This window comes from Lwoffella lincolnii (assembly GCF_002014765.1).
Lineage (GTDB): Bacteria > Pseudomonadota > Gammaproteobacteria > Pseudomonadales > Moraxellaceae > Psychrobacter > Psychrobacter lincolnii.
On record NZ_MUYT01000007.1, the window covers coordinates 1 to 115343 of the forward strand.

At 42.0% G+C, this 115343-nt stretch carries 97 protein-coding genes, 2 tRNA genes and 1 riboswitch (1 of these 100 running past the window's edge); of the genes, 71 read left to right on the forward strand and 28 right to left on the reverse strand.

What is annotated here, in order from left to right; translation table 11 throughout:
• Positions 1–81 precede the first annotated feature (81 nt).
• From B0682_RS05370 to B0682_RS05380, 3 genes are all read left to right on the forward strand, one after another.
• Positions 82–576: a chorismate--pyruvate lyase family protein gene (locus B0682_RS05370; RefSeq protein WP_143823297.1), complete on the forward strand. Its 495-nt coding sequence runs from the start codon at positions 82–84 to the stop codon at positions 574–576.
• 100 nt (positions 577–676) lie between these two features.
• Positions 677–1933 (forward strand): serine hydroxymethyltransferase, encoded by a 1257-nt coding sequence (glyA, locus tag B0682_RS05375; RefSeq protein ID WP_078307203.1) that lies wholly within the window; start codon positions 677–679, stop codon positions 1931–1933.
• Between the two features lie 16 nt (positions 1934–1949).
• Complete coding sequence (locus tag B0682_RS05380) at positions 1950–3842, forward strand: ABC transporter ATP-binding protein (protein WP_078307204.1); 1893 nt, start codon at positions 1950–1952, stop codon at positions 3840–3842.
• 3 nt (positions 3843–3845) lie between these two features.
• On the opposite strand, the gene B0682_RS05385 is transcribed toward B0682_RS05380, so the two are convergent.
• On the reverse strand, positions 3846–4604 hold the full coding sequence (locus B0682_RS05385; protein WP_078307547.1) for an endonuclease/exonuclease/phosphatase family protein: 759 nt from the start codon (positions 4602–4604) through the stop codon (positions 3846–3848).
• Between the two features lie 324 nt (positions 4605–4928).
• Here B0682_RS05385 and B0682_RS05390 point away from each other — a divergent pair, with 324 nt between their 5' ends.
• The 3 genes from B0682_RS05390 to B0682_RS05405 all read left to right on the forward strand — a co-directional run bounded on the left by B0682_RS05390 (position 4929) and on the right by B0682_RS05405 (position 12483).
• Positions 4929–6440 carry a surface lipoprotein assembly modifier gene (locus B0682_RS05390; RefSeq protein ID WP_078307207.1) on the forward strand — a complete coding sequence of 504 codons (1512 nt, stop codon included), beginning with the start codon at positions 4929–4931 and terminating at the stop codon, positions 6438–6440.
• Between the two features lie 275 nt (positions 6441–6715).
• A complete protein-coding gene (locus B0682_RS05395; protein ID WP_078307209.1) occupies positions 6716–8842 on the forward strand; it encodes a transferrin-binding protein-like solute binding protein in 2127 nt (708 codons plus the stop codon).
• A 428-nt stretch (positions 8843–9270) separates the two neighbouring features.
• On the forward strand, positions 9271–12483 hold the full coding sequence (locus tag B0682_RS05405) for a lactoferrin/transferrin family TonB-dependent receptor (protein WP_078307214.1): 3213 nt from the start codon (positions 9271–9273) through the stop codon (positions 12481–12483).
• A 177-nt stretch (positions 12484–12660) separates the two neighbouring features.
• Here the strand turns inward: B0682_RS05405 and B0682_RS05410 are convergent, their stop codons facing one another.
• Positions 12661–12978, reverse strand: a complete 318-nt coding sequence (locus B0682_RS05410; RefSeq protein WP_078307215.1) for a PepSY domain-containing protein — start codon at positions 12976–12978, stop codon at positions 12661–12663.
• A 381-nt stretch (positions 12979–13359) separates the two neighbouring features.
• On the opposite strand from B0682_RS05410, the gene ribBA reads away from it, so the two are divergent.
• Positions 13360–14484 carry a bifunctional 3,4-dihydroxy-2-butanone-4-phosphate synthase/GTP cyclohydrolase II gene (gene ribBA / locus B0682_RS05415; RefSeq protein WP_078307217.1) on the forward strand — a complete coding sequence of 375 codons (1125 nt, stop codon included), beginning with the start codon at positions 13360–13362 and terminating at the stop codon, positions 14482–14484.
• A 149-nt stretch (positions 14485–14633) separates the two neighbouring features.
• On the opposite strand, the gene thiC is transcribed toward ribBA, so the two are convergent.
• Together thiC and B0682_RS09510 are read right to left on the reverse strand one after the other, a co-directional pair.
• Entirely contained in the window at positions 14634–16622 is a 1989-nt protein-coding gene (thiC, locus tag B0682_RS05420; protein ID WP_078307220.1) for a phosphomethylpyrimidine synthase ThiC, read from the reverse strand.
• 20 nt (positions 16623–16642) lie between these two features.
• On the reverse strand, positions 16643–16798 hold the full coding sequence (locus B0682_RS09510; RefSeq protein WP_158077872.1) for a hypothetical protein: 156 nt from the start codon (positions 16796–16798) through the stop codon (positions 16643–16645).
• Positions 16787–16911, reverse strand: a riboswitch (TPP riboswitch). Its footprint overlaps the gene before it by 12 nt.
• A 167-nt stretch (positions 16912–17078) precedes the next feature.
• On the opposite strand from B0682_RS09510, the gene pstS reads away from it, so the two are divergent.
• The 5 genes from pstS (at position 17079) to phoU (ending at position 22254) form a co-directional block, all read left to right on the forward strand.
• Positions 17079–18236 carry a phosphate ABC transporter substrate-binding protein PstS gene (pstS, locus tag B0682_RS05425; RefSeq protein WP_078307222.1) on the forward strand — a complete coding sequence of 386 codons (1158 nt, stop codon included), beginning with the start codon at positions 17079–17081 and terminating at the stop codon, positions 18234–18236.
• 137 nt (positions 18237–18373) lie between these two features.
• Positions 18374–19327, forward strand: coding sequence for a phosphate ABC transporter permease subunit PstC (pstC, locus tag B0682_RS05430; RefSeq protein ID WP_078307223.1), 954 nt, complete (start codon positions 18374–18376; stop codon positions 19325–19327).
• Positions 19328–19495: 168 nt separating this feature from the next.
• Entirely contained in the window at positions 19496–20383 is an 888-nt protein-coding gene (gene pstA / locus B0682_RS05435) for a phosphate ABC transporter permease PstA (protein ID WP_078307224.1), read from the forward strand.
• A gap of 57 nt (positions 20384–20440) precedes the next feature.
• A complete protein-coding gene (pstB, locus tag B0682_RS05440; protein WP_411350853.1) occupies positions 20441–21346 on the forward strand; it encodes a phosphate ABC transporter ATP-binding protein PstB in 906 nt (301 codons plus the stop codon).
• A 197-nt stretch (positions 21347–21543) separates the two neighbouring features.
• Entirely contained in the window at positions 21544–22254 is a 711-nt protein-coding gene (gene phoU / locus B0682_RS05445) for a phosphate signaling complex protein PhoU (RefSeq protein WP_078307225.1), read from the forward strand.
• 138 nt (positions 22255–22392) lie between these two features.
• On the opposite strand, the gene B0682_RS05450 is transcribed toward phoU, so the two are convergent.
• The 5 genes from B0682_RS05450 to B0682_RS05470 form a co-directional block, all read right to left on the reverse strand.
• Positions 22393–22686 carry an oxidative damage protection protein gene (locus tag B0682_RS05450; RefSeq protein ID WP_078307226.1) on the reverse strand — a complete coding sequence of 98 codons (294 nt, stop codon included), beginning with the start codon at positions 22684–22686 and terminating at the stop codon, positions 22393–22395.
• 76 nt (positions 22687–22762) lie between these two features.
• Positions 22763–23407, reverse strand: coding sequence for a macro domain-containing protein (locus B0682_RS05455; RefSeq protein ID WP_078307227.1), 645 nt, complete (start codon positions 23405–23407; stop codon positions 22763–22765).
• An 8-nt stretch (positions 23408–23415) separates the two neighbouring features.
• A complete protein-coding gene (locus B0682_RS05460; RefSeq protein WP_078307228.1) occupies positions 23416–24807 on the reverse strand; it encodes a coiled-coil domain-containing protein in 1392 nt (463 codons plus the stop codon).
• A gap of 157 nt (positions 24808–24964) precedes the next feature.
• Entirely contained in the window at positions 24965–25261 is a 297-nt protein-coding gene (locus B0682_RS05465; RefSeq protein ID WP_078307230.1) for a YheV family putative metal-binding protein, read from the reverse strand.
• Between the two features lie 119 nt (positions 25262–25380).
• Entirely contained in the window at positions 25381–27684 is a 2304-nt protein-coding gene (locus tag B0682_RS05470; protein WP_078307232.1) for a M3 family metallopeptidase, read from the reverse strand.
• Between the two features lie 333 nt (positions 27685–28017).
• On the opposite strand from B0682_RS05470, the gene B0682_RS05475 reads away from it, so the two are divergent.
• Positions 28018–29127 carry an AOC03_06830 family ribosome hibernation factor gene (locus tag B0682_RS05475; RefSeq protein ID WP_078307234.1) on the forward strand — a complete coding sequence of 370 codons (1110 nt, stop codon included), beginning with the start codon at positions 28018–28020 and terminating at the stop codon, positions 29125–29127.
• A gap of 132 nt (positions 29128–29259) precedes the next feature.
• Here B0682_RS05475 and B0682_RS05480 read toward each other — a convergent pair whose 3' ends face one another.
• Complete coding sequence (locus B0682_RS05480; RefSeq protein ID WP_078307236.1) at positions 29260–30552, reverse strand: replication-associated recombination protein A; 1293 nt, start codon at positions 30550–30552, stop codon at positions 29260–29262.
• Positions 30553–30797: 245 nt separating this feature from the next.
• On the opposite strand from B0682_RS05480, the gene B0682_RS05485 reads away from it, so the two are divergent.
• Positions 30798–31256, forward strand: coding sequence for a type IV secretion protein Rhs (locus B0682_RS05485; protein ID WP_078307551.1), 459 nt, complete (start codon positions 30798–30800; stop codon positions 31254–31256).
• Positions 31257–31258: 2 nt separating this feature from the next.
• On the opposite strand, the gene gltA is transcribed toward B0682_RS05485, so the two are convergent.
• Positions 31259–32548, reverse strand: a complete 1290-nt coding sequence (gltA, locus tag B0682_RS05490; protein WP_078307238.1) for a citrate synthase — start codon at positions 32546–32548, stop codon at positions 31259–31261.
• 837 nt (positions 32549–33385) lie between these two features.
• On the opposite strand from gltA, the gene sdhC reads away from it, so the two are divergent.
• The 27 genes from sdhC (at position 33386) to B0682_RS05635 (ending at position 67203) form a co-directional block, all read left to right on the forward strand.
• Positions 33386–33775 carry a succinate dehydrogenase, cytochrome b556 subunit gene (sdhC, locus tag B0682_RS05500; RefSeq protein ID WP_205760111.1) on the forward strand — a complete coding sequence of 130 codons (390 nt, stop codon included), beginning with the start codon at positions 33386–33388 and terminating at the stop codon, positions 33773–33775.
• Positions 33775–34152 (forward strand): succinate dehydrogenase, hydrophobic membrane anchor protein, encoded by a 378-nt coding sequence (gene sdhD / locus B0682_RS05505; protein ID WP_078307244.1) that lies wholly within the window; start codon positions 33775–33777, stop codon positions 34150–34152. The genes sdhC and sdhD overlap by 1 nt, the downstream gene beginning before the upstream one ends.
• 192 nt (positions 34153–34344) lie before the next feature.
• A complete protein-coding gene (sdhA, locus tag B0682_RS05515) occupies positions 34345–36195 on the forward strand; it encodes a succinate dehydrogenase flavoprotein subunit (RefSeq protein ID WP_078307248.1) in 1851 nt (616 codons plus the stop codon).
• A gap of 316 nt (positions 36196–36511) precedes the next feature.
• Complete coding sequence (locus tag B0682_RS05520; RefSeq protein WP_078307553.1) at positions 36512–37222, forward strand: succinate dehydrogenase iron-sulfur subunit; 711 nt, start codon at positions 36512–36514, stop codon at positions 37220–37222.
• Positions 37223–37359: 137 nt separating this feature from the next.
• Positions 37360–40218, forward strand: a complete 2859-nt coding sequence (locus tag B0682_RS05525; RefSeq protein WP_078307250.1) for a 2-oxoglutarate dehydrogenase E1 component — start codon at positions 37360–37362, stop codon at positions 40216–40218.
• A 172-nt stretch (positions 40219–40390) separates the two neighbouring features.
• Positions 40391–41632 (forward strand): 2-oxoglutarate dehydrogenase complex dihydrolipoyllysine-residue succinyltransferase, encoded by a 1242-nt coding sequence (odhB, locus tag B0682_RS05530; protein ID WP_078307252.1) that lies wholly within the window; start codon positions 40391–40393, stop codon positions 41630–41632.
• A 124-nt stretch (positions 41633–41756) separates the two neighbouring features.
• Positions 41757–43214, forward strand: a complete 1458-nt coding sequence (gene lpdA, locus B0682_RS05535; RefSeq protein ID WP_078307253.1) for a dihydrolipoyl dehydrogenase — start codon at positions 41757–41759, stop codon at positions 43212–43214.
• Positions 43215–43362: 148 nt separating this feature from the next.
• Positions 43363–44529 (forward strand): ADP-forming succinate--CoA ligase subunit beta, encoded by a 1167-nt coding sequence (gene sucC / locus B0682_RS05540; RefSeq protein ID WP_078307254.1) that lies wholly within the window; start codon positions 43363–43365, stop codon positions 44527–44529.
• Positions 44530–44598: 69 nt separating this feature from the next.
• Complete coding sequence (sucD, locus tag B0682_RS05545) at positions 44599–45501, forward strand: succinate--CoA ligase subunit alpha (RefSeq protein WP_078307256.1); 903 nt, start codon at positions 44599–44601, stop codon at positions 45499–45501.
• Positions 45502–45725: 224 nt separating this feature from the next.
• A complete protein-coding gene (locus B0682_RS05550; RefSeq protein ID WP_078307257.1) occupies positions 45726–47456 on the forward strand; it encodes a coiled-coil domain-containing protein in 1731 nt (576 codons plus the stop codon).
• 32 nt (positions 47457–47488) lie between these two features.
• Positions 47489–49351 carry a glycosyltransferase family 2 protein gene (locus B0682_RS05555; protein WP_078307259.1) on the forward strand — a complete coding sequence of 621 codons (1863 nt, stop codon included), beginning with the start codon at positions 47489–47491 and terminating at the stop codon, positions 49349–49351.
• 158 nt (positions 49352–49509) lie between these two features.
• Positions 49510–51555 carry a glycosyltransferase gene (locus B0682_RS05560; RefSeq protein ID WP_205760107.1) on the forward strand — a complete coding sequence of 682 codons (2046 nt, stop codon included), beginning with the start codon at positions 49510–49512 and terminating at the stop codon, positions 51553–51555.
• Between the two features lie 23 nt (positions 51556–51578).
• The gene (locus B0682_RS05565; protein WP_078307261.1) at positions 51579–52751 is read left to right on the forward strand and encodes a nucleotide sugar dehydrogenase; all 1173 of its coding nucleotides are present in this window, start codon (positions 51579–51581) and stop codon (positions 52749–52751) included.
• Between the two features lie 87 nt (positions 52752–52838).
• The gene (locus B0682_RS05570) at positions 52839–54197 is read left to right on the forward strand and encodes a glycosyltransferase family 2 protein (protein WP_158077873.1); all 1359 of its coding nucleotides are present in this window, start codon (positions 52839–52841) and stop codon (positions 54195–54197) included.
• A 136-nt stretch (positions 54198–54333) separates the two neighbouring features.
• Positions 54334–55221, forward strand: coding sequence for a UTP--glucose-1-phosphate uridylyltransferase (locus tag B0682_RS05575; protein WP_078307265.1), 888 nt, complete (start codon positions 54334–54336; stop codon positions 55219–55221).
• 77 nt (positions 55222–55298) lie between these two features.
• The gene (gene pgi, locus B0682_RS05580; RefSeq protein ID WP_078307554.1) at positions 55299–57065 is read left to right on the forward strand and encodes a glucose-6-phosphate isomerase; all 1767 of its coding nucleotides are present in this window, start codon (positions 55299–55301) and stop codon (positions 57063–57065) included.
• 54 nt (positions 57066–57119) lie between these two features.
• Complete coding sequence (locus B0682_RS05585; RefSeq protein ID WP_078307267.1) at positions 57120–58565, forward strand: phosphohexomutase domain-containing protein; 1446 nt, start codon at positions 57120–57122, stop codon at positions 58563–58565.
• Positions 58566–58724: 159 nt separating this feature from the next.
• Positions 58725–60551, forward strand: coding sequence for a polynucleotide adenylyltransferase PcnB (pcnB, locus tag B0682_RS05590; protein WP_078307269.1), 1827 nt, complete (start codon positions 58725–58727; stop codon positions 60549–60551).
• A gap of 52 nt (positions 60552–60603) precedes the next feature.
• Positions 60604–61110: a 2-amino-4-hydroxy-6-hydroxymethyldihydropteridine diphosphokinase gene (gene folK, locus B0682_RS05595; RefSeq protein ID WP_078307270.1), complete on the forward strand. Its 507-nt coding sequence runs from the start codon at positions 60604–60606 to the stop codon at positions 61108–61110.
• A gap of 32 nt (positions 61111–61142) precedes the next feature.
• Positions 61143–62054 carry an Rpn family recombination-promoting nuclease/putative transposase gene (locus tag B0682_RS05600; protein ID WP_078307556.1) on the forward strand — a complete coding sequence of 304 codons (912 nt, stop codon included), beginning with the start codon at positions 61143–61145 and terminating at the stop codon, positions 62052–62054.
• 52 nt (positions 62055–62106) lie between these two features.
• On the forward strand, positions 62107–62952 hold the full coding sequence (panB, locus tag B0682_RS05605) for a 3-methyl-2-oxobutanoate hydroxymethyltransferase (protein ID WP_078307272.1): 846 nt from the start codon (positions 62107–62109) through the stop codon (positions 62950–62952).
• Between the two features lie 105 nt (positions 62953–63057).
• Positions 63058–63345 (forward strand): type II toxin-antitoxin system RelB/DinJ family antitoxin, encoded by a 288-nt coding sequence (locus B0682_RS05610; protein WP_078307273.1) that lies wholly within the window; start codon positions 63058–63060, stop codon positions 63343–63345.
• Positions 63346–63612: a type II toxin-antitoxin system YafQ family toxin gene (locus B0682_RS05615; RefSeq protein ID WP_078307275.1), complete on the forward strand. Its 267-nt coding sequence runs from the start codon at positions 63346–63348 to the stop codon at positions 63610–63612.
• 148 nt (positions 63613–63760) lie between these two features.
• Positions 63761–64609, forward strand: coding sequence for a pantoate--beta-alanine ligase (panC, locus tag B0682_RS05620; RefSeq protein WP_078307276.1), 849 nt, complete (start codon positions 63761–63763; stop codon positions 64607–64609).
• A gap of 85 nt (positions 64610–64694) precedes the next feature.
• A complete protein-coding gene (gene rapZ, locus B0682_RS05625; protein WP_078307278.1) occupies positions 64695–65582 on the forward strand; it encodes an RNase adapter RapZ in 888 nt (295 codons plus the stop codon).
• Between the two features lie 49 nt (positions 65583–65631).
• On the forward strand, positions 65632–66135 hold the full coding sequence (gene yjgA, locus B0682_RS05630; RefSeq protein WP_078307279.1) for a ribosome biogenesis factor YjgA: 504 nt from the start codon (positions 65632–65634) through the stop codon (positions 66133–66135).
• Positions 66136–66210: 75 nt separating this feature from the next.
• A complete protein-coding gene (locus tag B0682_RS05635) occupies positions 66211–67203 on the forward strand; it encodes an NAD-dependent epimerase/dehydratase family protein (protein WP_078307281.1) in 993 nt (330 codons plus the stop codon).
• 108 nt (positions 67204–67311) lie between these two features.
• Here B0682_RS05635 and B0682_RS09375 read toward each other — a convergent pair whose 3' ends face one another.
• The 3 genes from B0682_RS09375 to B0682_RS05645 all read right to left on the reverse strand — a co-directional run bounded on the left by B0682_RS09375 (position 67312) and on the right by B0682_RS05645 (position 67955).
• On the reverse strand, positions 67312–67449 hold the full coding sequence (locus B0682_RS09375; protein ID WP_205760108.1) for a hypothetical protein: 138 nt from the start codon (positions 67447–67449) through the stop codon (positions 67312–67314).
• Between the two features lie 243 nt (positions 67450–67692).
• A tRNA-Arg gene (locus tag B0682_RS05640) sits at positions 67693–67769 on the reverse strand.
• Between the two features lie 95 nt (positions 67770–67864).
• Positions 67865–67955 (reverse strand) — tRNA-Ser (locus B0682_RS05645).
• Between the two features lie 361 nt (positions 67956–68316).
• Between B0682_RS05645 and B0682_RS05650 the strand changes: the two genes are divergently transcribed.
• The 3 genes from B0682_RS05650 (at position 68317) to hemJ (ending at position 70462) form a co-directional block, all read left to right on the forward strand.
• Positions 68317–68865 (forward strand): SCP2 sterol-binding domain-containing protein, encoded by a 549-nt coding sequence (locus B0682_RS05650; RefSeq protein WP_143823298.1) that lies wholly within the window; start codon positions 68317–68319, stop codon positions 68863–68865.
• Between the two features lie 46 nt (positions 68866–68911).
• Positions 68912–69931, forward strand: coding sequence for a biotin synthase BioB (gene bioB / locus B0682_RS05655; protein WP_078307283.1), 1020 nt, complete (start codon positions 68912–68914; stop codon positions 69929–69931).
• A gap of 99 nt (positions 69932–70030) precedes the next feature.
• On the forward strand, positions 70031–70462 hold the full coding sequence (hemJ, locus tag B0682_RS05660) for a protoporphyrinogen oxidase HemJ (protein WP_078307285.1): 432 nt from the start codon (positions 70031–70033) through the stop codon (positions 70460–70462).
• Positions 70463–70550: 88 nt separating this feature from the next.
• On the opposite strand, the gene B0682_RS05665 is transcribed toward hemJ, so the two are convergent.
• From B0682_RS05665 to B0682_RS05690, 6 genes are all read right to left on the reverse strand, one after another.
• The gene (locus B0682_RS05665) at positions 70551–71054 is read right to left on the reverse strand and encodes a hypothetical protein (protein WP_078307287.1); all 504 of its coding nucleotides are present in this window, start codon (positions 71052–71054) and stop codon (positions 70551–70553) included.
• Between the two features lie 59 nt (positions 71055–71113).
• Positions 71114–71839 carry a ribonuclease PH gene (gene rph, locus B0682_RS05670; RefSeq protein WP_078307289.1) on the reverse strand — a complete coding sequence of 242 codons (726 nt, stop codon included), beginning with the start codon at positions 71837–71839 and terminating at the stop codon, positions 71114–71116.
• A gap of 169 nt (positions 71840–72008) precedes the next feature.
• Positions 72009–73826: an AMP-binding protein gene (locus B0682_RS05675; RefSeq protein WP_158077874.1), complete on the reverse strand. Its 1818-nt coding sequence runs from the start codon at positions 73824–73826 to the stop codon at positions 72009–72011.
• A 137-nt stretch (positions 73827–73963) separates the two neighbouring features.
• Entirely contained in the window at positions 73964–75700 is a 1737-nt protein-coding gene (locus tag B0682_RS05680) for an AMP-binding protein (RefSeq protein ID WP_411350852.1), read from the reverse strand.
• Positions 75701–76004: 304 nt separating this feature from the next.
• Positions 76005–77225 carry a bifunctional phosphopantothenoylcysteine decarboxylase/phosphopantothenate--cysteine ligase CoaBC gene (coaBC, locus tag B0682_RS05685; RefSeq protein WP_078307295.1) on the reverse strand — a complete coding sequence of 407 codons (1221 nt, stop codon included), beginning with the start codon at positions 77223–77225 and terminating at the stop codon, positions 76005–76007.
• A gap of 110 nt (positions 77226–77335) precedes the next feature.
• Positions 77336–80017: a DUF3141 domain-containing protein gene (locus tag B0682_RS05690; RefSeq protein WP_205760109.1), complete on the reverse strand. Its 2682-nt coding sequence runs from the start codon at positions 80015–80017 to the stop codon at positions 77336–77338.
• A gap of 236 nt (positions 80018–80253) precedes the next feature.
• On the opposite strand from B0682_RS05690, the gene ileS reads away from it, so the two are divergent.
• The 6 genes from ileS to B0682_RS05720 all read left to right on the forward strand — a co-directional run bounded on the left by ileS (position 80254) and on the right by B0682_RS05720 (position 87474).
• Positions 80254–83115 (forward strand): isoleucine--tRNA ligase, encoded by a 2862-nt coding sequence (gene ileS, locus B0682_RS05695; RefSeq protein ID WP_078307297.1) that lies wholly within the window; start codon positions 80254–80256, stop codon positions 83113–83115.
• A 48-nt stretch (positions 83116–83163) separates the two neighbouring features.
• Positions 83164–83721, forward strand: a complete 558-nt coding sequence (lspA, locus tag B0682_RS05700; RefSeq protein ID WP_240494887.1) for a signal peptidase II — start codon at positions 83164–83166, stop codon at positions 83719–83721.
• 101 nt (positions 83722–83822) lie between these two features.
• The gene (locus tag B0682_RS05705; protein ID WP_078307301.1) at positions 83823–84332 is read left to right on the forward strand and encodes an FKBP-type peptidyl-prolyl cis-trans isomerase; all 510 of its coding nucleotides are present in this window, start codon (positions 83823–83825) and stop codon (positions 84330–84332) included.
• Between the two features lie 218 nt (positions 84333–84550).
• On the forward strand, positions 84551–85945 hold the full coding sequence (gene trhP / locus B0682_RS05710; RefSeq protein ID WP_078307303.1) for a prephenate-dependent tRNA uridine(34) hydroxylase TrhP: 1395 nt from the start codon (positions 84551–84553) through the stop codon (positions 85943–85945).
• Positions 85946–86631: 686 nt separating this feature from the next.
• Complete coding sequence (gene rpsU / locus B0682_RS05715) at positions 86632–86847, forward strand: 30S ribosomal protein S21 (protein WP_078307305.1); 216 nt, start codon at positions 86632–86634, stop codon at positions 86845–86847.
• Between the two features lie 177 nt (positions 86848–87024).
• Positions 87025–87474 carry a GatB/YqeY domain-containing protein gene (locus tag B0682_RS05720; RefSeq protein WP_078307307.1) on the forward strand — a complete coding sequence of 150 codons (450 nt, stop codon included), beginning with the start codon at positions 87025–87027 and terminating at the stop codon, positions 87472–87474.
• Positions 87475–87579: 105 nt separating this feature from the next.
• Here the strand turns inward: B0682_RS05720 and gluQRS are convergent, their stop codons facing one another.
• The 6 genes from gluQRS to B0682_RS05750 form a co-directional block, all read right to left on the reverse strand.
• Positions 87580–88476: a tRNA glutamyl-Q(34) synthetase GluQRS gene (gene gluQRS, locus B0682_RS05725; RefSeq protein ID WP_078307309.1), complete on the reverse strand. Its 897-nt coding sequence runs from the start codon at positions 88474–88476 to the stop codon at positions 87580–87582.
• Between the two features lie 58 nt (positions 88477–88534).
• On the reverse strand, positions 88535–88969 hold the full coding sequence (gene dksA / locus B0682_RS05730) for an RNA polymerase-binding protein DksA (protein WP_078307311.1): 435 nt from the start codon (positions 88967–88969) through the stop codon (positions 88535–88537).
• A gap of 358 nt (positions 88970–89327) precedes the next feature.
• Positions 89328–90212 (reverse strand): metallophosphoesterase, encoded by an 885-nt coding sequence (locus B0682_RS05735; protein ID WP_078307313.1) that lies wholly within the window; start codon positions 90210–90212, stop codon positions 89328–89330.
• 158 nt (positions 90213–90370) lie between these two features.
• Entirely contained in the window at positions 90371–91192 is an 822-nt protein-coding gene (locus B0682_RS05740) for a metal ABC transporter permease (protein WP_276206626.1), read from the reverse strand.
• Positions 91189–92016, reverse strand: a complete 828-nt coding sequence (locus B0682_RS05745) for a metal ABC transporter ATP-binding protein (protein ID WP_078307315.1) — start codon at positions 92014–92016, stop codon at positions 91189–91191. Before B0682_RS05745 ends, B0682_RS05740 begins: the two co-directional genes overlap by 4 nt.
• On the reverse strand, positions 92004–92576 hold the full coding sequence (locus B0682_RS05750; RefSeq protein WP_240494889.1) for a Fur family transcriptional regulator: 573 nt from the start codon (positions 92574–92576) through the stop codon (positions 92004–92006). Before B0682_RS05750 ends, B0682_RS05745 begins: the two co-directional genes overlap by 13 nt.
• 186 nt (positions 92577–92762) lie before the next feature.
• Between B0682_RS05750 and B0682_RS05755 the strand changes: the two genes are divergently transcribed.
• The 13 genes from B0682_RS05755 (at position 92763) to B0682_RS05815 (ending at position 105410) form a co-directional block, all read left to right on the forward strand.
• Entirely contained in the window at positions 92763–93800 is a 1038-nt protein-coding gene (locus tag B0682_RS05755; protein WP_158077875.1) for a metal ABC transporter substrate-binding protein, read from the forward strand.
• Positions 93801–94063: 263 nt separating this feature from the next.
• Entirely contained in the window at positions 94064–94501 is a 438-nt protein-coding gene (locus B0682_RS05760) for an ATP synthase subunit I (protein ID WP_078307319.1), read from the forward strand.
• A 105-nt stretch (positions 94502–94606) separates the two neighbouring features.
• On the forward strand, positions 94607–95476 hold the full coding sequence (gene atpB / locus B0682_RS05765; protein ID WP_078307321.1) for a F0F1 ATP synthase subunit A: 870 nt from the start codon (positions 94607–94609) through the stop codon (positions 95474–95476).
• 46 nt (positions 95477–95522) lie between these two features.
• On the forward strand, positions 95523–95783 hold the full coding sequence (atpE, locus tag B0682_RS05770; protein ID WP_078307323.1) for a F0F1 ATP synthase subunit C: 261 nt from the start codon (positions 95523–95525) through the stop codon (positions 95781–95783).
• A gap of 115 nt (positions 95784–95898) precedes the next feature.
• Positions 95899–96369 (forward strand): F0F1 ATP synthase subunit B, encoded by a 471-nt coding sequence (locus tag B0682_RS05775; RefSeq protein ID WP_078307325.1) that lies wholly within the window; start codon positions 95899–95901, stop codon positions 96367–96369.
• A gap of 73 nt (positions 96370–96442) precedes the next feature.
• Entirely contained in the window at positions 96443–97045 is a 603-nt protein-coding gene (locus B0682_RS05780) for a F0F1 ATP synthase subunit delta (protein ID WP_078307327.1), read from the forward strand.
• Positions 97046–97142: 97 nt separating this feature from the next.
• Complete coding sequence (gene atpA, locus B0682_RS05785; RefSeq protein WP_078307329.1) at positions 97143–98687, forward strand: F0F1 ATP synthase subunit alpha; 1545 nt, start codon at positions 97143–97145, stop codon at positions 98685–98687.
• Between the two features lie 601 nt (positions 98688–99288).
• Positions 99289–100164: a F0F1 ATP synthase subunit gamma gene (gene atpG, locus B0682_RS05790; protein WP_078307331.1), complete on the forward strand. Its 876-nt coding sequence runs from the start codon at positions 99289–99291 to the stop codon at positions 100162–100164.
• Between the two features lie 30 nt (positions 100165–100194).
• Positions 100195–101628: a F0F1 ATP synthase subunit beta gene (atpD, locus tag B0682_RS05795; RefSeq protein WP_078307333.1), complete on the forward strand. Its 1434-nt coding sequence runs from the start codon at positions 100195–100197 to the stop codon at positions 101626–101628.
• Between the two features lie 53 nt (positions 101629–101681).
• A complete protein-coding gene (locus B0682_RS05800; protein ID WP_078307334.1) occupies positions 101682–102098 on the forward strand; it encodes a F0F1 ATP synthase subunit epsilon in 417 nt (138 codons plus the stop codon).
• A 153-nt stretch (positions 102099–102251) separates the two neighbouring features.
• On the forward strand, positions 102252–102968 hold the full coding sequence (locus tag B0682_RS05805; protein ID WP_078307336.1) for a response regulator: 717 nt from the start codon (positions 102252–102254) through the stop codon (positions 102966–102968).
• 334 nt (positions 102969–103302) lie between these two features.
• Positions 103303–104994, forward strand: a complete 1692-nt coding sequence (locus tag B0682_RS05810; RefSeq protein WP_078307338.1) for an ATP-binding protein — start codon at positions 103303–103305, stop codon at positions 104992–104994.
• 236 nt (positions 104995–105230) lie between these two features.
• Positions 105231–105410, forward strand: coding sequence for a hypothetical protein (locus B0682_RS05815; protein WP_078307340.1), 180 nt, complete (start codon positions 105231–105233; stop codon positions 105408–105410).
• Positions 105411–105490: 80 nt separating this feature from the next.
• Here the strand turns inward: B0682_RS05815 and B0682_RS05820 are convergent, their stop codons facing one another.
• The gene (locus tag B0682_RS05820; protein ID WP_078307342.1) at positions 105491–106951 is read right to left on the reverse strand and encodes an ATP-binding protein; all 1461 of its coding nucleotides are present in this window, start codon (positions 106949–106951) and stop codon (positions 105491–105493) included.
• Positions 106952–107201: 250 nt separating this feature from the next.
• On the opposite strand from B0682_RS05820, the gene rpsP reads away from it, so the two are divergent.
• The 4 genes from rpsP (at position 107202) to rplS (ending at position 109603) form a co-directional block, all read left to right on the forward strand.
• A complete protein-coding gene (rpsP, locus tag B0682_RS05825) occupies positions 107202–107462 on the forward strand; it encodes a 30S ribosomal protein S16 (RefSeq protein WP_078307344.1) in 261 nt (86 codons plus the stop codon).
• Between the two features lie 56 nt (positions 107463–107518).
• Entirely contained in the window at positions 107519–108151 is a 633-nt protein-coding gene (gene rimM, locus B0682_RS05830; protein ID WP_240494890.1) for a ribosome maturation factor RimM, read from the forward strand.
• Between the two features lie 74 nt (positions 108152–108225).
• Positions 108226–108972 (forward strand): tRNA (guanosine(37)-N1)-methyltransferase TrmD, encoded by a 747-nt coding sequence (gene trmD, locus B0682_RS05835; protein ID WP_078307346.1) that lies wholly within the window; start codon positions 108226–108228, stop codon positions 108970–108972.
• Positions 108973–109234: 262 nt separating this feature from the next.
• On the forward strand, positions 109235–109603 hold the full coding sequence (rplS, locus tag B0682_RS05840) for a 50S ribosomal protein L19 (RefSeq protein ID WP_078307348.1): 369 nt from the start codon (positions 109235–109237) through the stop codon (positions 109601–109603).
• A gap of 180 nt (positions 109604–109783) precedes the next feature.
• Here the strand turns inward: rplS and rho are convergent, their stop codons facing one another.
• Positions 109784–111052 carry a transcription termination factor Rho gene (gene rho / locus B0682_RS05845; RefSeq protein ID WP_078307350.1) on the reverse strand — a complete coding sequence of 423 codons (1269 nt, stop codon included), beginning with the start codon at positions 111050–111052 and terminating at the stop codon, positions 109784–109786.
• Positions 111053–111746: 694 nt separating this feature from the next.
• Between rho and gshB the strand changes: the two genes are divergently transcribed.
• From gshB to B0682_RS05870, 4 genes are all read left to right on the forward strand, one after another.
• Entirely contained in the window at positions 111747–112730 is a 984-nt protein-coding gene (gene gshB / locus B0682_RS05855; protein WP_078307354.1) for a glutathione synthase, read from the forward strand.
• A 118-nt stretch (positions 112731–112848) separates the two neighbouring features.
• Positions 112849–113943, forward strand: a complete 1095-nt coding sequence (gene murG, locus B0682_RS05860) for an undecaprenyldiphospho-muramoylpentapeptide beta-N-acetylglucosaminyltransferase (protein ID WP_078307356.1) — start codon at positions 112849–112851, stop codon at positions 113941–113943.
• A 77-nt stretch (positions 113944–114020) separates the two neighbouring features.
• Positions 114021–115151 (forward strand): hypothetical protein, encoded by a 1131-nt coding sequence (locus B0682_RS05865; protein ID WP_078307358.1) that lies wholly within the window; start codon positions 114021–114023, stop codon positions 115149–115151.
• Between the two features lie 28 nt (positions 115152–115179).
• Positions 115180–115343 carry the start of a DNA cytosine methyltransferase gene (locus B0682_RS05870; protein ID WP_078307360.1) on the forward strand. 1111 nt of this gene lie beyond the right edge of the window, so the window shows 164 of its 1275 coding nt (coding positions 1–164); the start codon lies at positions 115180–115182; its stop codon lies off the right edge, out of view.

Genomic DNA, 115343 nt, shown 5'->3' on the forward strand with positions numbered 1-115343 from the left:
CCCCTTCAATAGAAGGGGGGTGTTTTTTTGTTTTTTATGTTGTTTCTTTATCTTTTAAAGTTTGGTTGTTATTATAAGTATATGTCATATTATCATCAGTCTTTGCCAGTTAATTTGTTGCCTTATCTTTATGCTAAAGGTTCATTAACTGTTTTGCTTGAGCAGGTGGCTAATCAGCCGTTAAGGGTTGATAGGGTGTTTGAAGGCTTTGAACCTTTAAGTTTAATTCAAAAACGACAACTAGGATTTGTTGAGTCTGGTTTGCTAAGTCGCCCTATGATGGCTTGGAATAGACTGGTTTGGCTTTATGGTGATGATGATGAACCTTGGGTATCTGCACAAAGTGTTTTTCCTTTAATTGGCTTGCAGGGTGATGCCAAGCGTTTAAAGCATCTAAAAAATACGCCAATTGGTTATGTGTTGTTTAAACGCCAGACTGCTTTACCTAATTCTCGTGTGATAATGAATACCCAACAAGGATGGCAAAGACAGACAAGTTATGATTGGTATGGCAGGCCTTTATTGATAACAGAGACTTTTTTACCAGTTTTTCAAAAACGTCTGTTGGCAAGATAAAGCAGTCGAAAGCAGTCGTTTTTTGCTTGTTATTCGTGATACACTTAAATGCGAACGCTTCCCCACAATTTATCTCCCTTATTCATAAAAGGACATAAAAATGTATAATAATGTGAGTATTCAAGATTTTGACCCTGTTCTTGCTGAGGCAATGGGACAAGAAAGTCAACGTCAAGAAGAGCATATTGAGCTGATTGCATCAGAAAACTATTGTTCGCAAATGGTCATGCAGGCTCAAGGCAGTGATTTGACCAATAAATATGCTGAGGGTTATCCTGGTAAGCGTTATTATGGTGGTTGTGAGTATGTTGATGTGGTTGAGCAACTTGCCATTGAACGCGCTAAAGAGCTTTTTGGGGCTGAGTATGTTAATGTGCAGCCACATTCTGGCTCACAAGCCAACTCAGCGGTATTTTTGGCGTTGTTAGATGCCAATGATACGGTGCTTGGTATGAGTTTAGATGCAGGTGGTCATTTGACTCACGGTGCTCGTGTGAATTTTTCTGGCATCAATTATCATGCTGTGCAATATGGGTTAGATGAAAAAACTGGTTTGATTGATTATGAGCAAGTTGAACGTCTTGCTAAAGAACATCAGCCTAAGATGATTATTGCTGGCTTTTCTGCTTATTCGCAAATCATTGATTGGCAACGTTTCCGTGAAATTGCCGACAGTGTTGGGGCATATTTGTTTGTGGACATGGCACATGTGGCGGGTTTGATTGCTGCTGGCATTTATCCAAGCCCTGTGCCATTTGCTGATGTGGTGAGTACGACGACTCACAAAACTTTGCGAGGCCCCCGTTCTGGTTTGATACTTTCTCGTGATGACAAACTTGCCAAAAAATTAAATTCTGCGGTGTTTCCTGGCAATCAAGGTGGTCCATTGATGCACGTGATTGCAGCTAAGGCGGTCTGTTTTAAAGAAGCTTTGCAAGATGACTTTAAGGCTTATCAGCGTCAAGTGGTGCAAAATGCCAAGGCGATGGCATCTGTTATTCAAGAGCGTGGTTATGACATTATCTCGGGTGGCACAGAAAATCATCTGATGCTTATTAGTTTGGTTAGGCAAGGCTTAACAGGTAAAGAAGCAGATAAATGGCTGGGTGATGCGTTTATTACTGTCAATAAAAATGCCGTACCTAATGACCCACAGTCGCCGTTTGTAACCTCAGGCATTCGCATTGGTACGCCAGCGGTAACCACTCGTGGCTTTAAAGAAGCGGAAGTGACTGAGTTGGCGGCTTGGATTTGTGATGTTTTAGACAGCAAGGGCGATAAAGCAGTGATTGACACAATTCGTGAAAAGGTCAAAGTATTGTGTGCTAAGTTCCCTGTTTATGCCAAAAATCAATAAGCATTGATTTTAATTTATGAACGCTCTTTTTCATTTTTTTGAAACTCGCTTACCACCTTATCCAGACAATGACATTCCTTTGCCAATAGATGGATTGGCAAAGTTTTTATGGGCATGTACCCATGGATTAAGGGGTTGGTTATTGCTGTTTATGGTATTTACCGCTGGCGTTGGGGTGTATGAGGCGTTGCTGTTTGCCTGGGTAGGCAATCTGGTAGATTGGCTGGGTGAGTATTCGCCAAGTGAGCTGTGGCAAGCCAAAGGAGACATGCTGACACTGATGGCAGTGGTGTTATTGATAAGTCCTGTGTGGATATGGCTGAATTCTTTGGTGCATTTTCAGGTGTTGCAGGGGGTATTCCCCATGCAAATGCGATGGCGATTTCATCGGCACATGCTGGGTCAGTCCATGCAATTTTATCAAGATGAGTTCTCTGGAAGAGTGTCTGCTAAAGTCATGCAAACCGCTTTGGCCGTGCGTGATACCATCATGACCGTGGGGGACATGCTGATGTATGTCAGTGTGTATTTTTTAACCACTGGGGTGATATTGTTTCGTTTGGATAAATGGTTGCTTGTGCCGTTTATGCTATGGATTGTGATGTTTTCTTTGTCTCTGTGGTTTTTCATTCCCCGTTTAAAACTGGCCGCCAGTCGTCAAGCTGATGCTCGTGCGTTGATGACAGGTCGCATCACCGATGCTTATGCCAATATTGCCACGGTTAAGTTATTTAGCCATTCACGCCGTGAGCTTACATACGCCAAAGATGCCATGCGTCAATTTTTGCTGACGGTACATGGGCAGATGCGATGGGTTACTTGGTTGGAAGTGATTAACCATCTTACCAGCGTGGTATTGATAGGCAGTACAGCAGTGATTGGCATTTATCTGTGGCAAGACAGTCTGATAACAGTGGGGGCAATTGCCGCAGCAACAGCGATGGCATTGCGGTTAAATGGCTTGACCCATTGGATTATGTGGCAGACAGCAACGTTGTTTGAAAACATTGGTACTGTGCAAGATGGCATCAGCACTTTATCCACACCACATGCCATTATTGACCAGCCCAACGCCCAAGAATTAAAGGTGAATCAGGGTGAGATTGTGTTTCATGATGTTAAGTTTACTTATGATGGCATCAAGATGGAGAACAGTCATCTAAAAGACAATCAGGCTAAACATGACCATTTATTAAATGAGTTTAATCTGCACATTCAAGCAGGTGAAAAAGTAGGGCTAGTCGGTCGCAGTGGGGCAGGAAAATCAACCTTGGTGAACTTACTGTTACGCTTTTATGATGTGGATTCTGGGGCGATTTTAATTGACCAGCAAAATATTGCTCAGATGAGCCAAGAAAGTTTACGCCAACAAATCGGTATGGTAACCCAAGACACATCTTTGCTACATCGTACTGTGCGAGAGAATATTGCTTACGGTCGTCCCACTGCCAGCGATGATGACATTATCAACGCTGCCAAACAAGCTCATGCGTGGGAGTTTATTCAACAGTTATCCGATGCCAAAGGCAACACAGGCTTAGACACGCAAGTGGGTGAGCGTGGTGTTAAACTCTCTGGTGGGCAACGTCAACGCATTGCCATTGCTCGTGTCATGCTCAAAAACGCTCCGATTTTGCTTCTTGATGAGGCAACATCAGCACTTGATAGTGAAGTGGAACACGCCATTACTGATAGCTTAAATGACATGATGTCAGGTAAGACAGTGATTGCCATTGCTCACCGATTATCAACGATTGCATCAATGGATAGACTGGTGGTGATGGATAAAGGGCAAATTGTAGAGCAGGGTAGCCATGTGGAACTGTTGGCTAAAAATGGGGTGTATGCACGACTGTGGGCAAGACAAAGTGGCGGATTTTTGGGAGAAGAGGTGGCAGAAGACGAGTAACTGTCATAAAGGCAACAGCTCAGCACTGATTGGCAGATGGTCAGATAGATCTGACCACGGCTTACCTGTGTGTACCCACGCCCGTTTGACCTTAAGATGACGCACATAAATGCGATCAAGGCTCAGCATGGGCAAAATGGCAGGAAAAGTGGCGAATAGCTTGCCATGACAGGATAAAAACGCTTCGGTCATGTTGAGCTGATTGCCAAGTTTTTGGCAGGCGTTTTTTTGCCAATCATTAAAATCTCCTGCTAGAATTAATGGTTGCGTCGAATCTATCACGTCATTGACGTAGGTGGCGATGGCGTCATACTGGCGTTCTCGTCCACTTTCTAATAAGTTTAAATGGGCGCACAACACCACCACTGGCACTGACCAACCATCGGGCAACACTTCACAATGCAACACACCCCGCTTTTCCAATTGATTGACGGTGATATTGACGTTGTGCTTGGGGTCTAGGGGGTGGCGACTCAGTACGGCATTGCCATGATGTCCGTGGTTGTATTCACAATTTTTACCGTAGCTTTGTTGATAATCCAAAAATTCACCAAACCATTCATGCTGAGACTGCTCTGGAAATTCGTTAAATTTGACCATTCGTTTTAGGTTTTGCCCTTGTACTTCTTGTAGGCATAGAATGTCTGGGGCAAGCTGTTTTAGGGCATCGGCGATGCCGTCTAATTTGACTTGACGGTTTAAGGCGGACATGCCTTTATGAATGTTATAGCTGGTGAGAATGATGGGGGCAGCAGTTGACATGTGATATGTTTTAATTTGCCAATGACAATCTTGCTTGTAGATACTTAGAATCAAGTGGCGTAAATACAGGTGAATTTGGCTTATCATCTTTGAGTTTAGGTTCAAACTTCACGTAATGTCTCATTTTGAAAATGATGACGGTAAAGTGTGATAAAACCATTTTAGAAGTGGCTAGCATACCATGTTTTGATTAAATGGTGTGTAATTTCTATGATTTATCTTATGTTTTGCTTTGAGTATGAGTTAATGATAATCATTCACATTTTTATGTTTAAATCGCATAAAAAATGGTAAAATATGCTCGCTTTTTTGATAGGAGCTGTCATGACAATCACGCCTGTTTATACCACATTCACCCCCAGCAAAACACCCATAAAAATTTTTATGGCTGGCTTGACTTTTCTAATCGCTCATATCAGCCATGCCGATGATGGTCGCACCGACAATCAAGAGCCAATCAATCAAGAAATAACCGCCCTTGAACCCATCATTAACCATGCTCAGCCTGAACTATTGCCCCATGGTATATTAACACCAACAACAGAACCAACACTGGCACAAACGCCAAATCCTGACGAAGATACGCTCATCGCCGATGAGGCGTTACTGCTTGATAACCCCGATTTGCTCAATCACGCCCTAAATTCTGCTGTCATGACCAATCATATGGCAGGGGTTCACGCATTATTGCCCATTTATCAAAAACTGCCCAAAGACCATCAAAATGGCATTTTACTTGGGTATGCCAATGCACTGGCTGCCTTGGACAAAGGCAACGCCAAGCCTGCCATTCATGAACTGCGTCGCATCATCGCCATCATGCCTGAATATAATGTGGTGCGTTTTCATCTGGCAAGGGCATTATTTATGGACAAACAAAACGAAGCCGCCCTTGACCAGTTTAATAAATTACATGCTGACAACTTACCAGATGATGTGCGACAGGTTGTTGGGCAGTACAGACAAGCGTTAAAACAACGAGATTCATGGACATGGCAAGCAGGGATGAATCTGGCCAAAGAAGACAACATTAATCAGGTGCCCAAAAAAACCACGCAAGGTCAATGGACTTTTGACAAACCCATTGACGCCATCACTCTAAGCTATCAACTAGGGGCGGATAAAAAGTGGTCTTTGCCCAAAGGGGCATATGTGGGAGCAAACGCCCAAATCCATGGCAAACATCATCAAAATCACAAAAAATACAACGACCATTGGGGCAGACTGGGGGCAAATTTGGGCTTTGCTGATGCCAAAAAAGACCTTGGCATTGAGGCCTATGGTGAAAAAAGATTTTATGGGCATGAGCGTTATACCGACACCATAGGCATACGCATGTCAGCTGATTATAGAATCAACCCAAAATTTCAAAGCCTAAACGCCATAGACATATCACGCCTAACCAACCATCGGACGCCTAGGGCTGACAGTAACAACACTTTATACAGCACATCATTGGTTTATTACCCAAATGCCACACGCTATTATCTTTTGGGGGCAGACTTTTATGATGAAAAAGTGCCACAAGACCCATCTGACAGCTATGAGCGCCGTGGCATACGCACAGCGTGGGGGCAAGAATGGGCGGGCGGTCTTTCAAGCCGTGCCCAAATCAGCATCAACAAACGCCATTACCAAGGGGCAAACTTAACCAGCGGCGGACAAATTCGCCATGATAAACAGATGCAAGCGTCTTTATCATTTTGGCACAGAGACATTCACAAATGGGGCATCACGCCACGGCTGACCATCAGCACAAACATCAATAAAAGCAATGACATTAAGGCAAATTACCATAAAAATCAAATGTTTGTTGAGTTTAGTCGCATTTTTTGATGGGATAAGCACGCCCTGCTTTTGTTTTTTATAAAAAAAATGTACCATCATAGACAATATCAAGAAAAAATCAAGAAAAAAATCAAAAATATAATAGATAATTGTTATTGTTTATGTTATTATTTATCAATGTAAATTTGCCGTATTTTGTCCATCACAAACGCACTTATCATAACTGCTCAAACAAATACGCCAAATGCACATTATCGGCATGCCAAAACAGGCATCAACAGACTTGTTTAGATAATACCATCAACCCATCAGAGGATTATTTTATGAAGCACATTCCTTTAACCACACTGTGTGTGGCAATCTCTGCCGTCTTATTAACCGCTTGTGGTGGCAGTGGTGGTTCAAATCCACCTGCTCCTACACCCATTCCAAATGCAGGCAATGCAGGTAATACTGGCGGTACAGGAAATACAGGCGGTACTGGCAATACTGATAATGCAGCCAATGCTGGCAGTACTGGCGGTGCAAACTCTGGTACAGGCAGTGCCAACACACCAGAACCAAAATATCAAGATGTGCCAACAACGCCCAATAACAAAGAACAAGTTTCATCCATTCAAGAACCTGCCATGGGTTTTGGCATGGCTTTGAGTAAAATCAACCTATACGACCGACAAGACACGCCATTAGATGAAAAAAATATCATTACCTTGGACGGTAAAAAACAAGTTGCAAAAGGTGAAAAATCACCATTGCCATTTTCGTTAGATGTAGAAAATAAATTACTTGATGGCTATATGGCAAAAATGGATCAAGCGGATAAAAATGCCATTGGTGAAAAAATTAAGAGAGACAATAAACAAATCTCCGATGCAGAACTTGCCAAAAAAATCAAAGAAGATGTGCGTAAAAGCCCTTATTTTCAGCAAGTATTATCATCAATGCAAGCGAAAACTTCCCATTCAAATGACCAAACAACCAAAGCAACCACACGAGATTTACAATATGTTGATTACGGTTACTACTTGGTAAATGATGGCAACTATCTAACCGTCAGAAAAACAGATGATCCAAAACTTTGGAATTCAGGCCCTGTGGGCGGTGTGTTTTATAATGGCACAACGACCGCCAAAGAGTTGCCCACACAAGATAAGGTCAAATACAAAGGACATTGGGACTTCATGACTGATGTTGCCAACAAAAAAAACCGATTTAGCGAAGTGCAAGAAACCTATCAAGCAGGTTGGTGGTATGGGGCATCTTCAAAAGATGAATACAAGCGCTTATTAACCCAAGAAGGCTCTGCCCCTGATGGTCATAGCGGTGAATATGGTCATAGCAGTGAGTTTACGGTAGATTTTAGTAAAAAGAGCCTAACAGGTGAGCTGTTTAGTAACCTACAAGACAGCCATAAGAGCGAGGTTAAGAAAACCAAACGCTACGATATTCAGGCTAATATCCACGGCAACCGCTTCCGTGGCAGTGCCACCGCAATCAATAAAGATGATGCAAGCAAAAGCAAACACCCCTTTACCAGCGATGCTACAAACAAGCTAGAAGGTGGTTTTTATGGACCAAAAGGCGAGGAGCTGGCAGGTAAATTCTTAACCGATGACAACAAACTCTTTGGTGTCTTTGGTGCTAAACAAGAGGGTAATGTAGAAAAAACCGAAGCCATCTTAGATGCTTATGCACTTGGGACATTTAACAAAAATAAAGCAACCACATTCACCCCATTTACCGAAAAACAACTGGATAACTTTGGCAATGCCAAAAAGTTGGTCTTGGGTTCTACCGTCATTGATTTGGTATCTACCGATGCCACCAAAAATGAATTCACCAAAGACAAGCCAGAGTCTGCCACAAACAAAGCGGGCGAGACTTTGATGGTGAATGATAAAGTTAGTGTCAAAACCTATGGCAAAAACTTTGAATACCTAAAATTTGGTGAGCTCAGTGTCGGCACAAGCAACAGTGTCTTTTTGCAAGGTGAACGCACCGCTACCACAGGCGAGAAAGCCGTACCAACCACAGGCAAAGCCAAATATTTGGGGAACTGGGTAGGATACATCACAGGAGCGGACTCATCAAAAGGCTTTAATGATGCCAAAGATGTTGCTGATTTTGACATTGACTTTGCAAGCAAAACAGTTAATGGCAAACTTATCACCAAAGACCGCAAAGACCCTGTATTTAACATCACAGGTCAAATCGCAGGCAATGGCTGGACAGGCAAAGCCAGCACCGCCGAAGCGAACGCAGGGGGCTATAAGATAGATTCTAGCAGTACAGGCAAATCCATCGTCATCAAAGATGCCGAGGTTACTGGGGGCTTTTATGGTCCAAATGCAACCGAGATGGGTGGGTCATTTGCACACAAAAACAGCGGTGATGACGGTAAAGTCTCTGTGGTTTTTGGCACAAAAAAACAACAAGAAGTTAAGCAGTAATTTAAACACAATGTTTGTTTGGCTGATGGGGTGGATACTTAATCAAACATGAATGATTAAGATGATTGACCACTGAAAAAATCAAACTAGCCAAGTCGGTCTACGATGCAGGCTAGTTTGAGCTTAAACGATAACTGACCCATCAATGCAATGTGGGTTTGGGTTGTCGTTTATAGATTGTGGTCGTTTATACATCACATCGTCAATGAGAAATAATCTACTCAAACTTACCCTTGCTGTGATAATATATCCAGTGGTTCGAAAGGCAGACCAGATTTGGTAATGAGAGAATAAGTTTGTACATATGGCACATGGCATGATAAAGATATCAATGTCAGTAAGAACATTCTTGTGGTCAGGTTTGACCGTCTTGCAGAAGGAATCCCTGAACGATAGGCAGGGAAGAAAATCAATATTTAGGGCATCATATGAAGCAAAATTTACTTCCAATTTTTAAGCTAAGCACATTATGCTTATCATTAATGCTGGCCACTTCTGCCATGGCAGACACTGCCATCAAAGCCACCGATTTAAAGACTCCTAATAAAACCAACACTGCTCCCACCACAGAGCTTGAAGCCTTACGATTTGTTGCTGATAAACAACTCACTCGTAAAGCCAACGAAGTTACAGGGCTTGGCAAGGTGGTCAAAACTGCTGAGACCATCAATAAAGAACAAGTACTAAACATTCGAGACTTAACACGTTATGACCCTGGCATTGCTGTGGTTGAGCAAGGTCGTGGGGCAAGCTCGGGCTATTCTATTCGTGGTATGGATAAAAATCGCGTGGCGGTATTGGTTGATGGCATCAATCAAGCCCAGCACTATGCCCTACAAGGCCCTGTGGCAGGCAAAAATTATGCCGCAGGTGGGGCAATCAACGAAATAGAATACGAAAATGTCCGCTCCATTGAGATTAGTAAAGGTGCAAATTCAAGTGAACATGGCTCTGGGGCGTTATCTGGCTCTGTGGCATTTGTTACCAAAACCGCCGATGACATCATCAAAGATGGTAAAGATTGGGGCGTGCAGACCAAAACCGCCTATGCCAGTAAAAATAACGCATGGGTTAATTCTGTGGCAGCAGCAGGCAAGGCAGGTTCTTTTAGTGGTCTTGTCATCTACACCGACCGCCGTGGTCAAGAATACAAGGCACATGATGATGCCTATCAGGGCAGCCAAAGTTTTGATAGGGCGGTGGCAACCACTGACCCAAATAACCACACATTTTTAATGGCAAATGAATGTGCCAATGGTGATTATGAAGCGTGTGCCTCTGGCGGTCAAACCAAACTTCAAGCCAAGCCAACCAATGTGCGTGATAAGGTAAATGTCAAAGATTATACAGGCCCTAACCGCCTTATTCCAAACCCACTCACCCAAGACAGCAAATCCTTGCTACTTCGCCCAGGTTATCAGCTAAACGATAAGCACTATGTCGGTGGTGTGTATGAAACCACCAAACAAAACTATGCCATGCAAGATAAAACCGTGCCTGCTTATCTGACGGTTCATGACATTGACAAATCAAGGCTCAGCAACCATGCCCAAGCCAATGGCTATTATCAAGGCAATAACCTTGGTGAACGCATTCGTGATGCTATTGGGGCAAATTCAGGTTATGGCATCAACTATGCTCATGGCGTATTTTATGACGAAAAACACCAAAAAGACCGCCTAGGGCTTGAATATGTTTATGACAGCAAAGGTGAAAATAAATGGTTTGATGATGTGCGTGTGTCTTATGACAAGCAAGACATTACGCTACGCAGCCAGCTGACCAACACGCACTGTTCAACCTATCCGCACATTGACAAAAATTGTACGCCTGATGTCAATAAACCTTTTTCGGTAAAAGAGGTGGATAACAATGCCTATAAAGAACAGCATAATTTAATCAAAGCCGTCTTTAACAAAAAACTGGCGTTGGGTAGTACACATCATCACATCAATCTGCAAGTTGGCTATGATAAATTCAATTCAAGCCTTAGCCGTGAAGATTATCGTTTGGCAACCCATCAATCTTATCAAAAACTTGATTACACCCCACTAAGTAATCCTTTGCCAGATGAGTTTAAGCCGATTTTAGGTTCAGACAACAGACCCATTTGCCTTGATGCTCATGGTTATGGCAGTACCCATAACCATGCTTGTAACACCAACAACAGCACTTATCAAAATTTTGCCATCAAGCAAGGCATAGAGCAATACAACCAAAAAACCAATACCGATAAGATTAATTATCAAGCCGTCATTGACAAATATGATAAACAACACCCCAACAACACCCTAAAACCCTTTGAGAAAATCAAACAAAGTTTGGGGCAAGAAAAATACAACAAGATAGACAAACTGGGCTTTGATGCTTATGCAAAGCTACGCAAACAATGGGCGGATTGGGCCAATAAGAACAGCCAACAAAACGCCAAAAAAGGCACGGATAATATCTATGAGCCAAATCAAGCGACTGTTGTCAAAGATGATAAATGCAAATATAGCGAGACCAACAGCTATGCTGATTGCTCAACCACTCGCCACATCAGCGGTAATAATTATTTCATCGCTTTAAAAGACAACATGACCATCAATAAATATGTTGATTTGGGGTTGGGCGCTCGCTATGACAGAATCAAACACAAATCTGATGTGCCTTTGGTGGACAACAGTGCCAGCAATCAGCTGTCTTGGAATTTTGGCGTGGTGGTCAAGCCCACCAACTGGCTGGACATCGCTTATAGAAGCTCGCAAGGCTTTCGCATGCCAAGTTTTTCTGAAATGTATGGCGAACGCTTTGGCGTAACCATCGGTAAAGGCACGCAACATGGCTGTAAGGGTCTTTGGTACACCTGTGAACAGACTGTCCATCAAACCAAGCTAAAACCTGAAAAATCCTTTAACCAAGAAATCGGAGCGACTTTATATAATCACTTAGGCAGCCTTGAAGTCAGTTATTTTAAAAATCGCTATACCGATTTGATTGTTGGCAAAAGTGAAGAGATTAGAACCCTAACCCAAGGTGCTGATGCAGGCAAACAGCGTGGTAAGGGTGATTTGGGCTTTCATAATGGACAAGATGCTGATTTGACAGGCATTAACATTCTTGGCAGACTTGACCTAAACGCTGTCAATAGTCGCATTCCCTATGGACTATACTCAACACTGGCTTATAACAAAGTTGATGTTAAAGGAAAAACCTTAAACCCAACTTTGGCAGGAACAAACATGCTGTTTGATGCCATTCAGCCATCTCGTTATGTGGTGGGAATCGGCTATGATGCCCCAAGCCAAAAATGGGGAGCAAACGCCATGTTTACCCATTCTGATGCCAAAAATCCAAGCGAGATTGAGGCAGATAAGAACTTAGGTAATGGCAACATTCAAACAAAACAAGCCACCAAAGCAAAATCCACGCCGTGGCGAACACTTGATTTGTCAGGTTATGTGAACATAAAAGATAACTTTACCTTGCGTGCTGGCGTGTACAATGTATTTGATACCTATTACACCACTTGGGAATCTTTACGCCAAACAGCAGAAGGGGCGGTCAATCAGCATACAGGACTTAGCCAAGATAAGCATTATGGTCGCTATGCTGCTCCTGGACGCAATTACCAATTGGCACTTGAAATGAAGTTTTAACCTGCACTTTTAATCAGTGGCTTGGATGTGCTTGGATGTGATTGTGGCATGCCAAACCCCAACCAACCAATGAATAAAGCCCCCATTTACCATGAGGGCTTTATTTTATCATCGCTAAGTGATGCTCTTAGCGGTCATCATTCATGATTAGTCATTAATTTATTAGTAATTAATTTATTAGTAATCACGCTGCTCTTTGATGATTTTAAGTGATGGGTATTCAAGTACGATGTCATACTCAGCACCGTTTTTATAGGCTTCTACTTCAAAAACAGGCTTGCCCAAAAAGTCGTCAACTTCTATATCGCCGACTTGATAGCCACGAGAAGACAACATTTGAATGGCTTTTTGACGATTTTGGCTAAAGTTGCTATCGCCATAAGCTTGTGCTTTAATACGGTCGTTAGCAACCGCAGCGGTGGAGATGCCAACGGCAGGCAACAAAACAGCAGCACTTAGTACGCCAGCCAACAGTTTATTGGTTAAATTTTTCATAGTAGTGTCCTGATTATTGTAATTTACGTTCATACGTAAGCCACAGATGGGTGAATATGACTGTCAATTGACACGATGTATTACCATCAATGACAAAATGACAGAGCGGTTCGTCTTGTCAGACCATATGACCATATGATTGTCCATATACTTATGTATGGTCAGGACAAGCTGTTATATTATACTGGCATATTCACTGATGTCTGTAGCATATAATAGTTGATTTGTAAAATAATTGTCAGTCATTATGATAAATTGTAAACTGGCAACTTTTAAATTTTAACTAACCGATTTTTTAGACAACTGGTTTTAGACAACTAAGTTATAGATGCTGATGATGGATAATGTCAGCCATTTTACCAATCGATACAAGTAGATACCATGATAAATAATACCACGTTCAATAGCATTCCTGAGATTTTAGACGATATCCGAGCAGGCAAGATGGTCATATTGATGGATGATGAAGACCGAGAAAATGAAGGCGACCTTGTGATGGCGGCTACCCATGTGCGTCCTGATGACATCAATTTTATGATTACCCATGCTCGTGGTTTGGTATGTTTGACCATTACCCAAGAGCGTAGCCGTCAGCTTGATTTGCCCCTGATGAGCGATAAAAATGGGGCAAAATTTAGCACCAATTTCACGGTGTCTATCGAAGCTGCTAAAGGGGTAACGACAGGAATATCAGCGGCTGACCGTGCCAGAACCATTCAAACGGCAGTGTCTGCCACCGCCAAACCTGAAGACATTGTGCAACCAGGGCATATTTTTCCCATTGTGGCTCAAAATGGGGGGGTATTGCACCGCGCTGGGCATACCGAGGCAGGTTGTGATTTAACACATCTTGCAGGGCTTGAGCCAGCGGCGGTAATTTGTGAGATTATCAAAGAAAATGGTGAAATGGCTCGCCGTGATGACTTAGAAGCGTTTGCCAAAACTCATCATCTAAAAATTGGCACAATCGCTGATTTAATCCATTATCGCATGGCAAATGAGCAAACCATCAATGTGGTGGCAAGTTATCCGATGCAGACCGAATTTGGTGAGTTTATGGCGTATCGTTTCCAAGAGCAAAATTCCGATGACACTCATTTGGCCTTGGTCAAAGGCAATCCTGCTGATGGGGTCAATACGGTGCGTGTGCATGGGTTTGAGCCACTTAGAGATTTGTTTGGTGTGCAATCGCTCAATCGTGGTAAAAGTCATTGGAGCATTCAATCGGCACTACAAGAAATTAGCCAATCTGAGCGTGGTGTGTTTGTTTGGATTGGGCATAACCGAAACATCAATCTTGGTGAAGCGTTGGATAATTTCGTTGCTGACCGTGCTGATTCACCCCTTAAATATCAGCAACATCAACCTTATCGCAGTATCGGTGTTGGTGCACAGATTTTACGCCACTTAGGTGTGCGTGATATGCGGTTGCTGTCATCGCCGTTAAAGTTCAATGCGTTATCAGGGTTTGATTTAAATGTGCTTGAGTGTGTGGCAAATCCATAATGCCTGTTGATGGTCTTTTAACCGTCTCTTTTAACTGTCTCTTTTAACCACCTTTTGCCAATCAATGCCATCACTTGCCAATCAAAAACCCACAACTTTTATGTTGTGGGTTTTGTTGTGTCGCATTTGTTCTCAACATTCGGATATGTTCACACTTTGTGATATAAGTGTTTTCCTGTGTTTGCAAATTTTTGCTTCATCTGTGCCATGCCATCACGCACATCATCAACAGAGGCTTCGCCAACTTGTTCGGTCAGTTTGGTTTTGACCTGTTGAAAATCCAATCCTGCGGCATAATCACGCACATTTTGGGTGATTTTCATTGAGCAAAATTTAGGTCCACACATGGAGCAAAAATGGGCGGATTTGTGAGCGTCTTTTGGCAAGGTTTCATCATGAAATTCACGTGCCGTATCTGGGTCAAGTGACAGATTAAATTGGTCTTCCCAGCGAAATTCAAAACGAGCTTTGGATAACGCATTATCACGAGCCTGAGCTCTGGGGTGTCCTTTGGCAAGGTCAGCAGCGTGAGCTGCGATTTTGTAGGTGATGATGCCATCTTTCACGTCTTTTTTGTTTGGCAGACCAAGATGCTCTTTTGGTGTAACATAGCAGAGCATCGCTGTGCCATACCAGCCAATCATTGCCGCACCAATGGCAGATGTGATGTGGTCATAACCTGGGGCAATGTCAGTGGTCAATGGGCCAAGGGTGTAAAATGGGGCTTCTTGACACACATCAAGTTGTAAGTCCATGTTCTCTTTGATGCGATTCATGGCAACGTGTCCTGGGCCTTCAATCATCACTTGCACATCGTGTTGCCACGCCACTTGGGTCAGCTCACCTAAGGTTTTAAGTTCACCAAATTGAGCGTCATCATTGGCATCTTGGATACAACCTGGGCGAAGTCCATCTCCAAGGCTAAAGGTCACATCATAGGCCTTCATGATTTCACAAATGTCTTCAAAATGGGTGTATAAAAAATTTTCTTTATGATGTGCCAAGCACCATTGTGCCATAATTGAGCCACCACGGCTGACAATGCCTGTCAAACGGTTGGCGGTGATAGGCACATAACGCAACAACACACCTGCATGAATGGTGAAATAATCCACGCCTTGTTCGGCTTGCTCAATCAAAGTATCTGCAAACAATGACCACGTCAAATCTTCTGCCACACCACCGACTTTCTCTAACGCTTGATAAATGGGCACAGTGCCGATTGGCACAGGTGAGTTGCGGATAATCCATTCACGGGTTTCGTGAATGTGCTTGCCTGTTGATAAATCCATGATGGTGTCTGCCCCCCAACGGGTTGCCCATGTCATCTTAGCCACTTCTTCATCAATGCTTGAGCCTAAAGCGGAGTTGCCGATATTGGCGTTGATTTTGACTAAAAAATTACGCCCGATAATCATTGGCTCAGATTCTGGGTGATTGATATTACAAGGGATAATGGCTCGTCCTTTGGCAATCTCTTGACGCACAAATTCTGGGGTAATCAGTTTGGGTGTGTTTGCCCCAAAACTCATGCCTGCATGTTGACGCATGTCGCTAAGTTCGTGTTGCTTTTGATTTTCTCGAATGGCGACATATTCCATCTCTGGGGTGATGATGCCTTGCTTGGCATAGTGTATTTGGGTAACATTCCCTGAGAATGAACCACCACGTAATGCTCGTCTTGGCTTATCAATTTGCCCAAAACGTAAGTTGGCAGTGGCGATGTCATTGGCTCGCTCGATGCCGTATTGGCTAGAGAGTTGGGAAAGTTTTTCGGTGTCCCCACGCTCTTTAATCCACTTTTCACGCAATTTGGGCAAGCCTTTGGTTAAGTCAATGGTAACATTTGGGTCGGTATAAACGCCTGATGTGTCATAGACATAAAATGGTGGATTGTATTCACTGCCTGTTTGACCGTCTGTCAAACCAAGTGGCGTATCGGTGAGTGTGATTTCTCGCATTGGCACTTGAATGTCAGGGCGTGAGCCTTGCAGATAGACTTTTTTTGAGGCAGGCAAGGCACGTGTCAGGTCACGGGCTTCTTCTTCAAAGCGGTCATCGGTGAGATTTCTATGTGCGGGGGTTTTATGTGCAGGAGGTTTGTGTGTGTGGGTTTTGTGTGGGTTGAGTTCGTTCATGGCGAGTCCTTGTGATGGGCTTATGGGTAAATGGACTCGGTGGTGGCAAGTGATTTTGTGTCATCTTGATGGCAATTCATCATGCCAGCCATCATGCTTAACAACAATACATGCTCATAGCGACGCACAGCAACACAATGACAGCAACACAATGACAGTAAAACAATAAATGTCAACGACTTCCCTACGACGGTACTAACCGTATCAAGTTCTGCGGGTATGTCTCAGCCAAATTAACGAGTGAACATTTAACCATTGTCTCACTCCTTTAGCACCCCGAGTCTGCTCTAAGCATAACAAAATATGATGACATATGACAATGATAATCACGCCATTTCATTAAATTGTCATAATTGATGAGTAAACTAGGCAATAGACAGTTTTACTCCAAGGTAACCATTTTGCTCTAAGGCAACTATGAACCTTTAATAAATTCTCATCTCATAGGAGCTGTTTATGCAAAAGCTTTCTGTTTTAGTCTTAGCGGTTGCAACAAGCTTATCATTGATGGCTTGTAACCAAACCAAAGATGCCCCAGAAACTGCCGAAAAAATTGGTACAGACACCACGGTTGCCAATACACAAACTGATTCTGCCAACAAATATAAAGACATACAAGGCGTTGCCATGAACATCACTGGTGCTGGTGCGTCATACCCTGCTCCTATCTATGCTAAGTGGTCAGCAGATTATCACACCATCACAGGCGGTAAGGTAAATTATCAATCCATTGGCTCATCTGGTGGTGTTAAGCAAATCATTGAAAAAACCATTGATTTTGGTGCGTCTGATGCCCCAATGACCCCAGAAGAGCTACAAACCAACGGTTTAATCCAATTCCCAACTTTAATTAGTGGCGTTGTGCCTGTCATCAACATCGAAGGCATTGCTCCTGGTGAGTTAACCTTAGATGGTGGCACACTTGCGAACATTTATATGGGCAAAATTAAAAACTGGAATGACCCAGCGATTACCGCTCTTAACGAAGGTGTCACCCTACCTGACGCTCCGATTACCACGGTGTATCGCTCTGATGGCTCTGGCACAACCTTTAATTTCACTGATTATCTTGCCAAAGTCTCTGGCGACTGGGCAAATGATGTGGGTGTGAATAAAAGCATCAGTTGGCCAACTGCGTCAGGTGGCACAGGTGCAGGCGGTAAGGGAAATGAAGGCGTTGCCAGTACAGTCAGTCGTATCCCCAACTCAATCGGTTATGTTGAGTATGCCTATGCCAAGCAAAACAACTTAGCACACACCAAGCTTGTCAATGCCAAAGGTCATGCTGTTGAACCCTCTGCCGATACCTTTGCTGCTGCTGGTGATGTCGATTGGTCGCAAGCAATAGGATTTTATAAGGTCATCACCAACTCAGAAACCGAACAAGCATGGCCAATCGCTGCTGCCACATTCATCTTGGTTCACAAACAACCCAGCAACCCAGAACAAGTCGCTGGTGTGTTGAATTTTTTTAACTGGGTATATGACCAAGGTAATCAAGCTGCCATTGATTTGGACTATGTGCCATTTTCTGATAAAGCGATTGATTTGTTTAAAGATGAGTGGAAAAAAATAGTTGGGGCAGACGGTAGCCCTGCCTATACGCCACAATGAGTCATTATCCATGACTTGACTTTACCATTCCATGACTTACTTTTTGGTATCTAGTTTTTTGGCATAATGTCATTTGCTTTGGCTGTTTGTGATTTATTTTTTGAGATGGTTTTTTTAAGATTGTTCTTGGGGTCATTATGTCCATGTTAAAAGCTCAGCTTGCAAAACAAAAACGCAATGACTGGATATTTGTTAATTTGACTAAATTTTTTGCGTTATTGGTGTTGGTATTATTAAGTGGCATCATGCTGTTACTCATCTATGGGGCATGGCCAAGCATCAAGGAATTTGGATTGGATTTTTATGGCACACAGATATGGAATCCTGTTACCGATGAATACGGAGCAATTGCCCCCATTTATGGCACCATCATGACCTCTGTCCTTGCGATTGGCATTGCTGTGCCAGCAAGCTTTGGTATTGCTGTGTTCTTAACTGAACTATGCCCACCATTATTAAAAAAACCTTTGGGCATCGCCATTGAGTTGTTGGCGGGTATTCCTTCCATCATTTATGGCATGTGGGGTTTATTTGTGTTAGCTCCGTTAATGGCAAAATACATACAACCTTTTTTTATCAAATATTTTGCCAATTTGCCTTTACTTGGTCAGCTATTTTCTGGTGCTCCTTTAGGCATTGGTATGTTTACGGCAGCTTTGGTGCTGGCAATTATGATTATTCCGTTCATCGCTGCCACCATGCGTGATGTGTTTGAAGCAGTGCCTGATTTATTAAAAGAGTCTGCTTATGGCATTGGTGCAACCAAATGGGAAGTTATGTATAAGATTGTTTTGCCTTATACCAAGGTTGGTGTGATGGGTGGGGTAACTTTAGGATTGGGTCGTGCTTTGGGTGAGACCATGGCGGTAACTTTCTTGATTGGTAATGCCTTTAATATTAACCCCAGTATTTTTTCTTCAGGCGTTACCATCACATCAGCCTTGGCAAATGAGTTTGCCGAAGCATCGAATGACCTGCATTTATCATCGCTCTTACACTTGGGCATGATATTGTTCATCATTACTTTTGTGGTGTTGTCATTATCCAAGTTGATGCTGATGCGTATGGATAAACATTCAGGCAACCGATAAGACATGAAAATATTTTATTAATCAAAATATCGTTAATCAAAACATCATGACCATGATTTTAAAGTTTGATATTGCTTCGATGCTTGATATTGATAGAAAAACACGTTCAATGGTCGTTTTTAACGGCATTTCATTTAACGGTATTTAATGTGCAATTAGGATAACATCATGGCTAGCCAACAAGATACAGATTCTTCAGGCAGTTTTTCCCAACGCATGAACAAGTCTTTATATGCAAAACGTCAATTTATTAATAAGTTGGGCTTGGCATTCTCCTACATCACCATGGCATTTGGTTTGTTTTGGCTTGTTTGGATTTTGATTACCTTGATGACAAAAGGCTTTGGCTCTTTGGTGCAGATGCCTGTCTTTACGGCTGACACACCGCCACCCATGACTGATGGTGGATTAAGAAATGCCATTGTTGGGTCTGCCATGATTGCCACCACAGGTTTGTTGATTGGGGCACCTGTGGGGCTGATGGCGGGTATTTATTTGGCGGAATTTAGTCATGGCAGTTGGCTGGGTCGTGCCACTCGCTTTATGAATGACATTTTGTTGTCAGCACCGTCTATTGTGATTGGGTTGTTCATTTATTCATTGATGGTGCGTGGTCATGGATTTTCGGGCTGGTCAGGTGCAGTGGCATTGGCTCTCATCATCATTCCTGTGGTGGTGCGTAGTACCGAAAATATGCTCAATCTTGTGCCACACCAGTTACGTGAAGCGTCTTATGCCTTAGGCGCACCTAAATGGAAAGTGGTGACTTCGGTTACCATGAAAGCTGCCAAAGCAGGCTTAACCACAGGGGTGCTTTTGGGGTTTGCTCGCATCACAGGTGAGACTGCTCCGTTGCTATTTACGGCTTTAAATAACCAATACTTTAGCACCGATATGGGTAAACCCATCGCCAACTTGCCCAACACCATTTATCAATTTGCCATGAGTCCTTATGAAAATTGGCAAACATTGGCTTGGGCTGGGGCATTATTGATTACTTTTTCAGTATTGATTTTAAATATTATTGCTCGTTTTATTAGCCGTGATAAAAAGTAATCCCTTTATTTTATCCAACCATCACTGACCAACCTTTAACTTGTATTCATATTCACCATTTTTAGAGCTGATACCATGACAGACGTAATGAGAAGAAAACCCGCCGCACCCATGTCAACTCAGACCAATACTGACATCAATCCTCATGCTGGTGGCATGTCCCGTTTTGAGAATATTAAAAAAATGAATATGTCATATCTGAATTTGCCTCCTGCCAAAATCACCATTGAGAATTTGGATTTTTATTATGGTGATTTTAGGGCATTAAAAGGCATTAACCTACAAATTCCTGATAATAAAGTCACTGCCTTTATTGGTCCATCAGGTTGTGGTAAGTCCACCTTGTTACGTACCTTTAACCGCATGTACGATTTATATCCGGGCTTGCGTGCTGATGGTAAAATCATGCTTGATGGTGAAAATATTCTGGATAAAGGCGTTGACATTAACTTGTTGCGTGCCAGAGTGGGCATGGTCTTTCAAAAACCAACCCCATTTCCCATGTCTATCTATGATAATGTTGCTTTTGGGGTTAAACTGTATGAAAAGTTAAGTAAGTCTGAAATGGATGACCGAGTTGAATGGGCATTAAAAAAATCTGCCCTCTGGTCAGAGGTGAAAGACAAACTAAAAGCATCTGGGCTATCATTATCTGGTGGTCAGCAGCAGCGTTTGTGTATTGCCCGAGGAGTGGCAACCAAACCTGAAGTCTTGCTCCTTGATGAACCCACATCAGCACTTGACCCCATTTCTACCAGCTCCATTGAAGATTTAATCCATGACCTAAAAGAAGATTATACCATTGCCATTGTGACCCACAATATGCAACAAGCAGCTCGTGTGTCAGATTACACTGTGTATATGTATCTTGGTGATGTGATTGAAATGGGTGAAACCGATGGCTTATTCACCAATCCTCGCCAAAAAGCCACAGAAGACTACATTACTGGGCGTTATGGTTGATGATGGGACATGTTGATGATAAGAAACATAAGAAACACAAACACCATTTGCCCTATTTAAATTCATACGCATCTTCAGTTCATACGTAATAAAAAAGGCATTAACAAGCATAACAACTTAACAAGCATAATAACCAAGTATAATCAACCAAACATAAGCATCAATCCCAACAACCATTAACCACATGGGTCATAAAAATGGACAAACACACCTCAAAAGCATTCGATGAAGAATTATCAAACGCCATCAATCTGTTTTTAAAAATGGGTGAAATGGCGGCAAAACAGGTAGAAAAGGCGGTACAAGCCTTGACTGATGTGAATGAACAACAAGCCGAAGAGGTCATCATTGCTGACAATCAAATCAACCAGTATGAGCGTGAGCTGGATGAACGAGTGTTGCAATTGGTCATCAAAAGACAACCCGCTGCCAGCGATTTACGTCTGGTGATGGCAATGAGCAAAGGGGTGGTGGATTTAGAACGCATTGGTGATGAAGCCAGTAAAATTGCCAGAATGGCAAAAGACTTGGCATCACAAGGCAGCGCCCCAACAGGCTATTCAGAAGCTCAACATTTAAGCAACCAAGTGCGATTAATGATATATGAAGCTTTGGAAGCTTTTCGTAAATTTGATGCTGAAAAGGCCCTTAACGTCATACAACATGACAGTGCCATCAACCGTGAATATCAAAGTGCCATTCGCTCCTTGATGACTTATATCATGGAAGACAGTCGCTATGTCAGCAGAATGCTGAGTGTCATGTGGATATTAAGGGCGTTAGAACGTATTGGCGACCATGCCAAAAACATCGCCGAACTTGTTATCTATACCGCCAGTGGCACAGATGTGAAACATACCAGCTATGATGAAATGGAAAAAACGATATTAAACACACAATCGCATTAAAAAAAGAACAACAGCAAGAAGAACAACAGCAAAACAGCCAAATCAATCAGTCAATTGGCTGATAAACTTAAAATTTGTTTATGCTTGATGTTGCCTGACATGTCTTAGGTTGATTGCACATCAGCCACATCAAATTTTTTATACTTTAGGCGGTGTGTAGCCTGCTGGCTTTTCATAATCACCATTATCCAAAAACAGCTCTCGTTGTTCATTAAGGTATTTTTTGGCATCTGGGTCAATCATGCTAAGGTGCTTTTCATTAATCAACATGGTCTGTAACTCCAGCCATGCTTGCCATGCCTTTTGTGACACGGTGTTCTGTAGCTCTTGCCCTTTGGCATTGGGAAAAGGAGGGTTGGGCATTTTGGGTAGGTCTTTTTGGTATTTACGACAAAAGACGCTGTTGGCTTTGGGGTCAAAGGTGGTTGTCATGATTGTTCTCACTATATGTCTTATGTTTAAAACAGCATTATTTAAAATAAACGTTTAAAACGGATTTTAAAAAATCTTAAGCTAAGTGTTTTGGTAAATGCAAATCTACCCTTAGCTTGGGTAAAGGTGATAAAACACGCACGATGATGGGCTTAATGTCTTCTTTCCACCGCATCACAGGCACAACACCCAACTTAGCCATCTGTTCAGCCATGTGATGTGTTTGGAGCTGTTTATTGGCAAGTTCAGAGACCACAAGTTCTGGTGCCAAGCTGATGCTGTTTTTACCCTTTTTATGGGCATGATGGTCTGTGTATATCAGTGGCTGACAATGCATGGCGATGTGGCGTATGCCTTCGTATCGAATGGGTCGCATTAAGGCTTCTGCCAATGCTTGTAAGCTGGTCTCTAGCCACAGCCGTCGCATGGGGTGGTATGGGTGGTCAGACACCAGCAAATTGGCAATATAGTCAGGGTTGTTTTGGTTACTGGCAACCGCCAAACCTGAATGCTCACGTTGACGTTTGTGCATCAATAATGACCCTGCAGGTAACTCACCACGCTGACACGCCTGCCGATACGCATGATGGTTGTCAGGATACAAGCTTTTACAACGGTTAGATACCCTATCAAGCAGATTGCCTGTGCTGTTGACAGGCAAAACAAACACCTGTGCTCGACTTTGTAAAAATGGCTCTGTGCGTTCTTCAATCTGTGCCATTGTGCTGGTTATTGTGTTTTTTGTGTTTCTAGTTGAGCGATTTGTTTTTCAAGTAAAGCAATGTGTTCCGCTTTATCTTTGGTTAACGCTTCCATGTCTTTGATTTGCTCTTTAAGCAGTTCTTCTTGCTGACTGTACAGTTCTTCTTGCTGTTGTAATTTGTCAATCTCTTCTTTAATCAAGGCAGGGTCTTTTGGAATCTCAGCGGTTAAAATATCATCTGCCGTCAGCTTAGGCTTGGCAACAGCGGTGGTATTTTCAACTGATACGGAATCTGGCACATCAAGGGCATTACTGACATCATCTGCATTTGTGTCAGCTGTTACATCGGCTTGTGTTGTGGGTTGGGCTTGCTCGGCGGCAGCTGCTAGGTCAGCGGATTCATTGGGTGCTGGCGGGGTGTCTGGAATGACTGCCATAGGTTCATTGATGATGGGGTCAGTCGCCATGGGTTCACCTTGATTGCTCAAGAATAAAAATGCCAATACCCCCAATATCCCAAGGACGATTAATGCCATTACTGGCTTTAATAAGTTTGGTGGTAACTGTTTGGCAGATTTTTTCAGTGCTGGTTTTTTGTCGTTTGGTTTTTTGTTTTTTGGCTCTTTTTTACCAAGGAGTTTTGACATTTTATTAGCCTGTTTGGTCTGATTATTTTTATCAGCCACCTTGTTATTGTTGTCATTTTGATAAGTGGTTGGGGTGGTAACCGCTGTGGGGGCTATGGCTGATTCTACGGGTGGATTTTTTGGTGGTGTGTGTGGTTGTGTGTCGATGCTCTGAAAATCAGTAGAATGATGATTAAACGAACTGTCATTAAATGAACTGTCGTCATTAAATATGGGTGCTTCAGTCATATTTTCTGACTGATGATGTAAATGGCTGTCCATGGCGTTTGTGTCATCTGTGTCATTGACATCAAAACTGTCAACCTCAAAATCGTCAACCTCAAAATCGCCAACCTCAAAATCGTCAACCTCAAAACTGTTTATCTCAACATCATGGTCAAAATTGACATGCTCAGTAGATGATGTGTGGGCGTCTGGCTCATCTAAATGAAAGTCAATTTCTTCAAAGTCGCCAAAGTCGTCTGACGCATTGAATTCTGACGCATTGAAACTGTCCGTATGATTATCCGCATTATTGTGTGGGTTAAGGCTGTCAATATCATTCGTCTGATTGGCGTCGATGTCATTGAAATATGGATCATCAACGGCGAGATCAGACACATCAAATGCGTGATGACTTTGTGATGTGTCCAACTCTAAAGACGCATCGTCAAAATCTGCCAATAGGTCATCAGCATCAAAATCAATGCTACTGTTATCAAAGTCTACCTCATGGTTGACTTTATCCAATTTATGGTTGACTTTATCCAATTTAGGGTCATGATTACTCATAAGGCATCAACTTCACTTAACAGACAGATAAAAAAATAAACACGAAGAGTCGCACAATCCATATTTGCACATATTTTGCTTTTAATATAGCAAATTCTTACAAAAATGTCTGTCAATGTGTCTTAAAGTTTGGGTTAATTGTCTATTTTTTTGCTGATTACTCGGTTATGTTGGCAACAGCAATGCCAGCATCGACAATTATCGGTTTGTTTTGTGCCGATACGCTGGTGATGACGTTTGTGTTTTGCTCGTCATTTGTTTGGCTTTTTATCTTGCCTTTTAGGTCATTGGCTTGTGGGCGATGTTCGATGTGTCCACATTGGGTGCATTGAATGTATTCATCAAACTTAGGCTCAAAGACTTGCACCTGTACCACCACATCTAAAGTTTGGCACTGTGGGCAGGTTACGCCAGCCAAAAACTGACGTTTTGGGCGGTTAGATTGATACCGCATGGCAAGTCTCCTTGATGTCATTTGCCTGGATTTGCTGAGCTTGCCTATGACGATTGCACAGCCTTAGCATCATCAGACCCATTGTGATTAAGACCCATTGTCATTAAAACTCATTGTGATTAAGACGCATTGTGAATAAAACCACTGTGGCGAAGTAAGGCATCAATGGTGGCATCTCTGCCACGGAATTTCTTAAAGTTATCTTTGGCGGTATCACTGCCCCCAACCGATAAAATGTGCTGACGAAACGCTTGCCCTGTGTCTTGATTAAAGATTCCCTCTGCTTCAAACTTACTAAATGCGTCTGCTGACAGCAGCTCTGCCCATTTATATGAATAATAGCCAGACGCATAACCCCCAGCAAAAATATGGCTAAAGCCATTGGCAAAGCGGTTATATTTCGGTGTTGGCAACAGAGCAATGTCATCACGCACGCTGTCTAATGTTTGCAAAATGCCTGCATAATCAAGGGCGGGTACTTGACGATGTATTAATAAATCAAACAACGCAAATTCAATTTGACGCAAGGTTTGTAGACCACTTTGGAAGTTTTTGGCGTTGAGTAAGGCGTCCAGCTTATCTTGTGGCAAGGTTTCGCCTGTCTGTACATGACGGCTAATCATTTCAATGCCCTGTCTGTGCCAAGCCCAATTTTCCATAAACTGACTGGGCAACTCCACCGCATCCCACTCAACACCATTAACCCCTGCCACGTCCGTTATCGTTACTTGCGTCAACAAATGATGCAGTCCATGCCCAAATTCATGAAACAATGTCAACACTTCATCATGAGTGAGTAGGCTTGGTGTGCCTGCCTTGTTGTCAGCAGGGGTAAAATTACCCACCATAAAACACACAGGTAACTGATCGGCATTAGGGTGATTGGGATTGGCATATCTGGCTTGAAAACCATTCATCCATGCGCCACTCCGCTTGCCTTGACGAGCATACAAATCAAAATAAAAGCCCCCTATCAGATTGTCCCCATTTGTCTTGGCATCATCATATAATTGATAAAATCGCACATCTGAATGCCACAATGGCACTTCTTGACTGTGGTCAACGGCACTGATGCCATACAAACGCTTGACGATGGCAAACAGCCCGTTAATCACCGCTGGCAAGGGGAAATAAGGACGAATGTCTTCTTGTGATAAATGAAACCTGTCTTGTTTCACCTTTTCAGCAAGGTAGGCTAAGTCCCAAGGTTTTGGCATCTCACCTGCTGACAAAATACCCAACTCAATGCCTTTATCGGTCAGTAATTGCAAATCTTGTTTGGCGGTTGGTGTGGCATGAGTAGCCAACTGACGTAAAAACGCATTCACCTCATCAGCATTGTCTGCCATTTTGGTTGCCAATGACACTTGGGTGTAATCATCAAAACCTAACAGCTGAGCCTTTTGTTGGCGTAATTGTAAAATCTGAGCCATGATGTCAGCATTATTAAATGGCTCGTTCTGATTGTTGGTGTGCGTGTCTAACTCGGACGCTCGAGTCACATACGCCTGATACAACTGCTCACGTAACAATCGGTCATCGGCATGGGTCATCACCGCCAAATACACAGGAATGTCCAAAGTTGCCACATAAGTAGGGGTTGGCAAATCAACCAGCGATGACGCTTGTTGCGTTGATTGATTTTGCTTGGTTTGCTTAATTAATTGCTGACGATACGCTTCACCAGCCGCTGCCAGCATGGCTAATCCTGTTTCGCTAATGCCAGATAATTGCTCAGGCTCTAATGGCAACTTAAACGCTTGCGTGGCATCCAAAACATTATCAGCAAACTTAGCCGATAAGCTGGATAATTGACGCTCAATATCAGCAAAAGTCAATTGCTTATCTTTTGCTAACCCCACACCAGACAGCTCAAATCCTTGCAATGCCAAAAAAATCGCCCGTTGTCTGGCAGAATCAAGACTGGCTAAAAACTTTTTGTCTTGATAAACAGCTTGATAACGATGAAACAGCCCTTGATGCTGTCCCACTTTGGTGCTGTAAGAAGACAGCTTGGGCAACAACTCATGATGTACATGGCGAATCTCATCATTGCTCATCACAGCATTTAGATGCGACACCACCCCCCAACTGCGATCAATGGCTGTACCAATATGCTCAAATGTCATTATGTCTGTTAATGCCTGTTCCACATCAATGTGCTGATTAATGTGCTTATAAATATGTTTGGGGCTATCTGGGTTGTCTGGGCTTTTGTCTTGGTTTAAATCCAATTTGTTTAAATCCAATTTATCCAGCTGATCTAAATACTCATGGGCGTGTTGCAAAGCGGTCTCAACGTGCATTTGCAGTTGTCGTGGTGTGGCTTGGGCAAAGTCAACCAACATCAAACGGTCATCTAAAGCGGTTTTGGCACATAAAACTGAATCTGGGGAAACTGGGGGTAAAGAAACTGAAGACATGATAAACCTTATGTTAAAAACTGATGCTAAAAAAGCGAACCAAACCCATTGATGATTTGTCATCAATCAGATAACTTGCTATAACTTGCCATAAAAGGTTACAAACTGCCACACTATTTACAAATTTACCGCAAATGCTTGCAAATACCAACGGCATCTGCAACTGATTTTTTGCTAAAATAATAAAAGCTAGTCATGGCATTTGCCATTCATCATTTTATCATGATATTTTTTATCATTGTATTTTTGGGTATTTTTGGCTGTTCGTTCGAATATTTTTAGGACATACGACCAAATCCCAACCACAATAACATCAAGAACATAAGGAAAGTTATGAAAGCCACCTTAAAAAGCCTACGCCAAATCAAAGCCAATCCTGCCGTCAGTATTTTTGTTAAGACGCATCGTAAACATCCAGAAAACCAACAAGACCCCATTGCCCTAAAAAACCAACTTAAATTAGCAGAAGACCGTTTAACCAACGAATATGATAAGCGTGTCGCTGGCACAATTTTAGAAAAAATCCATGCCAAAACCGATGAGCTTGATCACAACTATAACTTGGATACCTTGGCCATCTTTGCCAGTGAAGATGATGTTCAGCTCATTCGTTTGCCATTAGATGCCACTGAGCGTGTCATTATTGGGGAGCGATTTGCCACTCGTGATTTGGTTAAAGACATGGCAGGAGCGGTGCATTATTATGTTGTTGTGGTTACCCGTGAGCATGCACGCTTAATTGAAGCCAGTAACGACCGTGTTGTGCATGAATTTGATAAAAAAGACGTGGCACGCACTGAATTTGACAATATCCCATTCCCCATCGAAAACACCACATTATATACCACCAGTGGGGCTGACCGTTCTGCCGCTTCCAATGAGGACAATTACCTTAAAGAATTCCTAAATCGTGTGGATAAAAGTGTGCAAGAGATGTGGGGCGAACATAAAATGCCCATCATCGTGGTGGGTGATGCTCGTAACATCAGTTTTTATAAAGAAGTGTGTGACCGCCCTGAGAACATCATTGGCAGTGTGGATAACGTTACCGATTTAGAAAATGGCAGTGCTGAACACATCGTTGAAAGTGTCCAATCTGCAGTTGAAGCTTATCGCAAAGAGTTGTATGAACAAGCTCAAGGAGAGATAGAAGCTGCCCGTGGTAATAATCTGCTGACCACTGATTTACAGTCTGCTTATCAAGCTGCCTATCAAGGTAATGCTGAACGTCTGTATGTGCAAGAAGGTTATATCCAACCTGCCAAAATTGACGAAACTGCCCAAACCTTAACTCCAAGCGATGACCCCACAGCTGACGGTGTGAACGATGATGCGGTTGGTGAAATCATTGAGCATGTGATGCACAATGGTGGTGATGTGGTATTCTTACCTAAAGGCGTTATGGCAGATGACCTACCATTGGCGTTGGTAAATCGTTATTAATTTTTGTGATTTAACCAATTTATCAGTGGTTAAAATTATCAGTGGCTAAAAATTGTCAGTAAATAAAAANNTTTTTATTTACTGACAATTTGCTCAAGTTTTTGTTTTTTAGTTTGCTTAAGATGACAGTTTTTAGCCTTGCTGTTGGTTTTTTAACCACTGTATATACGCAAAGGTGGCTTGCTCTTTTTGATTATCAGCAAATTCATAAAAGCGCGTGCTGACCAAATTATCAGGTAAATACTGCTGGGGATAATAATGGTTGGGATGGTCATGCGGATAGACGTAATTTATCCCATAACCTTGGTGTTTCATTAACTCAGTAACCCCCTGACGCAGGTGCAATGGCACAGCAGATTGGTCAGTTTTTGCCAGTGCCATTGCTTGATTAATTGCCTTATAACTGGAATTGGATTTTGGGCTGTTTGCTAAATACACCAATGCTTGTCCCAAAATGATTCGAGCTTCTGGCATGCCAATGGATTGCACGCTTCGTAAGGCGGTGTCTGCCATCAGCAACGCATTGGGATTGGCAAGACCAATGTCTTCACTTGCCAAAATCACCAAACGTCGAGCGATAAAGGCAGGGTCTTCGCCTGCGGTGAGCATGCGTGCCATCCAGTAAAGACCTGCATCAGCGTCCGAGCCACGCACCGACTTTATCATGGCAGACACCAAATCGTAATGCCCATCGCCTGACTTATCATAACGCACAAGGCTTGAGCCTGCCACTGCCAGCACCTTGTCATCATTAATGATGATTGGTAAGTTGTGATGGTTATGATGATTGGTGTTAAAATCAGGATGAGACTGAATGGTCAGTTCTAACAAATTCAACGCTTTACGAGCATCGCCTTGTGATAATTGCAAGATGGCTTGGCAAGACTGTAGCTTAATGTTTAAATTTTTAAACATATCATCTTGAGTAATGGCTCGTTGCAAAACGTGCTGAATGTCATCATCACTCAACAGTTCAAGCCGATATACCTGACAGCGAGACAGCAAGGCATTGTTAACACTAAATGACGGATTTTCGGTGGTTGCACCAATTAAGGTGATGTCGCCTGCTTCCACCGCACCCAGCAGGGCATCTTGTTGGGCTTTATTAAAGCGATGAATTTCATCGACAAACACCACAGGTGATTCACCAAACAACCCATCATCTTTTACCAACACTTCACGCAGTTCTTTCACCCCTGAGTTAATGGCGGACAGTGGGCGAAATGGACGGCCGATGGCATCAGCAAGTAGCATGGCGATGGTGGTTTTGCCAATGCCTGCTTCGCCATGCAAAATCATGGACGGCAGATAGCCTTGTGCCACGATACGGCGAATGGGGGCATCGTGTGCAAGTAGGTGGGTTTGCCCGATGACTTGGTCAAGTGATTTTGGGCGAATGCGTTGGGCTAGGGGGATTTGAGTCATGTGGCGTTGATGGGCTTGGGTGTTGGTGGTTAATAGGTAAAATGCTAATCAGCAAGATGTTAATAAGCAAGATGTTAATAAGTAAGCAGGCAAGATAATATGATAAGATGTGGTCATGCCATTGTTCTTATCATAGATTAACACATATTGAATTAAAAACCATTGAATTAAAAGCGTTTATTCATATCATTGATGATGTTCATAACAAAGATGATATTCATACCACGAAATGTGAGCAAACACTGATGTTTTCTTTAACCAGTCAGCAACAATCTTGTTCTAAGTCTCGTTCTTTGACCACAGGAGAAATTGCCATTGCCAAATCTGTATTTGGTGATGATTTAGATACGTCCAGTGTGCAAATTAAGACCGCATGGTGGGTACTTAAAAATTATGCGGTTTCGCCCAATGGCAATATTTATTTTCATCGAGATGATTGGATAGAAGATTTTAGCAACCAAAGTTTGAGTTTGCGAGCATGGTTGGTACATGAATTGACTCATGTTTGGCAAGTACAGCAAGGCATGGCAGTGTTTTATAAAGCGTTATTCAACCGAAAATACAGTTATGTGTTAAAGGCAGGTAAGCCATTTGTGAGTTATGGTATTGAGCAACAAGCACGTATGGTGGAAGATTTTTATAAAAGACGAGAACGCCAACAAAACTGTGATGATTTGTTGGCGTGTATTCCGTTTTTATCTTAAGGTTATTGACGGTCTTCGATGTTTATAAATTCTCGTTTGGTTTCACCCGTATAAAGCTGGCGAGGACGGCCTATTTTAAAGGGGGCAGATTGCATTTCTAGCCAATGGCTGATCCAACCTGCTGTGCGTGCCAAGGCAAAAATCACCGTGAACATTGATGTTGGAATGCCCATCGCTTTTAGGATAATACCAGAATAAAAATCCACATTAGGGTATAGGTTGCGTTCAATAAAATAGTCATCTTCTAGGGCGATTTTTTCAAGCTTCATGGCAAGCTCAAGTTTGGGATCATTGATGCCAAGTTCACCAAGCACTTGGTCGCAAGTCTCTTTCATGACTTTGGCTCGGGGGTCAAAATTTCTGTACACTCGATGGCCAAAGCCCATGAGTTTGACTTCTTTGCGTTTGACTTTTTCCATAAAGTCATCGACATTATCAACCGTACCGATTTCATCTAACATCTCAAGGACAGCTTCGTTAGCACCGCCATGTAAAGGACCCCATAGGGCGGCGATGCCCGCTGCGATACAGGCATAAGGGGTTGCTCCTGTAGATCCTACCAAACGCACGGTTGAAGTTGAAGCGTTTTGTTCATGGTCGGCGTGCAAAGTAAAGATTTTATCCATCGCATCAACCAGCACAGGGTTGACTTTATATTGTGGGTCAGCAGGTGTGGCGAACATCATGTATAAGAAGTTCTCAGCATAACTAAAGTCATTGCGTGGGTACATGAATGGCTCACCTTTTGAGTATTTATAACTCATGGCGGCTAAGGTTGGAATTTTGGCAATTAAACGAATGGCGGTAATTTCACGCTGACGTTCATCGCTGATGTCCAAATTGTCATGATAAAACGCTGATAATGCGCCCACCACCCCCACCATGGTTGCCATAGGGTGAGCATCTCGGCGAAAACCTTCATAAAACTTACGTAACTGCTCATGCACACCAGCATGGTGTTTGACTTTATCATAAAAATCATCTTTTTGTTGCTGTGTTGGCAGTTCACCATGGAGTAAGGCATAGCATACTTCTAGATATTCTGCTTTCTCTGCCAGTTGGTCAATAGGGTAACCACGGTGCAACAGCTCGCCTTTGTTGCCATCAATAAACGTGATTTTTGATTCAACAGGTGCAGTGACTTTAAAACCGGGGTCATAAGACCAATAGCCAGCATCTTGTAAGGCGGAGATATCAAACACAGGTCGCCCTAATGTGCCGTTAATGATGGGCAACTCATATTCGTTGCCATCGACCAAAAGGGTTGCGTTTTTTTGTGATGTATTTGACATGATGTCTTGTCCTTTTTTCCATGAAGTCTATGGCGTCTGGGTCAGACGCTTGCATGTTTTAAACACACATAACGCCTGACTGACGCACATTGATGAATAGTATCCCAATTTGCAAATGAATGGGTATGTGATGCTGGTGTTGATAACTGACTTTTTTAATGGCTGACATGCAAATGGCTGACTTGCAGAACTGGTTGTCATGATTGAATTTAATTAATTCATGATTGACTTTAATCAATAAAAGCTAATGATAATGGTTAATGCCAAACAGATGCAAGAAATTTATGAATCAGCATTAACTTCAGTCATTTTAACTTCAGTCATTTTAACTTCAATCAGTTTAAACCTTCAATCAGTTTAAACAACGTCATCATCAGTGATAAACGCACCATCATAACAAAAACTTGGCAATTTTGCAGTCATAATTAACCACCATTCTTGTTGTTTGGGAACAATTTATTTGTAATTATGGGGCAGGGCTTTTATAATAGCAAAGATTTTATTATCAGTGATCTGTTGATGCTGTTGATGACTTATCCATCGCTTGCCTGATAGCCTGCTAAGCTGTTTTAAGCTAAGTTGTTTTAATTAGTTGCTTTGTTTAGCCACTTTATTTGGTACTTTGTTTATTGGCGCTTTGTTTAGTTGTCTTGTCAGTTAAGTTAAGTTATTTTTATCAGCTGTTTTGCTTATCCATTTTGGCTGAGTTATTTTTAGCTGAGTCATTTTACTGGGTCACTGTTAACCCCATTTCATCATTACCATTTGCATCAAGTCAAAGATGCCTGTCTGTGTCAGAGATTGACATGTTGGCTGTCTTGATATTAAGCAAAAAGGATACCCACTGTGAAGAGTAACCGCCCCGTCAATCTCCAGCTTAGTCAGGTGATTAGCGTTAATGCCAAGTCTCCCATTGCCATCGCTTCTATTTTACACCGTATCTCTGGAATCATTTTATTTTTACTCATTCCTGTCATATTGGTGATGTTACAAAACTCTTTGGCATCGCCAGCTTCTTTTGCTGCCACGTTTGATAATGTGCTGGTGCGTTTTGTGGCATGGGTGTTTGTGGCATCAACCGCTTATCATTTTGTGATGGGCATCAAACATTTGTCGGCAGACATGGGCATGAACGAAGAGTTGCAGTCAGGACGTACTGCGGCGGTGGTGAGTTTTGTTGTTGCGGCCATTTTGATTGTGGCTTCATTTGTATGGGTGATGTTCTAATGATTAAAAATAATTCAGGAACCAAAAGTGCCACAGGTTTGACAGGTTCAGGTCTGCGTGATTGGGTGGTGCAACGTGTCAGTGCGGTGGTGTTGGCGGTATATGGCTTGGTGTTGTTGGGGTTTTTCTTGTTTAATGGCACAATTAGCTATCTTGATTGGGTGTCGTTTATGATGAGTTTGCCCATGCGGGTGTTTAGTTTGCTTGCGATTTTGGCTTTGGCAGGTCATGCTTGGGTGGGCATATGGACGGTACTGACTGATTATGTTAAGTCTTCAGGATTGCGTTTGCTGTTACAATCTTTGATGATTTTGGCGGTATTGGTTTATTTATTTTGGGGCGTTATGATTTTTTGGGGGTCAGGGTTTGTTGTTTGATTCGTCAAGCAAACGTGGTTTAAACATCACATTAATCATAAAAACTGGTTTAAATGCCTTAATCCAAGCAGCAGCAATCCAGTCAGGTAACTTTCCAAATAAGCTAACTTTGCCCAATCGGCTTTTTTTAAGCATTTGCTTTTTACAAGCTTTGGTTTTACATAGAATAGATTTGATAGCAGGAACATCATAATGGCGACAAAACAAGATAACACCATTGCAAATATCAAAACACTTAACTTTGATGCTGTCATCGTGGGTGGTGGTGGTTCTGGTATGCGTGCTTCATTGCAATTAGCCCAAGGGGGCATGAATGTTGCTGTCATTACTAAAGTATTCCCAACTCGCTCACACACAGTGGCTGCCCAAGGGGGAATTGGGGCAAGTTTGGGCAACATGAGTAACGATAACTGGCATTTTCATTTTTATGATACGGTCAAAGGCTCAGATTGGTTGGGTGATCAAGATGCCATTGAGTATATGTGTCGTGAAGCACCCAAAGTGGTGTATGAGCTTGAACATTTTGGCATGCCGTTTGATAGAAACGAAGACGGTACAATTTATCAGCGTCCTTTTGGTGGTCATACTTCCAATTATGGTGAAAAAGCCGTTCAGCGTGCGTGTGCTGCCGCTGACCGTACGGGTCATGCTTTGTTGCACACTTTGTATCAAAAAAACCTACAACAAGGCACGCAATTTTTTATTGAGTGGATTGCTCTTGATTTAATTAAAGATGCTGATGGTAACATCAATGGGGTGATTGCCACTGACCAAGAGTCTGGCGATGTGGCGGTATTTCAAGCACCAACAACCATTCTTGCCACAGGTGGGGCAGGGCGTATCTTTGCTGCTTCAACCAATGCTTATATCAACACAGGTGATGGCTTGGGCATGGCGGTGCGAGCTGGCATTCCTTTGCAAGATATGGAATTTTGGCAGTTCCACCCCACGGGAGTGGCGGGGGCTGGCGTGTTGTTGACTGAAGGTTGTCGTGGTGAAGGGGCGATTTTGCGTAACAAGGACGGTGAGCCGTTTATGGAGCGTTATGCCCCAACGGTCAAAGACTTGGCTCCCCGTGATTTGGTGTCTCGCTCTATGGACCAAGAAATTAAAGAAGGACGTGGTTGCGGCCCTGATGGCGATTATATCGTCATGGACATGACTCATTTGGGCGTGGATACCATCATGAAACGTCTGCCTTCGGTATTTGAAATTGGCAAAAACTTCGCCAACCTTGACATCACCAAAGAGCCGATTCCTGTGATTCCAACCATTCACTATATGATGGGCGGTATTCCTACCACCATTCACGGTCAAGTCATTGTGCCAGATTTACAAGCAGGCGTGAATGAAGATGGCTTGTATGCTCAAGGCAAAATCATCAAAGGCTTATATGCCATTGGTGAATGTGCGTGTGTCAGCGTACACGGAGCGAACCGTTTGGGTACGAACTCTTTGCTGGATTTGGTGGTGTTCGGTCGTGCGGCAGGTAAGCACATCATTGATGAATTTCATCAAAATGACCACAATTATAAGCCCATGTCCCCCAGAGTGTTAGATGATACTTTGGCTCGTTTAAATAAGCTACAGCAGTCCACTGATGGGCATAACGCTCAAGATGTTGCCGATGAGATTCGTCGTACCATGCAACGGCATGCAGGTGTGTTCCGAACACAAAAATTGCTTGATGAAGGGGTTGAGAAAATTTTGGCATTGGCCGATAAAGTCAATAACATTCATCTGGCAGATAAGTCGCAAGTCTTTAATACCGCACGCATCGAAGCGTTGGAAGTGTATAATTTATATGAAGTTGCCAAGGCAACCATCATTTCAGCATCTAAGCGTCATGAATGCCGTGGGGCTCATCATGTTGATGACTATGACCGTCCAGAAGATGACAGTTACGCACCAAACGGTCGTAATGACCATGAATGGATGAAACACACCCTATGGTACTCTGATGATAATAAAATCATCTATAAACCTGTGCGAAAAACACCATTAACTGTAGACTATGTTGAACCTAAGGTTCGTGTTTACTGATGTTTGACACTTGATTGATGCTGAATTAACAAAAGCTGAATTAACACAATCAGAATTAACAAAAGCTTAATGAGTAATAAATGTTTGACTAACAATGGCTAACCGTGGGTTGAAACTAGGTTGTTGAAACTAGGTTATAGGTAAACTAGATTAATGGGTCAACTGAGTGTTGACCACATAACGCCATAAACACATCATAAACACATAATGCCATAAAATAGACCGTCTTTGATATTAACCGACATGATGAATTTGTGCCATTGTCTGTTAAACCGATGCCACAAATGACAAAAAATGACAAATGGGAGTAAGCACCATGAGCCGAGGCACTCGCACCATCGAAATTTATCGCTATGACCCCGATAAAGACAAAGCCCCATACATGCAAACTTATACGATTGAGCTATTAGACTCAGACCGCATGTTATTAGATGTGCTGTTACGTCTAAAAAAACAAGATGAAACGTTGACATTTCGCCGTTCGTGTCGTGAGGGCATCTGTGGCAGTGATGGCATGAACATCAATGGCAAAAATGGTCTGTCTTGCTTAATTAACATGAACACATTGCCAAAAAAAATCATCATTCGTCCGCTACCAGGTTTGCCTGTGGTGCGTGATTTGGTGGTGGACATGAACCAGTTTTATGAGCAGTACGAAAAAGTGCATCCATTTTTAATCAATGACCAACCTGCACCCCCTGCTGAACGCCTACAATCACCAGAAGAGCGTGAAAAGCTTAATGGCTTATATGAATGTATCTTATGTGCGTGTTGCTCAACGTCTTGCCCATCGTTTTGGTGGAATCCAGATAAGTTCTTAGGGCCTTCTGCTTTGTTAAATGCGTATCGTTTTGTGGCAGACAGCCGTGATAATGACACACAAGCCCGTTTGGCACGCTTGGACGACCCATTTAGTCTGTTCCGTTGCCGTGGCATCATGAACTGTGTGTCAGTTTGTCCCAAGGGTTTAAATCCAACCAAAGCCATTGGGCATTTGCGTAATCTATTGCTTGAACAAGCTGGCTAATGCGTTTATCATCAACTAACGTAGATTGACGAAGGTAAATGCACACAGAAGACAAGACAGATGAATTTGTGTGCTTTTAATTTAAATCATTGAAGCCAATCATAAACACCTCTAAAAATCATCAAAAGTTGGAACTTATGAACACATCTAATCTCGATGTCTCACGTGGACACACTGAGCTGGCAGGCGATAATGCTGGCTACATCGAATATCTGTATGAACAGTATCTCAATGACCCAAACAGCGTTGATGCCGATTGGCAAGCATACTTTAAAGCGTATGACAGTGGCGAAGAAGCCCACCATTTGGCAATACAAGACCAGTTTTTGTTATTGGCACGCAACCAAACAGCCAACAAATCTGTTTTGGTAACCAATGACGGCGTGAGTGGTGAGTGTGTTGACCCCAATCAAATGGGGGTACAAAAACTCATATCCGCTTACCGTCGCCGTGGGCATCGTAAAGCCAAGCTTGACCCCTTGCATCTGCACCCCCGTGCTGAAGTTGAAGATTTGACTTTGGCATATCATGGGTTAAGTGATGCTGATTTAGACACGGTATTTCCAACCAGTGATTTGAACATTGGCAAATCTCAGGCGACTTTGCGTGAGATTATTGACGTTATGGAACGAGTTTATTGCAGTCACATTGGCGTAGAATACATGCACGTAACGACCAGTGCTGAGAAACGTTGGTTTGAAGAACAGCTTGAGAGCAATTTGGGGTTTATTTACTTTGATGATGATAAGAAAAAATCCATTTTAGAGCGATTGACCGCTGCCGAAGGTTTAGAAAAATACTTGGCACGCAAATATATCGGTGTCAAACGTTTTGGTTTAGAAGGGGGAGAAAGTTTTATCCCTGCGATGAATGAACTCATTCAGCGTGCAGGTGGCTATGGCACAAAAGAGATGGTCATTGGCATGGCTCACCGTGGTCGCTTAAATGTGTTGGTGAATATTTTGGGTAAAAACCCAGCCAGCTTGTTTGATGAATTTGATGGCAAAGTACAGCCTGAAAAAGGCTCAGGTGATGTTAAATATCATAACGGTTATTCGTCAAATGTGATGACTCCAGGTGGTGAAGTGCATTTGGCACTGGCATTTAACCCATCACATTTGGAGATTGTCTCACCTGTTCTTGAAGGGTCGGTACGGGCTCGTCAAATACGCCGTCATGACGAAACTGGCAATACCGTATTGCCGATTGTGGTGCATGGTGATGCTGCTTTTGCAGGTCAAGGCGTGGTACAAGAAACGTTCCAAATGTCACAAACTCGTGCTTATACCACAGGTGGTACGGTGCATTTTGTCATCAATAATCAAGTGGGATTCACCACATCACGACAAGAAGATGCTCGCTCAACCGAATATTGTACCGACATTGCCAAGATGGTGCATGCACCGATTTTACATGTGAATGGTGATGACCCAGAAGCGGTGGTGTTTGCCACACAGATTGCCTTGGACTATCGTCATACCTTCAAAAAAGACATTGTGCTGGATATTTTTTGCTATCGCCGTAACGGACATAACGAAGCAGACGAGCCATCAGGGACACAACCTTTGATGTATGCCGTCATCAAAAAATTGCCAACCACTCGTGAACAATACGCCAAAAAGCTGATTGAAGCTGGGGTGATTGATGCTCAAACCGAAAAGCAATATGAAGATGGTTATCGTGAGTCATTAGATGAAGGCGAATATGTTGCCAATTCTTTGGTGCGTGAGCCTAATGCTGATTTATATGTTGATTGGTCGCCATATTTGGGGCATAAGTTTGAAGATGATTGGGACACCAGTGTCGATATTGATAAGTTAAAAGCTTATGGACGACAAATGGCAAAACTGCCAGCAGGTTATCAGTTGCAACGCCAAGTACAAAAGGTGGTGGAGCAACGCCTTGCCATGCAAACAGGCGAAGAGCCATTAAACTGGGGTGCAGCAGAGACATTGGCATATGCCACTTTGGTAGAAGAAGATTATTTGGTGCGAATCACAGGGGAAGATGTGGGGCGTGGCACATTCTCACATCGGCACAGTGAACTTTATAATGTCAATACTGGTGAGATGTATGTGCCACTTGCTCATATGAGTGACTCCCAAGCACGTTTTGCCACTTATAATTCGCTGTTATCAGAAGAAGCGGTATTGGCATTTGAATATGGCTATTCCACCACCATACCCAAATCTTTGATAGTGTGGGAAGCTCAGTTTGGTGATTTTGCCAATGGTGCCCAAGTGGTTATTGACCAGTTTATTTCCAGTGGGGAGACCAAATGGCAACGTGTCAGCGGTTTAACCATGCTGTTGCCACATGGTTATGAAGGTCAAGGTCCAGAACATTCCTCTGCTCGCCTTGAACGCTATTTACAACTGTGTGCTGAAGACAATATGCAGGTCATCACACCCACGACACCAGCACAGATATTCCATGTCTTACGCCGTCAGGCCATTCGTCCAATTCGTAAGCCACTTATCGTCATGTCACCTAAGAGCTTATTGCGCCATAAACTGGCGGTATCTAACCTAGAAGAACTGGCAAATGGTAAGTTTGAAACAGTGATATCAGAGACAGATGCACTCGATACCAACAAAGTCACTCGTTTGGTTTTTTGTGGTGGCAAGGTCTACTATGACCTACTTGAAAAACGCCGTGAATTGGATTTAGAGCATGTGGCGATTGTGCGTATTGAGCAGTTATACCCATTGCCAGAGGCACGCATATTAGAAGAGATTGGCAAATATCCCAATTTAGAAGACATCTTATGGACGCAAGAAGAGCCACGTAACCAAGGGGCTTGGTATTATCTGGCACCACATATGTTCCGCCTGATTGCACCACCGAAGCCTGCAACACGCCCAACCAAAGCGTATTTGCGTGATCCAGTAGCACGCCCACCATCAGCAGCCCCAGCGACTGGCTCGCCAAAAATTCATGCTCAACAGCAGGAGGACTTGGTTCATCGTGCGTTGGGATTGGAGAAATCTGAATAAAGAAATCTGAATAAATTGGTATTTTTTAAATCATGACTTTTTAATTCGATTTCTTAATTCAATGGTGCTTGAAACGTATGGTCGGTAAATCAGTGGTCAGTGAATTAATAGACACAATCATTGAATTGACCAACAATCTTATCATTTAAAAAAATTTTCAAAGGAGCCTTTCATGGCAGATATCAAAGCCCCCGTATTTCCAGAGTCCGTTGCTGATGGCACGATTGTTGAGTGGCATGTCAGTGAAGGTGAGCAAGTCAATCGTGATGACGTATTGGCAGAGATTGAGACTGATAAAGTGGTCTTAGAAGTTGTTGCCCCTGATGATGGTGTGCTCACCAAAATCGTTAAAGGTGTGGATGAAACGGTACAATCAGCTGAACTGATAGCCCAATTTGAAGCAGGTGCAACAGGCTCTGTGCCCGATGACAGCCAAACTGAAGACAGCCAAGCAAAAGATACCCAAGCTGACAAACCAAAAGCCAACCAAGATTCTCCTGCCAAAGATGATGGCAACACACCCACAGACATCAATGCTGAAGGTAGCCCAGCGGTGCGTAAGGCCGCCCGTGAGACAGGTATTAACCCTGCTGACGTACAAGGCAGTGGTCGTGGCGGCCGTGTTACCAAAGAAGACATGAAATCACCAACCTTAAAAGCAGACAGCAACATCAAATCTGACAGTGGGCGTCCAGTTGCTGACTCAGTTGGTGAGCGTGTTGAAAAGCGTGTGCCAATGACTCGTTTGCGTAAGACAGTTGCCAATCGCTTGCTGGCCGCCACCAATGACACCGCCATGTTGACCACGTTTAATGAAATCAACATGAAGCCACTGATGGACATGCGTAGTAAATACAAAGACCAGTTTGAAAAGCGTCATGGGGTAAAATTGGGCTTTATGTCCTTGTTTGTTAAAGCCGCCACTGAAGCCTTAAAACGCTTCCCAGCGGTTAATGCTTCGATTGATGGTGATGATATCGTCTATCATGGCTATTATGATGTGGGTGTGGCGGTGTCATCTGACCGTGGTTTGGTTGTGCCTGTCTTACGTAACACTGATCGCATGAGCATGGCAGATGTTGAAGATGGCATTCGTCAGTATGCCAATAAAGCTCGTGATGGCAAGTTATCATTGGACGAAATGACGGGTGGCACATTCACCATTACCAATGGTGGTGTGTTTGGCTCTTTGATGTCAACTCCCATTTTAAATCCACCACAAACTGCCATCTTAGGCATGCACGCCATCAATGAACGTCCCATGGCGGTTAATGGTGAGGTAAAAATTTTACCGATGATGTATGTGGCGTTGTCTTATGACCATCGTCTGATTGATGGTAAAGATGCGGTACAGTTTTTGGTTATCATTAAAGAGTTGGTGGAAGACCCAACCATGTTATTATTGGACTTATGATGTTTGAGACTGATGGTACTCATGGCAATCTGGCAATCTGTTCATTGTAATGTGAGTAATGTGATTGGTCATATGTTATAGATAAAATAGATAATACGTTATTTTAAAATTTTAAGGAAAAACCATGAAAAACAGTTATGATTTGGTCGTCATCGGCGGTGGTCCTGGTGGTTATGAAGCCGCCATTCGTGCGGGTCAATTGGGCATGAGTGTTGCCTGTATCGAAAAACGAGTACATAAAGGTGAGCCTGCTTTGGGCGGTACTTGTCTCAACGTCGGCTGTATCCCATCAAAAGCCTTGTTAGACAGCTCACACCGTTATGAAGCCACTCAACATGAGCTTAGTGAACACGGCATCAGCACAGGTGATGTCAGTATCGATGTCAAAAAAATGTTGCAACGTAAAGACAACATTGTTAAAGGGTTAACTGGTGGGGTGGCTGCTTTATTAAAAGGCAACGGTGTTGACTGGTTACAAGGCGTAGGTACGCTTGAAGATGGTAAAGGCGATAGCAAAAAAATCACCTTTACCCCATTAGATGAGTCACAAGAAGCCCAAAGCATCACTGCCAAATACGTCATTTTAGCGGCAGGTTCTGTCCCTATTGAGATTCCTGTTGCCAAAACTGATGGCGAGTATGTCGTTGACTCAACTGGGGCATTAGAGTTTGCTGAAGTGCCTAAGCGTTTGGGTGTGATTGGGGCAGGAGTCATCGGTTTGGAACTTGGCTCAGTGTGGCGTCGTTTGGGCAGTGACGTGGTGGTGTATGAAGCCATGCCTGAGTTTTTGGCAGCAGCAGATGATGAAATTGCCAAAGAAGCTGGTAAATTGCTCAAAAAACAAGGTCTGGATATCCGTGTGGATACCAAGGTTACCAATGCCCAAGTCAAAGATGGCCAAGTAGAAGTAACCAGTGAAAAAGGTGGTGAAAGTAGTACAGACACTTTTGATAAACTGATAGTCTGTGTGGGTCGTCGTGCTTATTCAGAAAAATTGCTTGGTGAAAACAGTGGTGTAAAAATGACCGATCGTGGTTTGGTTGAAGTTGATGACCAATGTAAAACCAACCTTGACGGTGTGTATGCCATTGGTGACTTGGTGCGTGGACCCATGCTTGCTCATAAAGCCATGGAAGAAGGCATGATGGCGGTTGAACGCATTCATGGTGAGAAACCACAAGTCAACTATGACACCATCATCAGCGTGATTTATACGCATCCAGAGATTGCCTGGGTTGGCATGACCGAACAACAAGCCATTGAAAAAGGTCATGAAGTGAAGACAGGCACGTTTAGCTTGGCGGCAAATGGTCGTGCTTTAGCACAAGGTGAAGGCATGGGTCTGGTCAAAGTGGTGGCAGATGCTAAAACTGACCGCCTGCTTGGCATGCACATGGTTGGCGTTGGTGCAGGAGACATCGTTCACCAAGGTATGATAGCCATGGAATTTGTCTCTAGCATTGAAGACTTACAGTTGATGACCTTTGCTCACCCAACTGTCTCAGAAGCGGTACACGAAGCAGCATTATCAGCAGATGGCAGAGCCATTCATGCCATTCAACGCAAAAAACGCAATAAATAATGCCCAGCGCCTATCATGTCCATGTTTATCACACCAATCCTTATCATGATAGGACGCTTATCATCGTGGTTTAACTGTGTATGGAGTTTCATTAAAGCCACATGAAAACCACATGAATTAAAATCAAAAAGACAAAAGGACACTCTCAATGAATCTACATGAATATCAAGCCAAAAACTTACTAAAATCTTATGGCCTACCCATTCAAGAAGGCATCATCGCCCATAATGGTGATGAAGCTGCCGATGCGTTTGATAAAACCCCAACAGATGTTGCGGTCATTAAAGCCCAAGTGCATGCTGGTGGTCGTGGTAAGGCTGGTGGTGTAAAACTGGTCAAAAGCCGTGAAGAAGCCAAACAAGTTGCCGAAGAGCTTATCGGTAAAAACTTGGTAACTTACCAAACTGATGCTGATGGTCAACCAGTTAACTTTGTGTTGGTTGCCGAAGACATGTATCCTGTACAGACCGAGCTATATTTGGGTGCGGTGGTTGACCGCTCAACCCGCCGTGTGACTTTTATGGCATCAACTGAAGGTGGTGTTGAAATTGAAAAAGTGGCAGAAGAAACACCTGAGAAAATCTTTAAAATCAGCGTTGACCCTATGATTGGTCTATTGCCCTTTGAAGCACGTGAAGTGGCATTTAAGCTTGGCTTAGAAGGCAAGCAAGTTAATCAGTTTGTCAAAATCATGACAGGGGCCTATCAAGCGTTTGTGGATAATGACTTTGCCCTATTTGAAATCAACCCATTGGCAGTGCGTGAAAATGGCGAGCTTGCTTGTGTTGATGGCAAAATCGGTATTGATTCAAATGCCTTATATCGCCTACCAAAAATTGCACAAATGCGAGATACTTCGCAAGAAAATGAGCGTGAGCTTAAGGCTTCTGGATTTGAGCTTAATTATGTCGCCTTAGAGGGCAACATCGGTTGTATGGTCAATGGAGCAGGTCTTGCCATGGCAACCATGGACATCATCAAGCTTTATGGTGGCCAACCAGCCAACTTCCTAGATGTGGGTGGTGGTGCAACCAAAGAGCGTGTGGTTGAAGCCTTTAAAATTATCCTAGAAGATGACAGCGTACAAGGTGTATTGATTAATATCTTTGGTGGCATCGTTCGCTGTGACATGATTGCTGAAGCCATCATCGCAGCGGTAAAAGAAGTGGACGTTAAAGTTCCTGTCGTTGTACGCCTAGAGGGCAACAATGCTGAAAAAGGTGCTCAGTTATTGGACGAATCAGGGCTACAACTTATCTCTGCTCAAGGCCTGTCTGACGCTGCCCAAAAAATCGTTGATGCTGTCAAAGCCTAATGGTCATATGAAAGCATCACAAAACATCATCATGCAAAACGTCATCATACAAAAGAATGGGAGAAAATAATGAGTGTACTGATTAATAAAGACACCAAAGTGTTGGTACAAGGTTTTACTGGTAAAAATGGCACATTCCACTCAGAACAAGCCATCGAATACGGCACAAAAATCGTTGGTGGTGTTACCCCAGGTAAAGGTGGACAAACACACTTAGACTTGCCAGTATTTAATACCATGAATGAAGCGGTCAAAGCCACTGGAGCAAACGCATCTGTTATCTATGTGCCAGCCCCATTTGTGCTGGACTCAGCCATCGAGGCCATCGACTCAGGTGTCAAATTGGTGGTCATCATCACCGAAGGCGTGCCTACCATGGACATGCTGAAAGTCAAACGCTACCTAGAAAATCATAACGCAGACTTAGTTGCCAAAGGTGAAGACATCGTGCGTATGGTTGGTCCTAACTGCCCAGGTGTCATCACCCCAGGCGAATGCAAGATTGGCATCATGCCCGGTCACATTCACCAAAAAGGCAAAGTGGGCATCATCTCTCGTTCTGGCACATTGACCTATGAAGCGGTTGCTCAGACCACCAAACTGGGTTTTGGTCAATCCACTTGTATTGGCATCGGTGGTGATCCCATTCCGGGTATGAACCAAATCGATGCCCTAAAACTGTTTCAAGATGACCCACAGACTGAAGCCATTGTGCTTATCGGTGAAATTGGTGGCACTGCCGAAGAAGAAGCGGCTGCCTTTATCAAGGGTAACGTTACTAAGCCAGTCATTGGCTATATCGCTGGCGTAACTGCACCAAAAGGCAAACGCATGGGACACGCTGGGGCAATCATCTCTGGTGGCAGTGGCACTGCTGAAGAGAAATTTAAAGCCTTTGAAGATGCTGGCATCGCCTATACTCGTGACCCATCTAAGATTGGTGAAAAGGTGAAAGAAGTGACAGGTTGGTAGACAGATGTTTGTTTATCAATGTTATGAATGATAGGATTTTAGATTAGAGTATATCTCCATTTAAATAGCATTATTTGAATGGGGAATATGCTTTTTCAAAAGTATGTACTTTTCCAAAAATAAAATACCACATCATTACCGCTAAATTTGCTCTCAAGTAGATTTGGGTGAATTTCTTGGAGTGGTTATGCTAGTGTGGCATCTATTAGATTATAGGCATGGTAATGACAATCATTATACAAGCAGGACATGAATCATCATATTCACAAGAATTAATGGATAAATTGTATCAAGGAGGGTTGAATAAACCGCTCGCATCATTAAATCATCAAATCACTGCTCAATTGGTATCTGAATCATTAAAAAAAATCTCAGATAGACCAGGAATTTTATTAGATAACAATAAATTAGCAGATAACTTGGCGGTTGATTTGTTACTAAGTAATCTATCCCAAGAAGAATGGGGTTGGAATCATCCTGATAACCTATTCGCAATGAATTATTGGGCAAAACTTGAGCAAGATAGCCGATTTATTTTAGTTTTTGACCACCCCAAATATTTATTAGACGGATTAACGCAAAAAGAAATAACCGTTAGTATACTTGATAACCTGATAGAGAACTGGATTAATTACCATAATAAATTACTCATGACATATGAAAGTTTAGGTGATAATGCCATACTTTTGGAGGGTCAAGCTGCCACTAAAAGTATCGGTAACTCAAAAACACAAATCCAATCTGTTAATACAATATTACAACTTAAAAGTGCATGGCAATTACCCATAGAACGTATAGAAAATGGGGAAGAAAATATCAGCAGACGGATTTTGACCGAAGAAATCATCAAAGCATATCCAGAAATACTGATTGTATACGAAAAGTTACTCAAAAAAGCAAAGCTAAAGATGACAAAATCTGCTGTAAGTGACAGTCAACACAATCTGTCTAGGCTAGTAGCATGGTATAATGAAGAGCTTACTAAACAATCACAACAGACTTTAGCATTGAATTATAAAAATGAAGAGATACAAAAACAGCTTGAGCAATTAGAATCTCAAAAGGTTAATTTTTCCAAAGTAGAGCAAGAAAATCAACTGCTTCTTACTCAATTACATCAGGTTCAAGAAGAGCTAGAAAAATATTATTTAGAAAATAAAAAACAACATACCCAACTTATCGAAAACCAAAAAATTTCTGATGAACTTATCCAAAAACTAAAAAATACCGAACAGGCACAACAAAAGTTAGAAGAAATCAAAAAGCAAATTACCGAAAAGGATAAACAAATTGCCAATGCACAAGCTCAAGTTAGTGAAAATCAAAAGAAGACCAATGAACTGACTAAAAAGTTGCAAGATAACGTTCAACTTAACCAACAGCTCATGGAAGCAAAAAAACAAATTGCTCAAAAAGATAAACAGATAGCTGACGAGAAATCAATAATTCAGACACTAAATACCCAGTTAGCACAAAATAAAACAGCACAGACAGATACGGTACAAAGAGAAAATGAATTACTTATCACACAACTCCATAAAGTACAAGAAGAGTTAGAAAAATATTATCTTGAAAATCAGCAATTAAAAAAAAATACTTCAATAAATGAACCCACTGAACCTACTATGTCAGTGTATTATGGTGCAGTAGATAGAGTGAAAACTGATTTACCCTATCGCCTAGGTGCGACAATGGTGAGCCATTCTAAATCTGTTAAAGATTTAGCGGTTTTGCCATTAGCACTGGCAAAAGAATATCGTACGTTTCAAAAAGATAAGCCAGTTGACGAGTTGCCACCACTGGAAGCTTACCAAGATGCCAGTGAAGCTGAAAAAGTGAAAAAGCATTTATCGTATCGATTGGGTAAGACATTGGTAGATGGGATAAAGTCGCCAAATAAAACATTTAAATTACCTATCAAGTTGGTAGAAGAATTGATAGATTTTAGAAAATAAGATAAAAAACATCAAAAGAGGAAGCAGATAGAATGAATTTTTCAGATGCTAAAAAATTATATGATGATGGGAAATATGACCAAGCTTTAGAGGCTTATCGGAAAATAGGTACTATTTTAGGTGATAAAGTTGTTGAATTTAATATTAACAAATGTCTTGATAAAATACATGAAGATGAGAAAAATATTAACGTAAATACGATTTCAGCAAATACAATCTCAGCAGAATATGAGAAAAAAAATACGGTGTTTAATCTTATACAGCAAGTTAATGATTATTATAAATCGTTGCCAAAATTCCAAAGTAATACACTTGTTTCTGTTATCATGACAAGCCATAATTCAGAACAATATATAGAAAGTGCTGTAAATTCTTTGCTAGATCAGTCCTACCAAAATATAGAGATTATTATAGTTGATGATTATAGTCAAGATAATACGATTAAAATTTTACATAGATTAAGCACTACGCACAAAAAAGTTAGATACTTACAACTGAATAATAATCTAGGTACTTATTTTGCAAAAAATTTAGGAATTTTACATGCTAAGGGAGATGTGATATTTTTTCATGATAGTGATGATGTTTGCCATCGTAATAGGATTGAAATATCACTTCAAGCCTTAGAAAATAATCCTAATAAAATTGCTGTCAGAACTGCTTATGCACGTATAGACCCAATTAGTTGTAATATTATTAAAGTTGATGAATATGATTATAAGTTAGGTCTAATAACATTGGGTATAAAAAGATCTGTATTTAACAAAATAGGTTTTTTTAATTGTACTACCAAAGCATCAGATGATGAATTTTATAATAGAATGAAATCATATTATAAAAAACAAAACATAATAGATATTAGTCAGCCGTTATATTTTAATACCATGAGAGCTGGTTCTTTAATTTCAGATATGATAGAAATGGATGAGAAACAAGGGGGGGGGGGGGGTGGCTTCTTTCAGAAATATTCTAAATCAAGATCTGACTATATTAAAACATTTACACAGCATCAAAAAAGTAGCATGACTAAATTTGTTAATACATTTGTATTTCCTGTGATACGTGATGTATTACCAGTTTATGAGGATATGACTAAATTAGCAAATCCAACCATACCTGTATATATTAATATTTGCTCTATTCCTCAAAGAGAATCAAAGTTAAAACGGGTTATAGGCTCCCTAATAAATCAGTGCGACCAAATTTATGTTTATTTAGATGGATACGCCAAAATACCTGATTTTTTAAATCACTCAAAGATTACAGTAAACCAGTCAACTAAAAAAGGCATATTGCGTGATAATGGTAAATTTATCATGTTAGAGAAATTGGCTGCATCAAATAAAGATGCGTATTACTTTGCTGTAGATGACGATATAATTTATCCTTTAGATTATGTTAATACAATGATAAAAAAATTAAACTATTATGACGATAAAGTTGTCATTGGTATTCATGGAATGACTTTACCAAAAGATTTAGATAGATATTTTTCTAGCAGAAGAAAAGTTTTTTCTTTTTATAAGTCGTTAGAATCAGACAAACTTGTTCATGTATTAGGTACAGGAACAATAGCCTTTAACACTAAGTTATTTCATGGATTTCAATTAAATAGTTTTGCATGTACAGGTATGTCAGATATATTTTTTGCAATAGAATGTAAGAAGCGACATTTAGCACAAATTGCTATTATGCGTCATGATCGTTGGTTACAAGAGATGGAAAAGGATACTTCAACTTTATTTGAAGAATTTAAATTAAATGATTCTACGCAGACAAATTTAGCACATAAATATCGTTTAAATGAATATATTGATTATGGTGAGTTAAATTTTTCATCAGCTTTATTAGAAAAACTTCCGAAAATTCCAATATTATTATTTTATGATTCTTGATATGTATTTAATCAACCTTTGGTGATTTAAAAAATATACTAGCTAATAAACTCATACATTAAGGTCATAATGTCATATTCTATAGCTATTTTTATTCAAAACACAGATTTTGTTATTGGATAAACTTAGAAAATCTTATAAAAGGAGAGATGATTAATATGAGTTTCATACAAGCAAATAGACTATTTAATAGTGGTGATTATGAGCAAGCATTACAAATTTATCTTAAATTAGCAGATAAATATGACATTACGTTAGTTAACGCAAATATTCAAAGCTGTATAGATAGAATAGAATGTAATAAAAAAGAAGCAAGAAAATTTAAAAGATATTTAGACAATAATACAAAAATTTTGCTTGATAATGAGAATGCAACATTGCAAGCACAAGAAAGAAATGCAATACTTGAAAAAATATCTGTTATTAATCGCCAAATTTCTAAAGATGCTGCTGTAAAACCTGTTAAAATTCCAAAAGAATGGCCAAAAGATTTGATTTTACCTGCATTGCCTGATTCTACAAATGATTATGTATGGTATCAGTCTTATAAAAAAGATGGAAATAGAAAAAGTTATGATAAATCTAGGCAAGGATTAAGTGTTATTATTCCTACATTTAATCGTTCAAAAATTTTATCAATTACATTGGCATCATTAGTTAAGCAAAGAACACATTTCTCTTATGAAATTATTGTGGCAGACGATGGTAGTTCAGAAGACATCTCTAGGGTTATTAGAAATTTTGAGCATAAATTGGATATTAAATATGTACGCCAAAAAGATTATGGATATCAGTTATGTGCGGTTAGAAATTTAGGGATTCGAACAGCCAAATATGATTTTATAGCAATATTAGATTGTGATATGGCAGCGAATCCTTATTGGGTAGATAATTATATTAAAGCTTTGATTGATGATAATGATATTGCCTATATTGGTCCAAGGAAGTATATAGACAGCCATCATTTGGATATTAAACAAGTCCTTGAACATGAAAATATATTTGAAACTCTGTTACCTGTAAAATCGGATAGTATCAGTACATCATCGTCAGATGGTATTTCTAAAGATTGGCGTTTAAATCATTTTGAGCAAACTGATAACCTCAGATTGTGTAATACACCATTTCGATTTTTTAGTGGTGGTAATGTTGCATTTGATAAGAAATGGTTGTCTAAGTCAGGTTGGTTTGATGAAGAGTTTACTCATTGGGGTGGAGAAGATAATGAGTTTGGTTATCGACTTTATCGTGAAGGGTGTTTTTTTTGCTCTCTAGATGGAGCGATGGCATATCATCAAGAGCCACCAGGTAAAGAAAATGAAACGGAACGTTCAGCGGGCCAAGCCATTACCCGTAAAATTATTGAACGTAAAATTCCTTATTTTTATCGTAAGTTAGCCTCAATTGAGACAGCAGTGATAAAAACCATACCTCTTGTTTCGATATATATACCTGCATATAATTGCCAAGATAGTATTATTAGATGTGTTGAGAGTGCGTTAAATCAAACAGTTACGGATTTAGAAGTTTGTATTTGTAATGATGGTTCTACTGATAAAACATTAGAAGTATTAGAAAAACATTATACTGACCATCCAAGGGTAAGGTTTATCACTCAGGAGAACAGTGGCATTGCAAAAGCATCAAATACCGCAGTCAATATGTGTAGAGGATTTTATATTGGTCAGTTAGATTCTGATGATTATCTTGAGCCTGATGCAGTTGCATTATGTTTAAGAGAATTTTTTTCAGATAGAAATTTAGTTTGTGTTTATACCACCAATCGTAATGTGAATAAAGATGGTAGTCTTATAGCTGATGGATATAATTGGCCTGAATTTTCTCGAGAAAAACTGATGACGGCAATGATTTTACATCATTTTAGAATGTTTACAATTCGTGCTTGGAAAATAACTACTGGATTTGATGAAACTATAGAGAATGCAGTGGATTATGATATGTATTTAAAGCTTAGTGAGGTTGGAAAGTTTAAGCATATTAATAAAATATGTTATAATCGAACACTACATACAGAAAATACCTCTATTAAAAAGCTTGATATTCAAAAGAAAAATCATTTTTTAGTAGTAAATAATGCCTTGAAACGACAAGGTATGAATAATTACTCCTATGATGAAACAGATGATGATAAAGAGAGTAGGAAATTTCGTTTTTCAAATAAAAACCCTCTTAAAATCTTATAAATTGGCCATTGGTAATATTATATATGAAAAACGTTACTATTGTAGGTATAGGTTACGTTGGCTTATCTAATGCTGTATTGTTAGCACAAAAATATCATGTTATTGCGTTAGATATCAATGCTGATACGGTTGAAAAAATTAATCAACGTCAATCACCCATTGATGATGTTGAAATTGAGAGTTTTTTAGTAAATAAAAAGCTTAATTTAATCGCTACATTAGATAAACAGCAAGCCTATCAAGATGCTGACTATATTATAATTGCAACCCCAACCAATTATGACGAGCAGACTAATTTTTTTAATACTAGCAGTGTGCAATCTGTGATAGCAGATGTTTTATCAGTTAACCCACATGCTTTAATTATCATCAAATCAACTATTCCTGTTGGATTTACAGAGAAAATTAAGCAGAAATTTAATTCAGACAATATTATTTTTTCACCAGAATTTCTACGTGAGGGTAAAGCATTATATGATAATCTTTATCCTTCTCGGATTATTATTGGTGAAAAATCTGAGCGTGCTAAAGAATTTGTCCATATGATGGCATCATGTGCTATAAAAGATAATATTGATATCTTATTGACTGAAAATACAGAGGCAGAAGCCATTAAGTTATTTGCCAATACTTATTTAGCGCTTAGAGTTGCTTTTTTTAATGAACTGGATACTTATGCTAAGGTACATAACCTTGATACTGCTGATATTATTAAAGGAGTGTGCTTAGATAATAGAATAGGTGATTATTATAATAATCCTTCTTTTGGTTATGGTGGTTATTGCCTACCAAAAGATACCCAGCAGTTATTAGCAAATTATAAGGATATTCCTCAAAATCTTATTCAAGCGGTTGTTACATCTAATCAGACTAGAAAGCAGTTTTTGACAAAGTCTATCTTGGAAAGAAAACCGACTACTGTTGGTATTTATCGTTTGATTATGAAAGCAGGATCAGATAATTTTAGAGAATCTGCTGTAATAGACATTATTAAATCAATTAAAGCTGAAGGTGTTGATGTTATTATCTATGAACCCAATATGAAGGTAGATACTTTTTTAAATTCTAAGGTAACCAAAGACTTAATGAATTTTAAGATGGTTAGTGATATTATTATTGCCAACCGCTTGGCTGAAGAGTTGCAAGATAGCATAGATAAGGTATTTACTCGTGATTTATCAGGAAGTGACTTGTAATTTAATGGTTATTTAGTGGCTTTAATGCAGAAGTATCGATTGTATAAATATCTTAAGACACCGTGTTCACCAAGAGAGCTGTGGCGAATGAATAGGCTAGGTTTGTACCGTACGGTTGCTAATCAAGCTTGGGTTATTCCTCACCCTCGTAGTTGTGTGGTTATTACCATTGCTAAGATAAAACGTCGTCAGTTATCATCTAAGGTAGCATGCCGTCAAATAAGATACTATCTAACTATAAAAATATATAAGCCTTACCGACTTGAATTGATAAAAGAAACCATTGGTTTTTTTCCAAATTTTTATCGTTACTTTTTTATGGAGAATCCAAGGGATTTGGCTGACCCTGATTATTTATATTATTTTTTATCAGTTGCTTGTCAAGATGATTTATTCAAACTTAATCTATCAAATGAACAATTATTTTTATATTTAAATAATCATATAAATGGTATTTGTTTGTTAAATAATCTTGGACTATTATCTGATAAGTTATCGATATTTAATAAAATTTTATTAAATCATCAGTTGCATACTGTAAAACTTAAGACTTCTAGTTTGGGTTTTTCAGTATTTAATATAGTATCAAAAGAATTATCTAAAAATAATAGTTTCTGCCTGTTATCAGCCAATAATAAAGTTTCAGTTATTGTGACTTGTTATCAAGCTGAACAAACCATTGAAGCTTGTTTGGATAGTTTGATAAGGCAAACTTGGAAAAATATCCAGATTATTGTTGTTGATGATGCCAGTACAGACGGTACGGTTGATATGGTGCGACAGATGGCAAAGTTGGATTCTAGAATTTTGCTTATCACTCTGCCAGAGAATGTGGGTACATTTGTAGCAAAAAATATAGGTGCAAAATACGCTACTGGTGTGTTTCTAACATGCCATGATTCTGATGATTGGGCTCACCCACAAAAAATCGCTGAACAAGTTTTGCCATTGATTGAGAATTCACATTTGATGGTAACGACATCATATTGGCTTAAGTTTGATGATGGTGGGCTGTATTATGCTAGACAGTGTTATCCATTTTTTCGCCAAAATCCTGCTTCACCGATGTTTCGGTTAAGGCAAGTTATAGCAGATACGGGGTTATGGCATATGGCAAGGACAGGTGCAGATAGTGAGTTTTGGCAACGCCTAAAAATGATATATGGTAAAGATAGAATTTGTGTCATTAAAAAGCCATTGACCTTAGGCAGTCATCGGTGTGGTTCATTGATGAATTCAAGTACTTATGGGGTGTTTAATACAAATTCGGCATTAACTAGACTGGATTATTGGGAAAATTGGCGATTGTGGCACATTGAACAGATTAATCAGGGTAAATTTGTAAAAATGCCACCGATTGAGCAGCAAATTAAACAACAGTCCCCTTTTGCTGTACCTAAGTCTATTGATGTAAATCGTACAATAGTAAGAAAGTGCTTGTTATGATGATGTTCTATTCTAGGTGATTTTGGTTCATTTACTTTTTTATTTAATAAACCATAAACCTTTGGACTTCAAACTTTGGTTGGTTATAATGGGATAATTTATTTCATCTCACCCATCATCAAAAGAAGTCTTCTTTATGTCTAAAATTACCCACGCTGTCATTCCCGTTGCAGGTTTTGGCACACGTATGTTGCCCTTGTCTAAGTCCATTCCCAAAGAGATGTTGCCACTTGGGGATAAACCTGCCATTCACTATGTGGTGCAAGAAGCAATTGATGCTGGTATCAAACACATTGTGTTGGTTACTCACCCACAAAAGCAAGCGATAGAAAATTACTTTGATATGAACAGTGAGTTAGACAGTCAATTACGCCACAAAGGCAAAGACGCATTGGCAGATGGCTTAAACTGGTTGCCTAAAGATGTGCAGATTTCTGCCATCAGGCAAGGTGAGCCATTGGGGTTAGGGCATGCGGTATTACAAGCTCGCTCCATTATTGGTGATAGGCCATTTGCTGTGCTGTTGCCCGATGTGTTGTTAGACCCTTTTGTTACTGATATGACCAAAGACAATTTGGCTTATATGCTTAAAGTCTTTGATAAAACTGGGCAGTCGCAGATTTTGGTGAGTCAGGTGGCTGATGATGATGTGTCTAAATATGGCATTGCCAAATTGGGTGAGAAGCAACCTGACTTATCTACCGATGGCAATGGTGATGGCAACAGCAACATGAATGTCAGCTTTGCTGTGGCAGGGTTTGTGGAAAAGCCAGCATTGGCAGATGCCCCCTCTCGTTTGGCAGTGGTGGGGCGTTATGTGTTTACCAATGATATTTTTGATTACCTTGCTAAGACACAGCCGAGCGTTGGTGGTGAAATCCAACTCACTGATGCCGTTGATGCCCTTATTCAAACTCAAGGTGTGAGTGTAACAACCATGGTGGGTAAAAGCTTTGATGCTGGTGACATGCCAAGTTATCTACAAGCTTTTGATTATTTTTCTAAACACATATTTGCCAGATAGCCATTTCAAATGGTCATTTAAACAGCCATCCAAACATGATAAATAACGCAAATCGGACACAAGACCGTCAGGCAGTCATGTCTGCCATCGATGGTTTGCCTTGGCAACAGTTAGTGGCACATGCCAAACGCCCATTGAACCTAAGCAAACTATTTGCTCAAAACAACGTGTCAGCTAACACACCCGTGACTGCGCTGCAAAGCGACCGTGCCAAAGTATATTCAGCATCTTTGGCAGATTTGTATATGGACTACAGCAAGCAGTTGGTGGACAATGACATCATGAGTGCCTTGTTGGCATTGGCAGACAGTTGTAACTTACGTCAGCGTATTTGTGATTTGTTATCAGGTAAAAAAGTCAACTCAAGCGAAAACCGTCCTGCCTTACACACGGCGTTGCGATTACCCAAACAGCCCAATGCTGATTTGGTTAATGATGGCATCATTGATGGCATTACTGATGACGTGCATGACAGCTTAGATAAAGTGGCGGACATGGCAAACCGCATTCGTAGTGGCATGTGGCGTGGCTATTCAGGTAAGGCGGTAACTGATGTGGTTAATTTGGGCGTGGGTGGTTCAGATTTAGGCCCTTTGATGGTAACAACGGCATTACAAGAGTGGGCGGATACGGACATTCGTGTGCATTTTGTTTCTAATATGGATGGCAGTCAGCTGGAGAGTTTACTCAAACATCTTAATCCAGAAACCAGCCTATTTATCATCTCATCAAAATCTTTTGCCACAGTGGATACCTTATCCAATGCCAAGAGTGCTTTGGCATGGCTTTGCCAATTCACCACTGAAGCTGCCGCTTTACGTAGGCATTTTATTGGCATTTCTGCCAATTTATCAAAGGTCAGTGCGTGGGGTATCCACCCTGACAATCAACTTAAGTTTTGGGATTGGGTGGGTGGTCGTTTTTCTCTGTGGTCAGCGATTGGCTTGGCAATCGCAGTGCGTGTGGGTATGGAACAATTTCGAGCGTTATTGGCTGGGGCAAATGCAATGGATGAGCATTTTGCCAAAGCACCATTCACGCAAAACTTGCCTGTTTTGATGGGCTTGTTGGCCGTGTGGAATGCAACTTTTTTACGCATCAATGCTCATACGGTATTGCCCTATGATGGACGGCTAACTTATTTTCCCAGCTATCTTACTCAGTTAGAAATGGAGAGCAATGGTAAGTCGGTGAGCATCGATGGCAATCCTGTGAGTTTTGCCACTTGTCCGATTTTATGGGGGGAAATTGGCTCAAATGCTCAGCATGCGTTTTATCAGCTGTTGCATCAAGGCACACAACGGGTATCTTGTGATTTCATCGCCTGTGTCAATCGCTATGATGACACAGTCACGGATAACGTGAAACACCATGATGGACATGGTGATGATAACATGAAACATGCCAATCGTGTGAATCTAAAAGAGCAACATCAGTTAAGTCTTGCTAATTGTTTGGCACAAAGTCGAGTGCTGGCATTTGGTAATGCCGCCAATCAATCTTCTGTCATTCAAGATGATGATGTTACTCAAGATGAGGTGCAGAAATTTCGTCATTATCATGGTAACCAACCGTCCACAACGTTACTGATTGATAGATTGACACCGCATAATTTAGGCATGTTAATCGCTTTATATGAGCATAAAGTGTATGTGATGGCATCGATTTGGCACATTAATCCTTTTGATCAGTGGGGGGTAGAAATGGGCAAAAAAGTGGCAGATGACGTGTATCAACAGTTGATAACAAATAAACACAATCAAGTGGCTGATGGGGTGTTTGATGCGTCTACACAACAGCTGTTAAGCCACATCAAGCAACAACAATCACAAACAATAAAATAACATCATCAGTAAAATGATGATATTAACGATATTAACGACTTTGGAAATTTGTATATGCCCCATTTTTCTCCCATGACCATGTCATCTTTTAAAGCTTATGATATTCGTGGTGAGTTGGGTGTTAATTTAGACACTGGTATTGCTTATCGTATTGGAAGGGCATTTGCTCAAATATTATTGTCGCAATTTGACACATCACGACAACATGATGACAAGCTTATTCAATCCATCGTCATCGGCTGTGACATTCGCCCATCTAGTCTTGAGCTTAAGCAGTCTTGTGTTCAGGGCATTCAAGATGCGGGTGTCAACGTCATCGACCTTGGTATGACAGGCACAGAAGAGGTGTATTTTGCCACCAGTTATCATCATGCCATGGGTGGCATTGAGGTAACTGCCAGTCATAATCCCATCAATTACAATGGTCTTAAACTGGTGCGTGAAGGTTCTCGCCCCATCAGTGCGGACACAGGGCTTGTCGACATTAAAAAAATCGCTGAGCAAGGCGACTTTAAAACGGTCGATAAAAAAGGTGAGTATGCCCTAAAAGATGACAAATCCGCCTATATCGAGCATTTATTGACGTACATTGATGTTGATAACTTAGCACCATTAAAGCTGGTGATTAACTCAGGTAATGGCAGTGCAGGCCCTGTGGTTGATGCCATTGAAGCACGCTTAAAACAAACTGCCCATGTTCCCATTGATATCATTAAGGTGCATCATAAGCCTGATGGCAGTTTTCCCAATGGCATTCCTAATCCCATGATCATTGCCAATCGTAACAGCACCACATCAGCGGTCAAGGCACATGGGGCGGATTTAGGGATTGCTTTTGATGGGGATTTTGATCGGTGTTTTTTCTTTGATGAAACAGGTCAGTTTATTGAAGGAAGTTATGTGGTGGGCATGTTGGCACAGGCATTTTTACACAAATATGCAGGTGAAAGCATTGTTTATGACCCAAGAGTGATTTATAACACTCAAGCCATCATTGAAAACAATGGGGGGCAAGCGGTCATCAGCAAATCTGGGCATTCGTTCATTAAGCAAGTCATGCGTGAGCATGGAGCGGTATATGGTGGTGAGATGTCGGCACATCATTATTTCCGTGATTTTCATTATTGCGACAGTGGTATGATTCCTTGGTTGTTAACCATTGAGCTGTTATCGGTGTCAGGCAAATCACTGTCTGAGCTTGTCGGAGCGATGATTGAGCGGTATCCAAGCTCAGGTGAGATGAATTTTCGTTTAACTGACATTGACAGTGCCACCATCATTTGGCGTCTTGAGAAGCAGTATGCTCATGCCAATCCAAGCAAAAGCACGGTTGACGGCTTAAGCTTAGACTTTGGTGACTGGCGGTTTAATCTGCGTGTGTCCAACACTGAGCCATTGATGCGTTTAAACATTGAAACCCAAGGTGATGCTGCCTTATTACAAGACAAAGTGACTGAAATCAGCGAATGGATTGAAGGACAAGGTGGGGTGTTGGTTTAAGCGTCAGATTGATGTGACATTAAGCCAGTTTTGTCGTTGCTTTTTTGTGCTGTCAATGTGCATGATGAGCATTCATATCGAAGCTGTTGGTAAAGTCTGTTAAAATACAGCTTATTATTTTTTAATATCAGCCAATCAATATCAGCCAGTCGTGTACCAATGACCAACTCAAAAAAATACCCAAAGACCAATACCAATGCCAATGCAAAAACCATCTCTGCCAAAATACTGGGGATAAGCCAAGCTGACTTGCCCAACTCCATCATAGAAATCATTACCACATTGACAAAAGCGGGATTTGAAGCCTATGTGGTGGGGGGTGGGGTGCGTGATATCCTGTTGGGGCAAAATCCTAAGGATTTTGATGCCGTTACCAATGCCAAACCGCATGAAGTCAAAGATGTGTTTGGTAAACGCTGTCGCATCATTGGTAGGCGTTTTGAGCTGGCCCATGTGTTCTCTGGTCGTGATATGATAGAAGTGGCGACCTTTCGAGCACCACCCAAAGGCGATGCCCATACCACCGAAGATGGCATGTTGATGCGTGATAACGTTTGGGGCGACATCAATCAGGACTTTGCTCGGCGAGATTTTTCGGTCAATGCTTTGTATTACCAACCCCTTAAGGGTGAAATCAAAGACTTTTGTGGGGCGATTGATGATATCCAGTCTAAGACTCTAAAATTGCTTGGTCATGCTTCTGTTCGTGTGGAAGAAGACCCCGTGCGTCTGCTGCGTGCATTGCGTTTTAAGGCAAAATTGGGTTTTGAGTTTGATGATGAGCTGGCGAAACAATTTAACAACAAAAACTGGGCGTTGCTTGAACAGGTCTCACCCCATCGTTTGTATGATGAAACCCAAAAAATGTTCATAGGGGGTTACATTGTGCCACTGTTGCCGTTATTGTTTGAGTATCAAGCCATTGAACAATTAATGGTTTATCCACCCAATGCCCCAACCGCTTTGCTAAAGCAAGTTGCCATGAATACCGATAAACGCATCGCCTCTGGTAAAAGCATCAATCCAGCCTTTTTTTATGCTGCCTTACTTTGGGAAAATTACCTATATCAGTTGAACAAATTTAAAAAACAAGGGCATCATTTTACGCATGCTCAGGAAAAAGCCGCCAATAAAGTCATTGACCGTCAACGACTAAAAACCGCCATTCCAAGATTTGCTGAGCAGTTTATTAAAGACATTTGGTTACTACAGCCACGCCTTGCCAATCCCAAACATAAGCAAATCTTAACCATCAGCGAGCATGCAAGGTTTCGAGCGGGATTTGATTTTTTGTTATTACGAGAAATGGCAGGCGAAGATGACATCGCCTTTAGTGAGCCTACCAATGGCATGGGTGTATGGTGGCAAACGTTTCAGACCATGAACGACCGTGAACAGCGACACGCCATTGACCAATTGACCAATCAAGAGAGACGCAGCAGCAAACACCGTCGCCAACGTCTGCAATCATATGATATGGATGACCCAAGCGACCGCATGGCAACCGACACATTCGCAAATCATCAGTTGCACACTGGGTTGCATATTGGTGAGCAGTCAAACACACAGACCAATGCCAACCGTCATGCTGAGCACAACCACCGTCAAAAAGAAAAAGCCCAACTGCAACAGTTATCTTTATCCGAGCAAACTTTGAGCGAACAAGCACAGAAAAAACAGCCATCGCCTTTATTCACGGTGCTGACCAGTGATGCCACCCAAGAGACCCCAAAACAACCAACCATCAAAAAACAAAACAAACAACAGCAAAAAAGCACGCAAAACATAAGCCAACATCATAAAACTAAAGATGCCGTACAAAACGTTGCACAAGACACTATACAAAACACTGTACAAAACACGACAAGAAACGCTGTGCCAAATGCTGTGATACCTTTAACACCAAGCCAAGCTAAAAATGAGCTGAGTCATTACCTGCCCATACCCAATCAGCGTCGCCATAAAAAAATGTCATCAATGACATAAACAATAAAATCAGGTTAAAATCAGGTTTAAGAAGAGAATAAAGTTTGGTTCTATGAACACATCTGAGAATTGGATAGGTTGTTTTATTGGACTTGGTGGCAACATTGCCAATGAACTTGGCACCCCCACCGAGCATATCATCAACGCCATGCAAGCCTTCAAACAGTCGCCACATTTTACCGATGTGAAAGTGTCATCACTGTATCAGTCCAAAGCCTTTGGCATCACCGACCAACCTGATTTTATCAATGCGGTATTAAGTGCCAATACCAGCTTATCACCGCTTGAGCTGCTTAATTTTTGTCAAGGTCTTGAACAGACCGCCAAAAGAGTGCGATTGCGTCATTGGGGTGAGCGGTCTTTAGATGTGGATATTTTGTTATATGGTGATAAACGCATTCATCATCAGTGGCTGACCGTGCCACATCAAGGCTTATTTGAACGAAATTTTGTGTTAATCCCAATGCTTGAAATTGATGGGTGTTTGGTGGTTAATGGGCAAAAATTGGCGGATTTAAATGAAAGTAACAATTGGCAAGGTTTGAAGAAACTGACATGAGTTTGGATAAACTGGCATCAAAGGAGCAATACATGACCCCTGTTTTTATCAATCCATTTACCGATTATGGCTTTAAAAGACTGTTTGGTGAAGAAGCCAGTAAACCATTTTTAATTGATTTTTTAAACTCAATATTGCCCAAAAAACATCAAATTGCTGATTTAATTTTAAAAAACAGTGAGCGAATGGGCTTTACAGATTTTGACCGTAAAGCCATCTATGACATTTATTGTGAAAGCGTGGCAGGTGAAAAATTCATCGTTGAGTTGCAGCGTGCCAAACAAACCTTTTTTAAAGACCGAACGCTTTATTATTCAACATTTCCCATCATTGAACAAGCCCAAAAAGGCGATTGGAATTATGAACTTAAGGCGGTGTATTGTATCAGCATTTTGGATTTTTTATTTGATGAGCATAAAGATGACCAAGAGGTCATTTATAATGTTCAGTTAAAAGACCAAAACAATCAAATTTTTTATGAAAAATTCAATTTAATTTACTTGCAATTACCCAACTTTTGTAAATCAGAAGCGGAATTGAACACCAATTTGGACAGATGGTTATTTTTTATTAAAAATTTAGAAGACCTACAGCATATCCCTGCCATTTTTCAAAATAGCTTGATTGAACAAGCGTTTGATAAAGCAAAAATTGCCAATTTTAATCCCCAAGAAATGAGTAAATATCGAGACAGTTTAAAAATATACTGGGATAACTATAATGTGGTCAATACCGCCAAACAAGAAGGCATTGAACAGGGGCTTGAGCAAGGCATTAAGCAAGGCCTTGAACAGGGCATTAAGCAAGGCCTTGAACAGGGCATTGAACAAGGTAAAAAACAACAAGCCCTTGAAACCGCAAAGACCTTAAAACAACTAAATACCCCTGTTGAAACGATTATCCAAGCCACCATGCTAAGTGCTGAAGAAATTAAACAGCTATGACTGAAACGGTCATCACTTAATTAAACAGCCATTACCCTAAAAAGGCAATCCTATGAGCGGCCAAGCCCCATCATCATCAATCTCCCCCAAACCCAAAGCACCCATCACCCTATCTACTTTAAACAAACTAAAAGCAGAGGGTAAAACATTTTCTTGCCTAACTTGTTACGAGGCAAGTTTTGCTCACGCCATGCAGTTGGCAGACATTGACACCATTTTAATCGGTGATAGTCTGGGCATGGTTGTCCAAGGGCAACGCTCAACCTTGCCAGTGGGCGTTGGGGACATGGTTTATCACACTCAAAATGTGGTGCGTGGTAATTCTCACGCTTTAATCTTATGCGATTTGCCTTTTATGAGTTATGCCACCGTATCTGATGCCATTGCCAGTGCCAAGGCGGTCATGCAGGCAGGTGCCAATGTGGTTAAAATTGAAGGGGGCAGCGAGCTTACCGACATTGTCAAGGTCTTGGCAAACAATGGCGTACCCACTTGCGTGCATTTGGGATTAACGCCGCAGTCGGTGAATGTCTTTGGTGGCTATAAAGTACAAGGTAAAACGGACGCCCAAGCGGATAAATTGATGAAAGATTGTACAGCCGTGGTGAATGCTGGGGCGAGTCTTTTGTTGCTTGAATGCGTACCAGCATCGCTTGCCAAAGCTGTTACCGAGCGGTTCGCTGTGCCTGTCATTGGCATTGGGGCTGGGGTGGATTGTGATGGGCAAGTGCTGGTCATGCACGACATGCTGGGCGTTTATACCCGAAAACCTGCCAAATTTGTCAAAAACTTTTTGACCGATGACAGCAACCAAACCAAAGACATTGTTGGGGCGTTTAAAGCCTATCATCGTGCTGTCAAACAGCGTGCCTTTCCAACAGAGAAGCACAGTTTTTAGCCATGGATTTTAGCAATGGATGATGTTGGCAATTAAAGGTGTCTTGCATTGTATGACATCATACATTTATACTGTGGTGAGATTCATTGATTAGGAGCCACTGCCATGTATGACAGTTCTTTTAGTTTTCGCACGCATGAAAGCATTAAAAATCAAGCATTTGATGTCATCAGAAGTTATGGTTTATCGCCTGCTCAGACATTTAATATGTTTCTAACACAGATTGCCATCAGCAAACAAATTCCATTAAGTTTGGATTATCAGCCCAATACTGTGACCGCTGATGCCATAAAGGAATTGATAGATGGTCAGGGTGAGACGTTTGAAGCAAATGACGTTGCTGATTTTCAACAACATATGATGGCTTTGACCAATCCAGATGTGAGCGAGTAAATGAAGTATTCGCTCAGTAAAAGTTATAAACGTGATATTAAAAAACTGTCATCAGAAGTACTATCAAGCCCTGAGTTGATAGAAGTTTTATATTGTATTTTTAAGCAAAAACCCCTACCAGCACAGTATAAAGACCATGCGTTGACTGGAAACTGGCAAGGTTTTCGTGATTGTCATGTCAAAAATGATTTGGTTTTGATTTATCGCATGGTTGATGGTGAGTTGCAACTTGCTCGATTAAACACACATTCAGAAGTTTTTGGTTAACATCAGTTTTTGGTTAAATGAAGACGGTTAAATCACTGTCATTAAACCTTTAAACAGCACACCTTTACGATGGATTAGCATATTCATGGTAGAGCATACGCACGGTAAAGCATGGTCTTTAGAAAATCATGCACTTTAGGATAAAAACATGAAAATTTTTCACACCATCAAAGACTTAAAAAACGAATTAAACCCCTTACGCCACCAAAAAATAGCCTTAGTCCCAACCATGGGCAATTTACATGATGGGCATTTATCCCTTGTGGCACTTGCCAAACAACATGCCGATGTTGTGGTGGTGAGTATCTTTGTCAATCCCACTCAATTTGGGGCAGGTGAAGATTTTGCCAGTTATCCACGCACGCTTGATGACGATTGCCAAAAACTTGCCAAAGCTGGCGTGGCGTTGGTTTTTGCCCCAAGTGTGGACGAGATGTATCCTGTCTATCCGCCCAATGTTCAAATCCTGTCAGGCAGTATCAGCAAGATATTATGTGGTCAGACACGCCCCACGCATTTTGACGGTGTTGGGCTTGTGGTGAGTAAGCTGTTTAATATCGTTCGTCCTGATGTGGCGGTATTTGGTAAAAAAGACTACCAGCAACTTGCCATCATTGCCCAATTGGTGCAAGAATTAAATTTTGAGATTGACATTATTGGCAGTGAGATTGTCAGAGCCGATGACGGTTTGGCGTTATCGTCTCGCAACCAGTATTTGACCGAGCAAGAGCGTGCCATTGCCCCACGGCTGGCACAAGCCTTACAACAGCTTGCAGGTGAGTTACAGTCTGCCAGCGTTGCTGATTTTGATACGATGATACAAAAAACCAAAGACAAATTAACTTATGATGGTTTTACAGTGGATTATTTGCAAGTACTCAATCAGCAACTGCAACCTGCTAGCCGCCATGATAAGCATTTGGTGATTTTGACCGCTTGTTATTTGGGCAAGGCAAGGCTGTTGGATAATTTGGAAATTACCTTAAATCCATGTTAATAATTCATGTTAACAGTCCATGTTAATAATCCATGTTCATCTAAATCCATGTTAATGGTTTTGCTTATTTTGTTAAGGAAATATGATGCCCAAACTCATTGCCCCAAACTCAATCATTGTGGTGTCAGGGCGTTCAGGTTCAGGAAAAACCTCCGTACTCAACACCTTAGAAGATTTTGGCTATTATCCGCTTGACAATTTGCCTTTATCCATCGTGCCACTTGCCATAGAAAAATTGGTCAATGACAGCCAGATTCATCGCATTGCTGTGGGCATAGATGTCCGCACGCCCAAAGCGGATTTATCCAACTTTGGTCAAGTGTATGACAGCTTGATACAAACCTATGGCAAGACCGCTTTGACTGTGGTGTATGCCACCGCCCAAGATGATGTACTGGTCGCACGCTATGATGCCACTCGCCGAGTGCATCCATTGATGGCGATGGCTGGCAATCTGCCCAATGCCATTCAAAAGGAAATTGAGCTGCTTGAACCGATTGCCTGCCATGCTGATATTAAAATTGATACCAGTTTGTTAAACATTCATGAGCTAAAAAACAGCCTAAGACAACATTTGGGCGTGGATAACCACATCATCGTTCATGTGCTGTCGTTTGGGTTTAGGCATGGCACGCCCAAAGATGCTGATTTTGTCTTTGATGTGCGTACCCTGCCAAATCCACATTGGGAAGTGGATTTGCATCATCTGACAGGGCTTGATGGGCCTGTGCAGGAATTTTTTGCTCAATTTCCTGCCGTGTATGAACTGACGCATGACATCAGCACATTTTTATTAAAGTGGTTGCCTGATTTTATTGAGAACAATCGCCATTTTGTGACCATCGCCATTGGTTGTACAGGGGGTAAACACCGCTCGGTATTTGTCAGCCAAGCGGTGGGGGAGATATTAACTGGTCATTTGCCTGATAAAATGCAGGTGAATGTTAAGCACCGTGAAAAATCTTTTTGGTGAGTTTATGATTACTGGCATATGAATATGCACACAAATATTAAGGTATCTTATGATTGATTGGTCACAACATGACATGCGTGTTTCACGCACCGAACAAAAAAAAGCCCACGAACGCTTGCAACAACTTGCCCAACCGCTTGCCCATTTATCCAAAAAACAACTCAAAAAACTGACCGTCAGTGAATTCTTATTGGCTGAGCTTAATGCCTTAGCCAATCTGCCTGATGGCTCAGCACGTAACCGCCAAATTAAACGCATTAGCAAAATGATGGCCGAAGAAAATCGTGATGAACTGATAGATGGATTATTTGCCCTAAGCTTCTCGCCAGAGCAAGCGAACAAAATTGATGCGTGGTATGACCGCTTAAACATCAATGACGAATCCACGCTCAAGCAATTTAGCAAGCAGTTTTATGTGGTTGAGCGAAACAGCCTATATCAACTGTTATTATGGATTGAATATGCCAAGTACTTACAAGATGATGAGCTGTTGGCAGAGTCAGAAGCCGACTTAAAAAACTATATTCATGAAGTGGCGATATTGTCTAAATGAGGTTGTTTAAGTGGTGTTGTTTGAATGATGATGGCTTTAAATAACCCTTGTACGTATAAATAGTTGAAATTAACCATGACAGACACACAGCATCACCGTTCTCAAAAAAACGACCGTTCTCAAAAAAACACAGTTACCGATTATCAACCGCAATACCTTATCATTGGTCAAGGCGGTATTGGGCTGGCGGTAACCAATGATTTGGCAAAAAAAGGTTATTTGGTAACAGGGTTGGCACGTCGTCATCGTGATGATTATGAGTTGCATCAAAATGCCAAATACATTCAAGCCGATGCGTTGACGCTTGATGCCACGGTGCTTGCTGACTTTACCCACATTGCCATCATCATTACTCCTGACCGTTATGATGCCAATGCCTACCGTGATGCCTATCTTGCAGTCGCCAAGCATCTGGCAAACATGGCAATGGCATTGCCCAAGCTTGAGCAGATGGTGTTTATTTCATCAACAGGAGTCTATGGACAAGATGATGGTGAATGGGTTGATGTATTGACCACACCCAAAGTGCCTAATCATGCAGGGTCTATTTATATTTTACAAGCAGAACAGGCATTACAGCAGGCATTCAAAGACCAAGCCGTTATCATCAGACCCAGTGGCATTTATGGTAAAACAAGAAGGCGCTTGATTGAACAAGCCAAACAGTCACTCAATGACGAAAGCAATGGGGCAATTCATTGGACAAACCGCATCATGGACAGTGATTTGGTTACTGTGGCGGTCAACGTGTTAACCCTAGCCAAGCCAGAACCGTTATACTTGGCAAGTGATTATGCCCCAGTGAGTAAGACGGTGTTGATGACATGGTTAAAACAATTCTTGGCGAAAAATTCAAACACCAACCATTCAAACACTAACCATTTAAATACAAACCATGGCAATGACACAGACACAACAGACCATCAAATACCCATCCAATATCAAGACAAGACGCATCAAAAAATGACAGGAAAACGCATTCATAGCAACATTCCCAGAGCATGGCTACAATACCCTGATTGGCAGTCAGGATATACTTACTTGTTGGCAGATGATAAAACGAGATGATAAGACATTAGAAATCAGGTTTTGACTTTCTCCTCCTATCGTTTGGGGATTCCTTCTACAAGACGGTTAAGCCAGGCCGCAAAGAACGTTCTTATATCTATAAGTCAATTATCGTTTGAGTTCAAACCAACCTGCATTGTACACCAACTTGGTCAGTTTGCCTTTTTTGCTGTTAAATTGGGTAGCTTTTACATCACCGACCACGATTAGGGCAGTGTCTTTGATACGTCGCTTGAGTGTTTTCATGGGGTGGGTTTATACCGACATTACCTGTTATTCAATTATTCAATATTGTTGGTCTAATCAATGGAAAATAGCTTAAGATGTGATAGACACGTTGTCTTATATCCACTCTCTGACGTGGGTGGGTTTACAGTAACGAGTGATAAAAACCATCAAACATAAAAAAACTGCCAAGCATCACAAGATGGGCAGTTAATCCGTCTAATCATTTCATTGTCTAATCATTGTCTAATTGATGCTTACAAATGGCGCGCCCGGAGAGAGTCGAACTCCCGACCTTCTGGTTCGTAGCCAGACGCTCTATCCAACTGAGCTACGGGCGCATGTTTGTCAACATTCATAAATGATGGTTGGCAATTATAACGATAAATATGTCATTGTCAATCATTTTTTGGCAAAAATGCTGGTCTAACATGAATGGCGGTGAAGGAGGGATTCGAACCCTCGATACGTGTAATACGTATGGTTCCTTAGCAGGGAACTGGTTTCAGCCACTCACCCACTTCACCGTTTACTGATGTTTATGTCTTATTTTATGTTTTTATATAAAAATGTGTTTTATATAAAAACATTCAAACATAAAAATATCAGCCACACAAGAGTGATGCTTTTAAAAAACGGCATCATCAAATCTGTGCTAGGGATTTGCTCTGTGTTGTAGGGACGGTATTATAACAAATGATTTGATAATTGCAACAAATCACACAAAAAAAATGCCTTAATGGGGCAAATAAATATGTTAGGCTATGCAGGTTTGTTGATTGGGTGATTTTGGGTTACTTTGGTTACTTTATCACCCTTTGCTAATCATTTTTACCAATCATTTTTTACCCATTATTTACCTTTTCTTATCGTCAGTTAGGATATCTTATGTTACCCAATCTCATTCCTGTACAGTCCAATCCCCTTGATGTGCTACTTTATACCTTGGGTTGGCGACTACAAAAACTTAGCCAAGATTTTAGCCAAAACCCTGATGCCCAAGCAAATGATGAGCTTGCTGAGCTGTTGGCTGATGTGTCGCATACCATTGTGTTTAGCAGTGATGCCGATGGTGTGGCGCGGGTGTTTCGTTTTGAGAATGGGCAGGTCAGTCAGCAACAAGGCACAGCAGAAGATGCTGATTTGACGGTGGATTTTAATGACAGCATGACAGGTGTTAAGCTGTTGATGAAAGGTGATGTGCGTGCTTTTATGACCGCCATTGACAATGAAGATGTCAGTATTAAAGGTGATTATGGGCTGATGTTATGGTTCGCTAAGGTAACAAAACTTGCCATACCCGATGTGCCAGATGCTCTAAAACCTTATGTTGAGCAAGCCAAGCCACTGCTAGACCAAGCCAAGCCTTATGCTCATCAAGCAGGACAGATTGCCAACGATGTGTTGGGCAAATTGGTCAGTCACCTAAAAAAATAGACATCAAATCAGTGCTTTATAGGGATTTTTATAGGGACATCGCACAATGACCACCACTCAAAGCCAGCCAAAACAAGCGTCCATTCTTTCACGAGAAGAGATTGCTCAGTTGTTTGATTTGCCGTTGATGGATTTGTTGTTTCAAGCTCAGACGGTGCATCGCCAGCATTTTGTTGCCAATAGGGTACAAATCAGCACCTTGTTGTCGATTAAAACAGGCAATTGCCCAGAGGACTGTGGCTACTGCTCACAATCAGGACATCATCGAGACAGCACAGGTTTGGTGGCACAAAAACGCTTAGACATACAGACGGTGCTACAAAAAGCACGCCAAGCCAAAGCGTCAGGGTCATCTCGCTTTTGTATGGGGGCAGCATGGAAACACCCCAGCGATAAAGACATGCCCTATGTGTTGGAGCTGATTAAAGAAGTTAAAGCGTTAGGGCTTGAAACTTGTATGACGCTTGGCATGTTGAGCCAAGCACAATCAGAACAGCTTGCCACAGCAGGGCTAGACTACTATAACCATAACTTAGACACGTCTCGTGCTTATTATGACCAAGTTACCCGCACACGAAGTTATGATGAGCGTTTGCAGACATTAGATTATGTGCGTCAAGCAGGCATGAATGTGTGTAGTGGCAGTATTGTGGGCATGGGTGAGAGTCGAGATGACCGCATTGATTGGGTGCTTGAGCTGACAAAAATGCCAAAACCACCTGAATCTATTCCTGTTAATTTGCTTGTCCCGATTAAAGGCACACCACTGGGAGATAGGGTTTTGGTAGAAGGGCAGTTGTCGGTGATTGAGTGGATACGCACCATTGCAGTGACTCGCATTTGTTGCCCAACCAGTTATGTTCGCTTGTCAGCAGGGCGTGAGAATCTATCTGATGCTGAACAGGCGTTGGCATTTATGGCAGGGGCAAACTCATTTTTTTATGGAGACAAGCTATTGACCACGGGTAATGCCAGTCAAGCCAATGATGACCGCATGATGCGTGAGCTTGGGCTGGTTGCCATGCCTGTTAAACAGGTCACTGTCATTGATGCGATGGCAACATGATAATATGCTAGGCAACATAGCAGCATGGTTGAGTTGATATGCCTATTCACAATAAAAGAGACACCGCATTAGATTTACTCATCGTGTTATTGGTATCATATGGAATACTTTAATTGGATAAAAGCCTTTCATGTCATTGCCATGGTAACTTGGTTTGCAGGGTTGTTTTATCTGCCAAGACTGTACGTTTATCATGCCATGAGTGATGATGGCATCAGCCATGAACGATTTGAAATCATGGAACGCAAGTTGTATCGTGGCATCATGACCCCTGGCATGGTGATGACGTGGGTACTGGGTTTGTTGATGGTTTGGCTCGGTTGGGATGGCTATAAAACCCAATATTGGCTACATGCCAAGCTGACTTTGGTGGTCATGCTGACGGCGTATCATTTGGTGTGTGGTCATTATCGCAAACGCCTGATTGGTAACGCCCATCTAAAATCGCATGTGTTTTGGCGATGGTTTAATGAGTTGCCAACTTTTTTATTAATTGGCATTGTGATGTTGGTCATTGTTAAGCCATTTTAAAGTTAATCCATTTTAAAGCTGAGCTTTTAAAGCGAAAGCTTAGATGATAAATGCCAAGTCAGATGAATGATGGCTGTCAGTTCTGATTTTACCCATGCTGTTCGTCAGACTGCATTTTTATATTGACATGGCGTTTGTTGGGTTGTTGCCCTTGCAACACTTGTTGCATGACTTGGGCTTCTTTGGCATCGTCAAAGCCCATGACTTGGCATGCCAACCCCCCATTTGGCTCATAAATCAACAGCTGTTTGCCTTTTAGCATAATTTGGTCATCTTCTTTGACGAGAAGGCGTTTTCTTTGCCCTGCTTGCGTGTAGTGAAAGACACCGGGGCGGACTTCCAACATACCTTGACTGATAAGAATGTCTTTACTGACTTGCTGTTTTTGCCGATACCAATTAAACACAAAACTCCCCACCACTAAGATGGCCAGAGCAGTCATGGCAAGACGCTCTGGCAATAGGCTCATCGCCATGGCAACCGCCACCGCCCCAATCAGCAATGCTGATGCAAACCAAAATAACCCATTGCCTTGATGGTTACTTTGCCCTGATAGGGTGATATTTACCCCGCTGTCTGTGACTTGTAACACGATGTTTTCCTTAATCTTAGTATGAATTTACCAATGTACTGCTTTACCAATGTAACGCTTTACCAATTTAATGTTTGTTGTTGCAAGGTAATCAGTTGGGCGATGCCAGCTTCTGCCATTGTCAACATGTTATCCATTTGTGTGCGGTTAAAGGGTTTTTCTTCTGCTGTGCCTTGAATTTCGATGAACTCGCCTTTTTGGGTCATCACCACATTTAAGTCAGTCTCACAGGTTGAATCTTCTTCATAGCACAAATCAAGCAAGATTTCTCCGTCTTTAATGCCCACTGAAACGGCAGCAACCAAACCTAATAAGGGGTCGGTTTTGAGTTGTTTTTTGCCATCACGTTGTTGCATGTTTTCAATGGCATCAATCACGGCGATGGCCGCCCCTGTGATGCTAGCGGTGCGTGTGCCACCGTCGGCTTGAATGACATCGCAATCAACATAAATGGTGTTTTCACCCAATTTGTCCAGATTTACCATGGCGCGCAAACTGCGACCGATGAGTCGCTGAATTTCTTGGGTCCGTCCTGATTGCTTGCCATGGGTGGCTTCTCGTTGGCTGCGGGTGTGAGTGGCTCTGGGCAACATGCCATATTCAGCGGTTATCCAGCCTTTGCCTTGTCCTTTAAGCCAGCGGGGAACGCCTGTTTCGACGCTGGCGGTGCATAAAACTTTGGTTTCACCAAAGCTGACCAACACAGAGCCTTCGGCGTGTTTGGTGTAATTTCTCTCAAAGCTGACGGCTCGCAGTTGGTCGTTTTGACGGTCATCGATACGCATGAGTTATCCTATGTTGTGTGTTTAACAGGTTGTGTGTTTAAAAAAGATGTTGGGTTATATGTTGGGTCATAAAAGTGAGATGAATGGCTTTAGGGGTGGTAATAAGGTGTGCTTATCCTATCGATGGTTGATGCCAATAGCAAGGTAAAATTGACCATATCAGTCCTTGCTATATCAGTCCTTCTCGCTCACGCAATTCACGATGGCGGATTTTGCCCAACTGGGATTTGGGCAATTCATCAATCACCACAATATGGCGTGGGCGTTTGTAGCCTGTTAGGTTTTTTTTGCCATATTGTAGCAACTGTTGAAATACAGATGCTTCACCCTGTGTGTCAATGGCGGTTTGACCTTTGGCAGTCAGCACCACGTACAGTTTTGGGTCTTCACCACGTTCTTGACTGGGGACACCGATGGCAGCACTTTCAGCAATGTAGTCATGTGTGTTCATGATGTGTTCAATCTCACTGGGATAGACATTAAACCCTGATACCAATATCAAGTCTTTTTTGCGGTCTACCAGTTTGATAAAACCGTCTCGGTTCATGATGCCGATGTCGCCTGTCTTTAGGTAACCTGTTTGGGTAAAGCTGTCTTGATTTAAGGCAGGTGCGTTGTGATAACTGTGCATCACTTGTGGGCCAAAAACGCACACTTCCCCCCGTTCACCCATGCCCACGGGCTGTTCAAAATCATCTAACAACACAATATCAGTCGCCACCAAGGGCAAACCAACCATACCATTGTATGCCCCAAGCATGGGAGGATTGGCAGTTACCACAGGAGATGCTTCGGACAGTCCATAGCCTTCGATGATGGGCAGGCCTGTAACTTTGTGCCATTGGGCGGCGACTTTGGCATCGACTGCCATGCCACCACCCACGGTCATCTGCAAGGTTGAAAAGTCCAATTGGGCAAATTTACGATGATTCAGCAAGGCTTTAAACAGCGTATTAACCCCTGCCATCATGGTTGGCTGATGGCGTTTGATTTGCTTGATGATGGCATCTGTGTTAGATGGGTCAATGATGAGTAAACTGCAACCACCTGACACCATGCCAAATAGTCCCCCTATCATAAACGAAAACACATGATACAATGGCAATGCGGTGAGCATCAGATGACCTTTACCACCATGGTCAATCAATGTCGTTGCCACATCAAAATCTGATTGCACTTCAGGCTCAAAAAACGCATTATCCATTGACCATGCACTGCTCTCTGCAACAGTATTGGGATAAGCAGACTGTATCCATGCCTTTAACTGAACCAGATTGGCAAGCAGGTTATGATGGCTAAGCTGTGCTGCCTTGGCTCGCCCTGTTGTGCCACCTGTGTATTGTAGCAATGCCAAATCTTCACCGACAACCTCAGGGCGCTGATAACTGTACTGAATGCCTTGCAATCTGGCTTGTTGATAAGGCGTACTGCCATCAATGTGCCGAAGTGATTGCTTGTGGCGATACCCCACCAAATGCCGTGCCAACAATCCCTTAACCTGCCCCAAACTGTCCGATAAGCCACACACAATGACGTGTGGCAAGCGGTATTGGCTGGGCATGTCCACATAAGTTTTGGTGAATAAGTCAAAGATGAACAACACCTTTGCCCCACTGTCGCTTAGCTGATAAGTCAGTTCTGTTGTTGTGTATAATGGATTGACATTCACAATGACCAAACCTGCTCGCAAGATGGCAAAGGTTAAAATGGGATATTGTAAGCAGTTAGGCAGCATCACCGCCACTTTATCACCTTGGGTCAAGCCAAGCGACTGTAGATAACTGGCAAGATAACGGCTGTCAGCTTCAAGCTCTTGGTAGGTGAGTGGCACATTGGCACACAGATAGGCGGTGCGTTTGGCGTACTTACGACATTGACGCTCCATCACATCAATAAGACTGATGTGGGCATCAGGGAATGGCACATCATCGGTCATGCCATAGCGTTCATAGCTTGTTAACCAAGGCTTTTCGGTGTCATAAACCATACATTCAATGAGTGATAACGATGAATGATAACAACACCGAGAAAACATATGAATGTTCTGTCGGTGTGGGCGTTATGTTTGGGTTGTTTTATTATTTGAGTTGCTTAATTTTTTGGAAAATGTTAACCATTATTTTTTTAACCATTATTATTTTTTTCTTCTAATTTACGCAACTCTTTACGCAAAATCTTGCCAACAGGCGATTTGGGCAATTCATCGACAAATTCCACATGGCGTGGGCGTTTGTAGCCCGTCAGATGCTCTCTGGCATGTTTGATGACCTCGTTTTTGCTTAGGGTGTTGTCTTTACGCACGATGTAGATTTTGGGAACTTCACCGCTGTTGTCATCTGGCACACCGATAACCCCAGCTTCCATGATTTTGGGGTGATTGGTCATGACATCTTCCACTTCGTTAGGATACACGTTAAACCCAGAGACCAAAATCATGTCTTTTTTGCGGTCAACAATCTTAAAGTAGCCATCATTATCCATCACACCGATGTCCCCTGTGCGAAAATAACCGTCTTTGGTGGTGCAATCAGCCGTGTCTTCTGGACGCTTCCAATAGCCTTGCATGACTTGTGGGCCTTTGGCGGCGATTTCACCAGCCTCACCGATGGTCACTTCGTTGCCATCATCGTCCACTAAAATGATGTCGGTGGCAGGGGCGGGTATGCCAATTTTGCCTGTGTATTGAGTCAATGTGGGTGGGTTCATGGTCAAGACAGGCGAAGTTTCAGACAGACCATAACCTTCTAAAATGGGTGTGCCTGTGAGTTTTTTCCATTCATTGGCAGTATTCGACATCACCGACATGCCGCCTCCTAATGACACTCGAATGTTGGTTAGGTTAAGTTCACGGAATTTGGCATGGTGAGCCAAACCGTTAAACAAGGTATTGACGGCAGGGAAGAATGCTGGGCGATATTTATCAATGTCTTTGACCAAGCTGTCAAGGTCACGGGGGTTTGGCACAAGCACGCCAGCAAAGCCTTTATCCATTGCCAAAAGACCACACACGGTAAAAGAAAAAATGTGATACAAAGGCAGAGCAACCAAAATATATTGCCCTTGAGAGTCTTCACCATCAGAAAATATGGTTTCAACAAAGGCTGAAGATTGTAGCAAGTTGGCGACTAAGTTACGATGCGACAACATTGCCCCTTTGGCAACGCCTGTTGTGCCACCTGTGTATTGCAAAACTGCCAAGTCATCTAATGTCAGGTCATTGGGGCGTTTGTATTGGCTGGCTGGCACAGTTTTTAGGGCATCTTTAAAGCTGATGTGTCCTGCAATGTGCCAATTAGGCACCATTTTTTTGACATGACGCACCACGGTATTGACGATAAATCCCTTTATCATGCCAAACATATCACCCATGGTGGTAACGATGACATGCTCTATGTTGCCCTTATTTGATACGTTTTGATACGTTTTGGCGAAGTTTTCAAGTAAAATGATGGCACGAGCATCGCTGTCTGCCAATTGATGGTTAAGTTCATGACTGGTGTATAGTGGATTGACATTGACCAAAACCAAGCCAGCTCTTATCACCGCCAGCATACAAATGGGATATTGTAGAATGTTTGGCAACATCACCGCCACTTTATCGCCTTTTTTTAGCCCCAAAGATTGCAAATACGCCGCCATTTGCTGACTGTAAATATCCAGCTCACGAAAGCTTAAACTGGCCCCCATACAAACATAAGCTTCTTTGTCGCCATGATGAGCAAAGTTACGCTCAAAACAATCAATTAAAGAGGTATTATCCGCTGGCATGTTAATGTGGTCAACAATACCAATTGTGTCATAGGTTTTTCGCCAAGGACGGTTATCAGGTGAATTAAGGCGGTGGCTGGTGGTGGCATTCATGGTGGTTGTGTCGGTCATGTCATGTCCTTTTATTTTATCCATTCAATCAACATATCAATGATACATATCGGTGTTTAAAATATGTGTGTCGTGCTTAAAATATAGGCATTTAAAATTTAGGTGCTTAAAACCAGATGTTTAAAATTAGCCACTTAAAATCAGGTACTTAACAATGTCAGTGGATAAACAATGTCAGTGGCTAAATTGTTAAACCAATTAAACCACATTACTTGATAAAATACATCAACTAACCCAAAATCCACAAGAGAAAAAATCATTTTAGCCATTGATTTTACCGTTGATTTTAGCAACTGTGAGGCAACATGACCTTAGCCATTAGATTAACCAATTCTTTGGCGATGTCTTTTTTGGGCATTTTTGCCAATGAGGCTGATGGGTGTTGGTATTTGTCTGCAAAAAATACCGTCATCGCATTGTCATCACTGGCAAAACCAATGTCTTGGCGAGACACATCATTACAAGCAATCATGTCTAACTTTTTGTCTATCAGTTTGTTGTGGGCGTATTTTTCAACGTCTTGTGTTTCAGCAGCAAAACCAACCATAAACATATTAGGATTCTCTTTAGAAATGGTCGCCAAAATGTCGGGGTTTTTCACCAGTTCTAGGGTCATGGCTGGTTGGGTTTTTTTGATTTTTTGTGGGGCGGTGGTTTTTGTGCGGTAGTCGGCAACAGCGGCGGTGGCAATAAACACATCACAACCTGTATCTGCTGTTTTTTTGGCAGCCTGTAGCATGTCATCGGCTGATTGAACGGTGATTTTCTGCACACCAATGGGGGTGGTTAGTGTTACTTTTTCCCCAACAATTAAAGTTACCTCTGCCCCTGCATCACGGCAAGCAGTTGCCAACGCATAACCCATTTTACCTGTTGAATGATTGGATAAATATCGCACTGGGTCAATGGCTTCTAAGGTTGCTCCTGCGGTGATGACCACTTGCTTACCTGCCAGCAATTGGGGCTGATGTTGTTTGGCCAATGCCCATTGCACTTGCTCAAACAAGGCTTCTGGCTCAGGTAGTCGACCAGCACCCACATCGCCACAAGCTTGTTCACCGCTGGCAGGTTCAATGATTTGATACCCCAAATCTGTCAGTGTCTGTGTGTTTAAGACGACGGCAGGGTTTGCCCACATTTGTTGGTTCATGGCAGGAGCAACCAAGATGGGTGCTGTTGTGGCAAGACAAACGGTGGTCAATAAGTCATCTGCCATGCCCATGCTTAAGCGTGCCAAGGTGTTGGCAGAGGCAGGGGCAATGATGAGTAAATCCGCCCATTTGGCAAGCTGAATATGCCCCATGCCTGCTTCGGCAGTTTCATCAAGTAACTGGGTATGGACGGCATTGCCTGTTAATGCTTGCAAAGTCAATGGGCTGATAAAGGCGGTTGCGCCTTTGGTCATGATGACTTGCACGTTATGACCGTATTTAACCAATAGGCGAGCAAGGCTGGCAGATTTATAAGCGGCAATACCACCTGTGATGGCAAGAAGAATGTTGTTCATGATGAAATGTCTCTGCACACAACAAAAAATAAACAAGTTTGATAAAACCTTGATGTGGTAAAACTGAGAGATAGTAAAGCTAAGATGTGGTAAAACTTGAATGGCGACGCTTATCCCACCACCACATCAGTCACTTCTAATGGGTTTTTATCCACGTCTTTTTCAAAGCTGTCTAATCCCATGACGTGATACAATTCTGATAATGCTTGGCGAATATCTAAGGGCATCTTATGGTAACTGCCAATGACATATCGCACCACGTCCATGGCTTTTTGTTTATCCGCCTTGGTCTTAAGCAATGTTGGTAGGGTTTGTATGGCTTGTTCTTTGGCAAAGCGAACGATGATGGTCTGTTCATGCAGCAGCTCAGCAAGTTGTTGATGTGTCAGCTCGGTAAAGGGTTTGCTTTGTGTCAGTATTTCGGTGATAAGTATCAGCTTATCACGCTTAATGCCCCCTTGGCTCATGGTGTTGCTAAGCACCAATATTCTCACCACCGCTTCACAAAAACCACCTTGTTCCATGCGGCTTAATGCCATCTGTACGCTTGGCATTTCTTGTAGACGTTCTTTATCGGTTAAGCGACGAGAGGTCTCTTGTTGTCCATAGGCACGCAGCCACGGTAATGCCCACCAGCCATAAAACAGCATTTCGCTGGTCATGTCTTGCCAATCTCGCCATAAGTCAAGTGTGGTGTTAATGGTGGTTATCCATAAGCGTTCCATTTGCAAAAATAGGTTATTTTGTTGTAAAGATTCGGTGGCAGGTAGGGTGGGGGCGGCTTCTGAGCCTTGTAAGATGGCTTGTTGTTTTTTGACATCTGTTTCATTGATGTCTGCTGATGTGATGCTTGCTGATGGGGTGTGTGAGTCAGTCTTTGTGATGAGTGAGTGGATAGGGTCATCATTTTGATTGATGCTGGTGGCAACGGTTTTTATTATCATGGCAAAGGGATTGCGACTGCTCCACAGTTTGCGTTGTAGTCGTAATGGGTGCATGGCTCTCAACCATTCGGCACTGGTCTGTGTGGTCATCGCCTGTACCCACGGACGCATGTGTAAGTCATAAATGCGAGCTTGTGATTTAGAATAGCGATGTACTGCTTGAAAGGGTTTTTCGTCCAAACGGCCGTCATCAATCATCGCCAAGTCGTCAAAGGTGCGACTTTTGAACGTAACATAAAACTGCATGTCTTCACCTTTGCCTTGATAATCTTCGATGACCAATTCATATAGCCCTGGTGATAGGGCTTCAATCATCTTTAAAATAGATGCCATGCCTTTATGCTCACGGTTGGCGATTGATGAGCTGACAAAAATGCCCAAATGTCCCACTTTGTCATGCACCATATAAACGATGCGTTGTCCGCAAACTTCGATTTCTCTTTCATCACTGTAGGTGTCTAGTATCCAATTAATGGCTTGCTGAGGTGGGGTGATGTTATCGCCATGTGAGGCAAAGATGATGATGGGGGCTTTGATGTTACGCAAGTCAATGTTGGTGCCTTTTTCGATTTGGGCGGTATTGCGAGCGATGCGATTGCCAACAAAGATGTTTTCAACAATCCACTCAATTTCAGCATGATTCATCAAAAAGAAGCCACCCCACCAGCGTTCAAAGTTCAAAAACCGCTCACGATTTTTTGTGGGGTTTTTGTAAAGGTCATAATATTTGCCCACGTAGTTGCGTGATGGGTTGAGTTGCTCAAAGTTATGCACCAGCCATGCCCCATCAAAGATGCCATGACCCAAATCTGATGCCAGCATGGCAAGCCATGTGCCGCCTTGTGTGCCTGCTTGGTAACGCATGGGGTTGATGCCCACTTCACCACTCCATGCTGATACTGGCGAGCCGTTCATGACGATGGGTCCTGTGATGTCAGTGTTGGTGGCAGCTAAGATGAGTGCTGCCCAACCTCCTTGACAGTTGCCAACCACCACAGGAGCGTTGGAATTGGAATGGCGACGACGCACTTCACGCACAAAGACAGCTTCAGCAAAAGTCACATCAGCAATGCTTTGGTTAGGTTCTGGCATGCGTTTGAAAGCAACAAAATACACAGGGTGTCCTTCGCTTAATGCCACGCCGACTTGGCTGTCGTGCTTAAAGCCACCAATGCCTGCCCCATGGCCTGCTCTGGGGTCGATGATGATGTAGGGGCGACCGTTTTCACGGGTGGTGATGCCTTGTGGTGGCAGAATTTTCAGCAGCACATAATTGCTGGGGCGAGATAAGGTACTGCCGTCCATGATGACTTCATAATCATAGTCAAGCACTGGCGGACAGCCTGCTTGTTCATGTTGCAAAAAAATATCACCACGCTCACGCAAAATATCAGCGGTTTGCACCACACGGCGACTGGCATCGGTGGCATAAGATAACCAATCACGCCATAGGGCTTGTGGTGAGTTGACGTTTTGTAGGCTTTTGGTCAGGCATGTTAGATGCTGATTAAAGGCATCGGTATTATTGCTAAGTGTCTGTCTGGCGTGATTGTGATGCTCAGATTGGGCGTGCATTAACAAATCAAAACGGTCTGCCCAACGGCGGTTATTAAGATTAATCCAGCTCACCACATCATCTTGATGATGTTGGGCATTGACCAAAATATCTGAAGCGGTGGGTAAATCTTGGCTGGCATTTTTTTGATTGGGGTCTGTTTGCCAAAACTTGGCATATTTTTCTTGAGTATGGCTGTTTTGAACATGGCTGTTTTGAGTTGGATTTTGCTGATTGGCGGTGGTCATGATGGCTTCCCTATGATTGTCCGTATGATTGGCGGTGATGTTCAAGGCAATGCTGTCAGTGAATGTTGTCAGTGAATGTTGTCAGTGAATGTTGTCAGTGAATGTTGTCAGTGGCTTTGTACATAAAGGCAGTTTTGGCTTATAATGACAGCCATTTTATCATGAATGATGGTTGAAGTTTGACTGTCATCAACCTTTAGCCGTTGTCAATTGACTGTTCATCAGCATTCTTATCATCACCATTGTACCATCACAGTGTACCATCATAGTAGAAATCCGCCATGACCAATACCCTTAAGCCCATTGATTATAAAGACACCTTAAATCTTGCTGACACTTCATTTCCCATGCGTGCCAATTTGGCACAGCGTGAACTTAGCTGGCTACAAGCATGGGAAGAAGATGATGTTTATGGGCAAATTCGTCAATCTCGCCAAGGTTGTGAAAAATACATCTTGCATGACGGCCCTCCGTATGCCAATGGGCAAATACACCTAGGTCATGCGGTCAATAAGGTTTTAAAAGACATCATCATCAAATCAAAAACCCTATCAGGCTATGATGCTCCGTATGTGCCAGGGTGGGACTGTCATGGTTTGCCCATTGAGCAAAAAGTAGAAAGTGAACATGGTAAAGTAGGGCAGAAAATCACCGCCACTGAATTTCGTAAACTGTGCCGAGAATACGCCAATACGCAAATTGAGCTACAAAAGGCAGATTTTAAACGCTTGGGTGTGTTTGGTGATTGGGACAACCCTTATCTGACCATGAACCCTAAACAAGAAGCCAATATTGTGCGTGCGTTGGGCAAAATTTATGACAGTGGCCATGTGGTGCGTGGTATGAAGCCTGTCAATTGGTGTTTGGACTGTGGTTCGGCATTGGCAGAAGCAGAAGTTGATTATCAAGATAAAATCAGTGATGCCATTTATGTGGGCTTTGATGTTATTGATAATGTTAAATTGGGTGTGTCTGTTGATGATGTGGTGAAAGCGGTCATTTGGACAACCACCCCATGGACATTACCTGCCAACCAAGCCATTAGCGTCCACCCAAAAGAAAACTATAGCGTGGTTAAGACCGACAAAGGTTATTTACTGCTTGCCACTGATTTGGTGAATGATGCTTTGATGGCATTAGATTTGGATAATCTTGGCGTAATAAGCACCATAAAAGGCAGTGAACTTGAGTGGTTACAAGCACAGCACCCACTGATTGCCAAGCGACAAGTACCCATCATATTGGGTGAACACGTAACCACCGACAGCGGAACAGGCTTGGTACACACCGCTCCTGGGCATGGGGCAGATGACTATGTGGTTGGGCAACAATATGGCTTAGAAACCGAAAACCCTGTTAGTGGCAATGGTGTGTATTTAGATACTGCCAAGGTTTTTGCTGGCACACACATCTATAAAGCCAATCCGCTAATCATTGAAACGCTCAATCAATCAGGACATCTGCTTAAGCACAGCAAAATTGAACATAGCTATCCGCACTGCTGGCGACACAAAACGCCCATCATATTCCGAGCCACACCCCAATGGTTTATTGGCATGGAAGGGTTTATTAGCAAGGAAGAAAAATCAGCCAAGCAACAAAAAGGCTTACGAGAGCAAACCATGATGGACATTCCTAACGTCATATGGACACCTCAATGGGGACAAAATCGCATTGAAGCCATGGTGGGTAACCGTCCTGATTGGTGTATCAGCCGTCAACGTACTTGGGGTGTGCCCATTCCATTTTTTACCCATAAAGACACAGGTGAATTGCACCCTGACACATCATCGCTGATTGAAAAAGCCGCTCAATTGATTGAAAAAGGGGGGATTGAAGCGTGGTTTGATGCTGACATTAGCGACTTTTTGGCTGATGATGCTGACCAATATGTTAAGTCGACCGACACACTTGATGTGTGGTTTGATTCTGGCACAACCCATTTTGCGGTACTTGAGCAAACCGATGCACTGACCAACCCTGCTGATATGTATCTAGAAGGCTCTGACCAACATCGAGGCTGGTTTCAAACGTCTTTACTTACCAGTGAAGCCATTTACGCCCGCCCACCATTTAAGCAAGTGCTGACGCATGGCTTTGTGGTCGATGAAAACGGTCGCAAAATGAGCAAATCTTTGGGCAATATCATCACCCCACAAGATGAAATCAACAAAACGGGGGCTGATATGCTCAGATTGTGGATTGCGTCCAGTGATTATCGCTATGAGATGAGTGCAGGGGCAAAAGTTTTTAAAGGCACGGTGGACATGTATCGCCGTATCCGTAACACCATTCGCTTTTTATTGGCAAATACCGATGACTTTAACCCCATGACCGATGCGGTGGCAATCTCAGACATGGTCAGTCTAGACAAATTCATCATGCACCAAGCCATGCAAGTACAAAAAAGCATCATTCAATCGTATGACAACATGGATTTTCACCAAGTTACCCAAGCGGTAACGGCGTTTTGCTCGCAAGATTTGGGTGGGTTTTATCTGGACATCATCAAAGACCGTACTTACACCACAAAGGCAGATGGACACCCCAGACGCTCAGCCCAAACGGCAATTTATCACATCGCCCATGCACTGATACGTTGGATTGCTCCGATTTTGACTTTCACCGCTCAAGAAGCGTGGGAAGTACTAAAAGGCACAGATGGCTATGTGTTCACCCAACATTGGCATGAATTTCCAGCGTTGAATTTGGACACAGAATTGAATTTGGACAGCGTCAGCAGTGATGATTGGCAGCGGATATTATCCGCCAAAGACGTGATTAACAAACAAATTGAGCTGGCTCGTGAACAAAAAATCATCAACGCCAACTTATCTGCTAACGTCAAGATTTATACAGATGGCCAATTATATGACAGCTTAGCAAAATTAGGTGATGAATTGCGATTTGTGTTCATCACCAGTGATGCCCAGCTATATCAGCGAGATGGTGAAACCATCAATGTTGCCAATGCCACGGACATTGACAATCTCAACGTCAGCGTCAGTGTGGCACAAGGCACTAAATGCGTGCGGTGTTGGCATGTGCGTGATGACGTGGGCAACCACAGCGACCACCCAGACATTTGTGAACGATGTTATGTCAATGTGGTTGGTCATGGTGAGAGTCGCAAATTTGCCTAAATTTGCCTTAAACACAGACAGATTCATTCATTAAGTGAGCCATTTTTTGTGAACAAACATAACGATACGCATCAATCAACACCAGCCACAACAGCCCCAAAGGTTCTAACACCCAATGGTAACCGTGCTTTTGGGTGGTATGCTCTGTCATTATTGATAATTAGCATCGATCAGGTGAGCAAATTGTATTTTGAAAACCGTTTAGAATTGCATGAATCCATCTCCGTGTTTGAGCCATTTTTAAATTGGACATTGGCGTATAATCATGGGGCAGCGTTTAGTTTCTTGGCGGATCAAGGCGGTTGGCAAAAGTGGTTTTTTTCAGGATTGGCGGTATTGGTATCGCTGTTTTTATTGTGGTATGTCCGAGTCGTTCCTCGTCAGGCCAAACTGTTGTCTGTGGCGTTGGCGTTAATTTTGGGTGGGGCGGTGGGCAATTTAATTGACCGCTTGTTATATGGGCATGTCATTGACTTTATTCATGTGCATTATGCCAATGTGTGGCATTATCCTGTGTTTAATTTAGCAGATTGTGGCATTGTGATTGGTGTGGCACTGATGCTAATTGACATGCTTTTTTTAGAAAATAAGCGTCATAACATTTAAACGCATCGCATAAACGCATCGCATCTAAATTCATAACAGCCAAACCAATCACTTTCTAAACCAATCACTCTTTAAACCAAAAAATACAAAAGGTCGTTTTTATGAACACCCCCATCATCACCCCTAACGAACAAACTCGCATCACCCATGGCAGTCAGGTGGCGTTACATTTTGAGGTGTTTTTGGACAATGGCACGGTGATAGACTCCACCTTTAACCGTCCAGACCCTGTGATGCTCACCATTGGTGATGACAGCTTACTTCCGGGATTTGAGGCGGTGTTGATGAATCTCACCGCAGGCGATATCCGCACCGCTCACTTACCCCCAGAACAAGCCTTTGGTGAGTGGAATGCACACAATGTACAAACCTTTAGCAAATCTCAGTTTGCTTTGATAGATGGTGGGGCAGATGGGGGCAGGCCTGAAGTGGGCATGATGATGGAATTTGAAGATAAGGGCAAAAATACCTTACCAGGGGTAATCAGCCAAATCACTGATGACACGGTGGAAGTGGATTTTAATCACCCATTGGCAGGGCAGAGCGTTAACTTTAAAGTGCATATTTTTCGAGTAACCCCAAAAGGGGAAGTTGGGGTGGCGTTGCAGTAAGATTTGCTAAATCCGACTGTATCAGTCGGATTTCTATCTTTTGGGCTGTATCTGCCTTATAATAGACGCTCTTTTAACAGACCTGTTTTTATCATGTTTTTATCATGGCGTTCATACATGATTTTGAGTTCATCACTACTTTAAGTGCATCACCACTTTAAGTTCATCACGTCGAGTTTATCATGACCAATACTTCCGCTAGCCTAACCACTCGCTCCATGTTTCATGCCGAGCTGCTTTGTCCTGCTGGCACATTTAAGAACATGCAATATGCCTTTGCCTATGGGGCGGATGCGGTCTATGCAGGGCAAGCCCGTTATTCTCTGCGAGTGCGTAATAATGATTTTGATGAAGAAAACCTTGCCAAGGGCATTGCCTACGCCCATTCGCTTGGCAAAAAGTTTTATGTGGTGGTGAACATTCAAGCACACAACGCCAAATTAAAAACCTTTATTGCAGACATTCGCCCTGTCATTGAGATGAAACCTGACGCGCTTATCATGTCCGATGCTGGCATGATTATGATGGTGCGAGAAGCTTTCCCCAATCAAGTCATTCACCTGTCAGTACAGGCCAATGCCGTGAACTGGGCAACGGTGAAGTTTTGGCAGCAGATGGGCATTAGCCGTGTGATTTTAAGCCGTGAATTATCACTCAAAGAAATTGAGCAAATCATCAAAGAAGTGCCTGACATGGAGATTGAAGTTTTTGTCCATGGGGCGCTTTGCATGGCGTATTCTGGGCGGTGCTTGCTCTCTGGCTATATCAACAAACGAGATGCCAACCAAGGCACTTGCACCAATGCTTGCCGCTGGAATTACAACACTTATAAAGCGGTAGAGAATGAAACAGGTGATGTTGTTCCTGTAACCCCAGAGCTATTTGTACCAGCTCAGAGTGAGATTGCCAATGTCAATCTAAATGGCGATGTCGTCATGGACGATGATTATGTAGAAAAGCCGTCCGATGAGGTTGTACTCATTGAAGAACAAGGCCGCAAGGGTGAGCTGATGGCGATGTATGAAGACGAACACGGCACTTATATCATGAACTCAAAGGACTTGCGTGCGGTGGAGCTGGTGCCTGATTTGGTCAATATGGGCGTGCATTCTTTAAAAATTGAGGGGCGTACCAAATCGCATTATTATGTCGCTCGCACCGCCCAAGTATACCGCCAAGCGATTGATGATGCGTTGGCAGGCAAGCCTTTTGATACAGGACTCATCACCGCCCTTGATGGGCTTGCCAATCGGGGCTATACCGAAGGATTTTTACGCCGTCATGTCCATTCTGATTACCAAAATTATGAATACGGCTCATCAAAAACTGACCATCAACAATTTGTGGCAGAGGTGTTGGATATTTCAGATGATTTTTTGACCTTAGAGATTAAAAACAAACTCATGGTCGGCGATGACATTGAGATTATGACCCCAAAAGGCAATTTGACTTACACACTTACCAAAATGTGGGACAAAAAAGGCAATGCCATTGATGGTGCGTTGGGGTCGGGGTGGATTGCCAAAATCAAAAACCCATTTAGCGACATCTGTGATGATGAGCTAAAATTCGCCCTTGTGATGAAAAGTGTGAGTGAGGCGATTTATAGCTAAGCGGTGATTATGATATGCAGTTAAAATTTATCCTCCGTTGCCGTAAAACCACCGCCTGAAGGCGGTGGTTTTACGGCAATTGTTAAATGCGATAAGTTTTGTTATACTCATCTCACTATATTCAATGTCTTACATTCCACAGTTAAGTTAAGACTAAATTGCGAGTACGCAGTAACTTAACTGGTAAGACGTTTCCAAACACACACTTAAGCTAATTCGTGTCTATGACAATCCTAACGGTAGGATTAGCTTAAAATAAGAACCTAAGATGTACGGTGTGTCGTACGGGCGGTTGCCACTATCTTAGGCTTGCGGTCGGGCTTGACCGTCTGGGAGCAGGAATCCCCTCACTTTAGGGAGGGGAGGAAGTCAATGCAAAATCTTGCTGAATAGAAATTCAATGGGCATTGCCAGCATGGCTTTTTTTAATAAAAATTTAACAAAACACATTTAATCGCTTTGCCGCTCTCTCAATCACCTTGCCTTTATTATTTATTGTAAAATCATTGCAAACGTCATTGTTTTTTGGTAAAGTTTCAATTTCATGCTGTATTTATTCTGACTTGAGCTGATGCCACCGATACGAGACAAGGCAATATGATAAGACGATTTGCCATCGTGGGCTAATGCTAACAAAACAGCCAAGTCAATGTCCCCAATGTCTCATGCTTATTTAAGGAGCTTACATGCCTTCAGTTAAGGTAAAAGAAAACGAATCGATTGATGTTGCCATTCGCCGTTTTAAACGTGCTTGCGAAAAAGCGGGCGTTTTGGCTGATGTTCGTAAACACGAATTTTACGAAAAGCCAACCCAAGAGCGTAAACGTAAAAAAGCCGCTGCGGTAAAACGCTACAAAAAGAAACTGCAACGTGAGTCTGTCCGCACCACTCGCAAATACTGATGACCAATCAAACATAAGACACCAAAAAACAAGACACCACAAGATGTAAAGACACACGCTTTATCACAAACACTGTTATCTTGTGATATGAAAAACGCTGCTCTTAAGGTGGCGTTTTTTTTATGCTAAAATTTTTGTGTCTTTTATCTTATGAATATCATGACATTGGAGAAAATCATGACGAACCTAAAACAAACCTTAACTGACAGCGTCAAAACCGCCATGAAAGCTCGTGAGCTTGAGAAAGTCAAAGTCTTGCGTAACGTACAAGCGGTCATCAAGCAGATTGAGATTGACCGTCAAACCGAATTAGATGACAATGAAACGTTAGAAATCCTGCAAAAGCAAATCAAACAACGCCAAGAGTCCTTGGCAATCTTTACCGATAATGGGCGTGATGATTTGGCTCAAAAAGAACAGTTTGAGCTTGATGTCATTCAAAGTTTTATGCCTGAACAGATGAGTGATGACGAATTGGCACAGTTGGTCAATGCTGAGATTGCAGAGCAAGGCGCGACAGGCATGCAAAACATGGGCAGGGTCATGGGGGCATTAAAAGCCAAAACCACAGGGCGGGCAGACCCTGCAGTCATTTCACAATTGGTTAAACAAGCTTTGCAAGGCTGATGGTTGCTTTGATGATACTGTATCTTATTCCTTAATTTTTACCATCGTGAAAATGATGGGCATATATTGATGATAACGCACTTTTTAGATAAGCAGATTATACAGCTAAGACAGTACAGCTAAGACAGTGGTTTTGACCAAAGGTGTGTTGTCCCATTGAGCAATGGCTTGGTTCAACATGTCGCTGGGTGTTGCCATCTCTACAGGGGGTTGTTTGAGTAGGTGCAATGCTTGAGCCAGCAACTGTCGGCATTTATCATCGCCATGGGTGTCAATGGGGGTGGCAAGGTTTTGTTTGGAGAGTTTTTGCCCTTGGTCGTTGTGCAACAGGGGCAGGTGATACCAATGTGATACCGCAGGTAAATTGGCATATTGCATGATAGAGATTTGGGCAGTGGTCATTGGCAAAATATCTAAGCCACGCATCACATGGCTGATGCCTTGTTGTCCATCATCAATGCTCACCGCTAAGATGTAGTTATATAGACCATTGGCACGTTTGATGACCACATCACCTTGAGTACGTTGGGGGTTTTGCCATTGTACGCCTTGAATACCGTCCAAAAACCCCATACACACATCAGGCAGTTGTAGGCGTAGCTTGTGCTGGGTTTTATCTAATGATTGATGCAGGCATAAGCGTGGATACAGGTGGATGCTGTTTGGTTGTTGGTGCTGATATTGACTTAATTGTTTGCGTGAGCAGTCACAAGCATACACCAGTTTGGCAAGGTGGGTATCAATATACTCTTGGTAAATGTCTCCACGTTTTGATTGATAGATGATGTTACCGTCAGGCAATAAGCCCAGTCGGCACAAGTCATCAATAATATATTGACTGTGAGCAGGCTCACAACGCTGAGTATCCACATCTTCTATCCGCAGTCGCCAGTCACCGCCCAAAGATTTGATATGACAATAGCTGGCGACAGCGGTGGTCAATGACCCCAAATGCAGCCGCCCTGTGGGTGATGGAGCGAAGCGACCTATAGGGCGTGTCATGACACACCACTTTAATGATTAAGCATATGGTGATTAAACAGACGGTGGCTAAACATGACTAAGCATGCCCTAAAGCTTGGCGTTCTTTGATTTCTGACAAAGATTTACAATCAATACATTGGGTGGCAGTGGGGCGAGCTTCTAAACGACGCAGACCAATCTCAACGCCACAAGTTTCACAAAAACCATAATCACCGCTGTCAATCTCATCGAGTGATTTTTCTATTTTATGTACCAGTCTTCGCTCACGGTCACGAGTACGCAAAGCCAAGGCAAACTCTTCTTCTTGTGTGGCACGGTCATTGATGTCAGGCAGGGCGTTGGATTCATCATGGATATAAGCTTTGGTGCGTTCTGATTCTTCTAGGAGTTGATTTTTCCAATTCAGCAGAATTTGGCGAAAGTGTGCCAACTGCTTATCAGACATGTATTCTTCATCATCGCTGGGTTGATAAGGAGAAAATTGTACATCTTGGGCAGTGGTTGAGTTCATATTAACTTTCCTATATTAAGTCCCATATTAACTTTCCTAGCCATCATCCAGTGTGTGGGGCGAATGTGGGGTGGCAAAATATCATTAACGCAGTGTCAACATGATGTTAGGAACATGCCAGTTGGTTTTATTGCTTTGGTTTTATTGCTTTGGTTATGTTCTTTGTCCATGTCTTTTGGGCTGTTCGGTTAATTTACTGATAAAACCAACATGCCAATAAAACCAATGGCAAAAAATTCTGGCGATACTAGCCGATATTTGCATAAAATACAAGTCGAATTGCATTAAGGTGGGTCTGCATTAAGGTGGGTGCTGGATTGACAGACATTGTTGACAGATAAGATTGTGAATGTGAACTTTAGCCAACTCGCTGTACACGGCTACTAATCTGTCCATCATCATGCAAAAACAGCCAACGATAGCCTGCCGATTGATTGGAATCATAAGCAAAATCTTGGCTAAATGTTTTAAATTGATAGCAGGTTGCTGGTGTGCTTAACGTCAAAATACCATCACGTAAATGTGCCAAATCTTGATGAACATGCCCACTAAGCACACAACGAAGATGGGCATGTTTGCCCAGTATTTGCCAAAGGTTTTCTGCCCCTTGGCTGATTTGTTGATCAATCCAATCTGAATATACCGTATTGATGTGATGATGCAAGGCAAGTAGGGCGTATTTGTGATTATTTGTCAGTTGCTTATCCACCCATGATGCGGTTTGTGCGGTGATTTGTCCGCCAACTTTGCCCGCCACACTAGAGTCAATCAACAGCAGTTGCCAATGTTCTGATTCAATGACATGCTGATTCAGCAATCTTGTGTCAGGGGCATGAGACTTAAAAGTGCGTTGCTCAAAAGGCAGATGATGCCCAATTTCTTCAGTAACATCATGATTACCAGCAATGCAGGCAAAAGGAATGCCAGTCATTGCCAATCTGGCAAACAAACGGTCATAAATGGCGGTGTTCATTTCAGAGACCAAATCACCAGTTATCAAAATCAAATCACACCGCACATCGTCCGTTAAGGCATGGGTAAGACATTTTTCAAAACTTTGATTGACTGCCACGCTTTCGATATGCTCTTCATCAGTAAATAAATGTAAATCCGTCAGATGTAAGATATTTAAACTGTTAATATGACAGGTCGCATCGGTATATTTACCTTGGCTGACAGCATCGGCATTGGGTTGGTGAACAGGTGATGGGCGAATAAAGGTGGGTGGATAGATGGGGTTCATGACGGTAAATCCGAGAGAACAAAAAGAACAAGGAGAAAGCCAAAGAGAATCAAAAAAAGCAATGAGACAATTTTAGCAAAAAAAATGGCAAATATTCCAAAAAAAAGTTGATGGATATGCCATGTCATATGAATTTTTGAGCAAATCAGCCAGTCAGCCTAACTTTGGTAAATTTTAGCAACCACAAAACTGACAAAGAATCCCAATGCCAATACCAACACAATGGACAAACCCGTCTGTAAATTTAGCCAAACACTGCCCCAAACCCCAAGCGTTACCGCCACTTGAGCCAAGACACAAGCACCAATTAACATGCCTTTGGGTGAAGATGACCACAAACGAGCCGTCAACGCAGGCAATACCAATAGCCCACTAATCAGCAAACTGCCTACTGCTGGCAACGCAAGGGCACAAAATCCTGCCAACACCCCCATAAAAAATAATCGCTGGCGTTTTGGCTGTATGCCTTGTAGTTGAGCCAATGCCTGATGAGTGGCAAGTTTGATTTGTGCCTGCCAAATCACCATCAATAGCCCCACACCCATCGCAATGCCAACCGCTAATAACGGCAAATCCTGCCAATCGGTCTCCAATAAATTACCAAACAAATAACCCAACACATTTGCCTGTTGATGCGTCAGTTGGGTTAACAACACCAACCCAAGTGACAGCAAACTCACCGCCACCACCGCCAATGTGGCATCTTCAGGCAGGCGTTCATCATCTAGCCAAGTCAATATGAGCACCACTAAGGCACTGACCCCAATCATGCCAATACTTGGGGGAAATTGCCACCACAAAGACAATCCCACCCCCAGTAACGTACCATGTGCCAAAGCATCAGCAAAAAATGCCATGCGTCGCCATAACACCAAACAGCCCAATGGGGCAGATAATAATGCCAGTATACTGCCTGCTATCCAAGCAGGTGCAATGATGGGAAACCAAATATTTAGCCAAGTATTTAGCAGAGTCATCATGACTTGACCACCATCTTATCTGTTGCCAGCATGGTTTGCAGGTCATGTTGTGGGTCATGTGCGCAATGATGTGGTTTGTGGATATAAGGCTGTTGATATTGATGTCCAAACAACTGTTTAAATTCATCAGTCATGCCAATGTCAGCAGGTTGTCCTTGACAACAGATGTGCTTATTAAGACAAATGACATGACGACTGCCTTGCATCACCCAATGCAAATCATGCGACACCACCAACATGGCACAACGCAAAAAATCAGGCAAATGGTCAATAAACTGATACAAATCACTTTCCGTCTCTGGGTCTAACCCCTGCATCGGCTCATCAAGTATCAATAAATCAGGTTTTTCAAGTAACGCTCTGGCAAGTAACACACGCTGCATCTCACCGCCAGATAAATGGCTTAACTGCTGAGTTAATAACGGCGTAATGGTTAAAGCGGTCAATAACTGCTGACGTTGATTTTGGTTTAAGCGGTTTTTGCTGGCTTGCTGTAGCAGGTCTTTAACTCGTAAAGGTAAAATCTTTTCTACTGAGAATTTTTGTGGCACATAGCCAAGTTGTAAACCTGATGCTTTATCAATCTGTCCTGTGGTTGGTGTTAATAGACCCAAAATGAGCTTAACCAAGGTTGATTTACCTGCCCCATTTGGACCAATTAAGCTGATGACTTCATACTCATCAATGCTCATGTTCACACCGAAGACCAACCAGTCTTGCGTTAAGTGCTGTGTTGAGCGCTGTGTTGATAAACGGTTCTGTTTTGAAAAACGGGGCAAATTACCAACGGAATAACCCACATTTGATAAAGTTAACAATGACATTGATGACACAACCCACTTATTTCAAACACACTGCGATGTGGCGAAAATCCAGTAGCATCTTTGGTCTGTTCTATAAATGCTCTTAACGTCGCATGACTATATTCTTGTACTCGCCCACATTGCTTGCACATCAAAAACACCGCCAAATGTGGCTGTCTGGGGTGACAACACGGCACAAAAGCATTAATAGAGATAAGCTGATGAATGAATCCTGCCTTTAACAAAAACTCCAAGCCACGATACACCGTGGGCGGAGCGACCGATTTTTTACTCTTACTTTTACTTTGCGTCATCATGGACTCGTTGTGTTGCTGTTGCATCAGTGCCAAGATGTCATATGCCCCAAGTGGGGTGGTGGCTTCTAAGATATGGCGATATATCTGCTTACGTTGGGCAGTGAAGCGTAAACCCTGCTGTTGGCAGGACTCTTTGGCTTCTGCTATTTTTTGTTTAACATCAAAATCTGTCGCCACACTCACCGATAAACAGTTATGAGCCATATCAGACATGACATCGGTGGCGGTATCAGTATGGACAGATGAAGAAGGGGGTGAATTCATAGTATGCCGTTAAGCCATCAGAGAGTGACTAAAAAAATGAATGACTAAAAAAATTAATGATTGAAACAGTATAACCGAAAATGCTATTCTAATATAATTGTTATAGTATAACAATTCATCTTATCCATCGGCCATTCGCTGATTATTCATGTAAAAAACAAAATGTCCAAAATATTAAGGTCATCTATGTCTTTATCCCACCCTAAGCTTACCTTGTCTGGCGCTGTCTTATCCAGTATCTTAATGGCAAGCGGACTGTTTTTGACAGGTTGCCAAAAGACCACCACAGCCCAAACAGAGCAAACCCAAACCGACCAGCACAACCATAACCATGATGGTCATGCACATGACCATCATGACCATGGCGAGCATGACCACCATCATGACCACGACCACCCCATCAGTAACGTGGTCTTAGCCCCACCTCAGCCTGCTGATTTGGCATTGGTAACAGTCAGTAACTATCCGCTTTATTTGTTAAGCAATGCCGTTACTGAAGGCACACCTGTACAAGCCACCATGCTCCTTAAACCAGGCAACATCGGACATCATGGCAGTTTAACCCCTGAAGATAAAAAAACCGTGCAAGACAGTCACTATGTGGTATGGTTTGGCGATGCTCTTGAACATAATCTAACCAATACCTTAAAAAATAGCGATAAAGCCATTTCTTTATTAGACATGCCATCTGCCTTTGTACGTCATAACTTGCGTGATGTTCAAGCAAAAGACATTGGCACAACACAAGATCCGCACATTTGGCTTGACCCAAACAATGCCAAAGCCATTGTACAAGTACTGGTATCCACCCACAGCCAAGCCAACCCACAATACGCTGAGCAGTTTCAAGCCAATGCCATAAAATTTGCCAAAGAGATGGACGACTTGGCAAAACGCTATCATGGTGAACAAATCGCCAATTATTGGGCGTATCATGATGCGTTTCAATACATCGAAGATGCCCTAAATTTACAACTGGCAGGCACACTGACCACCGACCATGAAATCCCCATCAAAGCCAGTCAATACATTTGGCTAAACGAACATCGACCCAACGAACAAATGTGCCTACTTAGCCAAAGTACGCCACAAGATGGCGTTATCAACAAATTAAAACCTGTCCACCACAGCGTGCATATTGAAGACATGAGCGACAGCCAAAACTTCTTGCAAGCATGGGAAAATATTGCCAAAGGAATCAATGACTGTGTTAAAAGGACATAACTGTTAAAAGAGCAGACGTTAAGTTAAAAAGAACAGTTAAATGAGCATCACAAAAGTATAAAAAAAAGACACAGACACTTGCCAAATGTAACTAAGCTACCTATAATGAGTCGGATTAACAATGTATGACAAAAAAATGAATGTATGACAAAAAATCAATGTCAAAAAACAGCGTCAAAAACCAGTGTCGTGATAAGAGCCAATGTGAAAAGCCAATGTCATGACAAAAAGACCATGTAAAAACGAGTGTGCAGGATAAGGTGATGACTCAAATCGCCAAATCTCAGGTCGCCAAACGATGTTCCAAAAAACACATTATCATTGCATTAAAACGCCAATGTTGGCTGTTGTTTATTGCCATTATCCTGGTCATGATGGGCGAAAGCATGCTTAAGCCATTACAAGCATCGTCAGAGCAGGCAAGTGTGTTACTTTGGTCAAAAGGCTTTGCCCTTGGGGCGTTACTTAATTATTTGGGTACTTGGATATTTGCCGTTTTTACCTTTCGCCACACAGGCTCACAGGCACGACAACGCATCGTTTATCATATGTATTTGGGTGAAATGGCAAAATGGACCATTTCCTTACTGGGCTTTGCACTGATTTTTATCACCATAACCCCCCTAAATGCCTTAGCAGTGTTTATCGGTTTTATGGCAATGCACATTGGCTTTAGCTGGATATCATTACGAACTTTATGATATTGACACAGTCATCAGACGAACATTGTGATTTTAAGATTGTGACTTTAACATTGTGACTTTAACATTGTGATTTTAGTTGATTTGAGATAAGAAGTTACCCTTATGGCAGCCGAACAAATGACCACTTCAGACTATATCTCTCACCACTTAACCAACTGGACGTTTGGACGACATCCAGAACAAGGGTGGAAAGTGGCAGAAACTGCTCAAGAAGCTTCAGAAATGGGCTTTACTGCCATTCATTTGGATTCAATGCTCTGGTCAATCGGACTGGGGATAATTTTTTGTGGCCTATTTTATATGGTTGCTAAAAAAGCCACATCAGGCGTTCCAGGTAAATTGCAGGCCTTTATTGAATTGATTGTGGATTTTGTTGATAATAATGTTAAAGACTCCTATAACGGCACATCTAAGATGATTGCACCACTATCGTTGACCATCTTTGTGTGGGTTTTTTTGATGAACTTGATGGATTTAATCCCTGTGGATTATATCCCTTATTTGGCACAACAAATTGGTGCAGCAATGGGGCATGACCCACATCATGTGTACATGAAAATTGTGCCTAGCACCGACCCTAATATCACTTTGGGCATGTCGTTTTCGGTGTTTGCGTTAATCATCATCTATAGTATTAAAGAAAAGGGATTTGGTGGGTTTATTGCTGAGCTGACCATGCACCCATTTAGTGCCAATAACCCCATCGCCAAACTGGTTTTAATTCCTGTTAACTTCATTTTAGAATTTGTAACCTTATTGGCAAAACCCGTATCGTTAGGCTTGCGTTTATTTGGTAACATGTATGCAGGTGAGCTTATCTTTATCTTGATTGCTTTAATGCCATTTTGGATACAGTGGACACTGTCTGTGCCATGGGCAATCTTCCATATTTTAGTTATTACCCTTCAGGCGTTCATTTTTATGATGCTGACGATAATCTATTTATCATTGGCATCACAGACTGAACATTAATTTGTTTGTTAGATTTTTTCATCAATAGGTAAATGAGGATACATCAATGGATCCAGTAACATTAGCGACATTAAACGGTCAGACGGTTTTAGCAGTAGCAATCCTAATCGGTGCTGGTGCATTGGCAACTGGTATTGGCTTTGCTCTTTTGGGCGGTAAATTCCTAGAGAGCGTGGCTCGTCAGCCAGAGCTTGGTTCACAACTGCAAACTCGTATGTTCATCGTGGCAGGTCTTCTTGATGCTGTGCCGATGATTGGTGTGGGTATTGCCATGTTATTATTATTCGCTAATCCTCTAGCAGGTTAATGGCTTTCATCAGTCGTAAGCATTGACCGTTGATGCGTTGTGCGATATTAAAAATTTGGCTTTCGCTTACTCTTGGCGGTCAACCAACTGATAACATTAACGATGAGGTGATCACGTGAATATTAATTTAACCCTAATCGGTCAATCCATTGCGTTTGCAATATTCGTGATTTTCTGCATGAAATTCGTGTGGCCGCCTTTTATGGCCGTCATCAACGAGCGTCAGAAAAAAATCGCCGATGGTCTTAATGCAGCCGAAAAAGCCAAAGCTGAATTGGCTTCTGCCGAACAAAATGTTGAGCAAGAGTTAGGTCAAGCCAAAGCCAAAGCAGCGGCTTTAATTGAGCAAGCCAATAAAAGTGCCAATCAAATGATTGAAGATGCTAAATTGCAAGCTCAACAAGAAAGCGATCGTATCCGCCAACAAGCACAAAGTGCCATTGATCAAGAGATTAATCAAGCCCGTGATGCTCTAAGAAAACAAGTGGCAGATTTGGCAGTCATGGGTGCTGAAAAAATTCTGCAAGCAGAAATTGACAAACAAAAGCATGCCACCATGCTTGACCAACTGGCAGCCAAGTTATAAGTTACTGATAAGATAAGTCACTGACAAATAGTGACAAATAGTAAAATGCAACCATGCAGACGATGAGGAAATCATGGCAGAATTATCAACGCTAGCAAGACCTTATGCCAAAGCGGCATTCGATTATGCCAATGAGCATGGGGTCGTTGAGCAATGGGAGCAGTTCTTAGTGTTGGCAGGGCACATAGTAACAGATCCACAGTTTGCGACCATGTTAGATAATCCTGCCATTTCTAGTCCGCAAAAAGCAGATGTGCTTCTTGATTTATATGACCAACAAATTAAAAGCACAGATGAAAGCTGGTTACAAAGTTTGCTTGGTAAGTTGTTACAAAATGCCCCTTCTGTTTCAAACAACATCAAAAACTTTGTGTATCAATTATCCGAGCAACGCCGTTTGGGTTTGATGCCAGTGATTTTAACTCATTTTCGTACCCAAAAAGCAAAAGCACTCAAACATATTGATGCTTATATCACCACTGCGTATCCATTGACAGACATTCAAAGAGCCTTGGTGCAAGCACGACTTGCAACATCGATGAATGCAACCATCATCATGCACGAGGCAGTTGACCCAAGCCTGATTGCAGGGGCAACCATTAAAGTGGGTGATAAGTTGGTCGATGATTCGGTTCGTGGTAAATTAAAACAGTTAAGAACACAATTAACCGCATAGCTTAGCTTAGTCGATATGTGTATTGACATGGCTTGAGTCGATAGGGCTTGGCAACGGTTATCACCATTTGGTTATCATCATTTAAGGAAACAAGGCAATGCAACAGTTGAATCCAGCGGAAATCAGCAATCTGATTAAGCAGAGAATTCAAGACCTTGACGCAGGCACAACTGCAAAAAATGAAGGCACAATTGTCAGCGTATCTGATGGTATCGTGCAAATTCATGGTCTTGAAGATGCCATGTATGGCGAGATGATTGAGTTTGAAGGCGATATTTATGGCATGGCTCTCAACCTTGAGCAAGACTCTGTCGGTGCGGTGGTGTTGGGTGATTATCTACGCCTACAAGAAGGTCAAAAAGCCTACTGTACAGGTCGTATTCTTGAAGTGCCCGTTGGACCAGAGTTGCTTGGTCGTGTGGTTGATGCGTTGGGTAACCCAATCGATGGTAAAGGTCCTATCAATGCCAAACTCACTGATAAAGTAGAAAAAATTGCCCCTGGTGTTATTGCTCGTCAATCAGTTGACCAACCTGTGATGACTGGTTATAAAGCGGTTGATACCATGATACCCATCGGACGTGGTCAGCGTGAGCTTATCATCGGTGACCGTCAAACGGGTAAAACCGCACTTGCCATTGATGCCATCATCGCTCAAAAGAACTCTAACATCAAATGTGTGTATGTGGCAATTGGGCAAAAACGCTCAACCATTGCTAATGTTGTGCGTAAATTAGAAGAGACTGGGGCATTGGCTTATACCACCGTGGTGGTTGCATCTGCTTCTGAGCCAGCTGCATTGCAATATCTAGCACCATATTCTGGTTGTACCATGGGTGAGTATTTTCGTGATCGTGGTGAAGATGCCTTGATTGTTTATGATGATTTATCAAAACAAGCCGTGGCATATCGCCAAATCTCCTTGTTGCTTCGCCGTCCACCAGGGCGTGAAGCCTATCCGGGTGATGTGTTCTACTTGCATTCACGCTTACTTGAGCGGGCCGCTCGTGTTAATGCTGATTATGTTGAAGAGTTTACTCATGGTGAAGTCAAAGGTCAGACAGGTTCATTAACTGCCTTACCCATCATTGAGACACAGGCAGGTGATGTGTCTGCTTTCGTGCCAACCAACGTGATTTCGATTACTGATGGTCAGATTTTCTTAGAATCCAACCTATTTAACTCAGGTATTCGCCCAGCAGTAAACGCAGGTATTTCGGTATCTCGTGTGGGTGGTGCGGCACAAACCAAAATCATTAAGAAATTATCAGGTGGTATCCGTACTGCCTTGGCACAGTATCGTGAATTGGCAGCGTTTGCTCAGTTTGCATCTGACCTTGATGATGCCACTCGCCAACAGTTGGATCATGGTGAGCGTGTTACCGAACTGATGAAGCAAAAGCAATATAACCCAATGTCGATTGCAGATCAATCAGCGGTCATATTCGCTTCTAATGAGGGTTATTTGGCGGATGTGCCAGTAGATAAAATTGGTGCCTTTGAAACTGCTTATTTGCGATACATGAATGACGAACATGCACAATTCATGCAAGAAATCAATGACACTGCCAATTATAATGATGAAATAGCCAATAAGTTTAAAGCAAGTTTAGATGCCTTTAAGCAAAACCACAGTTACTAAGTTACTAAGTTAAGTTACTCATCTTGTACTGTCAATAAGCTAAAAAAAATGCAATAAGCTGGAAAAATAAGTTTAAGGCATTGGACCATCTCAATGCCTTAATTATCAGAATGGTCGTTATCAGCGTGATGGCCAACAGTATAGAGATAAGATAGAACAAGCAATGAAATAATTTTAAATCATCATCTTTTTTTTATTGTCTTACATTCCACAGTTAAGTTAAGACTAAATTGCGAGTACGCAGTAACTTAACTGGTAAGACGTTTCCAAACACACACTTAAGCTAATTCGTGTCTATGACAATCCTAACGGTAGGATTAGCTTAAAATAAGAACCTAAGATGTACGGTGTGTCGTACGGGCGGTTGCCACTATCTTAGGCTTGCGGTCGGGCTTGACCGTCTGGGAGCAGGAATCCCCTCACTTTAGGGAGGGGAGGAAGTCAATTGCATGGCACTGAGATAAAACATGCCACAACGTTTAATATAAGATGACATAAGATGATTTTGTTTTGCTACTTAAGTTTTGCTACTTAATAAAGTTATCAGTGATGAATCGAAACGGTTAACTTTTTTACATCACCCATTTATTTTGAGATATCTATGGCAAGTTTAAAAGAGATACGTGCAAAAGTAACGAGCATTAAAAGCACACAAAAAATCACTCGTGCCATGCAAATGGTCGCCGCCAGTAAAATGAAACGAGCTCAAGACCGCATGGAGACAGGTCGTCCCTATGCTGAGAGTATGCGTCGGGTCATTTCTCACTTGGTAAAAGCATCAAGCGACCATAAGCATCCGTTCATGTCTGATAGAGCGGTTAATACGGTGGGTTATATTGTGGTTACTTCTGACCGTGGTTTGGCAGGCGGATTAAACATCAATCTGTTCAAAGCCTTGATGCAAGATGTCAAAAAACAACAAGAGCAATCGGTTGCGGTAGAGTTTGCGGTCATTGGTTCAAAAGGTGTGTCATTTTTTAAAAATTTTGGCGGCAAAGTCACATCAGCGATTACAGATTATGGTGATAGTCCAACGTTTGAGCAGTTAAATGCCCCAGTACAAGCGATGCTTGATGATTTTAATCAGGGTAAGCTTGACCGTATATATGTGGTGTATAATCAGTTTATCAATGCCATGACCCAAAAGCCGATTGTCAGCCAGCTGGTGCCTTTATCAGAAGACACTTTTGCCAGCGATGGTATTCAGACCGAGCATAGTTGGGATTATATCTATGAGCCTGATGTGCAGACATTGCTAGATGGCTTACTAAGCCGTTATATTGAATCTATTGTCTATCAGGCGGTATTAGAAAACATCGCTTCTGAACAATCAGCACGCATGGTGGCAATGAAAGCAGCGACAGATAACGCTGGTAACTTAATAGACGACTTACAATTGGTATATAACAAGCTGCGTCAAGCTGCGATTACCCGAGAAATTTCGGAAATCGTCGGTGGTGCTGCTGCTGTTTCATAATTGATTGATAAAATTTTCAAGGAGAACGCAATGAGTAGCGGTCAAATAGTACAGATTATTGGTGCAGTGATTGATGTCGAGTTCGATAGAAAAAACGTACCACAAGTTTATGATGCTTTAAAAGTTGATGGCACTGAGACCACATTAGAAGTTCAACAACAGCTTGGTGATGGTATTGTGCGTACCATCGCCATGGGCTCAACCGAAGGGTTGAAGCGAGGACTATCTGTGAGTAATACTGGTGCTCCGATTTCTGTGCCTGTTGGAACAGCGACTTTGGGTCGTATCATGGATGTGCTTGGTCGCCCCATTGATGAGCAAGGTGCGGTCAATGCAGATGAGACGTGGTCTATCCACCGTCAAGCACCCAGTTATGATGAGCAGTCAAATAGTACAGAGCTGTTAGAAACGGGCATTAAAGTGATTGACTTGCTATGTCCTTTTGCTAAGGGTGGTAAAGTGGGTTTGTTTGGTGGTGCAGGTGTTGGTAAGACCGTTAATATGATGGAGCTGATTAACAACATCGCTTTAAAGCATTCTGGTTTGTCTGTGTTTGCTGGTGTGGGTGAGCGTACTCGTGAAGGTAATGACTTTTATCATGAGATGCAAGAAGCAGGTGTGGTGAATACAGAAGATTTTAGTAAATCAAAAGTTGCGATGGTCTACGGTCAGATGAATGAGCCACCAGGTAACCGTTTGCGTGTGGCGTTGACAGGTTTGACCATGGCGGAATATTTCCGTGACCAAAAAGACCCTAAAACTGGTAAAGGTCGTGATGTTCTGTTATTCGTTGACAACATTTATCGCTATACCCTAGCTGGTACAGAAGTTTCAGCATTGCTTGGGCGCATGCCTTCAGCGGTGGGTTATCAGCCAACATTGGCAGAAGAAATGGGCATATTACAAGAGCGTATTACTTCAACGCAATCTGGCTCTATCACTTCAGTACAAGCCGTTTATGTACCTGCTGATGACTTGACTGATCCGTCACCAGCAACCACATTTGCTCACTTAGATGCAACCGTGGTATTAAGCCGTGACATTGCGTCACAAGGTATTTATCCTGCGGTTGACCCACTTGACTCAACGTCTCGTCAGCTTGACCCACAAGTCATCGGTGAAGAGCATTATAACGTGGCCCGTGGTGTACAAGAAGTGTTGCAACGCTATAAAGAGCTTAAGGACATCATCGCTATTTTGGGTATGGACGAGCTATCAGAAGAAGATAAACTGGTGGTTTATCGTGCCCGTAAAATCCAACGCTTTTTGTCACAGCCTTTCCATGTGGCAGAAGTATTCACCGGTGCTCCAGGTAAATATGTGGCATTGCGTGATACCATTGCTGGATTTAAAGCAATCATCAATGGTGAGTATGATGACCTACCAGAGCAAGCATTCTATATGGTTGGTGGTATTGATGAAGTGGTGGCGAAAGCTGAGCAACTACAAGCCAAAGCATCATAAGCAACAGCATATCAGCCAAAGCATCATTTAGTGAAATAAGTTAGGAGTAAATCATGGCAACCTTTCAATGTCGTGTCGTAAGTGCTCGTGAGTCTTTATTTGAAGGAGACATCAGCATGTTGATTGCCACTGGCACGGAAGGTGAGCTTGGCATCATGGCTGGGCATACGCCATTGATTACTTTGTTAAAGCCAGGCCCCATGCAGGTTAAAACCGCCACAGGTGAAGATGAAATTATTTATGTCTCTGGTGGCGTGTTAGAAGTGCAACCTAAAGTGGTGACCGTATTGGCAGACACAGCACTTAGAGCAACCAATTTAGATGAAGCTAAGATTGCAGAAGCTCGCCGTGAAGCTGAGCAACAACTGGCAAACCAAAATGACAGCATTCAAACCAATGCTGCCTTGGCATCACTTGCTGAATCAGTGGCACAACTACAGACCATTCGTAAGTACAAAAACCGTGCCTAACCGTACTTAAAAATAAGATTAGCAATTGGTTTAAAGTTTTATGGTATTTTGTGTCGCTGATTATGATGGCTGATGTGATAAACGACACACCATGATATAAAATACACCACGATATAAAACAAGATAGGTTCTTAGATTAGTAAAGGAATTAACATGTCACAAGTAGAAGAAGACAATGCCCCAAGGATTTTGATTGTTGAAGATGACGAACGTCTGGCAATGTTGACGTTAGATTATCTACGTAAAAATGGCTTAGAAGTTGCCATTGAGATGGATGGCAATAAAGCAATCAGACGCATCATCAATGAGCAACCAGATTTGGTGGTGTTGGATGTGATGTTACCAGGTAGTGATGGTCTGACTGTCTGCCGTGAAGTACGACCACACTATTCTAATCCCATTTTAATGCTGACTGCTCGTACTGATGACATGGATCAGGTGTTAGGCTTGGAGATGGGTGCAGATGACTATGTTGCCAAACCTGCTCAGCCACGAGTGCTATTAGCTCGCATTCGTGCGTTGTTACGCCGTACAGAAAATACGCCGTCAGAAGAAGCGCCACAACGCCTTGAATTTGGTGAATTGGTGATTGATAATGGCGGTCGCTCGGTCAGCTTAAACGATGAATTGGTGGATTTTACCAGTGCTGAATATGACTTGTTGTGGTTATTGGCATCAAACGCTGGTCGCATCTTGTCTCGTGAGGACATCTTTGAGCGGTTGCGAGGCATTGAGTACGATGGACAAGACCGTTCTATTGATGTGCGTATCTCTCGTATCCGCCCCAAAATTGGCGATGACCCAGAAAATCCTAAACGCATCAAAACTGTGCGTTCAAAAGGATATTTGTTTGTTAAAGAAAGCAGTTGATTTGTGGTATGTTGACTTGTTTTTAACACATTAATTGTTTAAAAGCTAATTAATAGCTTTTAAACATTAAGCAATGATTTGAAGCATTAACCAACAATATTAATCAATATAATTAATGACTTAAAAATAGATTATTAAAAAATGTCAGTTTCATACTGGCATTTTTTTTGTCTGGCATTTTTTTGTGTTGTCATGTTACAAAAATTTTGAGATTTGGTATCATAATTTGCTGAAGACATTGTCATGTTACCACGACATACCAGCATAAAAATTCCTGATACAGTTAATTCCTGATACAGTTTTAGATAAAGTCAATTAGATAGAGTAAAAACGCATGCAAATCTATTCCACGTTAAAGCACAGCATATTTTTGCGGATTTATGCTGGGTTATTATTGGTGTGTTTGGTGGTGGTGGTATTTGCTCAAATACTGATGACCACGATTAATAAAGAGCGTGTTGGTAGCTATAGCGAACGTATGGCAACTGGGGCTTTTTATGTGGTGGCAGAGGGAATCGCTCACCATCCTGACCCAATAGAACGCCAGCATTGGTTGTCTGATGCCAGTAATTTATTTGGTGAAACTTTTCGTGTGATTGAGATGGATAAGATAGATTTTGCATCTACTGAACTTAAAAAGCTTAATAAGCAAAAAAGTGTGGTACGCACATCAGGCGGTAGGCAAGAGACGTATGTTTATTATCGTATCCCCGGAGAAAATAATATTGTTACGGTTAAAATCAAACAAGTATCTGAGCAACAAGTGCGTGCATTGGCGATTTTTTTGCTGGATGATTTGTCCAATTTTCGCACTTTGGAAGAAAAAACAGAACGTCTTGCCACCATTTCAAACCAGTTTGGCTTTCCAATACAATTCGCCAATATCAATGATGTTGATGTCGATGCTGACCAGCGAGTGAGATTACGCCGTAGTGAAGTGGTGGTGCGTTTTCGTGACAGTGCCAGTGTCGAAAACTCTGCTTTTATCATCTTAGTGCCTACAGAAATCAGCGATACGGTCATTCATGTGGGTCCTATACAGCTGTTTAATTGGTACCCTTTAAATTTAATCATCAGTGTGATTTTAATCAGCATGTTTTTGATCAGTCTTGGTGTGTATGCGTTGATTTTCCCATTAGAACGTAAGTTGCAGTTGGTGCAAGTTGGTCTAAATAACGTGACTAAGGGAAAATTGAACACTCGTGTTGAAGTGGTGGGGCAAGATGAAATTTCTCGATTGTCTGCAACTTTTAACTCGATGGTTGAGCATATCAAAAGGTTGATTGAGTCACAAAGAGAGCTTACTCGAGCAGTGTCGCATGAGTTGCGTACGCCTGTTGCACGCATTCGTTTTGCGGTGGACATGCTGGCAGATACCGATGATGCTGAATCCAGAGAAATGCAACGTGATTATATTGACAAAGACATCGAAGCATTAAATGGTCTGATTGATGAAATATTGACCTATGCCAAGCTAGAAGAAGGGTCGCCAAAGCTGGATTGGGAGATGGTGAATTTGTCAGAGCTAATCACTCAGATTGTCAAAGAAACCAATGCACTGGGTAAACCGATTGAAGTTATCTCTGAGATTAGTCATGCCAAAGCACGAGCCATGGCAGACCGTCGATATTTACATCGAGTGGTGCAGAATTTGGCGGGCAATGCTTTACGTTACGCCAATGGTAAGATTAAAGTGTCAGCAGGAGTCGCAAAAGGCAGGGCTTATGTAACCGTTGAAGATGATGGACAAGGCATTCCTGAAGCTGATCGTGATAAGGTATTTATCCCATTTTCCCGTCTTGACGACAGCCGTACAAGAGCATCGGGTGGTTATGGATTAGGGTTATCCATTGTCTCTCGCATTGCTTTTTGGTTTAATGGAGAAATCTCGGTTAATGAAAGCCCTGAGCTTGGTGGTGCGAAATTTACCATGACATGGCCAGTAAAGCAGTTAAACCAAACCATTGCAGCTGATGAACTCACACAAGAAGTCAGTGCCAAAAAAATCATCACAGACACAAAGTGATGGTTGATAAATAACGGTTAAACAATATAACGGTTAAAAGATATATAATAGTGGTTAAAAAATATATAAAATCTGATTTTATCTATAAAAAGGGTGATTAATCCGACATAAGGTTTGTCTTTAACAGCATTTATCGATATCATAGGTAATGATGGATAGGCGTTTGGCACATCATTTTCACCGATTTTCATTCATTTTTCATTCATATTGATGTTCATTAATAAAGGAGTGTGGCGATGCCATACATTTTTGGTCTGTTGGTGATAGCCAATGTGGCTCTGTTGGGGTATTTTGGTTTTGTATATGAGCCAAGTCATGCTGCTGATGTGTCTGAACATCAAGCTCAATTAAGCAAGCCCATCAGTTTTGAAAACACATCCATTCAAGCACCCCCTGTCATAGGTACAAAAAAATGACCCCTAAAATCCCGTAAGGTATGTTTTGCCTTAAGCCAATACCACCTTAATCATTATTTTTTGAACCAAAGTCATCTTAATCACTCAACCCCTTGCGACAACAACGGAATTAACACGCACACCATCAAGCCCCCATCAGGGTGATTTTGTGCGTGTACATGTCCTTGGTGTAACTTAGCAATGCGATTGACAATCGCCAATCCCAACCCACTGCCTTGCGTGGTGCGAGCAGTCTCCCCCCGTTCAAATGGTTGCATAATCCTTGCTAATTGGTCATCAGCAACACCTTGACCATGGTCATGAACACAAATCACCAGCGTATCATGCTCAGCAGTTTGATTAATCACCATTGCATCTGTCAAGTCTGTGGTCAATATAGAGGCTTGGTTAGGGGTTATTGTCATGGCAAATAACGCATCTGCCAAGTTGGCATCATGATGAATAATGTGGGTATCAATCTCAATGGGTGGTGTGCCATAGCGAGTGGCATTATTCACCAAATTAACAATCAATCGCTTGATGGACAACGGACGCAATGCCACCAATGGCAACGGCTTACTGGTATGGCGAATGTCTAAAGGAGCGAACTGCACAATAATTTCATTGATAATCACCGACAAATCGGTCAGACGCATTGGCTCATCTGAGCCATCTTTCATAAAGCTAATAAACTGCTCTAAAATAGCGTCCATATCTTCAATGTCATACACCAACCCTTCTTTTAAAAACTCATCAGGCAACATCTCAGCTGTCAGACGCATGCGGGTTAATGGCGTACGCAAATCATGTGAAATACCCGCCAACATGATGTTTCGCTCTTTTTGTGTTTGGCTTAACGTGGTAAATAAACGGTTAAACGCCATATTGACTTGGCGAATCTCGCTTGAGCCTTTAGCGGTGGGTAGGGTGGTCGCTTGTCCAAGCTGAATATAGTTGTTGGCCACTTTTTGCAATCTACGTAATGGACGATTGAGTTGTCGCACCAACAACAAAATGGTAACCAAAGCAAATATGGGAATGCCCAACAAAAACATCAACATCAACGTGGGGCTATATTGTGAATAATGAATGACCGATTCACGCATCCAATATTCTGGATAACGATGGTCTTGTATCCACAGCATGGCAGTGGGCTTAAATTTAAAATACACCTGTACAGGGCGACCAAGTTGGGCAGTGATTTCTTGCTCCATCAATTCTGTCAGATGGCTGACCACAAGCTTTTCTGTTACATCAGGAAAATCAGTGTCTTGATCAACATAAATTAAATGTATGGATGATAACAGCTGTTTTTTTTGTGATTCATTTAATTGCCATTCATCAGTATGAAGAATTTTTTCAACCAACATCAATTCAGTTGCCAAATAACGAGCGTGGCTTTTGATTTCTGGCAAATAAAAGCTACGCCAAAAAAACCACAGCGTCAGACACACACTCACCGTAACCATTGTCATCACCATCCATGTGGTTTGCCAAGTGTTGGAATGAAGCAAATGACGTAATTTAATGAGCATCGTTGGTAATGAGGTGTTTTTTTTCATAAGCCAGCAAAAACCCTAAAAAGATAACAACAAAAAATAATCTTACCAATCAATCATATTGTCAGTAAATCGCACCATGCACCATAAATAAACACATGGGAAATAAACACATGGATAGTCAGCAACGTATTGATGGTCAGCCAAACAAAAACATCGTCAGCAAAAATACAGTGAAATACTGGTTTTCTTTTAACAACAATTATGCTAAGATTATGCCCTTTTTGGTCTACTTGCGAAAGAGAGAGTTTACATGGTTGTTATTCGTTTAGCACGGGGCGGTGCCAAAAAACGCCCATTTTATCAAGTGGTTGTTGCTGATCAACGTCGTGCCCGTGACGGTCGTTACATTGAAAACATTGGCTTTTTTAACCCATTGGCAAAAGAGTCAGAAGAAGGCGTTCGCCTAAATATGGAAGCGTATAACGCTTGGATTGAAAAAGGGGCTCAGCCATCTGACCGTGTTAAGTCTTTGGCAAAAGAATTTAAAAAGCTACAAGCAACAACTGCCTAAGCCTTGATGCTCAGTTAACAAAAGCAAGTTAGCAAAACATACCAGCAAAGATTGACATGGCTCATTTTTTTGACAATACAGACGTTATGGACACAGACGTTACCGACGTTGTGTCTGTGCTGGCAAGCAATGCCAAGACAACCAAAGTCTTAGATGGCAGTTCTGTGCCACCAGTAGAAAAGCTGATAAAAATTGGGCAATTAAAAAAGCCGTATGGCATCAAAGGTTGGTTATGGGTACATAGTCTGACTGATGAACGTGGTGATATCTTTGCCATGTCCCCTTGGTGGATAAAGACAGCCACAGGGTTTAAACCCCTGACGGTTGTTAACTGGCGACAGCAAGGCTCTGGTATTGTCGCTCAGTTTGATGAAGTGCCAGACCGCAACGTCGCTGAGACCATGCACGGTGTGAGCATTTGGGTATCCTCTGATGCCTTGCCTAAGCCTAAAGCAGATGAATACTATTGGTCAGAGTTGGTGGGGTTAAGTGTGATAAATACACAAGGGGAAAACCTTGGTCGCATTGACCAGCTTATGGAGACAGGCGCTCATGATGTCATGGTTGTGGCTGCCACAGCCAATAGCATTGATGGTGAACAGCGATTAATCCCTTGGCATCAGCAAACCGTTCTTAAAGTCAATCAAGATGAAGCCGTGGTAACGGTGGATTGGCAAGCTGATTATTGATGTTGCCAAAAGTCGCTCAAATTGATGCCATGCTTGCTAAAATTAATGCCGTTGAGTCAGTTAGGTAAGATTGCATGTTTTTTGCCGTGATTAGCATCATGCCAGAGATGTTCACTGCCTTGAGTAATTTTGGCATTACCGCCCGTGCCATACATAATAAGCAAGCGGTGGTAGAGTACATTAATCCCAGAGACTTTACCCAAGACAATTACCGACGCATTGATGAACGACCTTATGGCGGCGGTGCTGGCATGGTATTAATGGCAGAGCCATTGGCAAAAGCCATCATGTATGCTAAGTCATTAGCAAGTGAGTATGGTTGTCAAGTTGATGCTCATCATTGTCCTGTAGTGTATATGTCGCCACAAGGACAGACACTTGATGAAAGTGTGGTTCGGTCGTTTGCTCCATTAGATGGCATGATTGTGTTGTGTGGTCGTTATGATGGCGTAGATGAGCGGTTACTTGAGCGGTACGTTGACAAACAAATATCCATCGGTGATTATGTGCTAAGTGGTGGTGAGTTGCCAGCAATGGTATTGATGGACAGTCTCATTCGCCGTTTGCCCAATGTGATGGGTGATGAGCTGTCTGCACAGCAGGATTCATTTGTCGATGGGCTACTTGACTACCCTCAATATACCAAGCCACTGGATTTTGAAGGACTCACAGTACCAGCAGTGCTGTTATCTGGGCATCATGCCAATATTGCTAAATGGCGATTTGTACAGCAGGTCAAGCGAACACAGCAGTTACGAGCAGATTTGTGGGAACAGTTTGTTCCTAATGCTCAGCAGAAAAACTGGCTTGTGGACAATTAATTGATAAGACAATTAATTGATAAGTTGATAAGTGAATTTATCGGTTGTTATTGTGTTTGGTTGTTATTTTGCTTTTAAGTGCCAAATTTAAGTGAATATCAATTTAAGCAAATATTTTTAGTTTTTATTTTAGCCTTGTGGTGGTTTACTTTACCATGGGTTATTATTTTTTGTCATTTTTTGCTTTAGTAGAAGATGATTGCCATAAAAAACAGGTGATAAGCGATGAGCCTCTATCACCTTATCATAAGGAATCAGTGCCATGAGCAACAAACATCCCTTAGTTCAATCAGTTGAAAACTCTCAGTTACGTGAGCATCCAAGCTTTGCCCCTGGTGATACGGTATCGGTTAATATTTGGGTGCGTGAAGGTGAACGCCAACGTCTACAGGCGTATGAAGGTGTGGTCATTGCCAAGCGTAATCGTGGTCTTAACTCTGCCTTTACCGTGCGTAAAATCTCCAGTGGTGTGGGTGTGGAGCGTGCGTTTCAATTACATTCCCCTTTGATTGACAGCATTACTGTTAAGCGTCGTGGTGATGTGCGTCGTGCCAAACTATACTATTTGCGTGAGCGTTCTGGTAAGTCTGCTCGTATCCGTGAAAAATTGGGTCGCCGTGAAGACGCATAAAGGGTGCATAGACTAAGACAAATGTTGGTGGAACAAGAAGCGATTTGGCTCACAATGCAACCCATGGGTTTTCATGTTATTTTTGGGTAGCCAATGCTCAAATCAATACTTAAAACCCCCAATCAAATTGATTTGGTTGGGGGTTTTACTTTTTTATCGTGTGCAAAAATGCCAATGATGCTAATTTTGTGATTTGCGTTTCATTTGGTCAAAAAATTCATCATTGGTTTTGGCTTCTTTTAGTCGATCAAGTAAAAACTCGGTGGCTTGACTCTCATCCATGGGTTGGAGTACTTTGCGTAAAATCCATACCTTGCGTAAGGTGTCTTCATCAATCAGACGCTCTTCTCGACGAGTGCCAGATTTTTTGATGTTCATGGCAGGAAAGATGCGTTTTTCTGCCAAGTCTCGCTCAAGGGTGATTTCATTATTGCCTGTGCCTTTGAATTCTTCATAGATGACTTTATCCATGGTGCTACCAGTGTCAATCAGTGCTGTGGAGATGATGGTCAAACTGCCCCCTTCTTCGATATTGCGTGCTGCTCCAAAAAATCGCTTGGGGCGTTCTAAGGCATTGGCATCGACTCCACCTGTGAGTACTTTGCCAGAAGAGGGTAATACGGTGTTGTAAGCACGTGCCAAACGGGTAATGGAATCTAATAAAATCACCACATCTTGCTTATGCTCAACCAATCTTTTTGCCTTTTCGATGACCATTTCTGCCACTTGCACATGTCGTTGTGGCGGTTCATCAAAGGTTGATGCCACCACTTCGCCACGCACGGTACGTTCCATTTCGGTTACTTCTTCGGGACGTTCATCGATGAGCAACACAATCAGATACACTTCAGGGTTGTTTTTGCTGATGGATTGAGCAAGAGTCTGTAGCAGAACGGTTTTACCTGCTTTTGGTGGTGCGACAATGATGGAGCGTTGACCTTTACCGATGGGGGCAATCAGGTCGATGATGCGTCCTGTCAAGTCTTCGGTTGTGCCATTACCAAGCTCTAGCTTGAGTTGTTCGGTGGGGAATAGGGGGGTTAGATTTTCAAAAATCAGCTTATGACGTGAGCGGTCAGGGGTGTCAAAGTTGATTTCTTTAACTTTGAGTAAGGCAAAATAGCGTTCAGAGTCCTTTGGTGGGCGTATTGTGCCTGCAATGCTGTCCCCTGTTTTTAGGTTAAAACGGCGGATTTGGCTGGGGCTGACATAAATATCATCAGGTCCTGCCAAATAAGAGCCTTCAGATGAGCGTAAAAACCCAAACCCATCTGGCAGTATCTCCAGCACGCCATCACCAAAAATCGATTCACCGTTTTTGGCATGTGTTTTTAAAATGGCAAAAATAATGTCTTGTTTGCGACTGCGAGCCATGTTGTCTAGTCCCATGTCTTGGGCAATCGTCAAAAGTTCAGCGATGGATTTTCTTTTCAGTTCGGTTAAGTTCATAAAATAGATCGTAGCTAGGTTGTGATTTAAGTGGTTATTAAATTGATGATGGGGTTTGATGGCATTTTTAATGACATGATTGTGATTGTGGCAACAATATTAATATGAGCGGTGATGACAAGGAGCATCATTAATAACAAGTGAACAAACATACATAAAGGTGAGAATGTCATCAATATAAAGGTGATTGGTTGGATTAAAAAATAACATAATCACCCATGCCTTGTGAGTAAGGGTTTGGGTAATAATTAAAAGAATCACCAATCAGAAGATAAACACAAGGAAGATGTGGTCAAACCACATGCTGTGGGGGTCAGCTAAAAAATGTTTATCAAAACGGCATAACTATTATTTATTGGTTGTATATTTATTGGTTGTAACTATTGGATATAACGGTATTGAGTATTTTGATTTTGGCGATTTTATCGTTAAGATGATGGCGTTGTCAATGCTTATCAATCATTTATGGGGCAATAAATGGACATTTTTTTGATAAAGTGGCAAAATTTGTATGTTGGACTATTTTAATTGGCTTGTTTTAAGTGGATAAGTTGTAAGTGGATAAAATAAATAAATGGCGTTTACGTCATCATATCCACTTTTGACATCATACCCATGATGTCATATCTAATTAATCATATTTAACCAATCGTTTCTAACCAATCATTCTTTAACCCATGGCATCTGAGACTTTATGAAAACTTTAAATATCTTAATCATCATGGACGATATTCGTCATATTCATTTTAAAAAAGATTCAACGCTTGCCATGATGTGGGCGGCGGTGGCTCGTGGGCATACATTGGCTTATGCACAAATTCATGATTTGTGGTTGGATAGGGGTGATGCCAAAGTGGACAGCCAGTTGCTATCTGTCAATGCAAAATCTGATAGCACGCCTGATGACTTTTATCAGTTAGGCGACAAAACCACGCATGGCATGACTGATTATGATGTGATATTGATGAGAAAAGATCCACCGTTTGACATGAGATTTATTTATGCCACTTATCTGTTAGATAAAGCCAAGATGGCAGGCGTGTTGGTGGTTAACAATCCCAGTTCTGTGCGTGATTGTAATGAAAAATTGTTCGCTACTTGGTTCAGTCAGCATATGACTCCCACCATTGTCAGTAGCCAACAACGCCATATTCGTGCGTTTATTCACGAACAGCAAGACGTGATTGTCAAACCCTTAGATGGTATGGGGGGTATGGGTATTTTTCGCTTGACAGCAGACAGTCCCAATATCGGCTCAACGCTTGAGATGCTAACTGAGTTTGAGACATTGCCCATCATGGCTCAAACTTATCTGCCTGCCATCAAAGATGGTGATAAACGCATTTTGATTGTGGGTGGTAAACCTGTTGATTATTGTCTGGCACGAATTCCCAGCCAAGGTGAAACTCGGGGCAATCTGGCGGCGGGTGGTCGTGGCGTTGCCATGCCACTGACAGCCCATGAGCGTGAATTGGCCGAGACAATTGCACCGATTTTGATGCAAAAAGGATTATATTTTGTGGGGCTTGATGTCATTGGTGGTCATATTACTGAAATTAATGTTACCAGCCCAACTTGCATTCGTGAGATTGATGACCAATGTGGCACAAGCATTGCGGTGGATTTTATTAAATTTATTGAAAACAACATTGACAGCCATTCAAAGACAGATATTTAGTATGGATTTGCTTGATAAAATTGCTTGACAAAATGTCGCAAAAAACCACTTGGGCTTGTGTCAAAAATCATCCAAAATAACCACTTTTATGCTTATGGATGTTTGGTTGGATAAGTTTATGTCAAAAAAAATAAATGTACTCATGATGGCAGCAGGAACAGGGGGGCATGTGTTTCCTGCCTTGGCGGTGGCAGATGAAATGGTGGCTCGTGGAGCTGTCATTCATTGGCTTGGCACGCCAAAGGGCATGGAAAACGAGCTTGTTGCCAAACACGGTCATACCATGCACCACATTGACATGCAAGGGCTTCGTGGTAAGGGGCTGGTGCGTGCCATTAAGTTGCCTTTTATGCTGTTTAAAGCGGTCATGGCAAGTAAAAATATCATCAAAAACAATAACATAGATGTGGTCATCGGTTTTGGCGGTTATGTAACCGTCCCTGGGGGATTGGCTGCCAAATTATCGGGCAAACCGCTCATCATTCATGAACAAAACGCCATCGCTGGCATGAGCAACAAAACCCTAGCTCCTCATTCAGCAAAAGTATTACAAGCCTTTGATGGGGCATTTGTTGGCATGGGCGATAAACCCATCACGGTGGGTAACCCTGTGCGTCATGAGATTATGAGTGTCAAACCACCAAGCGAGCGTTATAACGTGGCGGATACGTCGCCTTTAAAGGTGCTGGTGGTGGGCGGTTCGCTTGGGGCAAAAGCCATCAATGAAGCGGTGGTTGAATTGTTAAAGCTGTCCGATAAACCCCTAACTGTGCGACATCAATGTGGCAAGGACAACCACAACACCATGTTGGTCGCCTATTCACAAGCACAGATTGACACAAGCCGTCATGTCTTTGAGGTCATGCCATTTATTGATGACATGGCACAGGCATACAGTTGGGCAGATGTGGTTATTTGCCGTGCTGGGGCATTGACCGTAACCGAGATAGCCAGCGTGGGCGTTGCAGCGATTTTTGTGCCGCTACCACACGCTGTGGACGACCATCAAACCGCCAATGCCAAGAGCTTAACTGACAAAGGGGCAGGGATTTTGTTACCCCAACATGACTTATCTGGTGAAACATTGGCACAGATTTTAACTGGTCTTGACCGCCAAAAATGCTTAGATATGGCAAAAAAAGCACAAGAGAGTGCCAAACATCATGTCGCAAAGACAGTGGCAGAGCTGGTTTTGGCGTGTGTGAAAGGATAAGACAGTCATTTTTAAATAAATTGTAAAATTTTGTAAATTAATAAGGTGTGTATATACGCCATTGGAAGTTGTGAACAATGAACGCAGATAATGACGTTTTACAAATAGATAATATTCGTGAAAGATATTTTCATGATTTGATAATTAAAAGCCCTGATATTCAGGCGGATTTATTGTCGGCTTTAAATTTGCCAGCAGATTTATCAAAATTGCAACTTATTCATGAAGATAAATATATTAATGGCATTACTGCTGATTTTACTTTAATTTATGATGATTATATTTCAGCATTGATTGAATGTAAGGCAGGTGATATTGGTGTTACAGATTATGTGCGTGGTATTGGGCAAGTTTTGCAATATGAGTATTTTTATGAAAATCAAATTACGAAAAACTACCCTTATAAAAAAGACCATTTTAGCAGTGTTTTATTGATACCCTCATCGGTATTTTTAAATAGAAATTTTAATATTGCATTATTTAAGTACCCAATAACAACTAAAATCATTGAAATTAATGACATAAATCACGCTGTCCGCTTAATCAGCCAAAAAGAATTGGATAATTTTAGAGAACAGACTCAAAATAATTTAATGAGCATCTCACAATATTATATCAGAGACACAAGGCTCTTTGAATTATACATGTTATTACGTTATTTGTGTTTTTTAAGATTGAGAAATATCGCTTGTATCAATCGTAGAGAAGTAGAACAAGTTATGATGAAGACGAATACCATTAACAATAGAAATTGGCGTAATGTTTGGATTGGTTTATCATCACTTGGATTGATAGACAGTAATAATATGCCAACACAAAAAGGCATAGAGTTGGGCATGTTTGACATAAATAAATTTTTATTAGTTATGTATAAATCCTATGTTAAACCTTATGCAGACATGTTGATGAATTATTTTTATGAAAATCCTATAAACTTAAATAAAAGTTTAAAAGACATTAAGCAAGATTTTTTGAATATATATAATAATCATGAGATTTTATTTTTTACCCAGTCAGAAACTCGCTATCTGTCCTCTTGGTTGAATATTTTAAGAGATGATTTTGGTTGTCTTGATTTTCAGACAAGAAGCAATCATCGGATATTAAATTATATTCCGTCCATGTTAAATGATGATTTTTTATTAGGCAGTATCCAAAGATATACAAAGGCAAACCCTTATATCAACAATTTACAAGCCATTCTTTAAGAGTGAATTAGTTTAAGAGTGAATTAGAATGAATAAAATATACACCATTTTTGAAACATTTGTTGGTGCAGGTGGCTCACACATTGGGTTTAAACAAAATGGGTTTAAATCAGTTTATGTCAATGATGATAATAAAGATTGTATTGACACTTTATTGTTAAATAATCCTGAAATTAGACAAACTGCCTTTGT

Excerpts from the sequence above, each read along its gene's own strand:
- B0682_RS05370 (WP_143823297.1), top strand. The coding sequence starts at position 82 with ATGTCATATTATCATCAGTCTTTGCCAGTTAATTTGTTGCCTTATCTT.
- glyA (WP_078307203.1), top strand. The coding sequence starts at position 677 with ATGTATAATAATGTGAGTATTCAAGATTTTGACCCTGTTCTTGCTGAG.
- B0682_RS05380 (WP_078307204.1), top strand. The coding sequence starts at position 1,950 with ATGAACGCTCTTTTTCATTTTTTTGAAACTCGCTTACCACCTTATCCA.
- B0682_RS05385 (WP_078307547.1), bottom strand. The coding sequence starts at position 4,604 with ATGTCAACTGCTGCCCCCATCATTCTCACCAGCTATAACATTCATAAA.
- B0682_RS05390 (WP_078307207.1), top strand. The coding sequence starts at position 4,929 with ATGACAATCACGCCTGTTTATACCACATTCACCCCCAGCAAAACACCC.
- B0682_RS05395 (WP_078307209.1), top strand. The coding sequence starts at position 6,716 with ATGAAGCACATTCCTTTAACCACACTGTGTGTGGCAATCTCTGCCGTC.
- B0682_RS05405 (WP_078307214.1), top strand. The coding sequence starts at position 9,271 with ATGAAGCAAAATTTACTTCCAATTTTTAAGCTAAGCACATTATGCTTA.
- B0682_RS05410 (WP_078307215.1), bottom strand. The coding sequence starts at position 12,978 with ATGAAAAATTTAACCAATAAACTGTTGGCTGGCGTACTAAGTGCTGCT.
- ribBA (WP_078307217.1), top strand. The coding sequence starts at position 13,360 with ATGATAAATAATACCACGTTCAATAGCATTCCTGAGATTTTAGACGAT.
- thiC (WP_078307220.1), bottom strand. The coding sequence starts at position 16,622 with ATGAACGAACTCAACCCACACAAAACCCACACACACAAACCTCCTGCA.
- pstS (WP_078307222.1), top strand. The coding sequence starts at position 17,079 with ATGCAAAAGCTTTCTGTTTTAGTCTTAGCGGTTGCAACAAGCTTATCA.
- pstC (WP_078307223.1), top strand. The coding sequence starts at position 18,374 with ATGTCCATGTTAAAAGCTCAGCTTGCAAAACAAAAACGCAATGACTGG.
- pstA (WP_078307224.1), top strand. The coding sequence starts at position 19,496 with ATGGCTAGCCAACAAGATACAGATTCTTCAGGCAGTTTTTCCCAACGC.
- phoU (WP_078307225.1), top strand. The coding sequence starts at position 21,544 with ATGGACAAACACACCTCAAAAGCATTCGATGAAGAATTATCAAACGCC.
- B0682_RS05450 (WP_078307226.1), bottom strand. The coding sequence starts at position 22,686 with ATGACAACCACCTTTGACCCCAAAGCCAACAGCGTCTTTTGTCGTAAA.
- B0682_RS05455 (WP_078307227.1), bottom strand. The coding sequence starts at position 23,407 with ATGGCACAGATTGAAGAACGCACAGAGCCATTTTTACAAAGTCGAGCA.
- B0682_RS05460 (WP_078307228.1), bottom strand. The coding sequence starts at position 24,807 with ATGAGTAATCATGACCCTAAATTGGATAAAGTCAACCATAAATTGGAT.
- B0682_RS05465 (WP_078307230.1), bottom strand. The coding sequence starts at position 25,261 with ATGCGGTATCAATCTAACCGCCCAAAACGTCAGTTTTTGGCTGGCGTA.
- B0682_RS05470 (WP_078307232.1), bottom strand. The coding sequence starts at position 27,684 with ATGTCTTCAGTTTCTTTACCCCCAGTTTCCCCAGATTCAGTTTTATGT.
- B0682_RS05475 (WP_078307234.1), top strand. The coding sequence starts at position 28,018 with ATGAAAGCCACCTTAAAAAGCCTACGCCAAATCAAAGCCAATCCTGCC.
- B0682_RS05480 (WP_078307236.1), bottom strand. The coding sequence starts at position 30,552 with ATGACTCAAATCCCCCTAGCCCAACGCATTCGCCCAAAATCACTTGAC.
- B0682_RS05485 (WP_078307551.1), top strand. The coding sequence starts at position 30,798 with ATGTTTTCTTTAACCAGTCAGCAACAATCTTGTTCTAAGTCTCGTTCT.
- gltA (WP_078307238.1), bottom strand. The coding sequence starts at position 32,548 with ATGTCAAATACATCACAAAAAAACGCAACCCTTTTGGTCGATGGCAAC.
- sdhD (WP_078307244.1), top strand. The coding sequence starts at position 33,775 with ATGATTAAAAATAATTCAGGAACCAAAAGTGCCACAGGTTTGACAGGT.
- sdhA (WP_078307248.1), top strand. The coding sequence starts at position 34,345 with ATGGCGACAAAACAAGATAACACCATTGCAAATATCAAAACACTTAAC.
- B0682_RS05520 (WP_078307553.1), top strand. The coding sequence starts at position 36,512 with ATGAGCCGAGGCACTCGCACCATCGAAATTTATCGCTATGACCCCGAT.
- B0682_RS05525 (WP_078307250.1), top strand. The coding sequence starts at position 37,360 with ATGAACACATCTAATCTCGATGTCTCACGTGGACACACTGAGCTGGCA.
- odhB (WP_078307252.1), top strand. The coding sequence starts at position 40,391 with ATGGCAGATATCAAAGCCCCCGTATTTCCAGAGTCCGTTGCTGATGGC.
- lpdA (WP_078307253.1), top strand. The coding sequence starts at position 41,757 with ATGAAAAACAGTTATGATTTGGTCGTCATCGGCGGTGGTCCTGGTGGT.
- sucC (WP_078307254.1), top strand. The coding sequence starts at position 43,363 with ATGAATCTACATGAATATCAAGCCAAAAACTTACTAAAATCTTATGGC.
- sucD (WP_078307256.1), top strand. The coding sequence starts at position 44,599 with ATGAGTGTACTGATTAATAAAGACACCAAAGTGTTGGTACAAGGTTTT.
- B0682_RS05550 (WP_078307257.1), top strand. The coding sequence starts at position 45,726 with ATGACAATCATTATACAAGCAGGACATGAATCATCATATTCACAAGAA.
- B0682_RS05555 (WP_078307259.1), top strand. The coding sequence starts at position 47,489 with ATGAATTTTTCAGATGCTAAAAAATTATATGATGATGGGAAATATGAC.
- B0682_RS05560 (WP_205760107.1), top strand. The coding sequence starts at position 49,510 with ATGAGTTTCATACAAGCAAATAGACTATTTAATAGTGGTGATTATGAG.
- B0682_RS05565 (WP_078307261.1), top strand. The coding sequence starts at position 51,579 with ATGAAAAACGTTACTATTGTAGGTATAGGTTACGTTGGCTTATCTAAT.
- B0682_RS05570 (WP_158077873.1), top strand. The coding sequence starts at position 52,839 with ATGAATAGGCTAGGTTTGTACCGTACGGTTGCTAATCAAGCTTGGGTT.
- B0682_RS05575 (WP_078307265.1), top strand. The coding sequence starts at position 54,334 with ATGTCTAAAATTACCCACGCTGTCATTCCCGTTGCAGGTTTTGGCACA.
- pgi (WP_078307554.1), top strand. The coding sequence starts at position 55,299 with ATGTCTGCCATCGATGGTTTGCCTTGGCAACAGTTAGTGGCACATGCC.
- B0682_RS05585 (WP_078307267.1), top strand. The coding sequence starts at position 57,120 with ATGCCCCATTTTTCTCCCATGACCATGTCATCTTTTAAAGCTTATGAT.
- pcnB (WP_078307269.1), top strand. The coding sequence starts at position 58,725 with ATGACCAACTCAAAAAAATACCCAAAGACCAATACCAATGCCAATGCA.
- folK (WP_078307270.1), top strand. The coding sequence starts at position 60,604 with ATGAACACATCTGAGAATTGGATAGGTTGTTTTATTGGACTTGGTGGC.
- B0682_RS05600 (WP_078307556.1), top strand. The coding sequence starts at position 61,143 with ATGACCCCTGTTTTTATCAATCCATTTACCGATTATGGCTTTAAAAGA.
- panB (WP_078307272.1), top strand. The coding sequence starts at position 62,107 with ATGAGCGGCCAAGCCCCATCATCATCAATCTCCCCCAAACCCAAAGCA.
- B0682_RS05610 (WP_078307273.1), top strand. The coding sequence starts at position 63,058 with ATGTATGACAGTTCTTTTAGTTTTCGCACGCATGAAAGCATTAAAAAT.
- B0682_RS05615 (WP_078307275.1), top strand. The coding sequence starts at position 63,346 with ATGAAGTATTCGCTCAGTAAAAGTTATAAACGTGATATTAAAAAACTG.
- panC (WP_078307276.1), top strand. The coding sequence starts at position 63,761 with ATGAAAATTTTTCACACCATCAAAGACTTAAAAAACGAATTAAACCCC.
- rapZ (WP_078307278.1), top strand. The coding sequence starts at position 64,695 with ATGCCCAAACTCATTGCCCCAAACTCAATCATTGTGGTGTCAGGGCGT.
- yjgA (WP_078307279.1), top strand. The coding sequence starts at position 65,632 with ATGATTGATTGGTCACAACATGACATGCGTGTTTCACGCACCGAACAA.
- B0682_RS05635 (WP_078307281.1), top strand. The coding sequence starts at position 66,211 with ATGACAGACACACAGCATCACCGTTCTCAAAAAAACGACCGTTCTCAA.
- B0682_RS09375 (WP_205760108.1), bottom strand. The coding sequence starts at position 67,449 with ATGAAAACACTCAAGCGACGTATCAAAGACACTGCCCTAATCGTGGTC.
- B0682_RS05650 (WP_143823298.1), top strand. The coding sequence starts at position 68,317 with ATGTTACCCAATCTCATTCCTGTACAGTCCAATCCCCTTGATGTGCTA.
- bioB (WP_078307283.1), top strand. The coding sequence starts at position 68,912 with ATGACCACCACTCAAAGCCAGCCAAAACAAGCGTCCATTCTTTCACGA.
- hemJ (WP_078307285.1), top strand. The coding sequence starts at position 70,031 with ATGGAATACTTTAATTGGATAAAAGCCTTTCATGTCATTGCCATGGTA.
- rph (WP_078307289.1), bottom strand. The coding sequence starts at position 71,839 with ATGCGTATCGATGACCGTCAAAACGACCAACTGCGAGCCGTCAGCTTT.
- B0682_RS05675 (WP_158077874.1), bottom strand. The coding sequence starts at position 73,826 with ATGGTTTATGACACCGAAAAGCCTTGGTTAACAAGCTATGAACGCTAT.
- B0682_RS05680 (WP_411350852.1), bottom strand. The coding sequence starts at position 75,700 with ATGAATGCCACCACCAGCCACCGCCTTAATTCACCTGATAACCGTCCT.
- coaBC (WP_078307295.1), bottom strand. The coding sequence starts at position 77,225 with ATGAACAACATTCTTCTTGCCATCACAGGTGGTATTGCCGCTTATAAA.
- ileS (WP_078307297.1), top strand. The coding sequence starts at position 80,254 with ATGACCAATACCCTTAAGCCCATTGATTATAAAGACACCTTAAATCTT.
- B0682_RS05705 (WP_078307301.1), top strand. The coding sequence starts at position 83,823 with ATGAACACCCCCATCATCACCCCTAACGAACAAACTCGCATCACCCAT.
- trhP (WP_078307303.1), top strand. The coding sequence starts at position 84,551 with ATGTTTCATGCCGAGCTGCTTTGTCCTGCTGGCACATTTAAGAACATG.
- rpsU (WP_078307305.1), top strand. The coding sequence starts at position 86,632 with ATGCCTTCAGTTAAGGTAAAAGAAAACGAATCGATTGATGTTGCCATT.
- B0682_RS05720 (WP_078307307.1), top strand. The coding sequence starts at position 87,025 with ATGACGAACCTAAAACAAACCTTAACTGACAGCGTCAAAACCGCCATG.
- gluQRS (WP_078307309.1), bottom strand. The coding sequence starts at position 88,476 with ATGACACGCCCTATAGGTCGCTTCGCTCCATCACCCACAGGGCGGCTG.
- dksA (WP_078307311.1), bottom strand. The coding sequence starts at position 88,969 with ATGAACTCAACCACTGCCCAAGATGTACAATTTTCTCCTTATCAACCC.
- B0682_RS05735 (WP_078307313.1), bottom strand. The coding sequence starts at position 90,212 with ATGAACCCCATCTATCCACCCACCTTTATTCGCCCATCACCTGTTCAC.
- B0682_RS05740 (WP_276206626.1), bottom strand. The coding sequence starts at position 91,192 with ATGATGACTCTGCTAAATACTTGGCTAAATATTTGGTTTCCCATCATT.
- B0682_RS05745 (WP_078307315.1), bottom strand. The coding sequence starts at position 92,016 with ATGTCATTGTTAACTTTATCAAATGTGGGTTATTCCGTTGGTAATTTG.
- B0682_RS05750 (WP_240494889.1), bottom strand. The coding sequence starts at position 92,576 with ATGAATTCACCCCCTTCTTCATCTGTCCATACTGATACCGCCACCGAT.
- B0682_RS05755 (WP_158077875.1), top strand. The coding sequence starts at position 92,763 with ATGTCTTTATCCCACCCTAAGCTTACCTTGTCTGGCGCTGTCTTATCC.
- B0682_RS05760 (WP_078307319.1), top strand. The coding sequence starts at position 94,064 with ATGACTCAAATCGCCAAATCTCAGGTCGCCAAACGATGTTCCAAAAAA.
- atpB (WP_078307321.1), top strand. The coding sequence starts at position 94,607 with ATGGCAGCCGAACAAATGACCACTTCAGACTATATCTCTCACCACTTA.
- atpE (WP_078307323.1), top strand. The coding sequence starts at position 95,523 with ATGGATCCAGTAACATTAGCGACATTAAACGGTCAGACGGTTTTAGCA.
- B0682_RS05780 (WP_078307327.1), top strand. The coding sequence starts at position 96,443 with ATGGCAGAATTATCAACGCTAGCAAGACCTTATGCCAAAGCGGCATTC.
- atpA (WP_078307329.1), top strand. The coding sequence starts at position 97,143 with ATGCAACAGTTGAATCCAGCGGAAATCAGCAATCTGATTAAGCAGAGA.
- atpG (WP_078307331.1), top strand. The coding sequence starts at position 99,289 with ATGGCAAGTTTAAAAGAGATACGTGCAAAAGTAACGAGCATTAAAAGC.
- atpD (WP_078307333.1), top strand. The coding sequence starts at position 100,195 with ATGAGTAGCGGTCAAATAGTACAGATTATTGGTGCAGTGATTGATGTC.
- B0682_RS05800 (WP_078307334.1), top strand. The coding sequence starts at position 101,682 with ATGGCAACCTTTCAATGTCGTGTCGTAAGTGCTCGTGAGTCTTTATTT.
- B0682_RS05805 (WP_078307336.1), top strand. The coding sequence starts at position 102,252 with ATGTCACAAGTAGAAGAAGACAATGCCCCAAGGATTTTGATTGTTGAA.
- B0682_RS05810 (WP_078307338.1), top strand. The coding sequence starts at position 103,303 with ATGCAAATCTATTCCACGTTAAAGCACAGCATATTTTTGCGGATTTAT.
- B0682_RS05815 (WP_078307340.1), top strand. The coding sequence starts at position 105,231 with ATGCCATACATTTTTGGTCTGTTGGTGATAGCCAATGTGGCTCTGTTG.
- B0682_RS05820 (WP_078307342.1), bottom strand. The coding sequence starts at position 106,951 with ATGAAAAAAAACACCTCATTACCAACGATGCTCATTAAATTACGTCAT.
- rpsP (WP_078307344.1), top strand. The coding sequence starts at position 107,202 with ATGGTTGTTATTCGTTTAGCACGGGGCGGTGCCAAAAAACGCCCATTT.
- rimM (WP_240494890.1), top strand. The coding sequence starts at position 107,519 with ATGGCTCATTTTTTTGACAATACAGACGTTATGGACACAGACGTTACC.
- trmD (WP_078307346.1), top strand. The coding sequence starts at position 108,226 with ATGTTTTTTGCCGTGATTAGCATCATGCCAGAGATGTTCACTGCCTTG.
- rplS (WP_078307348.1), top strand. The coding sequence starts at position 109,235 with ATGAGCAACAAACATCCCTTAGTTCAATCAGTTGAAAACTCTCAGTTA.
- rho (WP_078307350.1), bottom strand. The coding sequence starts at position 111,052 with ATGAACTTAACCGAACTGAAAAGAAAATCCATCGCTGAACTTTTGACG.
- gshB (WP_078307354.1), top strand. The coding sequence starts at position 111,747 with ATGAAAACTTTAAATATCTTAATCATCATGGACGATATTCGTCATATT.
- murG (WP_078307356.1), top strand. The coding sequence starts at position 112,849 with ATGTCAAAAAAAATAAATGTACTCATGATGGCAGCAGGAACAGGGGGG.
- B0682_RS05865 (WP_078307358.1), top strand. The coding sequence starts at position 114,021 with ATGAACGCAGATAATGACGTTTTACAAATAGATAATATTCGTGAAAGA.